Raw genomic sequence first — 94,652 nt, 5'->3', positions numbered from 1 at the left:
GACCAGCGAGGACATGCTCGTGCGGGTCATCTCAGTTGATCCGTATCTCGCCCTGCATCAGGCCGGGTTGCTGTGAACCAGTGGACTCAACTCACCCTGACACGCAGGGGGCGGCGAAGCGCAGTCGATCCATGCTCCGGCCGACAGCCCGACGAGAAGGAACGCGACATGCTCGGCTGCGGTAAGCAGGCCCATCTCAACCCGCCTCCGCACGGTGAAGCCCGACCAGAACAAGGACAACCATGTCGCGCTCACCGTTCTGCATCAGTGTCCACAGCGTCCGATTCCCCGCGGTACGGGCCCGTGGATTCCGCCGATGTTTCAAAGCGCAGGTCGCTTCCAGCAGCACGATCCCCACGGCCAGGCCTGACCGTCGACCACGCCGACCGGCCCAGCACGACCAGCTTGCCGATCTCGGCCACCACGGGCCGGACCAGCAGTGCTGCCGTCATCCACTCGACCATCCCCATCGCCGCCTCCTGATGTCGGTCAGTCGATCCTCCGCGACGCCGCGGCCGGGTTTACGCTCGTGAACGAACGTTGACCGGTATCGCCCAGTTCGTACGCTGGGATCGTGGGAGTACTGAGAAGAGCGGTGACCCCGCCAGGCCCGATCACCGTCTTGTTCGACCGCCTGCATGAACTCCACCTTCAGGCCGGCGAGCCCGGCCTGCGCCGGATCGCCGGCGATATCGGCACCGGTGTCCTCAGCCACGCCACCGTGCACAACACCTTCGCGGGACCGCGCGTACCCAAATGGGGATATCTCGAGCTCATCGTCGAGGCACTCGGCGGGGACACCTCCCAGTTCCACAGGTTGTGGCTCGCAGCACGACAGGCCGAGAGAGTCGGCCAGGCAGCTCCGGCGACAGGCCCGGCCGCACCTCCGCCAACACCGGATGCGACAACTTGGTCCTGCACGAGCATCCTGACCGGGCACGACTGCGAGGTGACCGGGGTGGCGTTCGGCCCGAACGGCCGGCTGGTGGCGACGGTGAGCGCGGACATGTCCGTCCGGCTGTGGAGCACCCACGACGGGACGCCACACGGTGAGCCGATGAGCGGTCATCGCGGTCCCGTCTGGGGCGTCGCCTTCAGCCCGACCGGTCGCGTCCTCGCCACCGCCAGCGTGGACACCACCGTCCGCTTGTGGGACCCGGCCACGACCACCGCCCTGCCGGTCCCTCCCCTCGAGCACGACGGCTATGCGGTCGCCGTCGCGTTCAGCTTGCACGGCCGCGCACTCATCACCGGCGGCGGTGACACCCTCGTGCGGGTGTGGGACATCACCGGCGAGCCCTCCCTCGGTTCGGTCCTGACCGGCCACACCGGTGCGATCAACGACCTCGCGGTCAGCCCCCGCGGCTGGATCGCCTCCGCGGACACCGACGGCGACGTGCGGCTGCGGCACGCAGGCGATCGGGAACCGGTCGACGTGCACCTCGCCGGGCACTCCTCGTCCATGGCGTGCGTGGCGTTCAGCCCCGACGGGCGCACGCTGGCCGCCGGAGCCGACGACGGCACGGTCCACGTGTGGACCACCGCGACCAAGCAGGCCGTGCGGGAACCGTGGACGGCACACGACAGCCCCGTCTGGGGCCTCGCGTTCCTCGAGCCCGGCACCCTGATCACAGCCGGCCGCGACCACACCGCACGTCTGTGGGACTGGGCGACCGGCGTCCCGATCGGCCCGCCGCTGTCGGGCCATGAGGACGCGTTGACCCAGGTAGCGGTAAACCAGGCAGGCACGATGCTGGCAACGGCAAGCGACGACGGCACGGCCCGCCTCTGGACGCCGACTCCGACACTCCCGTGACTGGTCCTGTCTCGCCGACGGCTACTGCGTCCCGCCGAGTGCACCACCGGGGAGTGGCTCACCGCCGAGCGGAACGGCAGCGCCGCCTCATCGGGCTGACTCCCATCCGGCCCGGCGTCGTCGCGCTCATGCTCTGGTCCGGCGGCGAAGTCGTCGAACACCTTCGGACCACCGAAGCCGAGGCCTGCGCGACCGCACACCGGTGGATCTCGAAGCTGCCGTTCTTGCCCGGCTGATCGATTCGGTTTCCCGGAAGTCGGATGTGTGCCGCCGAGGCTCAGTGGGCCAGCGCCGCCCGGGCGAAGCCGCTCAGCGCCGTCGCGGCTTCCTGCGCGCTCGCCGCTGCCTGGGTCGCCGTGCTCAGCCCCGACACGAACCGGCTGATCGCGACGCCCGCCTCCACCGCTCCCTCGGCTGCCAGCGCCGCGCCGGCGGTCGCGCCCGGGACCACGGCCGCCGCCAGGAGGGCCACCGCCAGCAGGCCCACCACCCCCGCTGCCCCGTAGGCGAGCACGCGCATGGTGTCGCGGTCGAACGTCGGCTCGTGCTTGTTCCACACCGGGACAAGTTCCGGCAGGAGCTGCGGCCCCGTGCGCTGGTTGTTGTGGCGCCGCACGGCTTCGGTGATGTCCGCGAGGACGGCGGGCGGCAGGAGGCGGGAGCCGACGTCGGCCGCCTTCACCTCCTGGATGTGGTAGATGACCAGGCCGTCCTCGCCTCGGCCCGCCTCGTCGGCGAACGTCGGCTCGTAGCAGATCCACTGGTAGGTGCGGCCGCCCTTTTCGTCGGTGCCCGGCAGCAGCGGGCAGACCCGCAAGGCCGGCCGCCACGGCGACCCGAGCACCTGGATGTCCCGGACCGGGGGCGAGTGGTGTTCGGCCAGTGCCTCCGCCCGGAGTTCACCCAGCGCGAAGGGCACGACTTGGGTGCGCAGCTGCCGGATCTTGTCGTCCAGTTCCTTGCGGGTGCTCGCGCGGGTCGGCACGGTGCCGACTTCGACGAGTTCGATGCGCGCCGGGTCGACGTTGTCGGTGATCCCGCACATGTCGGGCTTGCGGAAGCCCCCGGCGAACTTGATGAGGTCGGCGAGCAGTTCCGTGGTGAGGGTGCCGTCGCGGTACGCCTTGCGGAACTGCGCCATCTTGCCCGTGCTGATCGGGTTCGTGAAATCGCTCCGCAGGTATTTGAAGATCGCCGCGATCGCCGGCGAATGCTGTTCGGCCTCGTAGGAGGTGAACAGGAAGTCGAGCTGCCAAGTCACGGCGGTGCCGATGGTCCCGTACCGGGCGCGGAACGCGGGGCCGAACTGCTCCCTGACGAACAGTTCCGCGGCGGTGTACTCGAACGGGGTCGGCCCGGCCCGCCGCACGTCGAAGGTGCCTTCGCACGGCAGGCGGCCGAGGCTCCTGCCGATGCTGTCCGAATCGGCCACCGGTCAGTCCGCCGGGTCGCCGAGCGCGATGTCGAGGCCGCTGGACGGCGTGTACTCGAACCAGCTGGCCACGAGGTTCCCCTCGGCCTCGGTGCTGATCTCGGCGTTGTCGCCGTCGCCGCCCGGCTGTCCGTCGGCACCGAGCGAGCGCAGCAGGAACGGCGCCGTCCGCCCCGGCGATTCGTAGAGGTAGGGCTTGTTCCAAGGATCCTTGAGCGGGAGCGGGAGCGGGCCCGGCAGCACGGCGAGCCCCTGGGCCGTCGTCGGGTAGTACTCGGGCTCCGCGGGCGCGCCCGTCCAGCCCGGGAACTTCCGCCGCTTGGCCGCCTCGGCGAACGCCTCCAGGGCGCGGATGACGACCTGCATGTCTTCCCACGCCTTCTGCTGGCGTTCGGAGACCAACGGCCGGGTCCGGGCCCGCACGTCCGGGTTCGCCGGCGGGATCCCCGCGTAGTTCGTCCGGGAGAAGAACTGCATCTCCTGCGCCAGCGTCACGTACGGCGGCCGCGGCGCGGTGCCGGGCTGGGGCAGCGAGCCCGTTTCCATCAGCGTCGCGAAGTCGACCTCGAATCCGGGCCGGATCGGCAGGGCGACTCTCGCCGCGCCCGCGCGCAGGAAGTCGCGGCGGGTCGGGTCCGGGTGCCAGAGGAACTGCTTGAGGTCGCCGAGGGCCTGCGAGCCCCAGAAGTACGGGTAGAGGAAGTACAGGACGTTCTCCCATTCGACGGCCTGGTGCAGGAACTTCACGAACTCGCCGAACTCACGGACCTTGCCCCAGTCGTCCGCGGACATCGGGGAGAGCGACGACGAGTCCCGGACCGCGTCGAGCACCTGCTCGATGTCGTTCGGCGTCACATCGAACGCGGGGCCGAAGAGCCACTGCAGCGTGCGCTTCATGACCTCCTCACGCTCCGCTCGCCGGAGCGTGAGCGTGTCGTCCCGGTCGATGGCGGCCTGCAGCCGTTCCCGGGTGTCGCGCAGTGCTTGCTGCGTCGCGTAGTACTGCTGTTCGGCGGCGTCGCGGAGCTTGGCCCAGGTCGTCGCCTGCCAGTTCGCGAACGCGTCGTCGGTCAGGTCGAGGTGGTAGGCCAGGCGGAAACCCGCCCAGCTGATGTTGCGGTGGACGTACTGGATCGAGATGTGTCCCGCCTTGCCGTCCAGGTGCGCCAGTTTCGAGGAGTAGTGCCCCTTGATTTCCGGTCCCTGCGGCACCCCGGACACGACCCCGGATTCGTCGCCGACCACGTCGAACTGGGCGAGGTCCGCGGGCTGCCAGCCGTAGTAGTTGACCTCGAACAGCTCGGGCCGGAAGACGTAGCCCTCTTTGAGGTCGAACTGCCAGGACTGGAAGCGGCGCTTGATCGCCTCGCCCTCGTCGATGAACGCGGGGAACTCGAACGTGAGGTCGGGCTGGAGCAGGCGGGCGGGCGGTGGCGGATCGACCGTGACGCCGTACTTGGCGGCGTAGCCCGCCCAGTTCTCCCGGGTGAGCCCGGTGACGGGCACGTCGTCGAAGCTGAACACGCCGGAGAGCCGCTGCTCCACCGCGGCCAGGTCGAGCACCGGCTTGCGGAGGTTGGCACCGGGGTCCGGGACGACGAGGTCGTAGGTCATCCGCAGGCCGTAGCGGATCAGGTCGACGCGCCACTTCCGCATCATGCGGTAGTAGTCGATCCGGACGGGCTGGTTGCTCGGGTTCTCCAGCTGCCGGGCGGCGATGTCTTCGGTGCCACCGCGAGTTTCCACGCGCAGCGACACCTTGTGCTCCTTGCGGGCGCGCGCGGACGACTTCCGGGTCTTCTCCAGCGCGTCCTTGGTGCTCGTCGTGCGCGTGTCCCGTTCGGACTGGGCGGAGGAGAGGTTGAGGCTCGTTGTCAGGGAAACCGGGCCGTAGCTCCCGGTCGCCGTGACCCCGAAGTTCGTCGCGCTGTCCCGCTGGTTTTCGGACTCGCTGCTCATCGCGACGTCGTGCTTTTCGGCGACGCCTTCCTCGCTGTAGGACTCGAAGGAGTCGGTGACGATGTTCTCGAACTCGGTGCTGTGCGTCGACCATTCCTTGTGGCTCACGGTGACTTTTTCATGCGGGGCCATCGGAATGGTCGCCACCAGTTCACCCCGCTCGAGCCCGGCCGGCGCCATCTCGATCCGCTCGAGGTGCAGCCACGCCACCGGTTCGACCTGCCGCCGCTCGTCGAACCGGTCGATCAGGACGGCGAGTCCGGGATCGGCTCGCAGGTCCTGCACCGCCCGCGCGACCGCGACCAGGTCGTCGGCCGGTGTCCGGCCCGCCAGCGCGGCCGCGGCGGGTGCCGACGCCGGCTCCCCGGCCGCGGCGCCGGCGAGGCGGACCGCGCCGTCCGGCAGCCCGGCGGCGGCCAAGCTCGACGCTTCGCCGGAGGAAAGCTTGAGGTCGCGGGCGAACGCCAGTTTGTCGAAAGCGGTGGGTTCGGCGCGTTCCGCGGTGGAACCGGACGGTGTCATGATCCGGCTGTAGGTCGCCTTGAGCACGGTACGCGAAGAATTGATGATCTCGTCCACTCCGAACCTGCTTCCGCCAATGCCGGTCTTTGTTCGAACCTTCGCACCGGCTTTTCGCGGAAACAGGTGGTGAGCGGACGTACGGTGGTGTCGTCTTCCCCGCCCATTGGGGCAGCGAGACGTCCCCGTCGGGCGGGCAATACCGCACCCAGGCAATGGCGCGGGCCCGCTCCGAACGACACCTGGTGACGCGCCTCCGGTCGGTCCAAGCGCAACTCCGATGTCTCCGGCGGTGACCGTCACGGTGGGAACGGAACGCCGGTCAGCCGTCCACAATGGACCCGAGTAGTTTCCCGGTCAGCTTCCGGGCCGGGCGGGCCCAGTGGTGGCGCAGCTCGGCGAACAACGCCGCGGCACGGACTCCAGGCCAGTCCTCCGGCAGGAGCGCGGGCGGGAGGACCGGGTCGCGGCGGATCAGCCATTCCGCTCCCGGCCGGACGCGGCGGGACAAGTCGTCGAGGTCGGCGAAGGCCCCGCCCGTCCAGCGGCGGAGAAACCGGGTGTAACCGTCGGCGATCCCGGCCAGGTCCCAGGCTTCCCCGGCGATGCGCGCGGGTCGGTCCACAGGAAGGATTCGGCGCGGAACGCCTCGGCGTGGTCGCGCCGCCGAATCGTCCTGCGCCGACGGCGAAACCCAGAGTCCGCTGCGCAACGCCCCGAAGCCGAATCAGCCCAGCCGGGTCCGCAGCGCGTGCCGGTCCGCGCGGCGGCTCTCCGGCACCGAGAACGTCAGCAGCGTCCACCGGCCGTCTCAGTGCCGGTCGACGACCTCGCCCTCGAGCTTGCGCTGCCCATCGCGCAGCACCTCGGTGCCGTGCGCGGTCAGCCCGAGAACCGCCTGGCGGCCACGGCGTTCCGTGCGGAGCAGGCCACGGTGCCCATCCGGCCGAGCGTCGCCCCGGTCGCGTGTTCACCGACGCCGAGGCGGCCGAGCACGCCGAGGACACCGCCGGTCGCCACGACCGTCCCGCGGTCCAGCACGTAGTCGCCGGTTTGCCATCCGATAGCTGGGAGTCCCAGTGCGACAGCATGGACGGACAACAGCGAAGGCAACGAACCGTCCCCGAAATTCCGTGAGCGGTCGTAGACCGGCTCGACTGACGCGGCCCGTCAGGGCCTTCCGGCCTGATGGCGTTCTTCGGGAGTGAGTTCCCTGGTGACGTGGCGGTCTGCCCGCGCGAGGACCTCTGCGATGGAGCCACATGCGGGACATCGCCAGATTCGGATCGTGCCGTCGTCGTGGGCGGTGACGTATCGACCATCGGCGAGCGAAGCGACCTCCGATGCTGCGGAACGGAACCCGTTGAGCACCAGCGGCTCACCGGAACTGGTCAGCGTCCGGATTCGAACGGTGGCGTCAATGCCGACGGTAACCAGGTGGCGACCGTCTTGGCTGAAAGCCACACTTCGGACAGCGCCCTGGTGGCGGCCGCGTGACGTGACCGGGGCAGCGCCGTTGGCTGTGTTCGCGAGATTCCAGATGTGGACGGCGCCGTTGTCATCCCCGCTGGCCAAGTATGTCCCGTCCCGGCTGAAAGCCAGCGCCTGGATCCGGCTGGACAAGCCGGGCAATGTCCTGAGGCTGCCGCGGATCGTGAGGTCCCACAGCAGGATGACGTCGCTCACGGTCGCTGCGATGTAGCGTCCGTCGGAGCTCCAGGCAACACGGTGCGGCGTCTGGGATGGCGCACCACCGGGAAGCGGTTCTGGAACCGGTTGAGCCGACGAGTCTTCCGGTGTGCTCCACACGTAGGGAATGTTCCCCTGGGTGAAACCGGCGAGCCGGTTGCCGTCGGGACTGAAGGCCAGCCGCAGTACCGGCAGACCGGGTAGTGGCTCACTCAGCCGAGTCGGCGCGGCAGGAGCGCCGGTCTTCCAGACATTGATGGTGCCGTCGCCGTAGACCGCGGCGACTTGTCGTCCGGTGGGGCTGACGGCGACATGAACCACTGGTCTGGTGTTGCCGGCCAGCACGATCGGTTCGCGGCTACCGGATATCTCCCATACGCGGACCGTCCCATCCTGCCCCCCGCTGACCACCAGGCGCCCATCCAGGCTGGAGGCGATGCTGCCAACCGGACCTTCGTTCATCGGGCGCCCGTACGGGATGAGTTCGACGGGATCGGGACGTCCTTGATGACCGCGCAGCACGATCAGGTCATCGACCGAGTCGACGTCCCATGCCTTGACCGTCCCGTCGTCGGCCACGCTGGCGACGGACTTTCCATCGGGGCTGAACGCGACAGACCAGACAGCGCCGCGGTGGCCCCGCAACACCGTCGGACCGGCAGCGTGGTCGGCGTCCCAGATTTCCACCGCGCTGTCGTTGCCGGCGCTGGCGATCGAGTGCCCGTCGGGGCTGTAGGCAATGTCGAGGATGCCGCCTCCATTGCGGCCGAGCACCACTGAGTCCGGCGGATGGGCGAGGTCCCACACCCTCACCGCGCCGTCGGCGCCCGCCGACGCCAGGTGGAGGCCGTCGGGGCTGAACGCCACCGCGTCCACCGGGCCCTCGTGCCTCCGGAACACAGCCGGACTTCCGCCATCGGCGAGGCTCCAGAGCCGGACTGTGCCGTCCTCTCCGCCGCTGGCCAGCCACTTCCCGTCACGGCTGAACGCCACGCCGAAGACCCATCCGTCGTGGCCGTGGAGCACCCTTGGCGGGTCGTTGCCGGCTGCGTTCCACAACCGGACAGTACCGTCGTGACTGCCGCTGGCCACCTGTTGGCCGTCCGCACTGAGTGCGATCTTGTTCAGCCAAATCAGGTCTTCTGCAGGGTGGACGGCCAGCGGTTGTGCCTGGCCGGCCAGGACCCGCTCCCAGTCCCAAACACGCACGCCGTCATCGCCGAACGCTGCGATCCGGCGGCCGTCCGCGCTGAACACCGGCCGCACCAGCGATGACCCGGTGGCGCGCAGTGTCTGCCTTCTGCTCCCCACGCTGTGTTCGGCGTCCCAGGCTCGCACCTGGAGCGTGCCACCGGCATCACCGGCATCACTGGCGACGAGATGCTTCCCGTCCGGGCTGAAAACCGCACCGGCGAAGGGGCCTCGTTCCCTGAACTTCGTCTGGGTGCTGTTTTCCATCAGCGTGGTACGGATGTGCGAGTCGGTGGTCGCCTGCCGGAGCACGGCTTCGCTGTCATCGGACGGCGCTATCGTGTAGGCCTCACGGGCCAGCAGCAAGCCGAGTTCGGGAGCGATCTGCAGTTGTGCACGGGCGTCGGCGACCAACTGCTGGCCCACCGCCAGTTTCCTCTGGTCATCGGCTCGAGCAGCCATCACCAGCGCGACCAGTGCGAGAACGGTCATGATGGCGATGGCGGAGCTCAAGCCACCGATGGCGAACCGGATCCGGCGCCGCCTGGCCAGGCGGTCCCGCTCTGCGGCATCTCGGCTGGCAGTGAGGAACGCCCGCTCCTTGTCGTTGAGCCGTCCGGTCGGGCGCCCTTCCCACGTGTCGAGGCGCGCTCCTCGATACAGCAAGCCGACGTCCCACTCGTGACACCCCCACTCGGCGGCTGCTTCGGTAAGCCGCCGGTGCATCCGGTGCCCGTCACGGTCTTCGGCCAGCCAGGTGCGCAAGCGTGGCCAGTGCCGGATCAGGGCCTCGTGCGCGATCTCGACGCTGTCGTCCCCGAGAGTGATCAACCGTGCCCGAGCCAGCGTTTCCAGGACCGCGACAGTGGCGGCGTCGTCGAGGTCGAATTCACCCGGTGTGATTCGGCGTTTGGTGTCTTCGGTTCCCTCGCCCAGGGCTGTGAGGCGCAGGAAGACCTGCTGGGCGATGGGCTGTTGATCGGTGCCGAGACCCTGGTAGGTAGCTTCGGCGCTGCGGGCCAGCGCGTGCTCGATACCGCCGACCGCCTCATAGCCTGCGACGGTCATGAGCGTGCCTTGCCGACGCAGCCACGTCTGCAGGAGGGCATGCGAGACCAGCGGCAGGATCCCGGCTTGGCGCGTGGCGTCTCCGACCAGACGTGCGACGAGGGCCGTTTCCAGCCGGCATCCGGCCTGCTCGGCGGGCCCGACGATTGCCCGGCGTAGCTCGTCGTTGCTCATCGGGCCGACCAGTACCTGCGCGTCGTTCAGCACCGACACCAGACCGTGATGGCGCCCGCAGTGCGCGAGAAAGTCCGCCCGGACACCGAGGACCACTCTGGTCCGGCTGGTCGGTTCGGTTGCGGCGGTCACCAGCGCGTCGATGAACCGCACTCGCTGCGACTCGTCGCAACACAGGGTGAAAAGCTCTTCGAACTGGTCGACGATCAGCACCACGTCGTTATCGGCGGCGGTGCCGGCCACAGCTTGACGGATCCGCAAATGAAGATTGCGAGGATCTTCGAAAAACTCGTCTCGCAGCTCTCCCGGTGATTGGCCGAGGAACCGGGCCAAGTGGACCGCACATTCCTCCATCGGGCGTTCTCCGGGAGTGAATACCACGACCGGAGCGTTGTCCTTTTCGCGCTCGGAGGTCAGGTGTGCAGCGAGGCCCGCGCGAAGCACCGAGGACTTGCCACATCCGGAGGGACCGAAAACTCCGAGAAACCGGTGCCGGCTCACCCTGCAGACCAGGTCTCTGACCATTTCAGCCCGGCCGAAGAAACGGTCGGCGTCCTCCAGTTCGAAGGCGGCCAAGCCCAGATACGGCGCCTGACCCTGGTCGCTCGTATCGGACGGTTCAGCGTCGGCGGCGGCCAGTTCAGCCGCCGTCGCTCGCCACCGTGCCGCCCATTCGGCGGTGTCGCCGCCGCAGGCAGCAACATAGGCCACGGTGACCGACAGGGTGGGCAGCTTGCGTCCACCGGCCGCCTCCGACAGCGCAGCCGCGGAGTAATGCGCGCGTGCACCGAGCTCCCGATACGTTGGGCGCTCGGCCTCTTCGCGCAATTTCCGCAGGTCACGGGCGAACTGTGTCACCACGCCGTCCCCGCCCTCCAGCGGTCGCTCGCCACGCGGCACCGCCACCACCTCCGGCGCCATTGTTCAGCGACCGTTGTACAGAGTCCAGTGTCCGACACTGAACAACCTGCACGGGCTACACAGGCATGGCAACGACCGTCCGCGAAGAGCAGAACAACCTGCACCAGTCCACAGCCGCAGCCGTCGAATCGTTGGCACACACGCCGAAGCGCGCATCGATCGAACTGCAGCCGAATGGAAGGGGTGCGACGGCCAAACAACTTCGCGGTTCGTCAATCGCCACACTATTCAGCAAAGGGGAAGCCATGAGAACCACCGTGAAGCGCTGGCAGAAGGTGACGGTCGCGGGTGCCGTCGCAGCGTTGGGGATGACGCTGATGTCGACAGCACCCGCCGACGCCCTCGGCGCGCGGAACGTCAGCCGCTCCTGCGGCACCAACTACATCGCCAGCGGCGGCGGCGGGGGTAACTTCTGGGCGCAAACGACCAAGGTCAGCGGCACGTGCGAGGGCACCCTCTCCGTCGCGCTGCAGTCGCGGGACGGCTACATCTCGCCCCGGGTCTACGGCAGCAACACGCAGGCGTTCACCCGGATCTACAACATCGACGCGATTCGCGGCCTGCACTGGGGCTGCAACAGCTGCAACGTGTCGGTGACGTGACGCCGGCCTCGTCAGCCTGCGCCGTGACCGCGGCCGCCCTGGCCGCTCTGGCCGTCGCGGGCTGCGCCGGGGCCGGCGCAGGCGGACGGGGTCCGGCCGCACCGGTCAGCGCCGCAGACTACCGCGCCGCCGTGACCAGGTTCCTGGACTGCATGCGGGGGCACGGCTACCACACGCTCGGCCCGGTTGTCAGCCCACTCGACCAGCGCCTGCTGATGCGGGACGTCCTCCCGCCGCACGACGGGTGGCCCGACGTGTTCAACGCGCGGCTCGCGGCCTGCGACCGGGAAGCCAACCTGGGTAACGTTGAGCCGGCTTACTTCGCGGCCCACCCAGGAGCACTGGATCCCCGACTACGGGACGACGCTGTCGCATGTCTGCGACGACAGGGCATCACGGCACGAGGAGGAGAAACGGACTACGGCGACTACCACGAGCAGGCCCGGGTCGGACCCGATTTCAACGACTGCCTCACGGCGGCCACGAAAGCGGAGTTCCCCGACCTGCCGGGGGCGATTACGATCTTTTACTGAGGTCGTCAGCGGCGGGCTGCATCTGTCGTGGCCGGCAGCATTTGCCCAGTCTGGCTGGATCCCTCTCCGACGATCCTACGGATCGTCGGAGAGGGGATCGGCGGCTGGTTGCCGGGAGGCCCTGCTGACCGCAGACTCCGCGCGCTCAGTGTCGCAGGCACGCCTGTCTTCGCGATGACTGATTGATATCTTTCACCAGAACGGTCGGCCATCGCATACTGCCACCAACACGAAGGACTGGGGTCAGCGTGCCACTGGCCAGGTACTGCTTCCCCTCGCTGTCGACCCGACCGGCGGCACTACCTCGACCCGGCCAACGGGCTCCCCCCGGGCGACCCGGCCCGGATGACCGCCCGCATCATCGAGGGCGTCAGGACCGAACCCGCACCGCTGCGCATGGTCTTCGGCACGCAGGGCGCTCCAGTCGACCATCAAGACCCTGCAGGAGCGCATCAGGTCCCGGACTTGTAGTCCGCGTCCATCGCTGCCAGGACCTTGTCCGGGGTCGACTGCTTGCTGAAGACCTCCTGGATGCCGGTGAGCATCGTCTGCTGGACCTTCGGGTTGGGCCACAGCTGGTCCATGAACGGCACCGTCTTGTTCTGGTTGATGTACGTGGACAGCTCGGTGAGCGAGGGGTCGAGTTGGTAGCCGGTGTCGGCGAGGGCCGGGAGGCCGCCTTGCTTGCCGGCGAACAGGTTCATGCCCTGCGGGGACATCACGAAGCTGATGAACTTCATCGCCAGCTCCGGGTTCTTGGCCTTGGCGTTGACGCCATATCCTGCGCCGGCCGCAGCCGGGACGATGGTCTGCGAAGGATCATCGGTGGCCGGGACGGGCTTGAGGGTGAAGGTGCCGCTGGGGTTCTGCTTCTTCAGCAGCGAGATCACCCAGTTGCCCTGGATGATGCCCAGCGTCTTGCCGGTGGCGGCCAGTTTCTGGCTGGCCTCGTAGCTGGTGCCGAGCGGGTTCTCCTGGAAGCAGCCGGTCTGGTCCATCTCGCCGTATTTCGCGAACGCCGCCGCCCAGGGAGAGTTCGCGAAGGACGTCTGGCCGGCAGCCATCTTCTTCTCGAAGTCGCGGTCCTGGCCGTACACGAGCGTGGCGGCCAGCGGATACAGCGCGACCTGGGTGACCCAGTTGTCCTGGATGCCCAGCGCGAACGCCGGCGTGCCCTTCTCCTTGGCCGCGCGGCAGAACGCGAGCAGCTCGGTCCACGTCGTCGGCGCGGTGAGGCCGGCCTTGGTCATGGCGTCGGAGTTGTAGACGGCGCCGATGCCGTTGATCCCGTAGATCGCGTTGTACGTCTTGCCTTCGTACTGAGCGACGTCGCTGACCACCTTCGGGAACTTCGAGACCCACGGCTGGTCCGACAGATCCTTCAGGTAGCCGCCCTTGGCCAGGACCGTGCCGGTGCCGGGGTTGCCGTTGCCCGGCCACACCGACATCACGTCGGGGGCGGTGCCGGACGACAGCTGCGTGCGGATCTGCGCCTGGAACTGGTCGGCGCCGCTGGTCGTGAAGTTCACCTTCACCCCGGGGTTGGCCGCTTCGAACGCTTTGACGACGTCTTCGATGGATCCCTGGTCGACCGACGCGAGCGAGAGCGTCTGGTCGCCGGGGCCCGGATTGGCAGCGTTGGTACCTCCGCTGCAGGCGACCAGCGCGGCGCCGGTCGTCACGGCCAGCAGGACGTGGCGGATCTTCATAGCGACTCCTTCGTGAAGGAAGCGGTGACGACGTGGTGGCCGGAGGTCAGCCGGAGGGTGGTGCCGGTGCGGATCCCGCACTCGCTCGTGATGCTCGCCGGGTCGGTCGTGGGGACTTCCAGCACGGCGGTGGCCCCCGGCGGGACCACGGCGGTGACGGTGATCTGCTCGCCGTCGAGGGACCAGCCGCAGGCGACGCGACCACGCGCGGTTTCCTGCTCGGCTCGGGCCCAGGTCAGCGTCCCGCCGGGCAACGGGCGGAGCAGGAGCTCGGAGTAGGCGACGGAATCCGGGGCTTGGTCGATGCCGGCGACGCGGCCGAAGAGCCAGTCGCCGACGCTGCCGAGGCTGTAGTGGTTGAACGAGTTCATCGCGGCGGACTGGAAGCCGCCGTGCTCGGTCCAGCCGTCCCAGCGTTCCCAGATCGTGGTGGCGCCGTGCCGGATCGAGTAGCCCCAGGACGGGAATTCCTCCTGCTGCAGCAGGGCGTACGCGAGGTCGTCACGGCCGTGGTCGGCGAGCACCGGGCAGAGCAGCGCGACCCCGACAAACCCGGTCGTGAGCCGGTTGCCGCGCTTCTCGACGTCCGCGGCCAAGTGATCGACCGCGGCCGGCACCAGTTCGTCCGGCACGAGTCCGAACGCCAGCGCCAGCAGGTATGCGGTCTGAGTGCCGCCCTCGACGGTGCCGTCCTCGTCCACATAGGACTCGATGAACGCGGCGCGGATCGACGCGTGCAGGGCCCGGTGCTCGGCCGCGATGTCGGCTCGTCCCAGGACCTCGGCGGCGTCGGCGACGATCTGCGCGCTGCGGGCGAAGTACGCCGTGGAGAGCACGTCCCGGGGCGTGGTGACGTCGATCTGCAGCCAGTCGCCGTAGGAGTTGCCGGTCCGGTGCCGCCAGCGCAGGTCCGGGTTGTGGCGCTGGATGTGCGCGACCCAGGCGACCATCGCGGCGAAGCAGTTTTCCAGGACGCGTCGGTCACCGTAGGTGCGGTACAGGTGCCACGGGACGATCACCCCGGCGTCGCCCCAGGCCGGCGCGGCCTCGCGGGGCATCGCGATCCGCGGGGCGACGTCACCGAACGCGCCGTCGGCGTCCTGGCCGTCGACGACGTCGGCCAGCCAGCGGGCGAGGAACGCCGAGACGTCGGCGTTGCGGCCGGCGGTCGGGGCGAAGATCTGGGCGTCTCCGAGCCAGCCGAGGCGCTCGTCGCGCTGCGGGCAGTCGGTGGGCACCGCGACGAAGTTGCCCCGCTGGCCCCAGACGATATTGGCCTGCAGCTGGTTCACCATCGGGTCGGAGCACTCGAAGGTCCCGGTCCACGGCGTGTCGTTGTGCAGCACCCGGGCGATCAGGTCGTCCGCGGAGACGGCGTACCCGCGGACTTCCAGGTAGCGGAAGCCGTGCACAGTGAACCGCGGCTCGAACACCTCGACCGGTTCACCACCGGTGACGTAGCTGTCGGTCGCCGTGGCTCGCCGCAGGTTCGCGACGTACAGCTCGCCGTCGTCGAGGATCTCGGCGTGCCGCAGGACGATCCGCTGCCCGGGCGGGGTGTCGCGGACGGTCAGCCGCACCCGGCCGACGAGGTTCTGTCCGAAGTCGACGATGAACCGTCCGGCCGCTCGCTCGGTCACCGAGATCGGAAGCACTTCGCGGGTGACGCGGATCGGCGGATCGGGTTCCGCCACGAGCGGTCCCAGGTCGTCGTCGAGCACAGTCACCGGCCGGCCGGATCCGTCGACAACGGACGCGTCGACGTGCTCCCCCATCAGCAGATCCGCGGAGCGAACGACGCCAGGCCGCTCGGTCCAAGCGGGATCGGTGGCCACCACCTGCCTCGAGCCGTCGGCGAAGTCGACCACGAGCTGGGCGAGGAAACCCGGGTGGTCGCCGTAGTGGCGCGCGGGCCGGCGCTCGTCGAAGCCGACGAATCCGGACCACCAGCCGTCGGCGACGAGCGCGCCGAGAGCGTTCTTCCCTTTTCGCACCAATGAAGTGACGTCATAGGTCTGGCACTGGAGGCGATGGTGGTACTCGGTCCACCCCGGTGCCAGCTCGACGTCGCCGACGCGCTCCCCGTTCAGCGACGCCTCGTAGACGCCGTGCGCGGTGGCGTAAAAGCGGGCTCGCACCGGTTCCTGCGTCAATTCGAACTCCCGCCGCAGGTTCAGCGGCGGCTCGCCCTGCGGCTGGTTGTGGTCGGTCGGCGGGTCGAACACCGGCTGGGCAAGGGAGTCACGGCTGATCCACCGCGCGGTCCAGTCGTCGCGGTGCAGCAGGCCGGTCTCGAACCAGGTCTCCCCCGCACCCGCCGCGGCTCCGGTCTCGTCCCACAGCTCGACGCGCCAGTGGTAGCGGGTGGCCGAGCGCAGGACCGGTCCGTCCCAGGGCACGAGCACGCCGTCCCCGGCCTCCCGGCGCCCGCTGTCCCACAGCAGGCGCGCGGGGTCGTCGAGGTCGGCCGCGCGTTCGGCGGCGGTGATCCGGTAGGCGCTCTGCGCGGCGCCACGGCGGTCGCTCGCCAGCCGCCACGACAGCCGCGGGCGCGGCTCGCCCAGGCCGAGGGGCTCGTGGCGCTGCTCGGTCCGCAGTCCGTACGGGCTCAGCGTGTCCGTCATCCTTTGAGTCCTCCTGCGAAGCCGTTGATGATGCTGCGTTGCAGTGCGAAGTAGACGACCAGGATCGGCACGATGCTGATCACCAGTGCGGCGAAGATGAGGTTCCAGTCGGACACGTACTGGCCGACGAACCCGGCGATGGCGACCGGAAGGGTCTGCTGGGCGCCACCGCTGAGGTACAGCAGCGGGGTGAAGAAGTCGTTCCACACCGCGACCGCGTTGAGCACCAGCGCGGTGACGGTGACGGGTTTGAGCATCGGCAGGACGACATACCGGAAGCCCTGCAGCGTCGTGCAGCCGTCGATCAGCGCGGCGTCCTCGAAGTCGCGCGGGACCGCGCGCAGGAACCCGACGTACAGGAACGTCGTGAACGGCACCTGCAGCCCGGAGTAGAACAGGATCAGGGCCCACGGCGTGCCGAGCAGGCCGAGGTCGCGCATCGTCTGGTACAGCGGCAAAGCGGCCAGCTGGAACGGCAGGACCAGACCCAGCATGATCAGCAGGAACGTCCAGCGCGACCAGCGGGCGGCGATCCGGGCCAGCGGGTACGCCGCGAGCGCCGAGACGGCGAGGATGACGACCACCGAGCCGACGGTGACGAGCACGCTGTTGGCCAGCGCCCCGCCCAGCGCGCCTTGCTCCCAGGCCTGCGTGAAGTTGTCGAAGGTGGGCGAAGTGGTCGGCGCGATCGGGGACGAGGTGTCCGACGGCTGCCGGATGGCCAGGTTCACCAGCACGTACACCGGGAACGCGAAGACCAGCCCGACGGCGATCATCACCAGTTCCAGCGTCAGCGTGCGGCCGCGGTAGCGGTTCACGACACGGCCTTCTCGGCTCGCGACAGCCCGAGGTACTGCCCGGTCGACGCCACCGACACGATGACCGTCAGCACCACGGCCAGCGCGATGCTGTAGCCGAACTCCCCCAGTGTGAAGGCGTCCTTGTAGATCAGCGTCGAGAGCGTGTCGGTCGCGTGGCCCGGACCGCCGCCGGTGAGCGCGTAGACCTGGTCGAACAGCTTGATCCCGCCGATGATCGACAGCATCAGGTTGATCGTGAACGCCGGCGCGAGCAAGGGCCGCGTCACCGACCAGAAGCGCCGGACCGCCCCGGCGCCGTCGATCGCGGCCGCCTCGTGGATCTCGCGCGGGATCGACTGCAGTCCGGCCAGGAAGATGACCATCGAGTAGCCGGCGAACTGCCACACGATCACGCCGACCACCGACCACAGCGCGATGTCCGGGTCGCCCAGCCAGTCCTGCCGCCAGGAGTCCAGGCCCACGGCACCGAGCAGGCTGTTGACGGCGCCGTCCGGGCCGAGCAGGTTGCGCCACAGGTAGGCGGACACGATCGGCGTGACCACGGCCGGGGCGAACAGCAGGACCCGCAGCACGTTGCGGGACTTGATGATGCTGTTCACACCGAGGGCCAGCAGCAGCCCGACGCCGTTCTGGATCACCGTGATCGCCACGGCGATCACCAGCGTGTGCCCGACCGCCTGGGTGGCCGCGGGATCGTCGAGCATGTCCGCGAAGTTGCCGAAGCCGACCCAGGAGAAGACCGGTGACAGGCCGTCCCAGTCGGTGAACGCGTAGTAGACGCCCCGGGCACTGGGCACGAGCACCACGAAGGCGAACAGCAGCAACGCGGGTACGGTGAACCACCACGGCGGGGTCGCCCGCCGGCTCCCCCGGTCGCGCCGCCGCTCCGGCGGCACCGCGACCGCGTCCGCGCGTCGGGCCTTGATGGCGACAGTCATTGGCGCCCACCTCGTTTGAACGTTTCAACGTTGCGGCCGACGCATCGGCCCTGGTCGAGGATCTTTGGGTAACGTTGCCCACTGAAGGGTGCGGACGACTTTAAGAGTCGTCGGAGACCGCGTCAAGATACCTGGTGTCAGGCTTGCATGCGACAGGTAACGTTTCCCACATGGACCGTGCCGAGTCACAACGGCGGGTGACGATCGTCGACGTCGCCCGCCACGCAGGCGTCTCGACGACGGCGGCGTCGAAGGTACTGCGCAACGCCTACGGTGCGAGCCCGGCCATGCGGGAGAAGGTCCAGCGGGCGATCGAGGAGCTCGGCTACCGCCCCTACGCGGCGGCCCGGGGCCTGCGCGGCCAGACCTACACCATCGGCGTCATGCTCCCCGACATCCGCAACCCGTTCTTCCCCGACATCCTCGACGGCCTCACCGACACGCTGCGCGACACCGACTACCACGTGCTGCTCGGCCCCAGCTGCGACAACGAGAAGGACGAAGGCAAGCTCACCGACGCGATGGTCGACCGCGGCATGGACGGCCTCGTCCTCATCGCCCCGGTCATGTCGCACAGCCGCCTCGAACGCCTCGCCGCCACCATTCCCACGGTCGTGGTGGGGCGCCATTCCCGCTCGGAGCACTACGACACGGTGACCGACGACGACACGGTCGGCGCCGCGCTCGTCGTCGACCACCTCGCCGATCTCGGCCACCGCCGGATCGCCCACATCGAGCATCACGAGACCGACCCGGCCCGCCTCGCCGAAATGCCCAACGCGGTCCGCGCCGACGGCTACCGGAAAGCCATGCACGCCAGGGGCCTGGAAGCCGACATCGTCTCCACCAGCTACACCCAGGAGGGCGGTTACCTCGGCACGCAGCAGATCCTGGCTCGTGCCCAGCGCCCGACGGCCATCTTCGCCGGCGCCGACATCGTCGCCATGGGCGTGCTGACCGCTTTGTCCGAGGCAGGTCTGACCGTGCCCGAGGACGTCTCCCTCGCCGGCTACGACAACACCAGCTTCGCTGCCCTGGGACCGATCTCGCTCACCAGCGTCGACCAGGCGGGGCACCACATCGGCACCGACGCGGCGAGGCTGCTCTTGGAGCGCATCGCCGACCGCAACCGCCCGGCGTCCCAGGTGAAGCTCTCGCCGAAGCTGGTCCCCCGGCGCACCACCGCTCCCCCGCGCGCCTGAATCGTTCACGGCTCGCCGGTCGGCACGCGGCCAAGGCCTTTTCGATGGCCTCCACGATTTCGAGTGGCGTGTGGCTCAGCGGGTCCCGCAGCCGCCGGCCGGGCGTCCACCGCGTGGTGCGGCGGAACGCGGCGGCGCGGCCGGGGTCGATCGAGCTGATCGCCGCCAGGACTGCGTCGTACGCCTCGACATCGTCGATGATCGTGGCGAGGTCGCTGTCGAGTCCCAACGCGGTCCGCGTGCGGCGCGCCCGAGGATGGTTCTCCGTCCAGGTGTGCGTCCCACTGCCCACCTCGTGTTCCGCGCCGGACGGCAGCCGGACCGTGGCCCGCGTGTTCGGCGGGACCTCGACGTCGAACCGCACGAGGTCGCCCTCGCGGGACCAGCCGGCCGACGCCCGCCCGTACGGCGTTTCGTGCCACGCCGAAGCGTCGTCCAGCGCGTCGAGCAGGATCGGGACGATCCGGATGCGCCGGTAACCGGGTTCGGCGGGCGCGAGACCGGCCACGCACCGGTGCAGCCAGTCGGCGACCGCACCGAGCGCGTAGTGGTTGAACGACGTCATCTGGCCGGGGTTGATCGAGCCGTCCTCGAGCATCGAGTCCCAGCGCTCCCAGATGGTGGTGGCGCCCATGGTCACCGGGTAGAGCCACGACGGACACTCGGTCTGGACCAGCAGCCGCGACGCCGCGTCGGCGTGTCCGGTCTCCGTGAGCGCGTCGCAGATGATCGGGGTGCCGACGAACCCGGTGGCGATGTGATAGCCGTAAGCCCGGACGAGGTGCCGCAGCCGCTCCCCCATCGCGGCTTTCCGCTCGCCTTCCGCAAGACCGAAGACGATCGCGAGGGCGTAGGCCGTCGGCGCGTCCGACATCATCCGGCCGTTCGGCGTGATGTACGTGCTGCGGAACGCGTCCGCGATCCTCTGCGCGAGTTCGCCGTACCGGCGCGTCTCTTCTTCGCGGCCGAGTAGTGCAGCAGCCTGCGCGGTCAGCGAAGCCGAGCGGAAGTAGTAGGCCGTCGCGACTAGGCCGGCGTCGGTCTTGGCCTGGCCCGGCTGGTCGGGTGGGGCGTCCGGGTCGAGCCAGTCGCCGAACTGGACACCGTTCTCCCACAGCAAATCCGTCCGGTCCGTCACCGTGTCCACCCAGGCCGCCATGGCTTCGAAGCAAAGCGCGTCCCGGTCCCCGAAACGTTCGTGCAGGACCGTGGGCACGACGGTGATCGCGTCGCCCCAGGCCGCGACCGGCTCCGACTGTCCGGGCACCTGCGGGATGACGGCCGGGACCACCATCGGGACCACACCGCCGGCCGCTCGCTGCTCGGCAACGACATCTTCCAGCCACGAGCGCAGGAAGGCGTCGCAGTCGTAGAGGAACGACGCGGTCGGCGCGAAGACCTGGATGTCGCCGGTCCACCCGAGACGTTCGTCGCGCTGGGGGCAGTCGGTCGGGATCGACAGGAAGTTCCCGCGCATCCCCCACACCACGTTGTCGTGGAAGCGCTGCAGCAACGGGTGCGACGTGGCGAACCCGCCGGTGCGCGGCATGTCCGTGTGGACGACCGCGGCCGAGACCGCGGCCGGCGAGAATTCGCCGGGCCAGTTTTCGATTTCGACGTAGCGGAAGCCATGGAACGTCCAGGTTGGCTCCCACGTCTCCTCGCCTTCGCCGCTGAGGGTGTACCGATCTGTGGCCTCGGCGTTCCGCAGCGGCCGGGTGCCGAGTTCGCCGTGCTCCAGGACTTCGGCGTGGCGCAAAGTGATGGTGTGCCCGCGCGGTCCTGTGACGGTGAACCTGACCCAGCCGACGAGGTTCTGACCGAAGTCGAGCACCGTCCGGCCCGACGGGGTGGTCAGCACGTCCGCCACCGCCCGGCGCTCGATCACGCGCACCGGCGGGCTGGAGCGGGGTTCCGGCCGCACGTCCGGCACGTCGACCAGCGCGACCGGATTCCAGGAGCCGCCGCTGCGCCGCGCGTCGTACGTCTCGCCCTGGTAGATGCTCGCCGCGACGACCGGGCCGGGTGACCATCGCCAGCCCTCGTCGGTGGTCACCGTGGCGCTGGTGCCGTCCTCGTACTCGATCACCAGCTGGGCCGCCGCGGCGGGATTGCCGTCGTAGAACCGGCGTGCGGCGTCGCGGAACCCGAAGTTCTCGGTGTACCAACCACCCGCCAGCTCGATGCCGAGGGTGTTGGTGCCCTGGCGCAGATGTGCGGTCACGTCGTTGACGTCGTACGGAAGCCGCCACTGGTAGCTCGTCCAGCCGGGCTTCAGCACCGCGTCGTCGACCGCGGCACCGTTGAGGCGGACGTCGTAGGCACCGAACGCTGTCGCGTAGAGGAATGCCTGGCGAACAACGCCATGCACCTCGAACGTGGCGCGCAGCAAGTGGGGTTCGTCCGAACCGGATCCGACGAACCGCGCGCACCACTCGTCCGGACCGAGGAAGCCCGAAGTCACCTCGGCCGGTTCGCTCCATGCGGAAACCGACCCGTCGGCTCCCATGACCCGCACGCGGACACCCGCGGTCTCCCTCGGCCGCAAGGGATCGAACGGCCAAGCGACGAAGACCGAATCATCCCCCGCGATCGCAGCGGTCACGCGCGCCTCCGTGGTGACGAGCTCGACCTCCGCGCACGACTGGAGCCAATTCCTGTTCCGGCTCAATGTCTTCCACGACAGCTTCGGCGCCGAAGTGGTCACGAAGGGTTCGCCGAAGCCGATGCGGGGGGCTTGGACGGTGACGACGGGGTCACTCGTCATCGAAGAGCCTCCTTGGTGAGCGTGGCGCGGGATGGCGTGGCCGGTCCCGGGCCCGAGGAAGCCCGCAAGCGGCGGAGGATGACCGTGCCGATCAACCCGGAGACCACGGCGAACGCGGGTGAGCACGTAGTACAGGCCGGCTGGGCTCCACGCGATCAGCGCGGGCGTGACGAGCGCGAAGGCGGCGGCGAGGAAGCGGGCGATCGCGATCGTGAAACCCTGCACGGTCGCGCGGGCGTTGACCGGGAACGACTCCTGGGTCCAGATCTTGTACAGCGCCTCACCGATGAAGGGGAACGCGATGTTGTAGAGGACCAGGGCGGCGATCATCGCCGGCAGGACGACGCCGCCCGTGACGGCGATGAGCAGCTGGCAGGCGATGAAGACGACCACGCCCGCGGCGAAGAACCGGCTGCGCCACTTCGTGTCCGCGATGCGGGTGAACACGATCGTGCCGACGAGCCCGATCAGGGTCGTCCCGAACGACAGCCCCGTGGCGACGGTCTGCGTCGTGCCGCCGACGGTGACGAGGAAGTAGGTCTTGAACGACCCGAAGGTGTTGGCCACGAGGGTGAAGAAGAGGTAGAAGAGCGCGGTGAGGGCGATCAGGACGAGCGAGGTCCGGTTGCGGAGCAAGGTCGCGAGCGGCATGGCCTTGGCGGGGTCGATGCCCGCCGTCGCGTTCCGGGCCAGCGCTTCCTCTTCGAGCCGGTGGAACGGCGGGTAGAACGCCCGGAAGGCGAAGGTCGCGACCGCCAGGACCGCGAGCAGGCCGAAGATCATGCCGATGCCGGGGACCCCCAGACCGGAGACAGCGAAACCCAGGAGGGTCGCCACCACGACACCGACCGTCCACATGACGTGGGTGAAGGCGACGAGCCGTCCCTGCGTTCCCTCCGGAGCGCGCTCGGAGAGCACCGCGAGCGACGTCGGCAGGTCCGCTCCGGCGGCCACGCCGAGCACGATCACGCCCGCGACCAGCACGGACGCGTTCGGTGCCAGCGCGATCGCCGCGGCCGCGGCCGCGTACAGCAGGATCGTCAGGGAGAACATCCGCCCGCGGCCCACCAGGTCGGCCAGCCGTCCGCCGGCCAGCGAGCCGACGGCGATGAAGAGGGTCAGGGCGGAGCCGAGCACCCCGACGGTCCAGACGTCGAGGTCGAACGCCTTCTTCCAGAGCGCCAGGCCCAGGCCGACGGAGATGATCGCACCCGAATCCAGCAGCGAGGCCATGCCCGCGGCGATCGCGAGCATCCAGTGTCTGCGGTGCAGCACGGTGGCGTTCTCGGCCATGAGGTCTCCTTCACCGTCGAAGCAGCATGCCACCAGTGGTAACACGTTTTACCTCTGACGGCGGAGGCATCCAATCACATGAACTCCCATGACCGTCAAGACCACCAGTCGACTGAGGTAAAACGATTTAATAACACGGTCGGCGCCACCACCACCGGCGAGAAGATCACTGCCGGACGGTCGAGGCCCGGACCACCAGCTCAGGAGAGAACTCGATCTGCGGGCGGGGCAGGGCCACGCCGTCGCGGCCGGCGGCCGAGCCGAGCGCGTCGATCTCGGCGAAGAGCAGGTCGGCGACCGCGGTGCCGAGCTCCGCGTGCGGGGTCCGGATGGTGGTGAGCGGCACGATCGTGGACCGGGCGAACTCGATGTCGTCGTAACCGACCACGGCGATGTCGGCCGGCACGCTGACGACCTTCGACGACACGAAGGCCTGGACAACCCCGATGGCCAGCAGGTCGTTCGCGCAGAACAACGCGTCCGGGCGCGCCGCGGCCGGCCTGCTCGCGATCGCGTCGGCGCAGGCGATGCCGGCCTCGACCGAGCGCTCGGGCACCGGGATGACTTCCAGGGTGACGCCGGGCGCCGAGTGGATCGCCGACAGCGCGCCGTTGAGCCGGTCGGCCACCTGCTTCAGCTCGAGCGAGGAGGAGACGAACCCGATGCGCTTGCGACCCTGCTCGATCAGGTGGGTCGCGGCCAGCTTGCCGCCGGCGACGTGGTCGATCGACACCGATGCTTGCTCGGGCGATTCGGCGCGGCGGGCACTCAGGACGCTCGAGATGCCGAAGGAGCGCATCCGGGCCAGCTCGGCCTCGACGTTGCCGACCGGGGCGATGATGACTCCACTGACCTGCTGCTTGGCGAACAGCTGCAGGTAGCTGCGCTCACGTTGCTCGGATCCGGTGTCGTTCGCCATCAGCATGTACATGCCTTCGGCCGACACCCGTTGCTCGATGGCCGCGGCGATCTCGGGCGTGGTGGCCCCGGCCAGCTCGAAGGCGATGTAGCCGATCACCGGGCTCACGCCGGTCCGGAGGGTGCGGGCGGCGTCGTTCGGCACGAACCCGAGAGCGTCCACGGCCTGCTGGATCCGCTGCCGGGTGCTGTCGGACAGCTTGCGCGGCTTGTGGAAGTAGTTCGACACCGACGCCGGCGAGACCCTCGCCAGCTCGGCGACGTCGCGAATCGTGACCCTGTTCAGCCGACTTCCTCTCGCGACGCCGTGGACCTCTGCGGTTCATGTTAGTGCAGACGCGTGAATCCGGGTCCGCCCGCTGACCTGGGCGGACGCCGCGTGCGCGTCCGGTATCGGACAAACGCTTGCCCGCGGCCCCGGCGCGTCCCCAAGATTTCCCCCTGGCCCGCGTCCCCGGCCGCACCCTCCGAAGACCTCCGCTCGACGAGGAGAGAGGCACAGGAATTGAAACGATTCACCACTGCGGGAGCAGCCCGACTGCGCCGACTGGCGACCGTCGGAGTGCTCGCTGCCATCACCACCGTCCTCGCCGCCACGCCCGGACAAGCGTTCCAGATCGGGTCGCGCGGGCCGGACACCTCGGCCTGGAAGTCCTATGTGCTCGGACCGTCCGCCCCCGACGTCCACCCGGTCCGCGCCGAAGGCCGAGGTGACGTCACCCATCCCGAGTCCCTGCTGAGGCCCCATGGGCCGGCGACCACGCTCACGACCGTGGCGGGCCGTACCCCGGCTTCGGTTCTGCTCGACTTCGGCAAGGAGGTCGGCGGCACGCCGTACCTCGACCTCACCCGGGTCACCGGCTCCCCCACCGTCACCCTGTTCACCGCCGAAGCGCGCCAGTACATCCGCACGCCGGCCGCGACGACCGTCTCGGCGGCGGTCCCCAGCGGGTCGGCGCAGATCCCGCTGGCTTCCGCGGCGAACCTCGAGGCCGGGAACACGATCACGTTCACGACCGCGGGAAGCAAGCCGGTCACGCGCACCATCACCGCCTTCGACACCACGGCCCGCACCGTGACGGTCACGCCCGCGCTGTCCGCCGACCTTCCGGTGGGAACCACCGTCTCGTCGTCGCCGGGCGCCCCGAGTTCGGACGAGTCCCGCGGCCTCGCCGGCGTCGGCGGGCCGGACACCTTCCAGCCCACCGCGGCCGGGCGGCTGACCGGCGGTTTCCACGGCGGCTTCCGGTTCGCGCTGCTCACCGTCTCCTCCCCCGGCAGCATCAGCCTCTCCGGCCTGGGCGTGAACTTCCAGGCCTTCCGCGCCACCCCGGCCGATTACCAGGGCTGGTTCCTCTCCAGCGACGACCAGCTCAACAAGATGTGGTACTCCGGCGCCTACACGCTGCAGATGAACCTCAAAATGCCCGGCCTCAACGGCCTCCCGGACGCGCGGATCTACGACGGCGCGAAGCGCGACCGCAGCATCTGGACCGGTGACCTCCTGGTCCAGATTCCCACCCTGCTGACCAGCCTCGGCAACGCCGGGGCGCCCTACGTGAAGTCCTCACTCGACACGCTGCTGGCGACCCAGCGCGCTGACGGGGCGTTCCCCGGTTCGCCGGACTTCTCGAAGCGCACCAACCCCGCGGGCTCGCCGCTCTTCTACTCCAACAACTACTCCGGCTACGGGCTCCGCGCCTTCGTCGACTACTACCGCTACACCGGCGACACGGCCTACATCACCGCCGCACTACCCGCGCTGCGCAGGGAACTTGCCTACAACAACAGCTTCCTCAACACCGACAACCTCGTCGTCTCCAACGACCGCGACTACTGGCAGGCGACGCAGACCGGGGAAGTCACCAAGTACAGCATCGACTACTACATCGTCCTGCGTGAGATGTCGTGGCTCGAGCGCACCGTCGGGTCTCCGGATCTGGCGAACGGCTACGACGCCAAGGCCGACGCGATCAAGACTGCTGTCACCGGCAAGCTCTGGAACCCGGCGCTGGGCGCGTACGGGCAGAGCAGCACCAATCCGAACGTTCTCGTCGAAGACGCCAACGCCCTCGCACTCCAGTACGGATTCGTCGCGCCCGAACGGCAGGCGAGCGTCCTCGCCGCGCTGAAGACGCTCTGGACGCCCTACGGCGCCATCATGGGCCCCGGCCTGCAGGACCCGACCGGGCACACCATCGAGCCGTTCGGCAACGGCATGGAGACGGCCGGCCGGTTCACCACCGGTGACGTCGCCGGGGCACTGGACCTCATACGGCGCACCTGGGGTCCCATGGTCGACCAGCGGAACCCGCTCTACACGGGCGCGTTCTGGGAGTTCAAGAACAGCACCGGCACCGTCAACCGCGCGACGGCCAGCCTCGCGCACGGCTGGGCCGCGTCGCCGTCCGTTCAGCTGACCGAGCAGCTTCTCGGGGTCAAGCCGGTCGGCGCCGGCTACCGGACCTGGAGCATCGCGCCGAATCCCGGCACGGTGCGCTCGGCCGCCGGTGCCGTCCCGACCGCCTACGGAACCATCAAGACACAGTGGACCAACGATCCGCACTCCGGGCGGTTCACGCTCACCGTGCAGGCGCCCCCGAACACCTCGGGAACCATCACGGTCCCCGTCGGTCGAGGCTCGGTGGTCACCGTGAACGGCCGCAACCTCAAGTCGTCCAACGGATCCACGACCTTGACCGTGCCGGGCGGCACCTACCGGATCACCGTGGCCCAGCACTGAAACGGAGGTGTGAAATGTTCTTGTCCGCAACACCGAGAAGACGCCTGGCGTCGCTCGTGACCGCCGGGATTTCCGTCCTGGCCGTGGTGACCGTGGTTCCCGCGGCCGGCGCGGAACAGGGTTCCGGCACGTCAGCCGGAATCGACTCCCTGCAACCGCCGGCCGGCGGCCTCTCCCCCGCGCAGTTCGCGCACCCGGACACTCGATTCAAGCCGGCCATGCGCTGGTGGTGGCAGAAACCCCTCGACGACACCGAAGCGCAGCGCGAGCTTCAAGTGATCACCGACGCCGGGTTCGGCGAGATCGAGATCGCCTTCTCCGCCGGCGCGTGGGCCACCGACGACCAGCGCGCCATCCTCGGCCACGTCCTGGACAAGGCCGCCCAGCTCGGCATCAAGATCTCGATGACCATGGGCGCTGCCTGGCCGGTGCAGACCCCGGGCACCGGCGCCGGATCAGGTTTCGCCTCTCAGGAGCTGCAGTACGGCCGCGTCCACCTGCCCGGTGGGCAAAGCTTCTCCGGTGCCGTCACGCCGCCGATCGACGCGGCCCAGCAGCCGCAGGCCCGGAAGCTCGTCGCGGTTACCGCGGCCCGGGTGGTCGACGCCGGCCCCGACGTCACGACACCCGGGCAGCCACCGGCGAAGTCGACCGTGCTCGATCCCTCGTCGCTGACCGACCTGACCGCCCAGGTGAAGGACGGCAACCTCACGTGGCGCGCCCCGGGTGGCGGCAACTGGGACCTGTTCGCCTTCTGGTCTCGCGAGAACAAGGGCAACTACACCAACCCCCTCGACGCCGATGCCTCACGCAAGGCCGCCCAGGACCTCGACCGGATCCAGATCGGCCAGGACAACGCTCCGAAGCTGCGGAAGGCGGGCGCGGACCTGTTCGAGGACTCCCTCGAGCTGCACGCCACGTCCATCTTCTGGACTCCGAAGATGCAAGCCGAGTTCCGCGGTCGCCGCGGCTACGACATGGCCAAGTACCTGCCGATGATGTTCGTCCAGGGTGAGTCGGACTTCCCGGTCCCGCCGAAGGAACCGAACCCCGACTTCGCGTTGTCCGACGGTTCGGCGGGCAAGATCCGCCACGACTACTACGAGACGCTGACCGATCTGTACATCGGCAACCACCTGCAGGTGTTCCAGGACTGGGCGAAGCAGTACGGCATGCAGTACAAGGCCCAGGCCGCCTACCTGCAGGACCTGGAGCCGATCCGCAGTTTCCGTTCCCTGCAGAGCTTCGGGGCTCGTTCGGAAACGGAGTCTCTCGACGCCGGCGAGAACCTCCCCATCTCGACGGACGACCCGGCGTGGCGGAACTCCCTGGCGTTCCAGCAGACGATCGCGTCCGGTGTGCACCAGGCGGGCGGAGATCTGCTGAGCGTCGAGCTCGGCGCGTTCTTCAAGCCCGCCTACAGCATGAACCTCGACAACTACCGTGATCTGATGGGCAAGGAGTGGGCCGCGGGCGTGTCCCAGCCGTTCATCCACGGCTTCGCGCTCCAAACCGCCGGCGCGGCGTGGCCGGGCACGACGCGCTTCGGCGAGACGGTCACCGACAGCTGGAACGACAAGAACTTCCCGCAGTGGTCGAGCTGGGCCACGCTCAACGGCTACTTCGCCCGGGGGACCAGCGTGCTGGAGACCGGGACGGCGAAGACCGATGTCGCGGTCTACAGCGACTCGTTCCTGTCCCCGCGCGGGAGCCAGTCGCCGTTCGACGCTCAGAGGCTCGAGGAGCAGGGCTTCTCCGTCGAGTACCTCGACCCGCAGGGGCTGGCGCGGGATTCCCGTCCGGCCAACGGTGAGCTGTTCCCGGGCACCAGTGGTTACCACGCGCTGGTGGTCGATCAGCGGTCGATCGGCCATGACGCGGCTGCCGCGATCCTGCGTGCCGCCCAGGCCGGGGTCCGGGTCGTGTTCGTCGGCGCTTTGCCCGACCACGACACGACTTTCGCTTCAGGCGGCCGTGGTGATGCCGATGTCAGGAACAGCGTCGCCGAGACGCTGAAGCAGCCTTCGGTCGCACGGGTGGCGTCGCAGAACGACGTCGCGGGTGCGTTGAAGCGGCTCGGTCTCGCCCCTCGGGTCGCGTCCGGCGGCACGCAGGTCCTGTCCCAGTGGCGGGACGTGAAGGGCGGGGCGTACGCGTACTTGTACAACCCGAGCGACCACCCGGTGACGTTCACGCCGTCCTTCGGGGTCCAGGGCGTGCCGTCCGAGATGAACCTGTGGGACGGCTCGATCTCGTCGCTTGCCCAGTACACGACCGGAAACGGGCGTACGGCGTTGCCGATGACGTTGCAGGGTGGCGAGGGCAAGGTGATCGCGATCGACAAGGACGCCCGGCCCGCGGTGCACGTCGTCGGCGACACAGCGCCCGAGGACGGTCAGCTGGCCATCAGCGGCGGGAAGATCGTCTTCCGGGCCACCGAGTCGGGCACGCAGACGTTCCGGCTGTCCAACGGCCGCACGATCGACGTCACCGCCGAGGTCCCCAGCGACGACCGGCCGCTGTCCGGGCCGCCGTCGTCGCGGCCATCGGTCATCGAGGTGTGGAGCCCGTGGTCGCTGTCGGTCAAGACGGTGAATCCGTCCGGTGGCGCGACGGTGTCGGTGCCGAGTGGTCTCGGTGACTCGCAGTTCCAGCAGTTCCGGCTGAAGGACTGGCGGGACATCACCGAGCTCAACGGTGAGTCCGGAGTCGGCACCTACACGGCGACGACCACGCTGCCCGACGGCTGGCGCGCTTCGGGAGGCGTCCTGCTGGATCTCGGGCACGTCGACGGGACGGCCGACATCTCGGTCAACGGGCAGGTGGTCGGCACCCAGGTCACCGATGGTCTGCAGTGGGACATCGGCCGCCGGCTGCATCCTGGGACGAACACCGTCCAGATCACGGTGCGGACGACGTTGCGCAACGCGGTGTCGAAGTACGACAAGAGGTCGACGGCGAGCCAGCCGTACGGCCTTCGCGGGCCGGTGACGCTGACGCCCTGGCGTGATGCTGTCGTCTACGGCGGAAGGTAGCCACGCCCGGCCGAGTTCCCGAGGGGGCGCCGATCGATCCGGCGCCCCCTCGGTCTGTTCAGCGGTCGATGGCGGCCATGTTCGCGTCGTCGTGGCGGGCCCCGACGGCGGGTGTCAGCCGGTCGAGCCGCGCGAGCTGGTCGGCGGTGAGGACGACGGCGTCGGCGGCGGTGTTCTCCTCGACACGAGCGACCCGCCGAGTGCCGGGGATGGGAGCGATGTCGCCGCCCTGGGCCAGCAGCCAGGCCAAGGCGACCTGCGCCGGTGTGGCGCCGGCCTCGTTCCCGATCGCTCGGACCTCGTCCACCAGCCGCAAGTTCCGGGTGAAGGCCTCCCCGACGAACCGCGGGTTGGTCTTGCGCCAGTCGTCGTCGGGAATGTCGGCGGGCGAGCGCAGCTGCCCGGTGAGGAACCCGTGCCCCAGCGGCGAGTAGGGCACGAACCCGATACCAAGACCGCGCAGCAGCGGCAGGAGCTCGGCTTCGGGGTCACGGGTCCACAGCGAGTACTCGGTCTGCAGCGCCGCCAGCGGATGCACCGCGTGGGCGCGGCGAATCGTCTCCGGCGACGCCTCGGACAGCCCGATGTGCCGGACCTTGCCCTCGGCGACCAGCTCGGCCAGCGCGCCCACGGTCTCCTCGATCGGAGTGGCCCGGTCGACCCGGTGCTGGTAGTAGAGGTCGATCCGGTCGGTGCCCAGCCGCTTCAGCGAGCCCTCGACCGCGGCCTTCACGTTCGCCGCGCCGCTGTCGACGGTGCCGGGCCCGCCACCGGAGTGCGAGACCAAACCGAACTTCGTCGCGATGACGACCTCGTCGCGACGACCGGCGATGGCCTTCCCGACGACCTCCTCGCTGTGGAACGGGCCGTAGATCTCGGCGGTGTCGATGTGGGTGACACCCAGCTCCAGCGCGCGGTGGATGGTGCGGATCGACTCGGCGTCGTCCAGGCCGCCGCCGGAGGTGTAGGTCCCGGCCATGGTCATGGCGCCCAGCCCGATCCGGGACACCTCCAGGGCGCCCAGGGAAGCGTGCTTCATCAACTAGCTCCTTCGTCGGTGGTGGTGACTCCAGGAGACGCTGTGTGAAACAGCTGAGACAGGACCTGCCGAAAGAGGTACTCGCAGTGACCCTTTAGGGGCCGGGCGGCCGTCTACGCTCGATGTCATGGACGAGAAGGAGGCAGCGCGCGCGGCGGTCCGCGAGTTCCTCAGCACGCGCCGCGACCGGATCACCCCGGGCGACGCGGGCCTGCCGACGACCGGGACCCGGCGCCGGGTGAAGGGCCTGCGGCGCGAGGAAGTGGCGTTGCTGGCCGGGGTCAGCCCGGAGTACTACATCCGGCTCGAGCGCGGCCAGGCCACCGGTCCCTCGGCCGGGGTCGTCGAGTCCGTCGCGTCCGTGCTGCGTCTCGACGACGACGAACGCGCCCACCTCGATCGGTTGCTCGCGGCGCTCACCCCCGAGGCCCGCAAGCGCCGCGCGACGGCCGTCAAGGACGGCGTCCGGCCCGGGATCCGGGTGCTGCTGGACTCGATCGAGCACCTCCCGGCCGTCGTGTTCAGCAGCCGGCTCGACGTGCTCGCCGTCAACGACCTCGGACGCGCCCTGTACGGGCCGATGTTCGACCATGACGGCCCGGTGAACTCGGCGCACTTCCTGTTCCTGGAGGAGCCCGCCGCCCGGCACCTGTTCCCCGAGTGGGAACGCATCGCCGACGACACCGTGTCCATCCTGCGCATCGAGGCGGGCCGGCGCCCAAACGACCCGGCCCTGATCGCCCTCATCGGCCGGCTCTCGACCCGCAGCCAGGCCTTCCGCGTCCGTTGGGCCGCCCACGACGTCAAGACGCACCGGGCGGGCACCAAGACCTTCCGGCACCCCCTGCTCGGCGAACTCACCCTGCCGTTCGAGAACCTCACGGTCGACGCAGCCGGGGACCAGGTCCTGACCGTCTTCACCCCGCCGCCCGGCTCACCGGAACACGACGCGATCAGGCTGCTGGCCAGCTGGAACGCCCACGCGTCGATCCCCGGCGAAGCCGCGCGCTCCCCGGACAGCTGAGGGAAGCAGCGCGGCCGGGCAGACCTGGTCAGGACAGCGTGATGCGACTCCGGAGCGGGAGATCCGCCGACGAGGTACCCACCCCGACCGTGTAGTCCCCCGGTACCACGGTCCACCCGGTACCCGAGTTCAACCAGACCGCAAGTTCGTCTCGCGGCACCTCGAGTGTCACCGTCGTGCTCTGACCAGGCTTCAATCCCACCTTCGCGAACGCCTTGAGCTGCTGAGCAGGCTCCTGCGCCGCGTCCGGAGCCGCGACGTAGAGCTGGACGACCTCCGAACCGACTCGGCGGCCGGTGTTGATGACCGAAGCCTGAGCACGCAACCCATCCGGCGTCCGGGACACCCGAAGATCACCGAGCCGGAAGGTCGTGTACGACAACCCGAACCCGAACGGGAACAGCGGCTTCTCGCCGGTGTGCTGGTACCAGCGGTACCCGATGGTCAGACCCTCGTCGTAGAAGACGTGCACTCCGTCGCCGGGGAACTCGACGCCCGTCTTCGCCGGGCCCTGCTGATCCGACGCCGGGAACGTCTCCGGGAGCCGGCCGCCCGGCTCCGCGTCGCCGAACAGCATCGCCGCGACCGCGTTGCCCTGCTCCTGCCCCGCGTACCAGTTCGCGATGACGCCCTTCACCTTCCCGAGCCACGGCATCAGCACCGCGCCCGAGGTGTTGAGCACGACCACCGTCCGGGGGTTGGCCGCGGCCACGGCCGCGACGAGATCGTTCTGGTCGGCCGGCAACGCCAGCGTCGAGCGGTCCATGCCCTCGCTGGTGACGTCGGCGAGGACCACGACGGCCACGTCCGCCGCGCGTGCCGCGGCAGCCGCCTCCCGGTGCAGTCGGTCGTACCCGGCCTGGGAGCCGAGCACCAGAGACACGCGCGGCGCGCGTCCGCTGGCGGGCGCACCCGAGACGTAGGTGACTTCGATGGCGTGGTCGCCCGCGGTCAGCGTGACGAACCCGTTCCGGACGGATTCCCGCCCGGGCAGGTAGGTGAGCACGACCTTGCCGTCGATGCTCACCGTGGTCAGCCCACCCGCGGTGAGGCTGAACCGGTACGCGGCCGCGTCGGTGTGGAAAGTACCGGTGTAGCGCGCCGACCACCCGTCCGTCTGGCTCGCTACCGCTGCCGGTACCGCGGTGACGTTCAGGTTCGGGATGGTCTCCGTGCCCAGCGGGTCGCCCGTCAGATCCGTGGACGCGTAGTACGTGACCGTCAGTCCGGCGCCGAACGCCGATGCCGGGACGACCGGCAACGCCGCGATCCCGAGCGTGCCCCGCGCGTACGTCACCGGGATCGACCCGGCTCGCGCGCGAATCCCCGCCAGCGGAGTCACGACCGGGCCGTTGGACGTGACGCTGCCGGAGCCGCCGCCGTGGGTCTGGGCTCCCGCGTCGGCGGCGTCGCCGATGACCGCGATGCCGCGCGGACGGGCCAGCGGCAGGACACCGTCGTTCTTGAGCAGCACACTGCCTTCGACGCCGATGCGGCGCGCCAGGTCGAGGTGCGCCGGGGTGGAAACCACCGTGTCGACGACCGTGGCCGGATCGGGCAGGGGGTGGTCGAACAGCCCGACGCGGATCATCGGCGTCAGGACCTGGGTCACCATGGTGTCCAGCTGTGCTTCGCTGACGCTGCCGTTCTGCACCGCCGCCTTGAGCGCGTCACCGAGGTAGGTGCCGCCCGGCATCTCGGTGTCCGAGCCGGCTTTGGCGGTCTGGACGGTGCTGTGGGTGCCACCCCAGTCCGACATTACCCAGCCGTCGTAGCCCCACGCGTCGCGCAGGGTGTCCTGCACGTCGAGCCGGTTCTCGTGCGCCCACGTCCCGTTGACCTTGTTGTAGGAGGTCATGACGGCGCCGCTCCCGCCCTGCTGCACCGCGGCGCGGAACCCCGGGAAGTAGATCTCCTGCAAGGCGCGCTCGGACACGACGACGTCGATCGAGTTGCGCAGGATCTCCTGGTTGTTGGCCGCGAAGTGCTTCACCGTCGACATGACGTGGTTGGCCTGGATGCCGCGGATGGTCGCCGCGGCGAGCTGCCCGTTCAGGAAGGGGTCTTCGGTGTAGGTCTCGAACGACCGGCCCCAGTGTGGCAGCCGCAGGATGTTGATGCAGGGCGCCAACGCGACGTTGTGGCCCTTGGCGGCCTGCTCGGCGCCGTAAGCCTTGCCGTAGTCCGTTGCGGTGCCGGGGTTCCAGGTGGCGGCGAGCGCCTTGGAGTCCGGCCACTGCGTGACGCCGACGGAGCCGTTGCCGACCCCGCTGGGCCCGTCGGCCAGCCGCAGCGCCGGGATGCCGAGCCTGGTGTTGGCCGGGATGTGGCCGGTGAAGCCTCTCGTGGCGGGAATGCCATGGCAGTAAACGATCTTCTCGTCGAGCGTCATCCGGGACACCAGCTGGCGAGCCCGTTTGACGGCCGCCTGCGACTCCGCGGACACAGCGGGTGCGGCAGCGAGCGCACCGCCCAGCGGCGCGCCTTCCGCCAAGCCGGTGGGCGTCACGGCCACGACGCCCGCCGCGGCCACCCCCGCTCCCGACCACTTCAACATCGACCGACGGGTGACATCCATCTGAACACTCCTTTGTGCGGATGGGATCGGATCGCGGCGGAGAGGGGCCTCAGGCGTGGTTCTTCCAGAACAGCCTTTCGCTCTTGTCCGGGTCGTCGACGATCTTGCAGTCGGCGTCGAGCCACATCGTGGACCGGTTCTTCGGCGTATAGGCGGGCCAGGCCGGCACGCCCCTCGCAGTGGGACGGCCGTGGTGTGCGAAGCCCGCCCACAGTTCGCTCATGTGCTGAGCAGTCGCGAACTGGCCCGGCAGATCTTTGCCGGTGTTGGCGAACTTGAGGGGGATGTCCGACGCGTGGGGCGAGCCGATCGGGAAATCGGTGCCGGGCACCAGGGTCGGGTTCTCGTAGGCGAGCTGGTACATGAACACAGGCGCGGCGTGCTGCGCCGCCTTGGCCTCCGCGATCTTGATCGAGTCGCGCCAGATCGGCGAGGTGGTGATCGCGAAGTAGAGCTGGGCCGGTGTCGCGTCGGGCCGCGATTCGTGGAAGGTCGCGATGATCCGGTCGAGCTCCGCGCCCTGATAGGTCGTGCTGAGCTCACGGCGCAGGCCGGCCTCGTCGATGCGGAAGATGTCGGGCGGCCCGAAGAGGCTGAAGAACACCATCTCGTCGCGACAGGTGCCGCACATCAGCGGCTTGCCGGCCGAGAAGGACGCGACGCCATCGGCGAACGGGTGCCGCGGGATGACGGTGCCGTCGACGAAGGCGCCGAAGCCGGGGAGCGGGTCGGGGTCACCCCAGGGCGCAACACCGTTCGCGGCTTCGGACTGCTGGATCTCGAGCAGCCTCGCGGCCGGAATCTCGTGCAGCTCGGGAATGTGCGCTGTGGACAGTCCCAAGAGCTCGAGTGTGCGCCTGGCCCGGGCGGTGGCGCCGTCGCGGGTCGGGAAGCGCAGTGGCGCGGCGCTCTCGATCGAGGCTTTGTGGAACAGTCGCGCGGCGGCCGGCATGGTGTAGACGGCCGCGGTCTTGGCCCCGCCACCGCTCTCGCCCCAGACCATGATGTTGTCGGGGTCGCCCCCGAAGTTGCCGATGTTCTCCCTGGTCCAGCGCAGCGCCGCGAGGATGTCCAGCATCCCCTGGTTGGCGGCGTAGTCACGGCCGGCGAGATCACCGAGGAACAAGTAGCCCAGCAGGCCGAGCCGGTGGTTGGACTCGACCACCACCACGTCGTAGAGCTGCGCCAGATGCGAGCCGTCCTGTCCCGTGGCGGAACCGGAGCCGATCATGTAGCCGCCGCCGTGGTTGTAGAACATCACCGGCCGCCGCTTGCCGTCCGCGGCGGGGGTCCAGATGTTGAGGTAGAGGCAGTCTTCGGAGGGTGCCGGCATCCGGCCGTTGCCGTTCGGGCCCATCTCGCCACCCGCCACCTGGAACGCCGGGTTGGGGAAGTTCACCGCGTCGCGCACGCCGTGCCAGGGTTCGAGCGGCTTCGGAGCCTTGAACCGCAGCTCGCCGAGTGGCGGCGTGGCGTAGGGCACGCCGAGGAACTTCACGATCCCGTCCTCGCGTTTCCCGCGCACCCTGCCGTAGCGGGTCACCGCCTCGGCCGGCGCGCCGAGCGCAAGTGCCGGAAAGGGCATGCTCATCCCGGCGATCACGGCCAGCGACCCGCCGATCATCGCTCTGCGGGTCATTCCTGAGTCCACCATCGGACCTCCTTCTCGAGGCGGGGCGATCAGATCGACGTCGTGAAGGTGTGCTTGCCGGAGCTGACGACGTGCGCGGCCGGGCTGCCGGGGAGGTGCACGGTTGCGGTGGCGCCGGGCGGCACGGTGATCTCCAGCCGGAACCCGTGCGCGGACTTCGTCCAGCTGCTGGTGACGGTGCCCAGCGGTGTCTTGTAGCTGCCCGAGGCGTGCGTGAGATCGCCGACGACGGCGGGAGCGATAGTCAGGTTTCGGTACCCGACCGAGCCGGGTGCCTGCTGGATGCCGGCCACCCCGCGGACGAACCACGCGTCGACCTCGCCGAGGAAGTGGTGGTTCTGCGAGCCGCCGCCGTCGAGGCTTTCGGACAACGTCGTGTGGCCGCCGGCGATCAGGTAGCCGTAGCCCGGCGAGGTCGGGTTGACGACCATGTCGTAGAGGACGTCGTTGCGGTTCCCGGCTTCCAGCGCCCGAAAGAGCGCGCCCAGCCCGACCGAGCCGGTGGTGATGTGGTTGCCGGCCTTGCGCACTGACGCGACGAGGCGGTCGAGCACGGCAGAGCGGTCGGCCGGGGCGACGAGGCCTGCGTCGAGGGCCATGGCGTTGGAGGTTTCGCTGTCGCTGCCGTAGAAGACGCCGTTGCCGTCGACGTGGCGGAAGCGGGTCGTGAACTCGGACGCGAGCTGGGCGGCCAGGGCGGTGTACTTGATGTGGTCGGCGCCCTTGCCGAGCACCTGCGCGATCGCGGCCATGTCGTGAGCGGCGGTGTAGTAGCCGGCGATGATGGCCAGCTGCATCGGCGTCGTGTTGTCCGTGGCGGACCAGTCCCCCAGTCCCGGAATGTCGCCGTTGTTGGCGGCCTTGTTCGCGGCCTCGTAGTCCAGCCAGGCCACCATGTTGTCGTAGTAGGTCGCCATCGTCCGGCTGTCGCCGTAGGTCTGGTAGAGCTGCCACGGGATGCGGATGATCGCGCCGCCCCAGTTGACCTCGTCGAGGAACTCGATGGTGCCCTGCGGGTACTGCAGCTTGACGGGGGCGACGCGGTGGAACTCCGGCGCGATGTTCGCGATCAGGCCCGGGAACTCGTCCCCCGGCCGGCGTTGAGCGGTGGCCATGTTGCGCACGAGCTGCGGCTGGTAGGCCGACATGTCGTAGTCGGTGAGCAGCGCGTCGATGTTGTGCAGGTTGTCGCCGGTGTAGGGGCCCTTCTCGCGGTCCGGGCAGTCGGTCAGGACCGACATCATGTTGCTCTGGATCGAACGCTCGGTGATGGCGTGAATCTGGTTGAGCACGTCGTTGGAGGAGGTGAAGGTGCTCGCGCTCGGGTTCGCCGCGTAGATGACGTCCATGGTCACGGTGTCCTTGGCGGGCGCCGAGCGCAGCCCGCTCACCTGGAGGTACCGGAACCCGCTGTAGGTGAACTGCGGATGCCACTTCTCGAGCCCGCGCCCGGAAAGGGTGTAGCGGTAGGCGATCTGGTCGCCGGGTTTCGCGCCGGTGCTGGCGATGTCCAGGGTGCCGTCGGCGGCGAGCTTTTCCGCCGGGATCATGGTGATGGTGTCGCCGCCGCGTCCGGTGACCGAGAGGCTGGGCCAGCCGGACCGGTTGGCGCCGAAGTCGAGGATGTAGGAGCCGTCGGCCAGCTTGCGGATCCCGGTGGGGCGCATGGTTTCCGCGACGGTGATCGGCGGACGCGGGTTCGCGCGCAGCGGGGTGGTGTCCTTCGGCGTGGTGGTCTGCGTCAGCTTGACGACGCTCGCCTGCGGCCACCCCGCGACGGTGTTCTCGCGGCGGGCGTCGTACTCCTCGCCGCTCCACCACGACGAGAAGGTGGTCGGCCCGAGCGTGGTGCGCCAGGTGCCGTCGCTGGAGACGACGTCACGGCGCCCGTCCTGGTAGGTGATCTCGAGCTGGGCGATGACCTTCGGCTCGCCGTAGACGGTGTACTGCTCGAGGCCGCCGCCGAAGAAGTACCGGCCGGGGGTCTTCACCCGCTGGTAGGTGCCGCTGCCGGTCTGCAGGCCGAGCGTGTTCGTCCCCGGCCGCAGGGCTCGGGTGAGGTCATAGGTGCGGTAGTCGACCTCGGCGGAGTAGGTGGTCTGGCCCGGCTCGAGCACGGCGTCGCCCACCGCGCGGCCGTTGAGCGTGGCGGCGTACATGCCGAGGCCGGTCGTGTAGAGGCGCGCCTGCTTGACCGGTCCGCGGACGGGGAACGCCTTGCCGAACACCGGCAGCGGGGTTTCCTTGCCGTCGGGCTGGGTGTAGCTGTAAGACGGGTTTTCGATCCAGCGGGCCGACCAGTCAGCCGCGGACAGCAGTCCCATCTCCCAGCTGGACTGCGCGCTCCACGGCGAGACGCGCCCGGCGGTGTCCCAGGTGCGGACCCGCCACCGGACGTGGTCGCGGGCCTGCAGCGCCGGGCCGCCGTACGCGACGTTCGCCGTGTCGGCCGATCGCACCTTGCCGCTGTCCCAGAGATCGCGTCCCGAATCGAGGGTCGCGCGGATCTCGTAGGCGGCTTGGTCTCGTCCCGGAAGCCAGCTGAGCAGCGGCTTGGCGACGTCGATGCCGAGCGGATCGACGAGGTTCTCCGTCCGCAGAAAGGTCGGACCGGCTCCTGGTGCGGCGGTCGCCACCGTCGATCCGGACGCCAGTGCCAGCGCGGCGAGGACGGTGAGAACGAGGCTCCGGCGGTTCATCCGGCGTCCTTTCAGACGAGGCTGGGTGCCTGCTCACAGAGCGAGCTGAAACGATTCATCCGCAAAGTGAGCGGCGGGAACGCAATTTCCTCGGCGCACCGCAGCTCCCGGAGCGGACCGCGAGAAGCGGCCCGGATTCGGTGATGAATCGTTTTACCTCGTCGTGAGGCTACGAGTGTGTTACCTGGGAGACAAGGGGTTGTCCGAATTCGGACGCACTTTGCCGCCGCTCAGACCAACCCGCGCCGTACGGCCCACACCACGGCCTGGATGGGGGTGGCCAGGCCGAGCCGATCGCAGATCGACCGCATCCGCCGTCGGACCGTCCGGTCGGACAGCTCCAGCCGCCGCGCGACGATGTCCAGCGGCAAGCCTTCCGCGAACAGAGCCAGCAAGGCCAGCTCCTCGCGCTCGAGCACAGCGTTCACCGGTCCACCGCCTTCTTGCCGGTGCCGGGAAACAGCGAGTCCTTGCGGTGGGCGACAAGCACGTCGACCGTCGTACGACAGCCCCGCGCCGGCGCCGGACCGCCGCGGACGGGCGACGTCACCCGCGCTCGAAGGCTTCGCGTGCCGAGACCCGGACACCGCTACCGCTCGGTCAGCTGCCGCGGCGGCACCGCGCAGGCACCGTCGAAGACGTGCGAGTGGCCGTGCCGCCGCTGGGCGAGCTCCGACACCGACCCGGATCCTGCCGCCTCATCGCGTCCTCCGGATTAAAAGGTTTCAACACCTGGTGCGGTGACGCTACTATGGCCCAGAACAGGAAGTCAACGACCAGCCCCGACGCAGTGGTGAAACGATTTCATAGACTAGGTCCAATCACTTGCGACGTCTCGACGAGGGGATCTCGATGACGGTGAAAGGTGTCGACGGGACCAGGCCGGAGGGCGCCCGGGCGGCCGGTATGAAGGACGTCGCCGCGGCGGCCGGGGTTTCGGTCGGCACGGTGTCCAACGTGCTGAACCGGCCGGACCAGGTCAGCCGCGCGACCCGGGCGAAGGTCGAAGCCACGATGGCCGAGCTGCGGTTCGTCCGCAACGAGACGGCGCGGCACCTCCGGATGGGACACAGCCGGGTGTGGGCGTACGTGATGCTCGATGGCCGCAACCCGTTCTTCACCGACGTCGCCGGCGGCATGGAAGACGTCGCGGACGAAGCGGACCTTCCGCTCTTCCTCTGCAACAGCAGCAATCTCGCCGCGCGCGAAGCCGCCTACCTCCGCCGGCTGGAACAACAGCAGGTGCAGGGCATCCTGATCACCCCGATCGATCCCGGCTCCCCGCAACTCGACGAGATCGCGCGCCGGGGCACGCCACTGGTGATCGTCGACCGGACGCCGGACTCCGACAGGCACTGCTCGGTGGCCGTCGACGACGTGGTCGGCGGCGAGATCGCGGTCCGCCATCTCCTGGACCAGGGCCACCAGCGCATCGCCTTCGTCGGCGGGGAGCTGGAGATCGGCCAGGTGCGCGAACGCCGCGAGGGGGCACTACGGGCCTTGCGGGCCGCAGGCCTCGGCCCGGACCACCTCGTCGACCTCACGACGTCGCAGATGGCCGTGGCGGACGGCGGCAACGCCGGGCAGCGCCTGGCGGGCCTGCCCGCCGCGACCCGGCCGACCGCGGCGTTCTGCGCCAACGACCTGCTGGCGCTCGGTCTGCTCCAAGCGTGCGCGGCCCTGGGCCTACGCGTCCCCGACGACCTGGCCATCGTCGGCTACGACGACATCGAGTTCGCCGCGGCCGCCACCGTCCCCCTCACGTCGGTCCGTCAGCCCCGCCGTCAGCTCGGGCGCACCGCCGCCGAGCTGCTGCTGGAGGAGACCACCGACCCGATGCACGAACACCGGCAGGTGACTTTCACGCCGGAGCTGGTCGTGCGCGCCTCGACCTACCGCGGCAGTTCCCTCAGGGAGGCTTGATGCGGCACACCTCGATCGGTGGAACGCCGGTGAGCAGGATCGCGCTCGGCGGCGCGGGCTGGTCCCTGGCGGACGAACCCGACGTCGACGGCGCGATCGCCACCATCCACTCGGCGATCGACCACGGCGTGACGCTCGTGGACACAGCCCGGGCGTACACGACCGTCGACCACCCTTCCCACAACGAATGGCTGATCGGCGAGGCACTGGCGGCGCATCCGGACGGGGACAAGGTCTTCGTCGCGACCAAGGGCGGCCATTTCCGCGCCGGCCCGGCGGACTTCCTCGTCGACAACTCCCCCACCGCGTTGCGCCGGGACTGCGAGCAAAGCCTCCGGACGCTGGGCAGGGATACCCTCGACCTGTTCCAGCTCCACCGCGCGGACGATCCGTCCACAGTGGTCGAAGACAGCGTCGCGGAACTGGCCGCACTGCGCGAGGAGGGCAAAGTCCGGTACGTCGGACTGTGCAACGTGACGGTGGCCCAACTCGAGAAGGCGCGCACGATCACCACGATCGACGCGGTCCAGAACCACTACTCCCCACTGGCGCCGGACGACGACATGCTCGCGTACTGCGCGCGGGAGGGCATTCCGTACCTCGCGTACTCGCCGCTCGGCGGCAAGTCGGTCGCAAGTCGACTGGCCGCCGAGTTGCCCGCGTTCCGGCGCGTCGCCGGCAACCGGGGTCTCACCGTGCCGCAGGTCGTGGTCGCGTGGCTGACTTCCCTTCCGGCCGCTGTCATCCCCATCGTGGGTACCGGCCGCCCCGCGCACTTGGTGCAGCTGGTCGAAGCGGCGGACGTCGACTTGACTCCCGAGGAGCTGGCGTCGCTCAGGACTTGACGTCCCCCGGTCCGAGCAGCTCCTGCAACTCAGGCAGCAAAGCACCGAGGTCCTTCTTCGTCCGGAAGACCACAAGGGAGCTTTCGTCGCCGTCGGACCGGGTGAACAGGGCGACGGTCTCGGCCATCGCGGCGTCGAACTCCTGCTCCGGCGCGCCGGTCTGCCCGCGCAGCCATCGCCGCAGGACGTGGTTGTGCGCGGTCACGACCGCTCCGGCCATCAGCTCGGCCCGCAGCGCGGTCTCTTCGCCGTCGCCCATCCAGCGGTGCAGGAAACCGCGGAAGAGGCGCTGGTACTGCTGGACTCCCGCGATCTCGCGGTCGCGCAGCGCCGGGACGCTGCTGGTCAGCCGGTAGCGGGTGCGGGCCCGCTCCCCCTCGGCGAGGTAGTGCTGCAGGACGAGCCGGGACGCCTCGGTCACGGCGAGCAGCGCCGTGCGCGGCGTCGAGCCGGACAGCCGGGCCTCGATGGCGCCGAGCAGGACCTCGTGATCGGGGAAGATCACGTCCTCCTTGGCCCGGAACGCGCGGAAGAACGTCGTGCGGCCGACGCCGGCGCGGTCGGTGATGTCGTCGACCGTGGTCTGGTCGTAACCGCGTTCGGCGAACAGCTCGAACGCCGCCTCGATCAGGCGCTCCTTCGCGGACATCGCCCTCCTCCCGTCGCGGCTCAGCCTAAGGCGTGGCGATCGTCATATCCCCGCACCTACTCGCCGGTACTCAGTACCGTAATCATGGTACTGAGTCTCAGAGAGGTGGCGGAGATGGAACGCGTCGGCGTGGTCGGGTGCGGGCAGATGGGGGCGGGGATCACCGAGGTGAGCGCTCGGGCGGGCCTCGACGTGGTGGTCGTCGAGTCGGACCCGGCCGCCGCGGCCGCCGGACGCGGGCGCCTCGAAAGCTCGCTGGCCCGGGCGGAGAGGAAGGGCAAGATCCCGGATGCCGCCGAGGTCCTGGGGCGGATCAAGGTGAGCGAGACCCTGGACGACCTGGCCGACCGAACCCTGGTCGTCGAAGCGATCGTCGAGAACGAGCAGGTCAAGACGGAGCTGTTCACCCAGCTCGACAAGATCGTGACCGCGCCGGACGCGATCCTGGCGTCGAACACGTCGTCGATCCCGATCATGAAGCTCGGCACCGCGACCCAGCGTCCGGCCCAGGTCATCGGCGTGCACTTCTTCAACCCGGTGCCGGTCCTCCCCCTGGTCGAGCTGGTGCCCAGTCTGCTGACCGCGGACAGCACGGTCGACCGGGCGCGGACGTTCGCGCAGGACGCGCTGGGCAAGCAGGCGATCCTGTGCAAGGACCGCGCCGGGTTCGTCGTCAACGCGTTGCTGATCCCCTTCGTCCTGGCGGCGATCCGGATGCTCGAGTCCGGCTTCGCCAGCCGTGAGGCCATCGACGAGGGCCTGGTGCGCGGCGCGGCGCACCCGCAGGGCCCGCTCGCCCTCGCGGACCTGATCGGCCTCGACACGACGAAGGCGGTCGCCGAGTCGCTGTACGAGGAGTTCAAGGAGCCGCTCTACGCCCCGCCGCCGCTGCTCGCCCGCATGGTCGACGCCGGCCTGCTCGGCCGCAAGACCGGCCGCGGCTTCTACACCTACGCCTGAAAGAGCGAATTTCATGACCTTCGACCTGTTCACCACCACCGAAGACCACGAGGCCATCCGGGAAGCCGTCCGCGCGGTGGCCGAGGAGCGCATCGCGCCCTACGCCGCCGAAGCCGACGAGCGCGAGGAGTTCCCGAAGGCGTCTTACGACGCGCTGGTGGCGTCCGACTTCCACGCGCCGCACGTCCCCGAGGAGTACGGCGGCGCGGGCGCCGACGCCCTCGCGACCTGCATCGTGATCGAAGAGGTCGCCCGCGTGTGCGCGTCGTCGTCACTGATCCCGGCGGTGAACAAGCTCGGCAGCCTGCCGCTGATGCTCGCGGGCGACGCCGCTTTGAAGACCAAGTACCTCACGCCGCTCGCGCGTGGCGAGGCCGCGTTCTCCTACGCACTGTCGGAGCGTGACGCCGGCTCGGACACGGCGTCGATGCGCTGCCGCGCCACCGCCGACGGTGACGACTGGGTTCTCAACGGGCAGAAGTCCTGGATCAGCAACGCCGGGATTTCCGATTACTACACGGTGCTCGCGGTGACCGACCCCGAGAGGAAGCGCGGGTCGAACATCAGCGCGTTCGTGGTCGAGAAGTCGGATGCCGGTTTCTCCTTCGGTGCCAAGGAGAAGAAGCTGGGCGTGAAGGGCTCGCCGACGCGCGAGCTGCTGTTCGACCAGGTGCGAATCCCCGGCGACCGGCTGGTGGGGGCGCCCGGCGAGGGGTTGAAGATCGCGCTGCGGACGCTGGACCACACCCGGGTGACGATCGCCGCCCAGGCGGTCGGTATTGCGCAGGGCGCGCTCGACCACGCGGTGACGTACGTGAAGGAGCGCAAGCAGTTCGGCAAGCAGATCGCGGAGTTCCAGGGCATCCAGTTCATGCTCGCGGACATGGCGATGGCGGTCGAGACCGCGCGGCAGATGGTGTACGCGGCGGCGGCGAAGTCCGAACGCGGTGACGACGACCTTTCGTTCTTCGGCGCGGCAGCCAAGTGCTATGCGTCGGATGTCGCGATGCGCTTGACCACTGATGCGGTCCAGTTGCTTGGCGGGTACGGGTATACGCGGGACTTTCCGCTGGAGCGAATGATGCGGGATGCCAAGATCACCCAGATCTACGAAGGCACGAACCAGATCCAGCGCGTCGTGATGGCCCGAGCCCTGCTCAAGGGATAGTTCGATCCCCACGCAGAGCACCGCCAGGTCGGGTTCCGCGAAAGTCCGTTGAGGCCTGGCAGGCTGTGCGCCATCCTGTGGTCAATCCCCCTCAACAGGCGCACGGGGCGCCCGAGGCGCGAAGCCGAACCGGCAGGGTAAAGCAGCGACGTGGGGGATCTCGCATGCGTGGTGCGCGATCGGCACCTGCGTATTCCCTGCCGGACCCACACAGCGCGTCGTCGCGCTGAGCAGAAATCAGGCGAACTGCGCGGCGAACTTTCCGACGTCGTCGATGTCCTCCAGGCGCGCCGCGGAGTCGATCCAAGCGTCGGTGTCGACCCCGGGCAGGGCATCACGCCACTTCGCCGCCAGGTCCTGCCAGGTCGGCTCACTCCGCAGGCTGTGCCCGCGCGGGTGGTCCACGCGCCGGGTCGCCGTCGTCCCATCGGTCGAAGTGATCGTGACGACCGCGCCACGGCCGTTCGGCTGCTCGCGGTCGAGATCGGGATCCGTGCGGAGGGTGATCCGCTCCCGCACCCGAGCGAACGCGGGATCCGCCTCGATCTCGGGGAAATGTGCTCCGGACAGGCTGATTCCGCCGTGCACGAGCGCGACGGCGAGCATGTCCTGCAGGCAGATGTTGTGCATGGTCCGCCCATCGACCACCCGCCGCGCGTGGCCCGGCATGCCGACCTCCACCGACTCCACCGTGTCCCACGTGACGCCGTGGTCGTCCACAATGGCCAGTGCCGCCTCGACGGCCGCGTGGATCGGGTAGCCCGCACGCAGGAACTTGAAGTTGGCGCCGCTGATGCCGAACTCGGTACCCAGACCACGGACGACCCGGTCGCGGCCGTCCTCGACTCCCCAGGCGTCCAGGAGTCCGTGGCGTTCGCCGATGACGTCCGCGACACCCTCCAGCCCGGACTCCGCCATGAGCGCAGCACCGACCCCGGCCGACGCGTACTGGCCGTTGCAGAACGCCTTGCTGATGTGGTCGTCCTCGCGGAACAACGCGCACAGCCCGTTGGCCCGGAACGTCGCCAGGGCCATCGCGTTCGCCATCCCGCGCGGGTCGAGACCCAGCAGGCGGCCGCACGCCACGGCCGCGCCGACCGCGTGCAGGAAGTCCGCGTGCAGGTGGAACTCGTCCTTGAGGCGGAACGTGCCGCCGCAGGCGTCGATCAGCCGGGTGCCGACGTCGTAGCCCAGCACCACGGCGTTGACCAGCTCGGCACCTGAGCTGCGCCGCAGCTGGGCGACCGCCGTCGCCGCGTGGACCAGCGTGGCGCCCGGGTGCCCGCCGACGACGTGGGCGCCGTCGATCTCGTCGGCGTGGCCCGCCGTGCCGTTGGCCAGGGCAGCCAGCTCGGCGGACGAGCGGCGCCCTGTCCGCAGCACGAGCGCGTCAGCGGCGGCCGTCTGGCCGGTGACGTAGCCGGCGGCCAGCCGGCCTGCCCGGCAGCCGGCGCCGAAGTAGGCGCTGGCCAGCTCGTCGAGGATGACGAGCTTCGCGCGCTCGCGGATCGGGCCGGGCAACGCGTCGTAGCTCGTGCTCGCCGCGTAGTCCGCGAGTGTTCCGGTCAGCACGGAGGAGTCCTCTCAGTAGCCGAAGGTGCCCTTCTCGACGACCGCGTGGTCGTGGCTGGGGCAGCGGTGTCCAGCCGGTGCCCTTGAGGCGGGCGAGGCTGGTGAGTGCCCCGGCAACAAGACGACCCCCAGGCCGGGAGCGATCTCGCGGTCGCCGTCGAGGACACGGATCCGGTCCTGCCACCCGGTGAACGGCAGGGCGATCTCGTAGGCCCGCTGCTCGGCCGCCAGCGCGTGGTCCAGTTCGACGCGCTGGACGAGGATCTCGGCGTTGCGGAACGCGCCGTTGTTCGAGCAGTGGTCCCAGTGCAGGTGGGTGTTGACGACTAGGCCGACGTCGCCGGTCCGCACGCCGAGCCGGTCCAATGCGGCTTCGAGGGGCTCCCCCGCGACGTAGCCGAACGGGATCTTGCGCCGGACGTGCTCCTCGTCCGCCAGGCCGCCGGTGTCCACGACCACGGTCCGGTCGCCGGACCGCAGCACGAACATCACCAGCGGCATGCTGACGACCCGGCTGGACCGGTCACCGTGGTGGACCAGCTCGGCGGGGACGTCGCGAAGCTCGCCGAGCTGGACCGCGTCGATGATCCAGTGCACGCGGTCAGCCGATGGACTTGTACTCGAGGTACTCCTCGATGCCGTAGCGGCCGAACTCGCGGCCGATGCCGGAGAGCTTGAAGCCGCCATGCGGGGCGCGCTGGTTGACCGCGGAGCCGTTGATCCGGATCCGTCCCGCGCGCAGCTTGCCGGCGAGTGCGCGGGCCCGGTCGTCGGTGCCGGCCCAGATCGCGCCGGCGAGGCCGTAGTCGGTGTCGTTGGCGATGCGGAACGCGTCGTCCTCGTCATCGAACGGGATGAGCACGACGACCGGGCCGAAGATCTCCTCCCGGGCGACGCGGGCGGTGTTGTCGCCGGAGAAGACCGTGGGGCGGACGAAGAAGCCTCGATCCAGGCCGTCGGGGGCGTCCGGGCCGCCGGTCAGCAGGCGCACACCTTCGTCCACACCGGACTGGATGTAGTCGCGGATCCGCTGCCGCTGGTGGACGTTCGCGACCGGGCCGAGCGTGGTGGCCGGGTCGTACGGGTCGCCCAGGACGTAGCTCTCCGCCTTGCGGACCGCGATCTCCTCGGCCTCGGCCAGGCGTGACCGCGGCACGAGGACGCGCGACAGCCCGCCGCAGACCTGGCCGGAGTTGCGGAACGCGTCTTCCATGCCGACCTCGATGGCCCGCGTCAGGTCCGCGTCCTCGAGGATGACGTTCGCCGACTTGCCGCCGAGCTCGAGGGCGACCTTCTTGACGCTCTGGGCGGCCAGCTCCATGACCCGCCGGCCCGCGCGGACGGATCCGGTGAGGGACACCATGTCGACCAGCGGGTGGGTGACGATGGGCTCGCCGACCTCGGGACCGGTGCCGGACACGAGGTTGAAGACGCCGTCGGGCAGGCCGGCCTCGGCGACCATCTCCGCGAAGATGAACGAGCTGAGCGGGGCGACCTCGGTGCCCTTGAGGACCACCGTGCACCCGGCGGCGAGCGCCGCGCCGGCCTTCATGCAGACCATCCGCATGGGCCCGTTCCACGGCGTGATCGCGCCGACCACGCCGGCGGGCTCGCGGGCGACGACCGTGTGGTCGACCTGCTCCTGCCAGGTGATCTCGGGCAAGCTTTCGGCGAGGCTCACGAGGTCGACCACCGCGGAGGAGCCCTGGGCCTCGGCGGCGATCGAGTAGGGCTGGCCGATCTCGCTGACGATGGCCCGGGTGATCTCGTCGGCCCGCTTCTCCGTCAGCTCGGCCAGCTTGCGCAGGAAGTCCACGCGTTCGTCCACGGTGGTCTTCGACCAGGCCGGGAAGGCCGCCGCGGCCGCCTGGGCGGCGGCGTCGACGTCCGCCGCGGTACCACGCGGGATGGTGACGACGGCTTCCTCGGTCACCGGGTTGACGACCTCGATGACGTCGGTGCCCGCGGAGGGCACCCACTTGCCGTTGATGAAGATCTGGTCGCGTTCGATCACCGGAACACTCCTCGCGCTACGCCGCGCAGTTCGTATATAAGAACTATCGATCGTTTATACGACTAACGCTAAGCCGCACGCACTCCCGGTGTCAATGTCCGGAACACAACAGTGGACGACAGGGAAACCCTGCCGTCCACTGTGGACAATGCGAATGGTTCAGATGGGCTCGCGCGCGGCGGTCTTCTGCCGCGTCCACGAGGCGACGTGCTTCAGCAGCAGCTTGCGCACCTTCGCTTCGCGAGGCTGGATCTCGGCGGTCTGGCCGACGACGATCCCGACGGCCACGCTCTCGCCGGCTTGGTTGCGCACCACGCCGGCGAAGGCGATCTGCGCCCCGTGGTGCCGGAAGTTCCGCGCGACACCGGTCTTGCGGATCTCGGCGAACTCCGAGAGGAACTCCGACACCGCCTCGCCGTCGGCGTGGTTGCGCCGGAGGTAGGCGTCGCGTTCCGCGTCGGTTTTCGCCGCCAGCAGGGCCTTCCCCCCGGCCGTGGAGATCAGCTTGCGGCGGATGTTGGTCCGTGCGGCGAACCCGGTCAGCGCGTCCGTGCCGGATTCGCCGATGTAGATCAGGTGGTCACCGGCCTCGACGCCGAGGAACACGGTCATCCCGGTTTCCTTGTGGAGGGCGTCGAGGTCGGCCTGACTCACCTGCCCGGCGCGGATGTGCCCGCTGGCCATGGTGAGGCCGTAGATGGCCGGCCCGAGGTAGAAGCGCTTGTCGTCTTCGTAGAGCCAGCCCTTGGCCTGCAGCCCGCGGATGAAACCGTGCACCGAGCTCTTCGGCGCGTCCAGGGCGCGCGCCAGCTCCGCGAACCCGATCCCGGGGTGGTAGACGACCTCTTCGAGGATCTGCGTCACCCGGTCGATGGTTCGGTGGTTCTTCGGCCCGGCGGGGTCGGTGGCGTCATCGGTCACGTGCGCCACCTTAGCGCAATACCGTCCCGCAATTCGCTATTACGAACCGACGAAGTTCGGCGGCCGCTTTCCGATGGAGGCCGCGATGCCCTCGGCGAAGTCGGCGGTGCCGAGCAACGCGGCCTGCGCGTCGGCTTCCAGGTCGAGCGCGGCGGAGACCTCCGAGACCAGTGACCGTCGCAAGGTGGCGCGGATCGACGGTACCGACAGCGGCGCCGACGCCGCGATCCGGCTCGCCAGCTCGACCGCGGCCTCCCGCGGGTCGTCGGCGACGCCGTCGCACAGCCCGATGGCGGCCGCCTCCTCCCCCGAGACCGACCGTCCCGTGTAGAGCAGCTCCTGGGCTCGCTGCGGGCCCACGACCCGAGGCAGCGTCACCGACAGTCCGAAGCCCTGGTGGAAGCCCAGCTTGGCGAAGTTGGCCGTGAGCCGCGCCCCGGGCGCCGCGATGCGGAAGTCCGCCGACAACGCCAGCCCGAGGCCGCCGCCGATCGCGCCGCCCCGCACCGCCGCCACGACGGGCTTGCGACCGGAGAAGATCCGGAAGGCCTGCCGGTAGACGCGCCGGATCCCGGCGGCGCCGACACCCCGCAGGTCCGCGCCGGCGCAGAAGTGCTTGCCCTGCGCGCCCAGCACGACCGCGCCGACGGCCTTCTCCTCGTCAAGAGCGAGGAGGGCGTCCGCCAGCTCGGTCAGCAGGGCTTCGTCGAAGAAGTTGTTGGGTGGCCGCCGCAGCTCGAGCAGCGCGACCCGGTCGGCCACGGTCTCCAGGACGACGTCGCTCATGCGATCCCCCCGGCGGTGGCGAGCTGGTTCTTGTCGATCTTGCCGGAGTGGGTCGTCGGCAGTGGCTCGTGCTGGATCCGCCACCGGCTCGGCACCGCGAAAGAGGCCACTGTGGACCGCAGCTCACGCGCCAGGTCCTCGGCGGTCACGCCGTTTTCCACGACGACGGCGGCCACGACCTCCTCGCCGAGGTCGGGGTGCGGCACCCCGAACACAGCGGACTCGACCACGCCGGCGATCCGGCCCAGTGCCTCTTCCACCGCGGCCGGGGCGATGTTCTCGCCGCCGCGGATGATCATGTCCTTGGCCCGGCCGGTGATCCAGAGGTAGCCGTCCTCGTCGAGGTGCCCGAGGTCCCCGGTGTGCAGCCAGCCTTCGTCGTCGATGGGCGAGTCGTCGACGCCGAAGTACCCGATCATCTGCGTGGGGCAGCGGAGGAGGACTTCGCCGTCCGGTTCGGCGATCCGCAGCTCCATGCACGGCAGGGGCCGGCCGCAGGTGCCGGGCCGCTCGGCCGTGTCCTTGCCGGACGCCGCCACGCCCTGGCCGCCGTTCTCGGTCAGGCCGTAGCCGGTCGCGACGCGTGGTTCGACGCCTGCGAGCCCGGCCCGCAGCTGGGTGAGGAACTCCGAGGTCACCGGAGCGCCGCCCACGGTGATGGACTTGATCGAGGTGAGGTCCCGCCGGTGGACGTCGGGGTGTTCGAGCACCCGCGAGACCATCGTGGGCACCGCGCTCCACCGGACGATGCGCCACTGCTCGATCAGCCGCAGCGCCTCGGCCGGGTCGAACTTCCCGGCCGGCATGACCAGCGTGTCCCCGACCGTGATGGCCCGCATGAGGGTCTGGATACCGCCGATGTGGAACATCGGGCCGGTGTGCAGGCCCGCGTCGCCGGTCGCGTCGTCGACCTGATGCGGCAGCCGCCGGGTGATGTGGAGCAGCATATGGAGCCCGGCGAGCAGGGACCGGTGCGAGAGCACGACGGCCTTCGGCTTGCCGGAGGTGCCCGAAGTGAACACGAACGCGGCCGGGTCGTCCTCGTGAACCGAAGCCACGACCGGAGGCACGGCAGTGGTCTCCGCGATCTCCCACGGCCCGGTGGGCACATCGCCGGGCAGCGACCGGGCCGCCCGTGCGTCGGCGAGCACCAGGGCCGGCGTGAGCAGCTCCAGGGCGTCGGTCAGCTCACCTTGGCTCCACCAGGCGTTGCCCAGCACGGGCACCGCTCCGGCGGTCACGCACGCCCAGAAGTTGATGATCCACTCCGGGCTGTTGAACCCGAGCAGCAGCACGCGGTCACCGGGACGGAGGGCGAGCCGCGCGGCTTTCGCCTCGGCCGCGCGGCGGACCTCGGCGAAGGTCACCACCCGCTCACCCTGGACGATGTGCGGGCGGTCGCCCCACCGGTCCGCGAAGGCGAGCAGGTCGCCGATGTTCCGGGGGCGCTCGGTGTAGGTGCGGAACGGGATGCCGCGCACCACCTCCGTCGCGATCTCCTTGCCCCAGGTCGTCACGGAGCCACCTCCGGGCGACGCGGGAGGACGACGGTCGCCGTGCCCGGCATGCAGTTCTGCTCCCGCTGGTTGTAGGCCCAGGTCTCCAGGTGCAGCACGGCGTCGCCGTCGCCGTCGATCTCCTTGCCGACGACCTTGCCGCCCAGCCGGACGACGTCGGACAGGTATACGTGGGCCCGGTACTGGCCGTGGATCGCCTTGACCGAACCGGCGTCGCCGATCCAGTGCGTCAGCGTGTGGAGCTGCCAGCAGGTGCGCTGGATGCCGACGTCGTAGGCGATCTGGGCGCCCTGCAGCTGGGCGGCGTAGTCGTTGTAGTGCACCGAATACACCGGCTCGAGCGCGTGGGTGTTCGGGTCGCGGAACGCCCACTTCGGGTGCTTCTTGTACCGGCGCAGGGCGACGCCGTGCGCGGACAGCCGCGGGATCGGAGCGGCCCCGGAGGCGACGTAGGCGATTTCGTCGGTGAGCCCGATCGGGCCCTTGGTCAGCGTGTCGAGCTCGTCGCCGAGCTGGACGTCGTCCCAGTACCGCGGCTCGGCACCGCGCGGGCTCTCGGCGAGGATGTCGTCCTCGACCCGCGCGAGCTGCTCGTCGGTCCACGGGTGCGGGATCTCGATCTTGCGCGAGCTGCGGCGCTTCTGCATCTCGGTGCGCTCGAACCGCATGCGGGAGCAGATGAACCGCGCGACGAGCTGGTCGTCCTGGTTCCAGTACTCCTGGCGCAGGTAGTCCTTGATCCGGCGGCCGCCGAAGGAGCTTTCGATCGGGTCGTCGAAGCCGTCGAACCAGACGCGGGCGGTGATCTTGTCGCCGACCTTGATAGGGGCGTGGAAGGTCACGTCCGTCTCGGCGTGGAATCCGCCGAGACCGGGCCAGCCGACCTGGACCGAGCCCAGGCAGGCGAAGATGAAGCTCGGCGGCGCGATGATCCCGCCGTACGGGCCGGCCGCGGTGTACTCCTCGTCCGTCCACAGGGGATTGTCGTCGCCGATGCCTTCGGCGAACCGCAGGATCGCCAGCCGGGTCGCGTATTCGTTGTTGACGCAGGCGTCCGTGCGGAGTTCGGTCCCGATCAGGTTCCGCATCTTCGTCAGCATCTCGTCGGTGAACTTGCCGGTGGCGAGTTCCTTGCCGATTTCGGTGTCCGAAGTGATGGTCATGGTTTCCCTATCGTGCGTTGGTGAGCAGAGCCAGGATGTCTTCGCGGTCCGGCACCCGCGGCCCGGCGGTGATGGCCCAGTCGTCCAGGGCGTGCGCGGTGACCTCGGCCAGGGACTCCTCGGCCACGCCGATGTCCTCGAGCCGGCGGGGTACGCCGAAGACCTCCAGCAGGCGCTCCACCTCCGCGATGACGCCCTCGGCGCTGCGGTCGGCGAGTCCCAGGTAGTCCGCGATGGCGGCGAGCCGATCGGCGACGACCGGAGCGTTGAACCGCATCGCGTGCGGCAGCAGCAGGGCTTCGACGACGCCGTTGGGCGCCGACGACCGCGGTCCGATGGCGTGCGAGAGGGCCTGCGCGAGCCCGCCACCGGTGTGGTCGCTGCCCTGGCCGCTCATGATCGCCGCCAGCATCAGCTGCAGCCGGGGCGCAGCCTGGTCCGGTTCCTTCTCGACCCGCGGCAGCCAGGTGACGACCGTGCGCAGAGCGTGTGCCAGCAAGGCGTCGGCAAGCGGGTCGACCTTGCGGGACTGCAGGCCCTCCACCGCCATCGAGAAGACGTTGAGGGCGGCCGACCAGCTCAGCCGCGGCGGCGCGGTCAGCGCCATGCCGGGGTCGAGGACGACACCCTGAGCGCGGGCCTTCGGGTCGAACAGCGCGAGCCGCTCCCCCGTCTCCGGATCCCGGACGGCGGCACCGGCCTTGGCGTAGGCCGAGGTCGGTGAACTCGGCACCACCCACTGCGGCAGCTTCGGCGCGGCGAGCTTCGGGCTGACGAGCTTGCCGCCTTCCCGCCGGGTACACAGCTCCCGGATGTTCTTGTCCTCGCCCAGGAGGATCGTGGCCGCGCGGGCGGTCACGACGGACGACCCGCCGCCGACCGCGATCACCGCGTCCGCGTCGTGTTCGGCCAGGAACGCGCGGGCGCGCTCGACCGACGGCAGCGGGCTGTGTTCTTCGACCCCGTCGAATTGGCCTGCGAGCCGCTCGCCGAGCACCTCGTGCAGGCGGCCCATCGCCTCGGTGTGCGCGGCCACCGCGGGGATGCAGATGATCGCCGCCCGCCGGGCACCGACGCGGGCCAGCTCCCGGGGCAGGGCGTCGAGCGCACTGTCGCCGCAGAACGTGCGGAAGGCCGGGCTCACATGCCGGATGGTCGGTTCGGCGCTCACGTGTCGCTCCTTCTGTTCGGTCACCGGTCGAGCTCGACCACGGCGCGGCCGCGGACCCGGCCGTGGTGGAGGTCGTCGACCGCGGTGTTCAGGTCGTCCAGGGAGTACCGGTCGGTGACCAGCGCGCTCGGGTCGAAGCGGCCGTCGCGCACCCAGCCGGCGAAGGTCGCGAAGTCGCGTTCCGGGTCGCAGCTCCCGCCGACGCACCCGAGCAGCTGCTTTTCGCCGTTGAGCAGGTCCATGGCGTCCAGCTGGAAAGGCACGCGCGGAATCCCGACGAGGACGTCGGCGCCGCCGCGGATGCCGGCGCCGCGGATGCCCGGGCGGACCGCGGCGAGGCTGGTCGGGATGTTCTTCCCGATCCCGGTGCAGTCGAAGGCGTAGTCGACACCTCGGGTTCCGTCGGCATGGGGTGTGAGGGCGCGGATCGCTTCGACGGGGTCGCCCGCGCGGACGTCCACGACGTCGGTCGCACCGAACTGCTTCGCCAGCGCGAGCTTGTCGGCATCGAGGTCCACGGCGATCACCGGCGTCGCACCGAGGATCGACGCGGCCGCGATCGCGCAGAGCCCCACGCCCCCGGCGCCCCAGATCGCCACGCTCTGCTCGGGCACGACCTCGGCGGTGTTCAGCACCGCTCCGGCGCCGGTCATCAGCGCGCAGCCGATGATCGCGCCGAGGTCCGGCGAGATGCCCGACGGCGCCTTGACCACCCATTGCTCGTCGACGACGGCGTGGGTGCCCCAGGTGAACGTGTTGTGAGTGCGCGCTTCGTCACCGTCGGGGAACACGACCCTCGACGGCACCGGCGGGCGCCCGTCGAGCGGGGTGCGCGGGATCCAGGTGGTCAGGACCTCGTCGCTGGGTTCGACGTAGGTCACCTCCGGCCCCACCTCGACGACGGTCCCGATCGACTCGTGCCCGAGCAGCATCGACGTCGTCCGGGCCGCGTCGTAGATCCGGTCGAGCTGGCTGTGGCAGACCCCGAACGCCCGTTGCCGGACCACGACCTCGTACGGCCCGAGCGGGCCGAGGGTGACCTCGCGCAGCTCGAGCTTCTCCTGTCCCGGAGGCAGGACGGCGATGTGCGCCTCCACTGTCATGTCTTGCTGCTCCTTCTCAGATGACGCCGGTGTCGCGGAGCTTGGTGATGTCGTCGGCGGACATGCCGAGTTCCGTGCTGAGGACCTCGTCGGTGTGCTCGCCCAGCCCGCCGGAGCGCACCGGCTCGACCATCGGCGAGTCGGAGAGGACCAGCGGGCTGCCCAGGGTCATGAACGAGCCCTGGTCGTCGGTGACCGTGCGCAGCACGCCGCGTTCGCGGACGTGCGGGTCTTCCAGGAGCTCCGGCAGGGTCACGACCGGCGCGCACGGGATCTTGAGCGCCTTCAACGTCGCGGCCATGTCGTCCTTGCGCCGGGTCCGGGACCAGTGGGCGACGACGGCGTCGACCTCGTCCATGTGCTCGCACCGGCCGGGCATGGTGGCGAACCGCGGATCGTCGGCCGCCGGGTCGTTCATGACCCCGCGCAGCCGGTTCCAGTGCTCGTCGGTCGGGCAGAGCACCGTCACCCAGCCGTCCGCAGCGGGATAGGCGTTGTACGGCGCGACCGACATCCCCCCGTGCCGGTTGCCCGTCCGCTCGAAACTCGCGGTGTTCTCGCTGAGCTGGCCGGCGATGTTGGAGGTCAGCGAGGGCAGGATGGCGTCCTGCAGGGACACTTCGACGTGCTGGCCGCGGCCGGTCCGCGTGCGCTGGAACAACGCGGCGAGCACTCCGGCGAGGATGTGCGTGCCGGCCATGAAGTCCACGACCGACGGGCCGGTGCGCACGGGCGCGCCGTCCTCGAAGCCGGTCGTGCTCATGATGGCGGTGCGAGCCTGGATGGTGAGGTCCATGGCGGACTCGCCGGCGTAGGGACCGAACGATCCGAAACCGGTGCCGGTGGCCATGATCAGGCCCGGGTTGACTTCGCGGAGCTGGTCGTAGCCGAGGCCGAACCGGTCCATCGCCCCGGGCGAGAGGTTCTGCACCAGGACGTCGGCGTTGCGGACCAGGCCGCGCAGGACGTCCTGACCGGCGGGGGTGGACAGGTCGAGGCGGATGTTCCGCTTGCCGGAGTTGAGGAAGCGGAACTGGATCGGGTAGCCGTTCTCGTCCACGGTGGGCAGCCGCCGGTACGGATCTCCTTGTGGGGCTTCGATCTTGATGACGTCGGCGCCGAGGCGGGCCATCAGCATCGTGCAGTAGGGCGCGAAGTAGAACTGCCCGAGGCAGATCACCTTCACACCTTCGAGGGCGGTCATGCCGTGCCTCCATCGCGTCGGCGCGAGGTAGTGTTCGCTATTACGAACACTAGTACGTATTTACATCCACGAGGCTACGGTCGCGGCCCGGCCGGTGTCAACGGAGGCAAGTCGTCACCAGGGCGTTGACACCCACGTGAACGAGACTTACCTTTCATTCACCAATACGTTCGCGAGTTCGTAATTACGACCTCGATCGGTCCGTTCACCGACGAAAGGACAACCATGAAGGTCGGCTTCATCGGACTGGGGGGCATGGGTCAGGGCATGGCCCTCAACCTGCGGCGAGCGGGCTACGACCTCGTCGTGCACGACCTCCGGCGCGAAAGCGGCGCGGCCGCCGAGGAAGCCGGCGCGACCTGGGCGGACTCCGCGGCCGACCTGGCGGGCTCGGTGGACGTCGTGTTCACCTCCCTGCCCGGCCCGGTGGAGATGCGGCAGGTCGGTGACGAACTGCTGAGTGCCCTCAAGCCCGGCAGCGCGTGGTTCGACCTCACCACCAACTCCCCCACGGTCGTCCGCGAAGTCCACGCCACCTGCCGCGAGCACGACGTCGAACTGTTCGACGCGCCGGTCAGCGGCGGTCCCAAGGGCGCGCGGTCGGGCAAGCTCGCCATCTACGTGGGCGGCGACCGCGAGGCGTTCGACCGCTTCGGCGCCGTGCTCGACGCGATCGGCGACCAGATCCTCTACGTCGGGGAAATCGGGGCCGGCAACACCGCCAAGCTCGTGCACAACTGCGCCAGCATGATCATCCGCTCGGGCATCGCCGAGGTCTTCACCATGGGTGTCAAGGCCGGTGTCGAGCCGGCCGCCCTCTGGCACGCCCTGCGCCAGGGCGCCATCGGCCGCGCCCGGACCTTCGACCGGGTCGGTGACCGGTACCTGCAGGAGGCCTTCGACCCGCCGTCCTTCGCGCTGAACCTGGCGAACAAGGACCTCCGGCTGGCCCTCGAGCTGGCCGAGCAGTTCGACGTCCCGATGCGCGCCGCCCGCCTGGTCCAGGAGGACTTCCAGGAGGCCCTCGACCGGGGGTGGGGCAACCGGGACTCCCAAACACCGCTGCTGCTCCAGAACGAGCGGGCGGGCGTGACGATCAAGCTGTCCGCCGACGAGGTCCAAGGCGTCCTCGACCGTGGCTGAGCACAACCGACAAGGAGATGACGTGGACAACGCCGCCGCCAAGACCACCGGCCGCCAGATCATGAACGAGCTCATGGGCGACGGCTACGTCGAGAAGAAGGACCAGAACCGAAACAGCTTCAACGACGTCATCCAGGACTACTCCGAAGAAGTCTGCTTCGGCCGGATCTGGGCCCGTGACGGCATCGACCGCAAGACCCGCAGCATCATCAACCTCTCCGTGCTGACCGCACTGGGGCGGCCCGCGCAGCTGGCACACCACGTCGAGGGCGCGATCAACAACGGCGCGACCGTCGCCGAGATCAAGGAAGTCCTGCTCCAGACCGCCGTCTACTGCGGGCTGCCCGCGGCGGGCGAGGCCTTCAAGGTCGCCGAAGGCGTCCTGCGGGCCGGCGGCCACCTCGACTGACCCAGTCCCCTTAAGGAGATGCAATGACGCACTCACCGGAGCTGACCCCACCGTCAGTGGACGGCAAGAAACCCCAGAGCATGAAGCGGGTCGCGTCGGCCAGCTTCATCGGCACCGTCATCGAGTTCTACGACTTCGGCATCTACGGAACCGCGGCCGCGCTGGTCTTCCCCAGCGTGTTCTTCCCCGCGCTGGGAACCGTGGCCGGCACCGTCGCCTCGTTCGCCACCCTCGGCGTCGCCTTCGTCGCCCGCCCCTTCGGCAGTGTCCTCTTCGGACACTTCGGCGACCGGCTCGGCCGCAAGAAGACGCTGATCGCCACGATGCTCCTGATGGGCTTCTCGACCCTGCTCGTCGGGCTGATGCCCACCGCGGGCACGATCGGCGTGGCCGCCCCGATCCTCATCGTCCTGCTGCGCATCCTGCAGGGGCTCGCGGCCGGTGGCGAATGGGGCGGCGCGGTGCTCTTCGCCTCCGAGAACTCCCCCAAGGCGAAACGCGGCTTCTGGTCGATGTTCCCCTCCTTCGGCGGCGGCATCGCGATCATCCTGTCCAACGCCACGTTCTGGGCGACCGCGGTCGGGATGAGCAACGAAACCTTCGTCTCGTGGGGCTGGCGGGTTCCGTTCCTGGCCAGCATCCTGCTGATCGGGGTCGGGCTGTGGGTCCGGCTGAGCATCGACGAGACGCCGGTGTTCAAGAAGCAGGCCCGGACCGGGGTCGCGCGCACGCCGTTCCTCGACGCGTTCCGCAGCCAGCCCAAGCAGATCCTGCTGGCCACCGGCACCACGACCATGACCCTGATGCTGACCTACATCGGCGGCACCTACATGGTCAGCTACGGGACGTCGACGCTGAAGCTCGCCCGCCCGGACGTCCTGGCGGTCGCGATCCTGGGCGGCGTGGCCATTTCGGTCGCCGTCGTGCTCGGGGCCGCGCTGAGCGACCGGATCGGCCGGCGGCGCATGATCACCATCGTCGCCTGTGCGGCGATCGTCTGGACGCTCCTGCTGTTCCCGATCCTCGACAGCCGTTCCCTGGCTGCCTTCGCCGTCGGGATCCCGGTGACGATGTTCCTGTCGGGGCTGGCGACCGGGCCGCTCGGCGCGTTCCTCTCCGAGACGTTCCAGACGCGTTACCGCTACACGGCGACCGGCCTGAGCTACAGCCTGGCCGGCATGCTGGGCGGCGCCATCCCACCGCTGGTCGCGGGCCCGATCATCGCGGCGTGGGGCGGGTTCACCTTCGGGATCATCCTCGCCTGCGTCGCGCTGGTGAGCCTGATCTGCGTGCGGGCCATCGGCGAGACGAAGGAGCTCGACCTCGACCGCGAGGACGAGCCGGTGACCGCGAAGGTCTGAGGGTGCTGATCCTCCTGCGCCACGGCGAGAGCGTCTGGAACGCCGACGACCGGTTCGCCGGCTGGACGGACGTCCCGCTGTCCGAGGTGGGCCGCAAGGAAGCAGCCGGAGCGGGTGTGTCACTCGCCCGCTCCGGCTGCCTTCCCGACGTCGTCCACACCTCGCTGCTGCGGCGAGCGATCTCGACCGCCGCCATCGCCCTCGACGTCGCCGGGCGGCACTGGATCCCGGTCCGGCGCAGCCGGCGGCTCAACGAACGGCACTACGGTGCGCTGGAAGGGCGCAGCCGCGAGGAGGTGCGTGCCCAGTACGGCGACGAGCAGTTCATGACCTGGCGCCGTTCGTACTCGGTCGCCCCGCCCGCCGGCGAATCACTCGAAGACGTCCTGGCCCGGCTGCTCCCGTACTGGGAGGCCGCCGTCGCCGCCGACCTGCGCGCGGGTCGGACGGTGCTGGTCGTCAGCCACGGGAACGTCCTGCGCACCCTGATCAGCCACTTCGAGGGGCTCCCACCCCGCTCCATCACCGTCCCCACCGGCGAGCCGTTCGGCTACGAGCTCACCGAGGAGCTCCAGCCTGCCGGCGGCCGCCGGTTCCTGAGCACTGACAGGAGAACGCAATGAAGCGTCCACGCCTGATCGTCGCCCTGTGCGGGTTGCTGCTCGCCGCGGGCTGTGCTTCGCAGGCCGACGGGAACTCCGCGGCGCCTCCTCCCCCGCCTGCGGATTGCGCGCCCACCGGCGGCGCGGATTTCCTTTGCGGTGTAACGAACGTCGAGCAGCTGGTCGGCATCGACGGCACCCGCTGGGCGGTCGGCAGCTCGGCCGAGGGCGGCTCGGCGAAGCCGGCACCCGTCTACTTCCTCAACCTGGATACGCGAAAGGCAACTCCGCTCGATCCGTCGACGGTGACGCTGGCCGAGGACAAGGCCGCCTATCCTGGCTGCCCCGGCCCGGCGGACTTCTCGAACCTGCAGTCGCTCGGCCTCGACTACGAGAAGGTCAACGGCCGAGACGTCCTGACCGTCATCAGCCACGGCGGCGGCTTCTCGATCCAGCTCTTCGAGATGGCCTTCACCGGCGCGGTGCCGAAGCTGACGTGGATCGGCTGCGTGCGTCCGCCCGACGAGCACTTCTGGCCCGACGCGGCGGCGACCCTGCCCGACGGCGGCATGATCGTCAGCAGTCTCTACGACCCCGTCGATCCCGGTTTCGTCGCGGCACTGGAAGGCGGCAAGCCGTACGGCCGGCTCGCCGAATGGCACGCGAAGTCCGGCTGGACCGACGTCTACCCGGGCACGTTCGCCGGGCCGAACGGTGTCATCCTGTCCTCGGATTACCAGACGTTGTTCGTGGCCAACTGGTCGGGCAAGCGCGTCACGCGGGTGGATCGGCGCACCGGGCAGACGACGAACGTCGATTTCGGGATGCTGGTCGACAACATCGCCTGGAACACCGACCACACGAAGGTTCTCGTCGGCGGCCAGACGGACACCATCCAGCAGGGCTTCGCCTGCACCGGATCGCAGAACGTCAACTGTGACATCCACTTCGCCGTGTACGAGCTGGATCCGGCGACGATGGCGAAGAGGACGCTCGTCGCGCCTACGGTCCTGGGCAAGATGGGCGGCGGCACCGGCGCGCTGCAGGACGGCGACTCGCTGTGGCTGACCTCGTATCGCTCCGATCGCATCGCGCGGATCCTTTACCCGCGCTGAGCACGCAGAAAGGCGGGCGCATCCTGGGATGCGCCCGCCTTTCCTCACGCCGTCACAAAAGCTGGGACACCACGGACTTCGTCTCGAGGTAGTTCTCCAGCGCCTCCGGTCCGCTCTCGCGGCCCCAGCCCGACTGCCGGTAGCCCCCGGCCGGCATGTACGCCCCGCCCGCGCGGTGCACGTTGATCCCGACCCGCCCGGCCCGCAGCCGTCGAGCCACCGAGTGCGCCAGCGCGCCGTCGCGGGTCCAGACGCTGGAGGCCAGACCGTACGAGCTGTCGTTCGCCAGCGCCACCGCCTCGTCGACGTCGGAGAACGGCATCACGCCGAGCACCGGGCCGAAGATCTCCTCCCGCATCACCGTCATCGACTGGTCGACGTCCACGAGCACGGTCGGCTCGAAGAAGTAACCGCGATCCCCGACCCGGGTGCCGCCGCTGACCACGCGAGCGCCGTCCTTGACGCCGTGCTCGACGTACCCCGACACCCGCTCGAGCTGCTTCTGCGAGATGAGCGGCCCCAGGTCGGCTGCGGGGTCCGAACCGGCGCCCAGCCGCATCGAGCGGCCGATCTCCGCCACGCCGCGGACGACCTCGTCGAACACGGACTCGTGCACGAACAGCCGCGTCCCGGCCGCGCACACCTGGCCGGAGTTCCAGAAGACCGCCGACGCCGCGCCGGGGATCGCCGCCGCGAGGTCGGCGTCGCCGAACACGACGACCGGCGACTTGCCGCCCAGCTCGAGCGACAGCTTCTTCATGTTGCCGGTGGCCGCCTGCACGATCAGGCGGCCGACCTCGGTCGATCCGGTGAAGGACACCGTGTCGACGTCCGGGTGCTCGGTCAGGGCGGCGCCCGCGCGCTCGCCGACGCCGGTGACGACGTTGACCACGCCGGCCGGCACGCCCGCTTCGAGCAGCAGCTGGCCGAGCCACAGCGACGTCAGCGGCGTCTCCTCCGCGGGCTTCAGCACGCACGAGCAGCCCGCGGCCAGCGCCGGGGCGAGCTTCTTGGCCGCCATGCTCAGCGGCGCGTTCCACGGCGTGATGAGCCCGGCGACGCCCACCGGCTCCCGCAGGGTGTAGCCCTGCACGCGGCGGTCCGCCGGGCCGAGGTCGATCGTGCGGCCGTGGATCTTGTCCGCCCAGCCCGCGTAGTAGCGGAACTGCCCGGCGGCCTCCAGGACCATGGCCTTCGCCTGCGCGACCGGCAGGCCGAGGTTGAGGCTCTCCAGGCTCGCCAGGTCGTCGGCCCGCTCGCGCATCAGGTCGCCGGCGCGCCAGAGCACGGCGCCCCGCTCGGTGCCGGACAGGCCGCGCCACCGGCCTTCGTCGAAGGAGCGCCGGGCCGCCGCCACCGCCGTGTCGACGGCCTCGGCACCGCCGTCCGGCACGTTCGCGATGACGTCACCCGTGCTGGGGTCGAACACCGGCGTCGTGGCGGCCGACGGGATCGTCCACTCCCCGTCGATGAGCATGGCGACGGGTTCGTCGCCCGCGGGAAGCCGTCGGGGCCAAGCAGTGGTGGGTAAGGACATCGCTGTCGCCAAACCTTCCTGAGTTCCCTATTCGGAACAATCGATCGTCATTACGAATGCTCGCACCCGCGCCGAGGAGTGTCAACGGCGCCCGCGAGCACTATTGACCAGCTCGGACCGCCGCGGCTATCGTCGTCGAGAGTTCCTAATCACAAATGCTAGTTCTTATATACGAACTCGCCTCGCTCTCGACGACGAGCACCCGAGGAGTCGACCCCGATGTCCGCACCCGCTTCCCCCACGCAACCCGGCACCACGGAAGCCGCACCACCGGCGACGGCGCGGAAGATGCGCAAAGTGGCGCTGGCCAGCTTCATGGGCACCGTCATCGAGTTCTACGACTTCGGCATCTACGCCACCGCGGCGGCCTTGGTCTTCGCCCACGCTTTCTTCCCGGCGCTGGGCCAGCAGGCCGGCACGGTCGTGTCGTACGCGACGCTCGGTGTCGCGTTCGTCGCCCGCCCGCTGGGCTCGATCCTCTTCGGACACTTCGGCGACCGGCTCGGCCGCAAGCGGACCCTCATCTACACGATGTCGCTGATGGGCCTGGCCACCGTCCTCATCGGTCTGCTGCCGACGGCGGCGACCATCGGGACCGCGGCGCCGATCATCCTCGTCGTGCTCCGCATCGCCCAGGGCATCGCCGCGGGCGGCGAATGGGCGGGCGCCGCGCTGTTCACCAGTGAGCACTCGCCGAAGGAGCGCCGTGGCTTCTGGGCGATGTTCACCAACCTGGGCGGGGCGTTCGCGAACATCCTCGCGCTCGGGACATTCCTGCTGACCGGGCTGTACATGAGCGACGAGACGTTCGCGGCCTGGGGCTGGCGCCTGCCGTTCCTGATCAGCATCGTGCTCGTGGCCGTCGGCCTCTACGTCCGGCTGCGGATCGAAGAGACTCCCGTCTTCCGCGCGGAGGCGCAACGCCGCCAGGAGGGCGGCCCGCTGCCGTTCAAGGAAGCCTTCACCCACCAGTGGAAGGAAATCCTGCTCGGCGCGGGCGCGCTGGTGATGGCGTTCTCCCTCGGCTACGTCGGCATCGCGTTCCTCACCAACTACGGCACCGCGACGCTGCACCTGCCCCGACCGCAGGTGCTGGGAGCGGGGATGTTCGGCAACCTCGTGAACTGCCTGGCGATCATCTTGGGCGGCACGCTGACCGACCGGTTCGGGCGCCGGCGTGTCCTGCTCGTCGCCAACGTCGTCGGCATTCCGTGGGCCCTGGCCCTGTTCCCGGTGCTGGACACCGGCTCGATCGGCGCCTTCTGGCTCGGCGAGTCGGTGACGTTCCTCATCGCCGGCGTCGGCTTCGGCGTCGCCGGGTCGTTCCTGTCCGAGCTCTTCCACACCCGCTACCGCTACACCGCGGCCGGCCTGTCCTACAGCCTCGCCGGCGTGCTCGGCGGAGCCATCCCGCCGTTGATCGCGGCCAGCCTGATCGGTACCTACGGCAGCTTCGTGTTCGGCATCTTCCTGGCCGTCTACTGCCTGGCCGGGCTGCTGTGCACCCTCGCCCTGCGCGAGACCCGCCACCGCGACCTCACCGAGGTGCCCGCGTGAGCCACACCATCACCGCGTTGTCCGTCGGGCGGGTGTTCGGCCTGCCCAAGCCGTCGCTGACCTACCTGCGCGGGTGGGGCGAGACCCTGGACATCCCGCTGGTCATGTTCGTGATCCAGGGCGACGGTCCCCCGGTCGTCGTCGACACCGGCGCCGACTTCGACCGGGCCTGGGAGCACCACGGCATCAGGATGGAGCAGACGCCCGAGGAGCGGCCCGAGGCGGCTTTACGGGCGCTGGGCGTGGATCCGGCGGAGGTGGGTGTTGTCGTCAACACCCACCTGCACTGGGATCACAGTTCGAACAACCACCTGTTCCCCAACGCGCGCATCGTCGTGCAGCAGCGCGAGCTGGACTACGCCGCCGATCCCGTGCCGTGGCACCGGCGTCAGTTCGAGCGCGTGCCCGAACTGACGCCGGCGTGGCGCCGCGCCGAGGACCGGATCGACGCGGTCGACGGTGACGTCGAAGTCGCACCCGGGATCTCGGTGGTGCACCTGCCCGGGCACACACCCGGTTCGCAGGGAGTCGTCGTCTCGGCCGGGAGGACGCGCTACCTGCTGGCCGGCGACTGCATCGACCTTTACGAGAACTGGGCGGGCGACGACCAGGACGAGCACGTCCCGTCCGGCTTCTTCACCGACATCGTGGCGTACGCGGAAAGCTTGAAGCGCATCGAAAAGCTCGGCTGCGAGGTCATCCCGAGCCACGACCCCCTGGTCGTCGAACGCCGCGAGTTCACCGCCTGAGATGCCGCCTTCCGCGCTCGTGATCGGCGGGACGGGCCCGACCGGACCCGGCGTGGTGCGCGGGCTCCTGGAACGCGGCTTCGACGTCGAAGTCCTGCATGGCGGCCAGCACGAGGCCGACCTGCCGCCCGAGGTCCGGCACATCCACACCGACCCGCACTGGCCGGACACCTTGAAAGCGGGCCTGGGCAACCGGGAGTTCGACGTCGTCGTGGCCCAGTACGGACGCCTGGCGGTCACCGCCGAAGTCCTCGCGCACCGCACCGAGCGGCTCATCGCGATCGGCGGGGCGCACGGCTCACTAGCGCACCCGGCCGACCCTCGCTGGGGCGTGCTGGGCCGTCCCGCGCTGCCTCCCGAAGACGCCGAGCACCTCGAGCGCGAACAGGGAAGACTGGCGCTGAAGATGGCCGCGGCGGAGCAGGCCCTGTTCGAGGCGCACGCGGCGGGCGCGTTCGACGCCACCCTGCTGGCATACCCCGTCGTCTACGGCCCACGCCAGGTCGCGCCGCACGAGTGGTGCATCGTGCGACGGCTCCTCGACGGCCGGCGCAGGATCATCATCGCCGACGGCGGGATCCGGTTGGAGAGCAGGCTTTACACCGTCCACGCCGTGCACGCGGTCCTGCGCGCGGTCGACAAGCGTGCCTCCGGAAGGAAGTACGTCGTCACCGACGATGCGGTGTTCACCATGCGCCGACGCATCGAGTTCGTCGCCGCGCGCCTCGGCATGGACGTCGAGCTGATCGACCTGCCCTACGCGCTGGCCACACCGTGCCATCCCTATTGGCGGCACGGACCCGATCACCGCCTGCGTGGCAACACCCGCATCCGCGCCGACCTCGGCTACCGCGACACCATCCCCGCCGCGGAAGCCCTGGGCACGACGGTCGACTGGCTCGTCGAGCACCCGCCGGAGCCCGGCGGTCCCGAGGAGACCCGTCTCGGCGACCGCTTCGACTACGCCCACGAAGACACCTTGATCGCCCGCTGGAAAGTCCTGCGCGACGTCGAGGCGCACCGGTTCCGGCCGGTCCACGCCTATCGCCACCCGCGTCGCCGCGGCGATTCCTGGAGCGCCGGCTGATCCCGCAGTTGATCATTCAGAGAGGAACGACCGCATGTCCCCATCGGAACCCCGCTCGACCGTTTCCCGCCGCTCCGCGCTGATCGCCTCATCAGGGCTCGCGCTCACCGCCCTGGCCGCATCGCCCGCCGAAGCGACGGGCCGTCCCGAGCGCGGGGCCAAGGTGCCGACGCCCTCGGTGACGGGGCCGGTCCCGAGCCGCGGCGGACGTGACCATCCCTTCCTGGCCACCGACGTCGACCTCGCCGGCCGCGGCTACGCGCTCGAAGAGTTCTTCTACTCGGGCAAGGCGAACTCCTACGACATCCCGATCCCGACGGTCCTCAACGACCCGCCCCTGCCGACGGTCGGCAAGGCCGTGTCGTCCCACCCGTACACGACTCGCCTGGTGGTCCACCGGCCGACCGACCCGGCCCGGTTCAGCGGCACGGTCTTCGTCGAGTGGACCAACACCACACCCGACTACGAGTTCCCGATCTGGTGGCTGCAGAACCACGAGTTCATGCTCCGCGAAGGCCACGGCTACGTCGGGGTCGCGGCGAACCACTGGGCCGTCCACGCACCTCAGGACGGCCTGAAGGTGTGGAACCCCGAGCGGTACGCCGCGCTGGACTTCCCGCTCGTGCTCTTGAGCGACCCGGAGCCGGACCCGTGGCGCCACGACGACCAACTCTCCTACGACGTCTTCGCGCAGGGCATGAAGGCGGTGCGGGCGGTTCCGCGGATCATGGGCGGCCTGCCGGTGCGGCACGTGATCGCGGGCGGCCACTCCCGCTCGGCCGTGCACCTGGGCGTCTACCTCAACGCCGTGCACCCCCACGCCCCGGTCGCCGACGGGGTGATGCCGATCATCGCCGGCCGGCAGGTACGGTCCGATTTGGACATTCCGGTGCTGAAAGTCCTGTCCGAGACGGACTTCGTCGCCATGTACGACGAATGGACGCAGCTCACCGCGCGCCAGCCGGACACGGACCGGTTCCGCACGTGGTGGATGTCGGGCACCACGCACGTCGACCACCACATGGCCCTGGCCCGCGCGGCGACCCAGGTCCGGGACCTCCCCGACCGGCCGCTGGAGGGCACCGACTGCGATCCCCCGGGCCTGAGCCGCGTCCAGTCCCAGCACGTCGTCTCGGCCGCCATGGCCGCGATGGTCCGCTGGGTCACCGGTGGGAAGCCGCCCGCCCACTCGCCGCTGCCCGAGTTCACCGCCACTCCCCCGGCACTCGTCCGCGACGAGCACGACAACGCCCGCGGCGGGATCCGGCTGGCCACCTTCGCCGTGCCGGTGGCGACGGACCGCGGCACCACCACGTGCGACAACAACCTCGTCGGCACCCACGTCCCGTTCGACGACGCGACGCTGCGGAAGCTCTACCCCAGCCACGAGGACTACGTCGGCGCGGTGACCGCGGCCCTGTTCCGCAACGTCCGCGACGGTTTCCTGCTGCACGAGGACGCGACCGACCTCGCGACCCAGGCGCGGGCTTCGATCGTCGGCAAGGGCCTGGTGACCGGGCCGCTTGTCGGCAACGTGGCGGACTTCCGGCGTGCCCTCTCGATCCCGATCCTGCGCGACCACACCCAGACCTACCACTTCCGCGACGGCGAGCGGCTGCTCGGCCTGCTCGACCAAGCCGTGACCGCGGCCGCCGAGGGCTACACGACAGCCCGGCGAAAGCCGTTCGACCGGGCCATCGGGCTAGTACGCCAGTACCGCGACCTCGTGGCGGCGATGCCTGACCGGAGCCGGACGATCGCTGACCTGCTCGTCCGGTTCGCCGGCACACTGATCGACGAACTCACCGCCGAGCGGGACCGGCACTGAACGCGCCGACGGCCCGACCCGGAGCTTCCGGGCCGGGCCGTCGGGTCGCTCAGGCGATGGTCGCCGTGTCGAGGACGAACCGGTACCGCACATCACCCTTGCTGAGGCGGTCGTAAGCCGCATCCAGCTCGCCGGCCGCGATGATCTCCACCTCGGCCTTGATGCCATGTTCGCCGCAGAAGTCCAGCATCTCCTGCGTCTCGGGCATGCCGCCGCTCATCGAACCGACGAGCTTCCGCCGGTTGGTGTGCAGCGCGTACGGCTCGATCTGCAGCGGCTCGCTCGGGACGCCGAGGTTGACGAACGTGCCGTCGAAATCGAGCAGTTCGAGGTGGTCGGAGAGGTTGTAGGCCGACGGGACCGTCGAGACGATCAGGTCGAACGAATCCCGCAGCACCGTCAGGTCGCCAGTCGTGCGGTAGTCGTCCGCTCCGAAGCGCTCCGCGTCGGCGCGCCGGTCGTCGTTGAGCTCCAGGACCGTGGTGTGCGCGCCGAGGGCGTGCGAGATCTGGACGCCGATGTGCCCGAGCCCGCCGAACCCGAGGATCCCGACCCGCTTGCCCGGCCCCGCTCCCCAGTGCCGCAGCGGCTGGTACATCGTGATGCCCGCGCACAGCAGCGGCGCCGCGGACTCCAGCGGCAGCACGTCCGGGATGCGCGCGACGAATCGCTCGTCGGCGACGACACGTTCGCTGTAGCCACCGAGCGTCACCTGCCCGTCGTGGCCGATCGCGTTGTAGGTCAAGACTTTGCCGCGACAGTAGGATTCCTGCCCGGCCAGGCACATCGTGCATTCGCGGCAGGAGTCGACGAGGCAGCCGATGCCGACGTGGTCGCCCACCTCTAGCCGCGTGACGTCGGAACCGACTTCGCGGATGATCCCGGCGATCTCGTGCCCCGGGACGATCGGGTAGTGCGTGTGCCCGAACTCGGCGCGGGCGTGGTGGACGTCGGTGTGGCAGACACCGGCGTAGACGATGTCCAGCAGGACGTCCGTGGGGCCGACGTCGCGGCGCTCGATGGTGACGGTGCTGAACGAAGCGGTCCGGCTCGTCATGGTGCGGGCCTGGGCGGTGATCAACGCTGAACTCCTTCCGAGGGACAAACCGGCGCTTTAGCTGATGAGGGACTGGTATTCGAGGTACTCCTCGATCCCGTACCGGCCCATTTCGCGGCCGATGCCCGACAGCTTCAGGCCGCCGTGCGGGGCCCGCATGTCGATGGGGGCGCCGTTGATGCGCACCCGGCCGGTGCGCAGGCGCCGCCCGACGTCGCGGGCGCGTTCGGGGTCGGCGGACCAGACGCCGCCGGCGAGCCCGTAGTCGGAGTCGTTGGCGATCGCGACGGCGTCGTCGGTGTCCTCGAACGGGATGAGGACGTTGACCGGCCCGAAGACCTCTTGCCGGGCCAGGGTGTCGTTGTTGGTGCCGCTGAACACGGTCGGCCGCACGAAGTAGCCGCGGTCGAGGTGGTCCGGGGCTTCCGGCCCGCCGGCGACGAGCCGCATGCCTTCGTCGATGCCGGTGCGGATGTAGCGGCGCACGCGGTCGCGCTGGACGTCGGAGACGACCGGCCCGAGGGTCGTCGCCTCGTCGAAGGGGTCGCCCATGACGAAGGTCGCCGCCTTCGCCGCGGCGATCTCCTCGGCCTCGGCCAGCCGCGATCGCGGCACCAGCGTGCGGGAGAGCCCGCCGCAGACCTGGCCCGCGTTGCGGAACGCGTCGGTGAGCCCGTCGGTGACGGCCTTCTCCAGGTCGGCGTCCTCGAGGATGACGTTGGCGGACTTGCCACCCAGCTCCAGCGCGACGCGCTTGACCGACTTCGACGCCAGCTCCATCACCCGGCTGCCCGCGCGCACCGAGCCGGTCAGCGACACGATGTCGATGAGCGGGTGGGTGACCAGGGCTTCGCCGATCTCCGGGCCGGGCCCGCTGACCAGGTTGAAGACGCCGTCCGGCAGCCCGGCCTCGGCGGCGGCCTCCGCGAACACGAACGAGCTCAACGGCGCCACCTCGGTGCCCTTGAGCACCATCGTGCAGCCCGCGGCCAGGGCGGCACCGGCCTTCAAGGTGATCATCCGAAGAGGACCGTTCCACGGGGTGATCGCGCCGGCCACGCCCGCGGGGATGCGCCGGACGATGGTGCCGTCGAACCGCTCCTCCCAGACGATGTCCTTGATGGCGGCCGCGGCGATGCGCAGGTCGTTGATGGGCGTCGCGACGTGGGACCGGCGGGCGAGCGCGATCGGCGTGCCGATCTCCCGCACGGTCGAGCGCGCCAGCTCCTCGGCCTTCGCTTCGAGGATGTCGGCGATGCGGGTGAGCACCGCGACGCGGTCCTCGTGCGACGACCGCGACCAGGTCTCGAACGCCCGGGCAGCGGCCTGGGCGGCGCGGTCGACGTCGGCGGTGTCGCCCCGCGGCACCGTCGCGATCGGCTCTTCGGTCGCCGGGTTGACCACCGTGATGGTCCCGGTGCCCGCGGACTCCACCCACTTGCCGTCGATGAAGATCGTGTCCCGCTCGAGCACGTCACGCCTCCTTGCGATGAACGTATATACGAACTACTGTCCCTTATTGCGATCTCGACCGTACAGTCAGCCGGCTCGTAGCTCAAGCGCCTGGAGCAGCAACGTGGTCACGGCGTCGGGATCGGTGACCATCGCGTTGTGCGCCGTCTCGAGAACCAGGTACTCGAACAGCGGGTCCTCGGCGGCACGGGCCCGCATCCGGTCGAGCATGTGCGGCTCCTGCGACGACGGGACGCACTCGACGTAGAGCCCGGGATGCTTCCACGCGCGCTCGGTCGGCCCGCTCGGCTCCTGGTAGGACTTGAGCGGCTGGGCGGTCATCCGGCTGTTCACCCAGGCCGCGTCGACCGGGTCGGTCACGCCGTACCGGGCGGCGTCCGCCGGCGGGATGAACCAGCCCTCGCCACCCTCGTCCGCCAGTGCGACCATCGCCTTCGCGCGCTCGGGGCCGTTGATGTCGAACACGGACTCACCGGTCCGCGGCACCTGGGCGTCGAGCAGAACCTGGACGCGGACCCGGTCGGCGATGCGCTCCAGCGCACCGGTGACGGGCACGCCTCCGTAGCTGTGCCCGACGAGCACCGCGTCGCGGATGTCCTCGTACTCGAACGTCGCGACGATGTCCTCGACGTGGGTGGCGAGGCCGACGTCACGGGTCAGCAAGTGCGCCCGGTCGCCGAGCCCGGTGAGCGTCGGGGTGAAGACTTCGTGCCCGGCGGCTCGCAGGCGCCGCGCCACCGGCCGCCAGCACCAGCCGCCGTGGCGTCCACCGTGGACCAGAACGAACGTGGTCATGCGTCTCCCTGTCCATGGGGCCACCGGATCCGGCCTTCCTCCGCGAGCCGCACCAGGTGGGCGGACGTCTCGGCGAGCGCCGACCGCAGCGAGCGCGGCGTGAAGGCCGAGAACTCCCGCGCCCACGACACGGCTTCGGCGACCTTCCATACCGTGTCGCACCCACCGGCAACGGCCTTCTCGATCTCCACGAGCCGCTCGCCGTGGTGCTCACGCAGCACGTCGAGGCGACGGGACAACCGGTCGAACGGCCATTCGTGACCCGGCAGGACCACGGCCGAGTCCGGGATGTCACGCAGACGCGTCAGCGAGGCCAAGAAGTCCCGCAACGGATCCGGGTCCGACCCCGGCCTGCGGGCGACGTTCGGCGTCACCTTCGGCAGGACGTGGTCGCCGGTCAGCAGCAGGTTCCGGTCGCGGTCGTGGAAGCACAGGTGGCCCGCCGTGTGGCCGGGCGTGTGCACCGGCACGAGGGCGCCACCGGTGCCAGGTACCGGCTTGCCGTCTTCGAGTTCAACGTCCGGCTCAACGGTCGGCAGCACGGCGTCGAGGGCGCCGAGCTCACCGTCCAGCTCGGCTTGCCGGGCTTCCGGCACACCACAGTCCCGCAGCCAGGCCGAAATCTCGTCGAGCCGCGCCCGGCGTTCCGCGGCGTCGACCCGGATCTGGGCCCGCTCGCCCGGGTGCGCCCCGATCCAGGCCGAGGTGTGCTCCCGGATGCGCGGCGCGAGCCCGTAGTGATCCGGGTGCGCGTGGGTGACGACGACGCCGATCACCTCGTCGAGACGCGCGCCGGCCCGGGCGAGACCGGCGAGGAACGCGTCCCAGGCCTCGTCCGAGTCCCAGCCGAGGTCCACGACCACGAGGCCATCGGCATAGCGCAACGCGTAGGAGTACGAGTACGCCAGCGGGCTGGGAAAGGGGATCGCCGTCGCCCAAGCTCCGCCCGCCACCGCGAACCCTTCGATCCGGCGGGCCGGCCGCTCCTCCGGACGACCGTAACCCCGCGCGTCCGACCCCTGCATCACACCTCAACAGTTCGCATTTATGAACTCTATATCGTTATTACGATGACCGTAGAGCTTGTCGAGAGCGCGGTCAACCACGACTCAGCGCTCGATCATCGCCATCTGCTCGTCGGTGTGGTGGCCGCCCTCGGCCACGGGCAACGCGTCCAGGGTGGCGATCTGCTCCGGCGTGAGCTCGATGCCGTCGGCGGCGCTGTTCTCCTCCACCCGGCTGACCCGCTTGGTCCCCGGGATGGGCACGACGTCGTCGCCCTTGGTCAGCAGCCAGGCCAGCGCCACCTGAGCCGGGGTGCCACCCACTTCGTCGGCGACCGCCTGCACCTGGTCGGTGATGCGCAAGTTGCGCTCGAAGTTCTCGCCGGTGAAGCGCGGGTTGTTCTTGCGGAAGTCGCTGTCGTCGAGCTTCTCGAGATCGGCCGGGGTGCGCAGCGTGCCGGTGAGGAAACCGTGCCCGAGCGGCGAGTACGCCACCAGCCCGATGCCCAGCTCCCGCAGTACCGGCAGCACCTCCTCCTGGTCGCGCGTCCACAGCGAGTACTCCGACTGCAGCGCGGTGACCGGGTGCACGGCGTGGGCGCGGCGGATGGTGCCGATCCAGGCCTCGGACAGCCCGACGTGCCGGATCTTGCCTTCCTTCACCAGGTCGGCGAGGGCGCCCATCGTGTCCTCGATCGGCGTGTCCGGGTCGACGCGGTGCTGGTAGTACAGGTCGATGTGGTCGGTTCCCAGGCGCTTCAGCGAACCGTCGACCGCGGTGCGGATGTTGTCCGGGCTGCTGTCGATCGTCCAGGGACCGCGGCCGCCGTGGGAGACGAGGCCGAACTTGGTCGCCAGCACCACCTGGTCACGGCGCCCCTGCAAAGCACGGCCGACGAGTTCTTCGTTGACGTAGGGGCCGTAGATCTCGGCGGTGTCGATCAGGGTGACGCCGAGGTCGAGGGCCCGGTGGATGGTGCGGATCGACTCGGCGTCGTCGCTGCCCGCGCCGGTGTAGCCGTGCGACATGCCCATCGCACCCAGGCCGATCCGGGCGACCTCGAGGTCACCGAGTTTGGCGGTACGCATTGTGCTCCTTCGTGTTCTTCGTCGATCAGGCTTCGGGGATCGCCCGGCCGAAGCTTTCGAGGGTGATGGCGGTCGGCTCGGGGCCACCGCGCTTGCCGGTGTCCAGAGCGTCGATCGCGGCGAGCTGCTCGGCGGTGAGATCGAAGTCGAACACGTCGAAGTTCTCCGCGATGCGCGCCGGCTTGGTGGACTTGGGGATCACCGAACGGCCCTGCTGCAGGTGCCAGCGCAGCATCACCTGCGCCGGGCTCTTGCCGTACGCCTTCGCGATCTCACCGATCACCGGGTCCTGCAGGGTGCTGGTGTGCTCGCTGTCGCGGTAGAACGTGATCCCGCCGATCGGCGACCACGCCTGGGCCAGGATGCCGCGCTGCGTGCCGAATTCCTGCACCTCGCGCTGGGCGAAGTACGGGTGCACCTCGATCTGGTTCACCGCCGGTACCACCGTCGCCCGTTCGAGCAGCCGGGTGAGGTGGTCGACCATGAAGTTGCTGACGCCGATGGCGCGGACCTTGCCGTCGTTCAGCAGCGTCTCGAGCGCCCGGTAGGCGCCGAGGGTCTTGTCGAAGTCCGACGGCAGCGCCTGGTGCAGGATCAGCAGGTCGATCTGGTCGACGCCGAGCTTGCCCGCGCTCTTCTCGAAGCCGTGCAGCGTCTCCTCGTAGCCGTAGTCGCTGATCCAGATCTTGGTTTCGATGAAGACTTCGGAGCGGTCGAGGCCGGATTTGGCGATGGCTTCGCCGACTTCGCGCTCGTTGCCGTACGCGGCGGCGGTGTCGATGTGCCGGTACCCGGTCGACAGCGCCGCTTCAACTGCGGCGCGGGTCTCGTCCGGCGGGGTCTGGAAGACACCGAGACCGAGGGCGGGTAGCTCGACGCCGTTGTTGAGCGTCAGGTTCGGGACGGACATCAGAGTGATTTCCTTTCGGTTGACAGCCACCGGTCGCGGGTGTCGAGCAACTGCTCCCGCACGGTGGCCGGTTCCTTGTCCAGCGGCATGTTCTGGATGTCGAGTACGGCGTCGAGGCCGTCTGGGGCATCGGGCTGCAGCGCGCCGAACAGCGGTTCGAGACCGGCCTGCGCCGGTCCTTGCCGGGCGGCCAGCTCGAAGGTTTTCCCCGTGGCCGCCTGCGAAGTGAGGCTTGCGACGAGAACCTGGGCGATTTGGCGGCGCGAGATCACGCCGTCGGAAGGGCCACCAGCCCACGCGCGGTCGCCCTGCTCCATGACGAGATGGTGCTCGTCGGGTGCGTTGTAGTCGAACCAGCCGGGCCGCACGATCGTGTAAGGCAAGCCGCCGGCGCGCACCAGCCGTTCGCCGCGGCGCTTCCAGTCGTGGCCGGGAGTGTGCTTCGTGACGCCGACGGTGGTCATCAGGGCGATCCGGACCGGCCGCGTGCCGAGTGTGGCGAGGGTGTTGCGGACGGCGCCGTAGTCGACGAGTTCGGCGTCGCGGGCGCTCCCGTGCGATCCGTGGGTGAACACGATGGCGTCCACCCCGTCGACGGCCTCGGCGAGGGTGGCCGCCCGAGTGAGGTCTCCGACCACGACGTCTGCCCCGGTGGGTGAAGACGCGGCATCGCGAACCAGGGCCCGGGTCCGGTGGCCGCGGCGGACCGACTCTTCGACAGCGAGGCGCCCGATGCTTCCGGTGGCGCCGACGACCAGCACGGTCAACGGAGTGGTGTGCACAGTGGACTCAGTCGCTTCCGGGGTAGTCGGTGCCGGCGCTCAAATCGCGCCATGCCTCGAGTTCGGCGCGCTCGTCGTCGAGCGCCCTGCCGATGACGGTGACGGCGTCGGAGCCGAGCAGCAACAGCGCCGGTGGCCGGTCGGAGCCGATGGCGGTGATCAGCGCCTCGGCGGCCTTGGCGGGATCACCGGGCTGGGTCCCGTGGGTGGTGTCCCGCTCCTTCCGGCGTTGGCCCGCGGTCTCGGCGTAGTCGTCGATCACCGTGGCGGACTGCGTGAGCGAACGGCCGGCGAAGTCCGTCCGGAAGGCTCCGGGTTCGACTGCGGTCACCGTGATGCCCAGCGGCTCCAGCTCCTTGCGCAGCGATCCGGACATCCCTTCCAGCGCTGCCTTGGCGGCGGCGTAGTAGCCGGACCCGGGCGGGCGGATGCGCGCGCCGATCGACGAGATGGTGACGATCGCGCCGCTGCGCCGGGCACGCATGCCCGGCAGCACCGCCTTGATCATCGCCACCGCGCCGAAGAAGTTCGTGTCGAACAGCTGCCGCACGTCCGCGTCCTCCCCTTCCTCGACCGCCGCGCGGTAGCCGTAGCCGGCGTTGTTGACCAGCACGTCGATGCCGCCGAACCGGTCCTGGGCCTGCTCGACGGCCGCGGTGACCTGCCCGGTGTCGGTCACATCCAAGGCAAGAGCCAGGGCTGCCGAGGGGTGGCTTTCGGCGAGGTCTTTGACCTTGGCCGCGTCGCGCGCGGTCACGACAGCGTTGTCGCCCCGGGCGAGGACGGCCTCGGCGAGGGCCCGGCCCAGGCCGGTCGAGCATCCGGTGATCAACCAGGTGGTCATGTGTGTTCCTTGCGGTCAGGCGCTGATGCGGACGAGCGCCTTGGTGGCGCGGCGGTCGAGCATGGCGGTGTAGGCGTCGTGGACGTCGTCGAGGCCGGTCTCGTAGTCGAAGACCAAGCCCGGGTTGATGTGGCCGGCGAGCACGTCGTCGAGCAGTTCGGGGATGTAGTGGCGAGCGGGCGCGACGCCGCCGCGCAGGCCGACGTTGCGGAAGATGACCGTCTGCAGCGGCACCGCGGAGTCGTGCGGCACCCCGACGGCGCCGACGACCGACCCGACGCGGGCGATGCCGAACGCGGTGGCCATGGACTGGCCGGTGCCGACGCACTCGAGAGCCGCGTCGACGCCGATGCCGCCGGTCAGGTCCATGATCAGCTTGGTGGCGTCGTCGCCGCGCTCGGTCACGATGTCGGTGGCGCCGAACTCCCGGGCCAGCGCCTGCCGCACCGGGTTGCGGCTCAGCGCGATGATCCGCTCGGCGCCGAGACGCTTGGCGGCGATGACCGCGCACAGCCCGACCGCGCCGTCGCCGACGACGGCCACGGTGTCACCGGCCTTGACGCCGGCGCTGAACGCGGCGTGGTGCCCGGTGCACATCACGTCGGACAGGGCCACCAGCGACTTCAGCACCGCGTCGGAGTGGCCGCTGCCGGGCACCTTGACCAGCGTCGCGTCGGCGAACGGAACGCGGACGTACTCGCCCTGGCCGCCGTCGACGCCGTGGTTGCCGAACGAACCGCCGTTGAGGCAGTTGCCCGTCCAACCGGCGGCGCAGTTGGCGCAGGTGCCGTCGCAGAAGGTGAAAGGGGCGATGACCAGGTCGCCGGGGCTCAGGGTGGTGACGTCGGCGCCGACCTGCTCGACGACGCCGATGAACTCGTGGCCGATCGGCCCGAGCGCGTGCGGGTTGACCCCGCGGTAGTACCAGAGGTCGGAGCCGCAGACGCACCCGAGCGTGACGCGGACGACCGCGTCGGCCGGGGTTTGCAGGCGCGGGTCGGGGCGCTCGCCGACGGTGATGTCGCCGGGGCCGCCGTAGAGGGTGGCACGCAAGTCAGGGGTTCCTCTCCGTGAACTGGTGGGTCTCCCTTCCAGGGATACCCAGCCGCGGCGCCGGGAGGGAGGCACCACTCAAAGGGGTAACGACAGGGACCCCTTGGCGTCGGAAAACGTCTCTAACCTGGGTGTATGGACAACCGCAACGAGGTACGCGCGTTCCTCACCTCGCGCCGGGCGAAAGTCAGCCCGGAGCAGGCCGGTCTGCCCGCGTACGGCAACCGCCGGGTCGCCGGGTTGCGCCGCGGCGAGGTCGCCGCGCTCGCCGGGGTCAGTGTCGAGTACTACACCCGCCTCGAACGCGGCAACCTCGCCGGAGCCTCCGACAGCGTCCTGGAGGCGGTGGCCCGTGCGCTGCGGCTCGACGAGACCGAGACCGAGCACCTGCACCACCTGGCCCGCGCAGCCGGACCTCAACCGGCTCGTGCCCGCGCCCGCCGCGCCAAGACGCCCGAGGTGCGACCGGCGATCCGCTGGGTGCTGGACTCGATCACCGGGTCGCCGGCGTTCCTGCGCAACCACCGCTTCGACATCCTGGTCGCGAACCCGCTGGGCATGGCGCTGTACGCGCCCATGTTCGCGAGCAACCCGACGCTGCCGGTCAACTCGATGCGGTTCACCTTCCTGGACCCGCACGCACAGGCGTTCTACCCGGACTGGGCGTCCGTGGCGCGCTCCGCCGTCGCCGCGCTGCGCATCGCCGCGGCCCAGCACCCGGACGACCAGCAGCTGGTGAACCTGATCGGCGAGCTGTCCATGCGCAGTGAGCCCTTCCGCGGCTGGTGGGCCGCCCAGGACGTCTACGTGCACCGCCACGGCACCAAGCGCTTCCGCCACCCCGCCATCGGCGAGCTCGAACTGGCCTTCGAAGCGCTCGAGCTGTCCGGCGACGACGCGCTGACAGTCCTGACCTACTCCGCCGAGCCCGGCACCCCGTCCGGAGACGGCCTCGAACTGCTGGCCAGCTGGGCGGCGACGCAGGTCACCGCCGAGAAGTGACCATTCACGCTTGCCGAGAGGCCAGCTCGACGACGGTGATGTCGGACGGCGCGCCCACCCGGACCGGCGGTCCCCAGGCGCCGGCGCCGCGGCTGACGTAGAGCTGGGTGTCGCCGTAGCGGTCGAGACCGGCCACGGTGGGGTTGGTCAGGCCGAACACCAGGTTGCCGGGCCAGAGCTGCCCGCCGTGGGTGTGGCCGGACAGCTGCAGGTCCACGCCGTAGCGCACGGCCTCGTCGATGACCACCGGCTGGTGGGCCAGCAGCACGCTGGCCCGTGCGGGGTCGCGGTCGCCCAGCGCGCGGCCGAAGTCCGGACCCTGGCCCTCGCTCTCGCCCCGGACGTCGTTGACGCCGGCCAGGTCGAAGCCGGGCAACTCCGTCCGGGCGTTCTCCAAGGGTCGCAGACCGAGGTCGCGGACCACGCCGACCCAGCGCTCGGCGTCGTGGAAGTACTCGTGGTTGCCGGTCACGAAGTAGCTGCCGTGCCGGGCGCGCAGCTGGGAGAGCGGTGCCACCGCCGCGCTCAGGTCCTCGACACTGCCATCGACCAGGTCCCCGACGACGGCGATCAGATCGGGCTGGGTGCCGTTGATCGTGTCGACGACGTGCTGGGCGAAGTCGCGGCCCAGCAGCGGGCTGAGGTGGATGTCGCTGACCACCGCGATGCGGAAGCCGTGCGCGCTGCGGGGCAGCTTGGCCAGCGGCACGGTGAGCCGCTTGACCTGAGGCCCGCGCAGCAGGCTGGCGGTGCCGTAGCCGACGGTGCCCAGCGCCACGGCCGCGGCGCTCCCGCCCACCACCCGCGAAACGAAGACGCGACGGGCCAGCAACGCCGGTGCCGGCGGTTCGGGGACCTCGGCCGGGTCGGATCCGCTCCCCCGCGGCGCCACGGCCGGTTCGGCCCGCTTGGCGTCGCGCCGGGCCAGGGCCCGGCGCAGCAGCGGGCGCACGGCCTCGCCTGCTACGAGGGCGAGGACCAGGTACAGGAATACCGCCAGCCACAGGAATCCCGGCCAGTCCACGATCCCCTCCAACCGGAATGGAATTCCCGGGAGGTCGTCACGGACCGCGAGCAACGTCAGCGCGGGGAGGACCACGAACGCGACGGTGCCGGCCCGCCGCGGCGCCGAGCCGCGGACGGTGGTGTCGCGCACGAGACGTCGCCACACGTACCAGTGCAGGGCCACGAAGACCGCCGCGATCAGAAGGAAGAGAACGATCATGCGATGTGGGTCTCCTGTGGTGGTTCAGCGGGCGAGCAAACCGATGCGGCGCAACCACTCCGCGACGGCGGGCTCCGCGTCGGCGACTTCCTCGCCGCGCACGGCAAGGCCCTCCCCCAGCGTCGCACCGGGGCAAGAGGCAGCGTAGTCGCGCTCGGTGGTTCCCAGCCCGCTCATCGCGTACGTCGTGAGCGGATGAACGGTCTTGCCTGCGAAGCCGAGACCTTCGACGAACGTGGTCATGATCATCGGTGCCCGGCTGTTCCAGATCGGACTGCCCAGCAGAATCGTGTCGTAGCGCTCGATGGAGCCCAGCGGGTTCGCGATGCCCGGGCGGGCGTTCGCGTTCTGCTCCTCGACGTTGCGCTGGACGGTCGGCGCGTAGTCGTCGGGATACGGATCGGCAGCTTCGATGCGGTGCACGTCGCAGACGGTCAACCGGCTGATCATGCCCGCCGCCACTTCGGTGTTGCCGACCGTCAAGCGGCGGCGGCCGCCGTTGAAGTAGTTCTCACCCGCGCGGGAAAAGTAGGCCAGCAGCACTTTGGTATCAGCCGCGGTACCGCGCGACGGGCTGCCGGTCGGCAGCGCGGAAGGCGACGGGGGTGCAGGTGTGGGGGAACCGGTGCAGGCGCTGAGCGCTGCCCCGGCGGCGCCGAGCAATACCGTGCGACGGGGGATCGCATCCATCAGTTCTCCAGGGATCGGGTATCGGGACGGGACGCCGCCCAGCCGGCCAGCAGCCGCAGGCCGTCCTCCGAAGCGCCGCCAGGCTCGGCTCCGTAGACGACCAGGGCCTTGTCCTCGTCCGCGGCCGGCATCAGCACTTCGAAGGTCAGCTCGAGCGGACCGGCCACCGGGTGGTGCAGGCGTTTGCTGCCGGTCGTGTGGGCACGCACGTCGTGGCGCGCCCACCGGAGCCCGAACTGGTCGCTGCGAGTGGACAGCTCTCCGATCAGCTCGGTCAAGGCCTTGTCCTGCGGCTGACGAGCGGCTTGCACGTGCAGCAACGCGACGACGTCGTCGGCGACCCGCGCCCAGTCGGTCCAGAACTGGTCGGCCCGAGGATCCAAGAACACGAACCGCGCGTGGTTGGGCGGGTCGGCCTGCTCGTAGAGCGGGGCGAACAGGGCTCGGCCGAGCGTGTTGGCGGCGATCAGGTCGGCGCGGCCGTTGAGCACGAACGCGGGCGCGCCGGTGAGCGCGTCCAGCATGCGCTGCAGGTTCGGGCGTACCGCGCCGCCGTGCCGCTTCCGGCCGGGGCGACGGGCCGCCGGTCGGCAGTTGCGGGCCAGATCACCCAGGTGGGTGCGCTCGACGTCGTCGAGCCGCAGTGCCCGGGCGACGGCGTCCAGGACGCTGTCGGAGGCCCCGGCGAGGTCGCCGCGTTCCAGCCGGGTGTAGTACTCGAGGCTGACCCCGGCGAGCGCGGCGACCTCGGAGCGGCGCAGCCCGGGAACCCGCCGAACTCCCCGCGGCGTCAGGCCCGCCTCCCGCGGGCTGATGCGCGCCCGGCGGGAGACCATGAAGTCCCGGATCTCGCTGCGGTTGTCCACGATTCCCACGGTAGGAAGTTCCAGCGCCGCAAGGGGGTCCCTGTCGTTACACCTCTCGGGAGAACCCGTCACGGCAACCGCGCTTCGACTCCCGTGCCGGCGAGCACCGGAGCGGGCAGCCGCTCACCCTGGATCTTGATCGCGTTCAGCGCGGCGGTGAACTCCCGCAGCTCGTCGCCGGTGAACGTCACCTCTTCGGTGCCGATGTTCTCGAGCAGGTGCGAGATCCGGGTGGCGCTCGGGATGGGCACGATCCACGGCTTCTGCGCCTGCAACCACGCCAGCGACAGCTGCCCGGGCGTGGCGCCCTTGCGCACCGCCCAGTCCGACAGCAGCTGCACCACCGCCATGTTCGCCGGCAGGTTCTCCGGCGCATGCCGCGGCACCATCGCCCGGAAGTCTCCCTGCGCGAACCGGGTGTAGGGGTTGATCGTGCCGGTGGTGAACCCGTAGGCCAGCGGCGCCCAGCAGACGAACCCGATGCCGAGCTCTTCGCACAACGGCAGCACCTGCTGTTCCGGTCCGCGCCACAGCAGGTTGTACTCGTTCTGGATCGCCGTCAGCGGCTGCACCGCGTGCGCCCGGCGAGCCGTCTGCAATCCCGGCTCCGACAAGCCCCAGTGCCGGACCTTGCCGCCCGCGATCAGCTCCTTGACGGTGCCGGCCACCTCTTCGATGGGCACCTGGGGGTCCACCCGGTGCTGGTAGAGCAGGTCGATGTGATCGGTGCGCAGCCGCCGCAGCATGCCGTCGACCGCCTGCCGGATGTGGTCCGGGCGGCTGTTCAGGCCGCCGCGCGCCCCGGTCTGCTGGTCGACCTCGAACCCGAACTTGGACGCGATCACCACCCGGTCGCGCACGGGCTGAAGGGCGTCGCCGAGGATCCGTTCCGACTCCAGCGGCCCGTAGACCTCCGCCGTGTCGAACAGGGTGACGCCCTGGTCGACGGCCGTACGGATGAGGGTGATCATGTTCTCGCGGCTGCTGACCGGCCCGTAGAGGGTCCCGGGCATCGTCTGGCAGCCCAGGCCGACGCTGGAAACCTCCAGCGAACCCAGCCTCCGGCGGCCGGCCAACGTGGTCGCGGCCGCGGCTCCCCCACCGGCGGCCGGTGTGGCCGGGCCGCCGGTGGACGTTTGCCGGTTCGAGCTGCACGCAGCCGCCCCAGCAGCAGCGGCGACGCCGGCCGCGCCGAGTAGAAACCGGCGCCGGCTGTTGGTGTTCTCGGCCATGCGATACCTCTCGTCGTGAGCGAAGGACGTGACTTCGTCTCAGACAACACGCATATCCGACAACGAGGGAGTTTCTGCCGAAAGGGGTAAAACCAGGGACCCCCACCCGAGGTGCGCTACCAGCGGCTCGGCAAGCAGACGTTGTTGCTGGTCGGCGTGACGCTGCACGGCTGGGAGGGAAAGGCGCGGGCCGGGAGCTGGGGCAGGCTGATTTTCGTGGGATAGCCGGGCCCGCGCAAGATCCGGTAGGTGCCGCCGGGGACGGTCGCCTGCTGCGGCGTCGTCAGGTAGCACGGATCGACGCCCAGGGAGAGGACAAACTGCGGACGGAGGCTGCGTAGTGAGCTCCAGGCGTAGCCGGTGGCCGGGCAGAACGCCCCACTGCCTCGCTTCGAGGTTGACGGTGAGCCGGTAAGCCTTGCCGGGTATGAGATACGCATCGCGCTCGAGGGTCTGCCAGGGCCAGATCTCAGCTCAGCAGCTGTGCCTCGCGACCAGCCATTCTCCCCGAGTTGCATCCTCAGCCGGCTCGTCGGCCTGATCGGACGCGAACGCACGACCAGTGGCAGATCCGGATGAGTGGGCCGATTGCGATCGGCTCACGCCGCGGGCGGTTTATGCCGATGGGCCCGGTGGCGTTGTACGGAACGGAAAGCCCCGCCCGGGGCGGGCGGGGCTTCGCAGTTGCCAGCTCAGTTGAAGTAGGTGGGCGTGCGGGGCAAGTACGGCTGCTCCAGGGCACGGATTTCATCGTCGGTGAGTGTGATGTCCAGCGCGGCGGCTGCGTCGGCGAGGTGGCGTGGCTTGGTTGCGCCGGAAAGGACGGAGTCCACGACCGGATTGCGCAGCACCCACGCGAGCGCGATCTGCGCCATCGGGACACCACGGTCAGCGGCGATCTTCTCGGTGGCGTCGATGATCGCCTTGTCACTGTCGAGGTAGAGCGGGTTGCCGAACATGTCCGTCTTCGGGGCTGACTTGGCCCGTTCAGTGCTCGTGTCACCCCAGGGGCGCGCGTTGATGCCACCGTTGAGCGGACTCCACGGGATCGAGCCGACTCCCTGGTCGGCGAGGAGGGCGAACATCTCCCGCTCTTCTTCGCGCTGGGTAAGGCTGTACTGGTCCTGCACGGAGATGAACTTCGTCCACCCGTGCAGCTCCGCCGTGTACTGCATCTTGGAGAACTGCCACGCCCACATGGAGGACGCGCCGATGTACCGGACCTTGCCGGTCTTCACCAGGTCGTGCAGCGCTTCCATCGTCTCGGCGACGGGCACGCTCGAGTCGAACCGGTGGATCTGCATCAGATCGATGTAGTCGGTGCCCAGCCGTCGCAGCGACGCATCGGTCTGCTCGATGATTGCCTTGCGGGACAGTCCGGAGCCGCCGGGGCCGGCGTTCATCGGCCAGAACAGTTTCGTGGCCAGCACGATCTGCTCCCGTGACGCGTAGCTGTTGATCGCTCGCCCGATGATTTCTTCGCTGGTGCCCATGCCGTAGACGTTGGCGGTGTCCCAGAACGTGATTCCCAGGTCGATCGCTTGCCGGAAGATCGGCTGCGCGGCGTCGTCGTCGAGAATCCATTCCATCGGGGTGCCGGAACCGAAGCTCATGCCGCCGAGGGAGATCCGGCTGACCTTGAGGCCCGAGTTGCCGAGAAGTGTGTAGTCCATGAAGGTCCTATTCGGTAGTTGTAGTGGCACCGAAATCGACGTTAGGCCGGTTCAGTGGGTGAGTGAGAGTTACTGTCATTCACCCCCGAGGCTCCACGCCGGCAGCCGGGTGGGGGTGAATGACAGTGACTCGCAGGTCGGACGCACCAGGCCTATCGTCGGGGTGTGGACACCCGTGAAGACGTGCAGCAGTTCCTCACCGCGCTGCGAGGACGGATCACCCCGGAGCGGGCCGGGCTGACCGTCTTCGGCGGCGAACGACGCGTTCCCGGCCTGCGCCGCGAAGAGGTGGCCCAGCTGGCAGGAGTCAGTACCGCCTACTACACGCGGATGGAACGCGGCAACCTCAGCGGCGTCTCCGAGAGCGTGTTGTTCGCCCTGGTCCGGGCGTTGCAGCTGAACGAGGCCGAGACCGCTCACCTGTTCGATCTCGCCCGTGCGGCGACCGGACCTCGCCGGGCGCCCCGCACGAAGCCGGAAGCGCGGGTGTCCCCGCGGGTCGTGCAGCTGATCGACATGATGGGGGACATTCCCGCGGTCGCGATGACCCGGCTCGGTGACCCGGTGGCGTCCAACTCTCTGGGCCGAGCACTGTTCTCTGACCTCTTCCCAGTGGGGAGACCGGTGGTGAACAGTGCCCGTTACCTGTTCCTCGACGAACGGTCACGGGTGTTCTACCCGGACTGGGAAACCATCGCTCACGAGGCGGTGTCGGGTATGCGGCTGATAGCCGGCCGCGACCCGAGCGATCGCGCCCTCATGGCCCTCGTCGGTGAGCTCGCCACCCGCAGCGACGAGTTCCGCACCTGGTGGGGCGGACACACCGTCAGAACCCACGCCACCGGCACCAAGAAGATCCACCACCCGGTGGTGGGCGACATGACGCTGGAGTACGAAACGCTCACCCTGGCATCGACCCCGGGCCTGAGCCTCATGACCTACCTCACCGAGCCGGCCACCCCGTCAGCGGACGCCATGAAGATGTTGTGCAGCTGGGCCGCGAACAACGTCCCCACCAACGACACGGCAAACACCAACCGCTGACGCGGCAAGCGGGTCCGAAAGCCACCTCGAGCTGCAACCTGTGCCAGGCACTGGGGTTGTCGAGATCAACCTGGCTCCAGATTTATCTGCGATTCGCGCACGGGACGCCGGCGACGTGCGCCGAGCTCGCGCTGATCGCGAGGCCGCCGAAGACGGGGCCGGTGTGGGGCAAGGCGTCCTTCAACTGCGCAGTCAGCAGATTGGTGACCTCGACTTGTAGTTGTGCAGGATTGACGGGAGGGGCGTGATCGGTCCAGTTCGAGCCGATACCTCCTACCGGAATCGCGGGTTCGGCACGGTGCTCGTCGCGGCGTCGCCGGCACGAGGACCGGGCTATCGATGGTCAACGACGGCAATCGGTGAGTCCGGTCTGCATGGGCATTTCGCGCGCGCAGTGCTGGCCGGACGGTGTGCGGCAGAGTAGCCCGCTACTGCCCTCGCATGAAGCTCGCAAACGGCGATGAAGTGCGCCCGGTTGAGGCTTTTGACTTCGAAGAGGTCACCGGCGACAGCCTTCCCGGTGCGCGCTGATCCGAGGAACCATAATGAGGATTCAAGTACCAGCATTCCAGCGACGTCAGGTGACCCTCGTCGCGGTCGACCGCGCCACCGCCGGTGGCCTGGCGCGGCAGCGGCGCGGGCCGTGACGCGGGCTACGGCAGGACGACCAGGCGCTTGCCGCGCAGGTCGGTGCGCCGCCAAGCGGCCTCGATGCCGGTCAGCGGGACCTTCTCCAGGTCGAAGGTGAGCTGCCCGGACCGCGTCCACTCGACGATCTGCCCGTAGACCTCGCCCATGGTCTGCGGGTCGAGTCCCTTGGCCGCGCCGTAGATCTCGACCCCGGACGTACGCAGGCTGTCCGCGGTGAGGCTGAGCGTGGCCCCGGCGGCCTCACCGACCTGGATCACCCGGGTCGGTTTCGGGAAGGCGAACGAATCGGGAATCAGTGAGCGCACCAGGATCTCGGTGGGCCGCCCCCACAGATAGTCCACGACGACGTCGTAGCCGTCCGCCCTGGCGTCGGCGAACGCCTGCGCCAGGTCCTCGTCGGGGACCGCGGTGTTGATCACCGTGTCGGCACCGAGGGCCAGCACTTCGCGCAGCTGATCGTCGTCCCGGCCGGTCGCGACGATCCGTCCGGCGCCGAGCAGCCGGGCCACCTTGACCGCGAGCCGCCCGGCGACGCCGGTCGCGCCCTGCACCAGCACCGTCTCGCCGGGGACGAAACCCGCGGCGGTCTTGACCGACATGCCGGTGATCGCCGAACCCAGCACCGTCGCCACAGCCGGGTCGATGCCCTCGGCGATCGGCACGAACGAGCCTTCCGGCACCACGGTCCGCTCGGCGAGCGCGCCGTAGGGCAGGCGCGGATTGCCGAACCCGACGAGAGTTCCGTCCGGGAGCGTGCCGATGCCGTCGAACGCGGCAATCGCGGGCAGCTCGGCGATGTACTTCGCGCTCGCGTAGTGCTCGCCGGCGGCGAACGCCTTGTCGACGTTCTCCACGGCAACCGCCTTGACCTCGATGATCACCTCACCGTCGCCCGCCACCGGGTCCGGGAAGTCCTCGTAGCGCGGGATGCCACCGACCTCGTGCAACACCGCCGCTTTCATCGCAGCTCCTGCCCGAAGAACGCGGCGATCCGCCGCTGCCAGGCGACCAGCACCCGGGGTGACCGGGCGGCTGCGTGGTTGTGGGCGGCCGAGTGGCGCTGCCCGCGGACGTGGCGAGCGTGGCCCTGGTGCCCGGCCGGCCGCTCGACATGGGCGGGCACCCCGGGAACGCGGTGGCTCATCCGATGCAGCACGGCGCGGAGCGAGTGTTCGTCGGTCATGATCACCTTCCAGATGTCTCTATCAGTGATAGAGCGAGCCTATCACTGATAGGGTCGGGACGGGAGGTGCCGAGATTGACGTTGGACCGGCAGCAGATCGTCACCGAGGCCGTAGCACTGCTGGACGCCGAAGGGCTCGACGGCGTGACCACGCGGAAACTGGCCGCGCGCCTCGGCGTGCAGTCCCCGACGCTCTACTGGCATGTGCCCAACAAGGCGGCGCTGGTCACCGCGATAGCCGAGCGGATCCTCGAGCAGCAGTTCCCCGAACTGTCCCCGCCCGCACCGGAAGAACCCTGGCAGGACTGGCTGACCGGTCTCGCCGAGCGGCTGCGCCGGGCGCTGCTCGCCCACCCCGACGGCGCCCGGGTCATCTCGGCCGCCCAGCTGTCCCTGAAGATGGCCGCGATCTCCGAACTGGCGATGAGCACACTCGTGGCGAGGGGATTTCCGCTGCGCCAGGCCCGCATGATCGTACTGACGGTGGAGCGGTTCACCGTCGGCTACGTCCTGGAGGAACAGGCACCCCGCCCGGACACCGACACCCAGGGTTTCGACATGGCCGAGTTCACCGCGGCGTATCCGACGGTGATCGCCGGCATCACCGAATACTTCCAACCCGGCCGCACGGTCGACGACCTGTTCCGCGACTGCCTCGGCGTGATCATCGATGGCGCTGCGGCCACTGGCATACCCGGCCGAGGGGCCTGACCGGCGCATTGTCGCTGCCGCCTCGGTCCGCAAACCGAAGTCACGGGAAAGCCACCTCCAGGGACTCGAGGTGGCCTTCCCGGACGTGGGTCAGCTCAGCGTCAGCGCGGTGTCGTCGATGCAGAACGACGTCTGCAGGGATGAGTCTTCGGTGCCGGTGAAGGTCAGCGTCACCGTCTGCCCGGCAAACGCCGAGACGTCGACGGTGCGCTGCTGGTATCCGGTGGCCTTGTTCAGGTTCGAATAGGACGCAAGCGTCGTCGAACCGGCCTTGACCGTCAGCTTGTCGTACGCCGTCGAGGTGGTCGTCTCGGCGGTGTCGATGTGCAGGTAGTAGGTCAGGCTCGCGTGGCAGCCCGCGGGGATGCTCACCGACTGGGACAGGGTGTCGGTGTGGGTGCTGCCGTAACCGTCGAGGTAGGCCAGATAACTGCCGGCGTGCGGGGTTTCACCGTCAGCGGAGGTGGTGATGATGCCACTCGACGCGGTCCAAGGGCTGGTGCCGGATTCGAAGCCGGGGTTGCCCAGCTTCTGGCCGGAGCAGCCGCCGCCCCCTGTCGGGTTGATCGTCCAGCTGAAGGTGGTGCTGCCGGTGGCGCCGCTGGAGTCCGTCGCGGTCGCGGTCACCGAGTACGTGGCCGCGGTGCTCGGCGTACCGGAGATGAGGCCGGAGGAGTTGATGGCGAGCCCGGCGGGCAGGCCGCTCGCGGTCCAGGTGTAGCCGCCGCTGCCGCCGGAGGCGGACAGCTGCAGGTTCGCCGCGGTGCCGACGGTGCCGGTCTGGCTGCCCGGGTTGGTCGCAGTGACCGGGCCGGGGCCCGAACCGCCGGAGGTGAAGGCCGCGGTGCCGTTGGGGGTGCCGAGCCCGGTCGGGCCGTCCCAGCCGGCGCCTGCCTTGCACTGCACCGCGACCGAGCAGCTGCCGTTGCTGCCGGAGGTCACGTCGTAGAGGTTTCCGGTGTGGGAGTAGGGATACGCGCCGGGTGTGTCGGAGCTGCCGGGGGTGCCGGCGAGCGCGTAGACCGAGGCGATGATCGGCGCCGAGGCGCTGGTGCCGCCGTAGACGGCCCAGCCGCTGCCGCCGTAGGTCTGGTAAACCGCGACCCCGGTCTGCGGGTCGGCCACCGCGGAGACGTCGGCGGCCGCGCGCTTGCTGCACCCGGTGGTCACGTTCTGGAACGACGGCTTGGCCACCGAGCCCGAGCAGCCGCTGCCCGCGCCGCTCCACGCCGTCTCGGTCCAGCCGCGGGTGCCGCCGCCCTGGGTCAGCGAGGTGCCGCCGACGGCGGTGACGTACTGCGACGACGCGGGATAGCTGATGCCGTAACCGTTGTCGCCGGTGCTCGCGGTGATCGCGACACCCGGGTGGTGGAAGTAGCTGGAGTCGTAGCTGGGCTCGCTGCCGTCCTCACCGCCGCCGTAGCTGTTGGACACGTACTTGGCGCCCAGCGACACAGCCGTGTTCACTGCGGTGCCGAGGTCTTGCATGCTCGGCTGGTTCGCTTCGACGAGCAGGATGTGGCAGTTCGGGCAGATCGCCGAAACCATGTCCACGTCGAGGGAGATCTCCCCGGCCCAGCCACTGTCCGCGGTCGGCAGCGGACTCGTCGCGCCGTTCTCGTTGACCTTCTTGAAGCAGCCGTTGGCGGTGGTGCACGCGGGCAGGCCGTAGGTGGAGCGGTAGGCGGCGAGGTCGGATTCGGCGTTGGGGTCGTCGTTGGAGTCCACAATGGCCACCGTCGCCGACGCGCTGCCGCTCGCGGTCAGGTTGTAGGCGCTGCGCAGACCGGACGGTCCGAAGCCGCTCGGCAGGGCGTTCGGCGCGAGCAGCGCGCGCATGGTGTCGGTCTGGCGTTCCGCGAAACACGTTGCCATGCCGGGCTTTGCGGTTTGGGCGCAGACACGCGAGGTCGGATGGACCGCGGCGGGCGCGGCGATAGCCGGTGCCGCCACGGCGGGGGTGGTCAGTGCCAGCGCCGCGAGACCGGCGATAGCGAGGATTCTTCGGGGTGAACGGGACACGATCCCTCCCAGAGAGATGCATGCGAACGGGAGTCCACTGTCTACATGGCGCGAATCCGCGCGGGTAGCGACCTTCGGACGGTGCCGCGATCTCACCGGGCCGAGCCCTCGGGAAAGCCGCCGAATGGAGCAGGTGCCAAACGGCCATTTCATGACTGCCACAGGCAAATCGGGCGAATCCGAATTCGCCTTCGGCATACTTTAGTCTGACCGTCAGCTACGGCCGGAAAGCTTGTCAGGCCCGGCTGAACCTCGGATCCCGTACTTCGACGGACTACTCAGCGGCGTCCGGGCGGCTCGCGATGATCAGCCGGAGGCGCTCGCTGTAGCAGACGACCTCGTCGAGGAACTGGGCGATTTCGTCGCCGGACAGACGGTAGAACACCTTGCGGCCGTCCCGTGTGCCGGTGACCATCCCCGCATCCCTGAGCAAGCCGAGCTGCGCGGAGACGACGGGTTGCTTCAGACCGGCCGCGGCGGCCAGGGACGTCACCGACATCGGGCCGTGCCGCAACTGGGCGAGGATCAGCAAGCGGCTCGGCGTGGCCAAAGCATGGAGTGTCGCAGCAACAGTGGTTGCGCTTCCGGCATCGAGCCGTGCGGCCGGGCGGGCGCCGCCCTCGACGCCGTGGTGCATGGCGCACACGCTATCCGCGAATACGAGAATTCCCTACACGTTCTCATATTCCTATGTCTTGATGATTTCCGTTTTGCGGTAAAGGGTCACATTGATGACTTTTCGCCGAACCACGCGATCCCGAGACTGCGGCCCAGCTTCGCCATCCTCGCCGTCCGCCCGCGCTGGGCTCCGCTCCGCATGCGGAAGATGAACCGAAGGGCGGTGTCGGGCGTAGGTCGATGTGTGGGCGTGAGCGCGTCCGTGCCGGAGGTGGAGAGGCAAACCTCCGAAGGCCGCACAAACCGGAGGTATCCCCGTGACCACGACCGAAGCAGCCCCGGTCCAGGGTGAGCACGACGACCCGGACCGGCCGCGCGGGTGGAACTTCGATTCGCTCCTCATTCTGGTGCTGGTCCTGCTCGTCGGGTTTCTGCTGCAGGGCCCGATCCGGCGAGTGTTGGCCGCGCCGGCGATGCAGAACTGGATGACCGTCTTTGTCGCGGTGGCCCTGCAGGCGCTGCCCTTCCTCGTCCTCGGCGTGCTGCTGTCGGCCATCCTCGCGGTGTTCGTCCCACCCGGCTTCTTCGCTCGCGCGCTGCCGAAGAAGCCGGCGCTGGCGGTCCCGGTCGCCGGGTTGGCCGGGGTCGTCCTGCCCGGCTGCGAGTGCGCATCGGTGCCGGTGGCCGGGGCGCTGGTCCGCCGGGGTGTGACTCCCGCGGCGGCGCTGACGTTCCTGCTCTCGGCCCCGGCGATCAACCCGATCGTGCTCACCGCGACCGCCGTCGCGTTCCCCAACGCCCCGCAGATGGTCCTCGCCCGGTTCGCCGCGAGCCTGCTCACCGCGTGCGGGATGGGCTGGCTGTGGCACCGGCTGGGCCGCACCGACTGGCTGCGGCCACCGGGCAGGCGGTCCTTCGACGGCCTCGGCAAGGGGGCGGCGTTCTGGGGGTCGGTCCGCCACGACGTCGTCCACGCCGGCGGCTTCCTCGTCGTCGGCGCGATGGCCGCGGCCACCCTCAAGGCCGTGGTGCCGGCGAGCTGGCTGCACGCCGCGGCCGCCAACCCCGTGCTGTCGGTCCTCGCCCTGGCGGTCGTCGCGGTGCTGCTGTCGATCTGTTCGGAGGCCGACGCGTTCGTGGCCGCGTCCCTGACCCAGTTCTCGATGACCGCCCGGCTGGCGTTCCTCGTCGTCGGGCCCATGATCGACCTGAAGCTGTTCGGCATGCAGGCGGCCACATTCGGCCGCGGGTTCGCGCTCCGGTTCGCTCCCGTCACCTTCGCCGCGGCCGTCGGCGTCGCCACGCTGGCCGGGGCGGTGCTGCTGTGAACCGGCAAGCGCAGGCCGTCATGATGGCTCTGCTCGGCGGGGCCGTGCTCTACGCCGGCAGCACTGACCTGTTTCAGCGTTACGTCAAAGCCGGGTTGCGTCCGTTGCTGCTCGGGGCCGGCGTCGTCCTGATCGTCGCGGCCGCCGCCACCGTCTGGTACGAGTGGCGACACCAGCGCGCGTCCCGGCCCGAGGAGGCCCACACCCACCACGAGCCACGGATCTCCTGGCTGCTCGTCGTGCCACTGTTCGCGCTCGTCCTGATCAGGCCGCCCGCGCTGGACTCCTACAGCGGCCTGCGCGCCGGCACCGCGGTGCCGGCGCCGTTCGGGTTCCCCACCCTCCCCACCACCAGCCCGCTCCCACTCGACGTGCTCGACTACGCTGGCCGCGCGGTCTACGACCACGGCCACTCCCTGCAGGGGCGGCAGATCCAGCTGACCGGCTTCGTCGCCCTCGACCGGGGCGGCGCGGTCTACCTCATCCGCATGATCCTCAACTGCTGCGCCGCGGACGCCCAGCCCGTCAAGGTCGGCCTGACCGGACAGGTCCCGCCCGTCCTGCAACCCGACACCTGGCTCGAAATCACCGGCACCTACACCGGCAAGCAGACCACCGACCCGATCAACAACGGCGCCATCCCCTACATCGACGTCCAGCGCGCCAGGCCGGTCCCCGCCCCATCCGACCCGTACGAAAGCATGGGGTGACGAGCTCGGACCGGCCGGCCGCGCCGGACTCAGCAGGTCGTCGAATAGCGGTCCCGCAGGACCGCATCAATGAAGCTCGGCTCAACGGATGGCTCGGCGAGGTCGCTGGCCTGCAGCCAGTCTCAACGAGACTATTTCGACGAACCTGCGCAACCTTGACTGTCGTGTGATCGAAATAGGTTCCCGAGTCTGCCCGGGATGGCTAACACCTGAGCCCGTCCAGCGCGATAGGCGAGGTGGTATTACCCAGCAGCAGGAAGGAAACCCGTGACGACGGTCTTGATCTGCGACGACCGACGCAGTGTCCGTGAAGGGCTCACCCGAGTGATGTCCGCGGTCCCCGGGGTAAGTCGCATCGACTGCGTAGCGCACGGTGACGAGCTGCTGGCCCGCTACTCCCGGCACCCCGCCGACATCGTCCTCGTCGGGACACAACGGGCTTTGCCGTCCGGAGTGGTCGCGACCGGTCTTTCCGCAGCCCAGCGGCTGTCGTCTGCCGCACCGAGACCGAACGTCCTCGTCTTCGGCGCGGTTGACGACACCGACAACATCACCGCCGCAATCGCCGTCGGCGCTTCCGGCTACGTGCGCTGGGACGCATCTCACCCAGAGCTGGTCGCCGCGCTGGCCCATATCCTGGTCACCACCTCGGAAACCAGATCTCCGAGCCTGACCGAACGCGAACTTCAAGTGCTGCAATGGATGAGCCAGGGTAAGAGCAACGGCCAGATCGGGCGCCGGCTCCGTCTGTCCGAGGAGACAGTCAAGACCCACGCCCGACACTTGTACCGCAAGCTCGGAGCTCGGCATCGCGCCCACGCTGTCGCCTACGGTCTCCGGCACAGCCTGGTCCCCTGACCGACCGCCGCGAAACGACCACCAGCAGCCCTTTCTCGAGTACCACCATTCCGCGTCGACGACCTTGCCGGCTTTGTCGCGCCCGCCGCACGACGGCATCGCCCGCTGCCGATACGCCGCGGCCGGTGAGCCAAGAGTGTCCGTATCACCCTCACCCCACGACGATCCGGTCGAGGTCCGGCGCCCAGCCGGATGGGTTCCCGATCCGGATCGTGTTCGCACCTGCGGCCAGGTTGAACGTCACCTTCACCGACCCGACGGTGTCCCAGCCGCCGGTGCTCGGCGTGGTCACGCTCGTCGCTGCCCCGCCGTTGACGCTGACCGTCAGGGAACGGTCCTCGCCCGACGCGTAGAAGAGCGTCACCGGATGCGCGCCCGCGGTGGCGTTCACGTTGGGGAACTGCAGGTAGTTCGCGGTGCCGTTCCCGACGTAACCCACCACAGTGCCGCCCGAGGCACCGGACGAACTCCGCACGGCGGCCTGCCCGCCCAGGCTGCCCGCTTCGGCTTCGTACGACGTCCCGGCGGGTGGCGTGCTCCCCATTCGCCAGTACACCGTGTACCGCTGGTGGTGGGTGGTGTAGAAGGGCAGCAACGTCACCGCCCCGGTATTGGCCGTTCCCGTGAAATGCAGCGGATTCGCGGGATCCTGGACCAGCGAACCCGGCTGCAACGTCGGCAGCGCGTTCAGGTTCGTCGAACCGTATTGCCCGGCGAGCACGATCGCGCCGTACTTCGCCGCGCCCACACCGGAGTCGTCGTTGGTGCGCGGGAACGTCAGCGATGCCGGGACGGACACCTCGACGACGTCTCCAGAGACCCAGGTCCGGTCGATCGTGAAGTAGCTGCCCGGCACGGGCGTGCCTTGGGCCGCTCCGTTGACCTTCACCACCGCACCCGAAGTCCACTTAGGAACGCGGATCTTCAACGCGATGTGCCCGGAGCCGCCGATCGTCAGCTTCGTGCCGGACGATGCCGGGAACGTCGTGTCCTGCCGGACCGTGATGCCGCGGCCCGGCCAGGTCAGGACCGACGCGATGAACAGGTTGACATACAGCGTCTCGCCGGCGGAGAAGTAGATGCTGTCGGCGAACTTCGTCTGCGACTCCATTCCGGTGCCGTGGTCGCAGGTGAAGTCGTTGTAGTCGTTGGCGTAGGTCTTGATGCCGCCCGCGCGCAACGGTGTGTAGTACGTGACGAACCCGTGGCTCGAGTTCGGGTCCTGCTCGCCGAGGATCTGGTTGAACAGTGCCAGTTCGTAGTAGTCCATGTACTCGGGGACCTGGCTGGTGAAGAACAGCTGCCGGGTCAGCTTGAGCATGTTGTAGGTGTTGCAGACCTCGCACGTGGTGTCCGAGAGCTGGCTCGCGATCGCGTCGGGCGTCTGGAAGTATTCGCCGTTGGAGTTGCCGCCGATCACGTAGGTGTGGTGGTCGAGGACGATCCGCCAGAAGTTGACCGCGATGTCGCGGTAGCGGGTCGTCCCGGTGGCGTGGTACTCGCGGATCGCACCGAGGATCTTGGGGATCTGGGTGTTGGCGTGGAACCCGGCGAGCCGGTCCTGGTTCGCGGCCAGGGGGTCGAGGATCTGGGCGTGGTCGAACCGCCGGGCCGTGGCGAGGTGGTTCGCGTCGCCGGTGACCTGGTACAGGTTGGTCAGCACCTCCGGCATCCCGCCGAACTCGGTCCGCAGCATCTGCTGCAGCTGGGCCGTCGACAGCGGATCGGTGCGTGCCTTGGTCCAGGCCGCCTTGCGCAGCAGGACGTCGAGGGCCTGCTGGTTGCCGGCCAGGAGGTACTGGTCGAGCAGGCCGGCCATGATCTTGTGCAGCGTGTAATACGGCGCCCACACCGACTGGCCGCTCTCCAGCCGGTCGAAGAAGTTCTCCGGGAACGCCGAGAGGTAGCCGGCGTGGAAGCCGCGTCCGGGTGACGCCGCCTGGCACGCGGCCAGAGCGTTGACCAGGTAGTCGCCCTTGGTCTGGTACGCGGTGTCGCCGGTGTTCGCGTACGCCTGCGCGAGCCCGGAAAGCAGGTGGCCGGTCGAGTGGCCGCGCAACTCGGTCGCCGGGCTTTCCCAGCCCCCGCACGGCTGGGCCGTGCTGGCGATCCCGGCGTTGGTCCGGAACGTGTGCAGCAGGCGGTCGGCGTCGACGAACCGGAAGTACGCCAGCTGGCGGTTCATGTTGTCGAGGAACGGGCCGGCCTGCAGCCGCACCGCACCCAGCGGGAACGGGAACACCGAGACGCCGATGTCCGGACGTGCGGCCGCGGCGGCGGTCCCGGCCAGAGCGGGGGTCAGGGCCGCGGTCGCCGAGAGCGCGCCCACGGCCTTGAGGAGGAGGCGACGGTCGAAGGAGGGTTCACGCATCATCGAGCCTTTCCCGGGGAGCCGGGGGGGGGGGGGGGGGGGGGGCGCCCCCCCCCGGCGGGAACCCCGGGGGGGGGGGGGTGGGGGGGGGGGGGGGCCGGGGCCCGGGTGGGGGGGGGGGTGTGGGTTGGG

The 94,652-nt window shown here is 69.7% G+C and carries 73 protein-coding genes and 4 pseudogenes; 28 read left to right on the top strand and 49 right to left on the bottom strand.

Annotated elements, in window-relative coordinates:
• Nucleotides 1–251: 251 nt before the first annotated feature.
• Nucleotides 252–470 carry a hypothetical protein gene (locus QQ657_RS44060; protein ID WP_284748333.1) on the bottom strand — a complete coding sequence of 73 codons (219 nt, stop codon included), beginning with the start codon at nt 468–470 and terminating at the stop codon, nt 252–254.
• A gap of 104 nt (nt 471–574) precedes the next feature.
• Here QQ657_RS44060 and QQ657_RS44055 point away from each other — a divergent pair, with 104 nt between their 5' ends.
• Together QQ657_RS44055 and QQ657_RS44050 are read left to right on the top strand one after the other, a co-directional pair.
• On the top strand, nt 575–1,816 hold the full coding sequence (locus QQ657_RS44055) for a WD40 repeat domain-containing protein (RefSeq protein WP_350310753.1): 1,242 nt from the start codon (nt 575–577) through the stop codon (nt 1,814–1,816).
• Nucleotides 1,817–2,052 (top strand): annotated as a pseudogene (locus QQ657_RS44050) (hypothetical protein).
• A 41-nt stretch (nt 2,053–2,093) separates the two neighbouring features.
• Here QQ657_RS44050 and QQ657_RS44045 read toward each other — a convergent pair.
• The 6 genes and pseudogenes from QQ657_RS44045 to QQ657_RS44025 form a co-directional block, all read right to left on the bottom strand.
• Nucleotides 2,094–3,248, bottom strand: coding sequence for a hypothetical protein (locus QQ657_RS44045; protein ID WP_284748331.1), 1,155 nt, complete (start codon nt 3,246–3,248; stop codon nt 2,094–2,096).
• Between the two features lie 3 nt (nt 3,249–3,251).
• A complete protein-coding gene (locus QQ657_RS44040) occupies nt 3,252–5,786 on the bottom strand; it encodes a type II secretion system protein GspG (protein WP_284748330.1) in 2,535 nt (844 codons plus the stop codon).
• A 262-nt stretch (nt 5,787–6,048) separates the two neighbouring features.
• The gene (locus QQ657_RS44035) at nt 6,049–6,351 is read right to left on the bottom strand and encodes a PaaX family transcriptional regulator C-terminal domain-containing protein (protein WP_284748329.1); all 303 of its coding nucleotides are present in this window, start codon (nt 6,349–6,351) and stop codon (nt 6,049–6,051) included.
• A 102-nt stretch (nt 6,352–6,453) separates the two neighbouring features.
• Nucleotides 6,454–6,525: pseudogene (locus QQ657_RS56860) on the bottom strand (PaaX family transcriptional regulator C-terminal domain-containing protein); the annotation flags it as partial.
• A gap of 83 nt (nt 6,526–6,608) precedes the next feature.
• Entirely contained in the window at nt 6,609–6,827 is a 219-nt protein-coding gene (locus QQ657_RS44030) for a hypothetical protein (protein WP_284748328.1), read from the bottom strand.
• A 69-nt stretch (nt 6,828–6,896) separates the two neighbouring features.
• Nucleotides 6,897–10,769 carry an nSTAND1 domain-containing NTPase gene (locus QQ657_RS44025; protein WP_284748327.1) on the bottom strand — a complete coding sequence of 1,291 codons (3,873 nt, stop codon included), beginning with the start codon at nt 10,767–10,769 and terminating at the stop codon, nt 6,897–6,899.
• A 245-nt stretch (nt 10,770–11,014) separates the two neighbouring features.
• Between QQ657_RS44025 and QQ657_RS44020 the strand changes: the two genes are divergently transcribed.
• Both QQ657_RS44020 and QQ657_RS44015 read left to right on the top strand, forming a co-directional pair.
• The gene (locus QQ657_RS44020) at nt 11,015–11,371 is read left to right on the top strand and encodes a hypothetical protein (RefSeq protein WP_284748326.1); all 357 of its coding nucleotides are present in this window, start codon (nt 11,015–11,017) and stop codon (nt 11,369–11,371) included.
• Between the two features lie 131 nt (nt 11,372–11,502).
• Nucleotides 11,503–11,904, top strand: coding sequence for a hypothetical protein (locus QQ657_RS44015; protein WP_284748325.1), 402 nt, complete (start codon nt 11,503–11,505; stop codon nt 11,902–11,904).
• A 452-nt stretch (nt 11,905–12,356) separates the two neighbouring features.
• Here the strand turns inward: QQ657_RS44015 and QQ657_RS44010 are convergent, their stop codons facing one another.
• The 4 genes from QQ657_RS44010 to QQ657_RS43995 are packed head-to-tail and all read right to left on the bottom strand — an operon-like array spanning nt 12,357 to nt 17,996.
• The gene (locus QQ657_RS44010) at nt 12,357–13,613 is read right to left on the bottom strand and encodes an ABC transporter substrate-binding protein (protein ID WP_284748324.1); all 1,257 of its coding nucleotides are present in this window, start codon (nt 13,611–13,613) and stop codon (nt 12,357–12,359) included.
• Nucleotides 13,610–16,237: an alpha-L-rhamnosidase gene (locus tag QQ657_RS44005; RefSeq protein ID WP_284748323.1), complete on the bottom strand. Its 2,628-nt coding sequence runs from the start codon at nt 16,235–16,237 to the stop codon at nt 13,610–13,612. Before QQ657_RS44005 ends, QQ657_RS44010 begins: the two co-directional genes overlap by 4 nt.
• Nucleotides 16,234–17,055, bottom strand: a complete 822-nt coding sequence (locus QQ657_RS44000; protein ID WP_284748322.1) for a carbohydrate ABC transporter permease — start codon at nt 17,053–17,055, stop codon at nt 16,234–16,236. The genes QQ657_RS44005 and QQ657_RS44000 overlap by 4 nt, the downstream gene beginning before the upstream one ends.
• The gene (locus QQ657_RS43995; RefSeq protein WP_284748321.1) at nt 17,052–17,996 is read right to left on the bottom strand and encodes a carbohydrate ABC transporter permease; all 945 of its coding nucleotides are present in this window, start codon (nt 17,994–17,996) and stop codon (nt 17,052–17,054) included. The genes QQ657_RS44000 and QQ657_RS43995 overlap by 4 nt, the downstream gene beginning before the upstream one ends.
• A gap of 170 nt (nt 17,997–18,166) precedes the next feature.
• Here QQ657_RS43995 and QQ657_RS43990 point away from each other — a divergent pair, with 170 nt between their 5' ends.
• The gene (locus tag QQ657_RS43990) at nt 18,167–19,198 is read left to right on the top strand and encodes a LacI family DNA-binding transcriptional regulator (RefSeq protein ID WP_284748320.1); all 1,032 of its coding nucleotides are present in this window, start codon (nt 18,167–18,169) and stop codon (nt 19,196–19,198) included.
• A 295-nt stretch (nt 19,199–19,493) separates the two neighbouring features.
• Here the strand turns inward: QQ657_RS43990 and QQ657_RS43985 are convergent.
• Nucleotides 19,494–23,198, bottom strand: a pseudogene (locus QQ657_RS43985) (family 78 glycoside hydrolase catalytic domain); the annotation flags it as partial.
• Nucleotides 23,199–23,424: 226 nt separating this feature from the next.
• Nucleotides 23,425–24,447 carry a LacI family DNA-binding transcriptional regulator gene (locus tag QQ657_RS43980; RefSeq protein WP_284748339.1) on the bottom strand — a complete coding sequence of 341 codons (1,023 nt, stop codon included), beginning with the start codon at nt 24,445–24,447 and terminating at the stop codon, nt 23,425–23,427.
• 291 nt (nt 24,448–24,738) lie between these two features.
• On the opposite strand from QQ657_RS43980, the gene QQ657_RS43975 reads away from it, so the two are divergent.
• The gene (locus QQ657_RS43975) at nt 24,739–26,919 is read left to right on the top strand and encodes an alpha-L-rhamnosidase C-terminal domain-containing protein (RefSeq protein WP_284748319.1); all 2,181 of its coding nucleotides are present in this window, start codon (nt 24,739–24,741) and stop codon (nt 26,917–26,919) included.
• Between the two features lie 14 nt (nt 26,920–26,933).
• Complete coding sequence (locus tag QQ657_RS43970) at nt 26,934–29,954, top strand: glycosyl hydrolase (protein ID WP_284748318.1); 3,021 nt, start codon at nt 26,934–26,936, stop codon at nt 29,952–29,954.
• A 58-nt stretch (nt 29,955–30,012) separates the two neighbouring features.
• Here QQ657_RS43970 and QQ657_RS43965 read toward each other — a convergent pair whose 3' ends face one another.
• Nucleotides 30,013–30,993 carry an aldo/keto reductase gene (locus QQ657_RS43965; RefSeq protein ID WP_284748317.1) on the bottom strand — a complete coding sequence of 327 codons (981 nt, stop codon included), beginning with the start codon at nt 30,991–30,993 and terminating at the stop codon, nt 30,013–30,015.
• Between the two features lie 127 nt (nt 30,994–31,120).
• Here QQ657_RS43965 and QQ657_RS43960 point away from each other — a divergent pair, with 127 nt between their 5' ends.
• The gene (locus tag QQ657_RS43960) at nt 31,121–32,017 is read left to right on the top strand and encodes a helix-turn-helix transcriptional regulator (protein WP_284748316.1); all 897 of its coding nucleotides are present in this window, start codon (nt 31,121–31,123) and stop codon (nt 32,015–32,017) included.
• Between the two features lie 28 nt (nt 32,018–32,045).
• Here the strand turns inward: QQ657_RS43960 and QQ657_RS43955 are convergent, their stop codons facing one another.
• The 4 genes from QQ657_RS43955 to QQ657_RS43940 all read right to left on the bottom strand — a co-directional run bounded on the left by QQ657_RS43955 (nt 32,046) and on the right by QQ657_RS43940 (nt 39,373).
• Nucleotides 32,046–34,595 (bottom strand): beta-glucosidase family protein, encoded by a 2,550-nt coding sequence (locus tag QQ657_RS43955; RefSeq protein ID WP_284748315.1) that lies wholly within the window; start codon nt 34,593–34,595, stop codon nt 32,046–32,048.
• Nucleotides 34,596–34,644: 49 nt separating this feature from the next.
• Nucleotides 34,645–36,234, bottom strand: a complete 1,590-nt coding sequence (locus QQ657_RS43950) for a carboxylesterase/lipase family protein (protein WP_284748314.1) — start codon at nt 36,232–36,234, stop codon at nt 34,645–34,647.
• A 41-nt stretch (nt 36,235–36,275) separates the two neighbouring features.
• On the bottom strand, nt 36,276–38,945 hold the full coding sequence (locus tag QQ657_RS43945) for an alpha-L-rhamnosidase (RefSeq protein WP_284748313.1): 2,670 nt from the start codon (nt 38,943–38,945) through the stop codon (nt 36,276–36,278).
• A 230-nt stretch (nt 38,946–39,175) separates the two neighbouring features.
• Entirely contained in the window at nt 39,176–39,373 is a 198-nt protein-coding gene (locus QQ657_RS43940) for a LuxR C-terminal-related transcriptional regulator (RefSeq protein ID WP_284748312.1), read from the bottom strand.
• 478 nt (nt 39,374–39,851) lie between these two features.
• Between QQ657_RS43940 and QQ657_RS43935 the strand changes: the two genes are divergently transcribed.
• Complete coding sequence (locus tag QQ657_RS43935; protein ID WP_284748338.1) at nt 39,852–40,868, top strand: LacI family DNA-binding transcriptional regulator; 1,017 nt, start codon at nt 39,852–39,854, stop codon at nt 40,866–40,868.
• Nucleotides 40,869–40,897: 29 nt separating this feature from the next.
• Nucleotides 40,898–41,713, top strand: a complete 816-nt coding sequence (locus QQ657_RS43930; RefSeq protein WP_284748311.1) for an aldo/keto reductase — start codon at nt 40,898–40,900, stop codon at nt 41,711–41,713.
• On the opposite strand, the gene QQ657_RS43925 is transcribed toward QQ657_RS43930, so the two are convergent.
• Complete coding sequence (locus QQ657_RS43925) at nt 41,703–42,362, bottom strand: TetR/AcrR family transcriptional regulator (RefSeq protein WP_284748310.1); 660 nt, start codon at nt 42,360–42,362, stop codon at nt 41,703–41,705. The genes QQ657_RS43930 and QQ657_RS43925 overlap by 11 nt on opposite strands.
• A gap of 114 nt (nt 42,363–42,476) precedes the next feature.
• Here QQ657_RS43925 and QQ657_RS43920 point away from each other — a divergent pair, with 114 nt between their 5' ends.
• Together QQ657_RS43920 and QQ657_RS43915 are read left to right on the top strand one after the other, a co-directional pair.
• The gene (locus tag QQ657_RS43920) at nt 42,477–43,322 is read left to right on the top strand and encodes a 3-hydroxybutyryl-CoA dehydrogenase (RefSeq protein WP_434056841.1); all 846 of its coding nucleotides are present in this window, start codon (nt 42,477–42,479) and stop codon (nt 43,320–43,322) included.
• A 13-nt stretch (nt 43,323–43,335) separates the two neighbouring features.
• A complete protein-coding gene (locus tag QQ657_RS43915; protein ID WP_284748308.1) occupies nt 43,336–44,490 on the top strand; it encodes an acyl-CoA dehydrogenase family protein in 1,155 nt (384 codons plus the stop codon).
• Nucleotides 44,491–44,727: 237 nt separating this feature from the next.
• Here the strand turns inward: QQ657_RS43915 and QQ657_RS43910 are convergent, their stop codons facing one another.
• From QQ657_RS43910 to QQ657_RS43865, 10 genes are all read right to left on the bottom strand, one after another.
• A complete protein-coding gene (locus QQ657_RS43910) occupies nt 44,728–46,062 on the bottom strand; it encodes an MmgE/PrpD family protein (RefSeq protein WP_284748307.1) in 1,335 nt (444 codons plus the stop codon).
• 12 nt (nt 46,063–46,074) lie between these two features.
• Nucleotides 46,075–46,659 (bottom strand): MBL fold metallo-hydrolase, encoded by a 585-nt coding sequence (locus QQ657_RS43905; protein ID WP_284748306.1) that lies wholly within the window; start codon nt 46,657–46,659, stop codon nt 46,075–46,077.
• Between the two features lie 4 nt (nt 46,660–46,663).
• Nucleotides 46,664–48,076 (bottom strand): aldehyde dehydrogenase family protein, encoded by a 1,413-nt coding sequence (locus QQ657_RS43900; protein ID WP_284748305.1) that lies wholly within the window; start codon nt 48,074–48,076, stop codon nt 46,664–46,666.
• Nucleotides 48,077–48,235: 159 nt separating this feature from the next.
• Nucleotides 48,236–48,997, bottom strand: coding sequence for an IclR family transcriptional regulator (locus QQ657_RS43895; RefSeq protein WP_284748304.1), 762 nt, complete (start codon nt 48,995–48,997; stop codon nt 48,236–48,238).
• 39 nt (nt 48,998–49,036) lie between these two features.
• Nucleotides 49,037–49,783: an enoyl-CoA hydratase/isomerase family protein gene (locus QQ657_RS43890; RefSeq protein ID WP_284748303.1), complete on the bottom strand. Its 747-nt coding sequence runs from the start codon at nt 49,781–49,783 to the stop codon at nt 49,037–49,039.
• Nucleotides 49,780–51,300 (bottom strand): class I adenylate-forming enzyme family protein, encoded by a 1,521-nt coding sequence (locus QQ657_RS43885; protein WP_284748302.1) that lies wholly within the window; start codon nt 51,298–51,300, stop codon nt 49,780–49,782. The genes QQ657_RS43890 and QQ657_RS43885 overlap by 4 nt, the downstream gene beginning before the upstream one ends.
• Entirely contained in the window at nt 51,297–52,463 is a 1,167-nt protein-coding gene (locus tag QQ657_RS43880; RefSeq protein WP_284748301.1) for an FAS1-like dehydratase domain-containing protein, read from the bottom strand. The genes QQ657_RS43885 and QQ657_RS43880 overlap by 4 nt, the downstream gene beginning before the upstream one ends.
• Before the next feature lie 7 nt (nt 52,464–52,470).
• The gene (locus tag QQ657_RS43875; RefSeq protein WP_284748300.1) at nt 52,471–53,634 is read right to left on the bottom strand and encodes an iron-containing alcohol dehydrogenase family protein; all 1,164 of its coding nucleotides are present in this window, start codon (nt 53,632–53,634) and stop codon (nt 52,471–52,473) included.
• Between the two features lie 20 nt (nt 53,635–53,654).
• Nucleotides 53,655–54,737, bottom strand: a complete 1,083-nt coding sequence (locus QQ657_RS43870) for a zinc-binding dehydrogenase (protein ID WP_284748299.1) — start codon at nt 54,735–54,737, stop codon at nt 53,655–53,657.
• A gap of 16 nt (nt 54,738–54,753) precedes the next feature.
• Nucleotides 54,754–55,941: a CaiB/BaiF CoA transferase family protein gene (locus tag QQ657_RS43865; protein ID WP_284748298.1), complete on the bottom strand. Its 1,188-nt coding sequence runs from the start codon at nt 55,939–55,941 to the stop codon at nt 54,754–54,756.
• Between the two features lie 153 nt (nt 55,942–56,094).
• Here QQ657_RS43865 and QQ657_RS43860 point away from each other — a divergent pair.
• The 6 genes and pseudogenes from QQ657_RS43860 to QQ657_RS43835 all read left to right on the top strand — a co-directional run.
• Nucleotides 56,095–56,628 (top strand): annotated as a pseudogene (locus QQ657_RS43860) (NAD(P)-dependent oxidoreductase); the annotation flags it as partial.
• On the top strand, nt 56,602–57,084 hold the full coding sequence (locus tag QQ657_RS43855) for an NAD-binding protein (RefSeq protein ID WP_284748337.1): 483 nt from the start codon (nt 56,602–56,604) through the stop codon (nt 57,082–57,084). The pseudogene QQ657_RS43860 and the gene QQ657_RS43855, both read left to right, overlap by 27 nt.
• A gap of 22 nt (nt 57,085–57,106) precedes the next feature.
• Entirely contained in the window at nt 57,107–57,493 is a 387-nt protein-coding gene (locus QQ657_RS43850; RefSeq protein WP_284748297.1) for a carboxymuconolactone decarboxylase family protein, read from the top strand.
• Between the two features lie 23 nt (nt 57,494–57,516).
• Nucleotides 57,517–58,854 (top strand): MFS transporter, encoded by a 1,338-nt coding sequence (locus tag QQ657_RS43845; RefSeq protein ID WP_284748296.1) that lies wholly within the window; start codon nt 57,517–57,519, stop codon nt 58,852–58,854.
• Between the two features lie 8 nt (nt 58,855–58,862).
• Complete coding sequence (locus QQ657_RS43840) at nt 58,863–59,477, top strand: 2,3-bisphosphoglycerate-dependent phosphoglycerate mutase (RefSeq protein WP_284748336.1); 615 nt, start codon at nt 58,863–58,865, stop codon at nt 59,475–59,477.
• Complete coding sequence (locus QQ657_RS43835) at nt 59,474–60,571, top strand: hypothetical protein (protein WP_284748295.1); 1,098 nt, start codon at nt 59,474–59,476, stop codon at nt 60,569–60,571. The genes QQ657_RS43840 and QQ657_RS43835 overlap by 4 nt, the downstream gene beginning before the upstream one ends.
• Before the next feature lie 52 nt (nt 60,572–60,623).
• On the opposite strand, the gene QQ657_RS43830 is transcribed toward QQ657_RS43835, so the two are convergent.
• Nucleotides 60,624–62,048 (bottom strand): aldehyde dehydrogenase family protein, encoded by a 1,425-nt coding sequence (locus QQ657_RS43830; protein ID WP_284748294.1) that lies wholly within the window; start codon nt 62,046–62,048, stop codon nt 60,624–60,626.
• 279 nt (nt 62,049–62,327) lie between these two features.
• On the opposite strand from QQ657_RS43830, the gene QQ657_RS43825 reads away from it, so the two are divergent.
• From QQ657_RS43825 to QQ657_RS43810, 4 genes are read left to right on the top strand one after another with little or no spacing between them, the layout of a single operon-like run.
• Complete coding sequence (locus tag QQ657_RS43825; protein WP_284748293.1) at nt 62,328–63,665, top strand: MFS transporter; 1,338 nt, start codon at nt 62,328–62,330, stop codon at nt 63,663–63,665.
• The gene (locus QQ657_RS43820; RefSeq protein ID WP_284748292.1) at nt 63,662–64,414 is read left to right on the top strand and encodes an N-acyl homoserine lactonase family protein; all 753 of its coding nucleotides are present in this window, start codon (nt 63,662–63,664) and stop codon (nt 64,412–64,414) included. The genes QQ657_RS43825 and QQ657_RS43820 overlap by 4 nt, the downstream gene beginning before the upstream one ends.
• Before the next feature lies 1 nt (nt 64,415).
• Nucleotides 64,416–65,501, top strand: coding sequence for a Rossmann-fold NAD(P)-binding domain-containing protein (locus QQ657_RS43815; RefSeq protein WP_284748291.1), 1,086 nt, complete (start codon nt 64,416–64,418; stop codon nt 65,499–65,501).
• 34 nt (nt 65,502–65,535) lie between these two features.
• Entirely contained in the window at nt 65,536–67,329 is a 1,794-nt protein-coding gene (locus tag QQ657_RS43810; protein ID WP_284748290.1) for an alpha/beta hydrolase domain-containing protein, read from the top strand.
• A 49-nt stretch (nt 67,330–67,378) separates the two neighbouring features.
• Here the strand turns inward: QQ657_RS43810 and QQ657_RS43805 are convergent, their stop codons facing one another.
• The 9 genes from QQ657_RS43805 to QQ657_RS43765 form a co-directional block, all read right to left on the bottom strand.
• Nucleotides 67,379–68,386 carry an NAD(P)-dependent alcohol dehydrogenase gene (locus QQ657_RS43805; protein ID WP_284748335.1) on the bottom strand — a complete coding sequence of 336 codons (1,008 nt, stop codon included), beginning with the start codon at nt 68,384–68,386 and terminating at the stop codon, nt 67,379–67,381.
• 57 nt (nt 68,387–68,443) lie between these two features.
• A complete protein-coding gene (locus QQ657_RS43800; RefSeq protein WP_284748289.1) occupies nt 68,444–69,859 on the bottom strand; it encodes an aldehyde dehydrogenase family protein in 1,416 nt (471 codons plus the stop codon).
• A gap of 66 nt (nt 69,860–69,925) precedes the next feature.
• Nucleotides 69,926–70,654 (bottom strand): alpha/beta fold hydrolase, encoded by a 729-nt coding sequence (locus QQ657_RS43795; protein ID WP_284748288.1) that lies wholly within the window; start codon nt 70,652–70,654, stop codon nt 69,926–69,928.
• Nucleotides 70,651–71,679 carry an MBL fold metallo-hydrolase gene (locus QQ657_RS43790; protein WP_284748287.1) on the bottom strand — a complete coding sequence of 343 codons (1,029 nt, stop codon included), beginning with the start codon at nt 71,677–71,679 and terminating at the stop codon, nt 70,651–70,653. Before QQ657_RS43790 ends, QQ657_RS43795 begins: the two co-directional genes overlap by 4 nt.
• An 84-nt stretch (nt 71,680–71,763) precedes the next feature.
• On the bottom strand, nt 71,764–72,747 hold the full coding sequence (locus QQ657_RS43785) for an aldo/keto reductase (RefSeq protein ID WP_284748286.1): 984 nt from the start codon (nt 72,745–72,747) through the stop codon (nt 71,764–71,766).
• A 25-nt stretch (nt 72,748–72,772) separates the two neighbouring features.
• Nucleotides 72,773–73,657 carry an aldo/keto reductase gene (locus QQ657_RS43780; RefSeq protein ID WP_284748285.1) on the bottom strand — a complete coding sequence of 295 codons (885 nt, stop codon included), beginning with the start codon at nt 73,655–73,657 and terminating at the stop codon, nt 72,773–72,775.
• Nucleotides 73,657–74,439, bottom strand: a complete 783-nt coding sequence (locus QQ657_RS43775; protein ID WP_284748284.1) for an SDR family oxidoreductase — start codon at nt 74,437–74,439, stop codon at nt 73,657–73,659. The genes QQ657_RS43780 and QQ657_RS43775 overlap by 1 nt, the downstream gene beginning before the upstream one ends.
• A 7-nt stretch (nt 74,440–74,446) precedes the next feature.
• The gene (locus QQ657_RS43770) at nt 74,447–75,283 is read right to left on the bottom strand and encodes an oxidoreductase (protein WP_284748283.1); all 837 of its coding nucleotides are present in this window, start codon (nt 75,281–75,283) and stop codon (nt 74,447–74,449) included.
• 15 nt (nt 75,284–75,298) lie between these two features.
• Nucleotides 75,299–76,336, bottom strand: coding sequence for a zinc-dependent alcohol dehydrogenase family protein (locus QQ657_RS43765; RefSeq protein WP_284748282.1), 1,038 nt, complete (start codon nt 76,334–76,336; stop codon nt 75,299–75,301).
• Between the two features lie 135 nt (nt 76,337–76,471).
• Here QQ657_RS43765 and QQ657_RS43760 point away from each other — a divergent pair, with 135 nt between their 5' ends.
• Nucleotides 76,472–77,338: a helix-turn-helix transcriptional regulator gene (locus QQ657_RS43760; protein WP_284748281.1), complete on the top strand. Its 867-nt coding sequence runs from the start codon at nt 76,472–76,474 to the stop codon at nt 77,336–77,338.
• A gap of 4 nt (nt 77,339–77,342) precedes the next feature.
• Here QQ657_RS43760 and QQ657_RS43755 read toward each other — a convergent pair whose 3' ends face one another.
• The 5 genes from QQ657_RS43755 to QQ657_RS43735 form a co-directional block, all read right to left on the bottom strand.
• The gene (locus tag QQ657_RS43755; protein WP_284748280.1) at nt 77,343–78,563 is read right to left on the bottom strand and encodes a metallophosphoesterase; all 1,221 of its coding nucleotides are present in this window, start codon (nt 78,561–78,563) and stop codon (nt 77,343–77,345) included.
• Nucleotides 78,564–78,587: 24 nt separating this feature from the next.
• Nucleotides 78,588–79,253, bottom strand: coding sequence for a flavodoxin (locus QQ657_RS43750; RefSeq protein WP_284748279.1), 666 nt, complete (start codon nt 79,251–79,253; stop codon nt 78,588–78,590).
• Nucleotides 79,253–80,119, bottom strand: a complete 867-nt coding sequence (locus QQ657_RS43745; RefSeq protein ID WP_350310752.1) for a helix-turn-helix domain-containing protein — start codon at nt 80,117–80,119, stop codon at nt 79,253–79,255. The genes QQ657_RS43750 and QQ657_RS43745 overlap by 1 nt, the downstream gene beginning before the upstream one ends.
• Nucleotides 80,120–80,187: 68 nt before the next feature.
• On the bottom strand, nt 80,188–81,351 hold the full coding sequence (locus QQ657_RS43740; RefSeq protein WP_284748277.1) for an aldo/keto reductase: 1,164 nt from the start codon (nt 81,349–81,351) through the stop codon (nt 80,188–80,190).
• 692 nt (nt 81,352–82,043) lie between these two features.
• The gene (locus QQ657_RS43735; protein ID WP_284748276.1) at nt 82,044–83,024 is read right to left on the bottom strand and encodes an aldo/keto reductase; all 981 of its coding nucleotides are present in this window, start codon (nt 83,022–83,024) and stop codon (nt 82,044–82,046) included.
• A 165-nt stretch (nt 83,025–83,189) separates the two neighbouring features.
• Here QQ657_RS43735 and QQ657_RS43730 point away from each other — a divergent pair, with 165 nt between their 5' ends.
• Nucleotides 83,190–84,068: a helix-turn-helix transcriptional regulator gene (locus QQ657_RS43730; protein WP_284748275.1), complete on the top strand. Its 879-nt coding sequence runs from the start codon at nt 83,190–83,192 to the stop codon at nt 84,066–84,068.
• A 653-nt stretch (nt 84,069–84,721) separates the two neighbouring features.
• On the opposite strand, the gene QQ657_RS43725 is transcribed toward QQ657_RS43730, so the two are convergent.
• Together QQ657_RS43725 and QQ657_RS43720 are read right to left on the bottom strand one after the other, a co-directional pair.
• Nucleotides 84,722–85,681 carry a quinone oxidoreductase family protein gene (locus tag QQ657_RS43725; protein ID WP_284748274.1) on the bottom strand — a complete coding sequence of 320 codons (960 nt, stop codon included), beginning with the start codon at nt 85,679–85,681 and terminating at the stop codon, nt 84,722–84,724.
• Nucleotides 85,678–85,902, bottom strand: a complete 225-nt coding sequence (locus QQ657_RS43720) for a hypothetical protein (protein ID WP_284748273.1) — start codon at nt 85,900–85,902, stop codon at nt 85,678–85,680. The genes QQ657_RS43725 and QQ657_RS43720 overlap by 4 nt, the downstream gene beginning before the upstream one ends.
• Nucleotides 85,903–85,977: 75 nt before the next feature.
• Here QQ657_RS43720 and QQ657_RS43715 point away from each other — a divergent pair, with 75 nt between their 5' ends.
• Nucleotides 85,978–86,613 carry a TetR/AcrR family transcriptional regulator C-terminal domain-containing protein gene (locus tag QQ657_RS43715; protein ID WP_284748272.1) on the top strand — a complete coding sequence of 212 codons (636 nt, stop codon included), beginning with the start codon at nt 85,978–85,980 and terminating at the stop codon, nt 86,611–86,613.
• 90 nt (nt 86,614–86,703) lie between these two features.
• Here QQ657_RS43715 and QQ657_RS43710 read toward each other — a convergent pair whose 3' ends face one another.
• Both QQ657_RS43710 and QQ657_RS43705 read right to left on the bottom strand, forming a co-directional pair.
• A complete protein-coding gene (locus QQ657_RS43710) occupies nt 86,704–88,488 on the bottom strand; it encodes a putative Ig domain-containing protein (RefSeq protein WP_284748271.1) in 1,785 nt (594 codons plus the stop codon).
• Between the two features lie 421 nt (nt 88,489–88,909).
• Complete coding sequence (locus QQ657_RS43705) at nt 88,910–89,272, bottom strand: ArsR/SmtB family transcription factor (protein ID WP_284748270.1); 363 nt, start codon at nt 89,270–89,272, stop codon at nt 88,910–88,912.
• A 298-nt stretch (nt 89,273–89,570) separates the two neighbouring features.
• On the opposite strand from QQ657_RS43705, the gene QQ657_RS43700 reads away from it, so the two are divergent.
• The 3 genes from QQ657_RS43700 to QQ657_RS43690 all read left to right on the top strand — a co-directional run bounded on the left by QQ657_RS43700 (nt 89,571) and on the right by QQ657_RS43690 (nt 92,149).
• Nucleotides 89,571–90,581 (top strand): permease, encoded by a 1,011-nt coding sequence (locus QQ657_RS43700; protein ID WP_434056840.1) that lies wholly within the window; start codon nt 89,571–89,573, stop codon nt 90,579–90,581.
• On the top strand, nt 90,578–91,291 hold the full coding sequence (locus QQ657_RS43695; protein WP_284748269.1) for a TIGR03943 family putative permease subunit: 714 nt from the start codon (nt 90,578–90,580) through the stop codon (nt 91,289–91,291). The genes QQ657_RS43700 and QQ657_RS43695 overlap by 4 nt, the downstream gene beginning before the upstream one ends.
• A gap of 267 nt (nt 91,292–91,558) precedes the next feature.
• Entirely contained in the window at nt 91,559–92,149 is a 591-nt protein-coding gene (locus QQ657_RS43690) for a response regulator transcription factor (protein ID WP_284748268.1), read from the top strand.
• A 151-nt stretch (nt 92,150–92,300) separates the two neighbouring features.
• On the opposite strand, the gene QQ657_RS43685 is transcribed toward QQ657_RS43690, so the two are convergent.
• On the bottom strand, nt 92,301–94,523 hold the full coding sequence (locus QQ657_RS43685; RefSeq protein WP_284748267.1) for a beta-L-arabinofuranosidase domain-containing protein: 2,223 nt from the start codon (nt 94,521–94,523) through the stop codon (nt 92,301–92,303).
• Nucleotides 94,524–94,652 lie beyond the last annotated feature (129 nt).

This window comes from Amycolatopsis ponsaeliensis (genome assembly GCF_030182635.1).
Taxonomy (GTDB): Bacteria; Actinomycetota; Actinomycetes; order Mycobacteriales; family Pseudonocardiaceae; genus Amycolatopsis; species Amycolatopsis ponsaeliensis.
Note: the sequence above shows the minus strand (reverse complement) of the source record. Positions and strands in the feature narration are given on the sequence as shown.

Bases quoted from the DNA above. Each gene is read 5' to 3' on its own strand.
- QQ657_RS44060 (WP_284748333.1), bottom strand. From the start codon at position 470: ATGGGGATGGTCGAGTGGATGACGGCAGCACTGCTGGTCCGGCCCGTG.
- QQ657_RS44025 (WP_284748327.1), bottom strand. From the start codon at position 10,769: ATGGCGCCGGAGGTGGTGGCGGTGCCGCGTGGCGAGCGACCGCTGGAG.
- QQ657_RS44020 (WP_284748326.1), top strand. From the start codon at position 11,015: ATGAGAACCACCGTGAAGCGCTGGCAGAAGGTGACGGTCGCGGGTGCC.
- QQ657_RS44010 (WP_284748324.1), bottom strand. From the start codon at position 13,613: ATGAAGATCCGCCACGTCCTGCTGGCCGTGACGACCGGCGCCGCGCTG.
- QQ657_RS44005 (WP_284748323.1), bottom strand. From the start codon at position 16,237: ATGACGGACACGCTGAGCCCGTACGGACTGCGGACCGAGCAGCGCCAC.
- QQ657_RS43995 (WP_284748321.1), bottom strand. From the start codon at position 17,996: ATGACTGTCGCCATCAAGGCCCGACGCGCGGACGCGGTCGCGGTGCCG.
- QQ657_RS43990 (WP_284748320.1), top strand. From the start codon at position 18,167: ATGGACCGTGCCGAGTCACAACGGCGGGTGACGATCGTCGACGTCGCC.
- QQ657_RS43970 (WP_284748318.1), top strand. From the start codon at position 26,934: ATGTTCTTGTCCGCAACACCGAGAAGACGCCTGGCGTCGCTCGTGACC.
- QQ657_RS43965 (WP_284748317.1), bottom strand. From the start codon at position 30,993: ATGAAGCACGCTTCCCTGGGCGCCCTGGAGGTGTCCCGGATCGGGCTG.
- QQ657_RS43960 (WP_284748316.1), top strand. From the start codon at position 31,121: ATGGACGAGAAGGAGGCAGCGCGCGCGGCGGTCCGCGAGTTCCTCAGC.
- QQ657_RS43955 (WP_284748315.1), bottom strand. From the start codon at position 34,595: ATGGATGTCACCCGTCGGTCGATGTTGAAGTGGTCGGGAGCGGGGGTG.
- QQ657_RS43950 (WP_284748314.1), bottom strand. From the start codon at position 36,234: ATGACCCGCAGAGCGATGATCGGCGGGTCGCTGGCCGTGATCGCCGGG.
- QQ657_RS43945 (WP_284748313.1), bottom strand. From the start codon at position 38,945: ATGAACCGCCGGAGCCTCGTTCTCACCGTCCTCGCCGCGCTGGCACTG.
- QQ657_RS43935 (WP_284748338.1), top strand. From the start codon at position 39,852: ATGAAGGACGTCGCCGCGGCGGCCGGGGTTTCGGTCGGCACGGTGTCC.
- QQ657_RS43925 (WP_284748310.1), bottom strand. From the start codon at position 42,362: ATGTCCGCGAAGGAGCGCCTGATCGAGGCGGCGTTCGAGCTGTTCGCC.
- QQ657_RS43920 (WP_434056841.1), top strand. From the start codon at position 42,477: ATGGAACGCGTCGGCGTGGTCGGGTGCGGGCAGATGGGGGCGGGGATC.
- QQ657_RS43915 (WP_284748308.1), top strand. From the start codon at position 43,336: ATGACCTTCGACCTGTTCACCACCACCGAAGACCACGAGGCCATCCGG.
- QQ657_RS43890 (WP_284748303.1), bottom strand. From the start codon at position 49,783: ATGAGCGACGTCGTCCTGGAGACCGTGGCCGACCGGGTCGCGCTGCTC.
- QQ657_RS43880 (WP_284748301.1), bottom strand. From the start codon at position 52,463: ATGACCATCACTTCGGACACCGAAATCGGCAAGGAACTCGCCACCGGC.
- QQ657_RS43870 (WP_284748299.1), bottom strand. From the start codon at position 54,737: ATGACAGTGGAGGCGCACATCGCCGTCCTGCCTCCGGGACAGGAGAAG.
- QQ657_RS43865 (WP_284748298.1), bottom strand. From the start codon at position 55,941: ATGACCGCCCTCGAAGGTGTGAAGGTGATCTGCCTCGGGCAGTTCTAC.
- QQ657_RS43845 (WP_284748296.1), top strand. From the start codon at position 57,517: ATGACGCACTCACCGGAGCTGACCCCACCGTCAGTGGACGGCAAGAAA.
- QQ657_RS43835 (WP_284748295.1), top strand. From the start codon at position 59,474: ATGAAGCGTCCACGCCTGATCGTCGCCCTGTGCGGGTTGCTGCTCGCC.
- QQ657_RS43830 (WP_284748294.1), bottom strand. From the start codon at position 62,048: ATGCTCATCGACGGGGAGTGGACGATCCCGTCGGCCGCCACGACGCCG.
- QQ657_RS43825 (WP_284748293.1), top strand. From the start codon at position 62,328: ATGTCCGCACCCGCTTCCCCCACGCAACCCGGCACCACGGAAGCCGCA.
- QQ657_RS43815 (WP_284748291.1), top strand. From the start codon at position 64,416: ATGCCGCCTTCCGCGCTCGTGATCGGCGGGACGGGCCCGACCGGACCC.
- QQ657_RS43810 (WP_284748290.1), top strand. From the start codon at position 65,536: ATGTCCCCATCGGAACCCCGCTCGACCGTTTCCCGCCGCTCCGCGCTG.
- QQ657_RS43805 (WP_284748335.1), bottom strand. From the start codon at position 68,386: ATGACGAGCCGGACCGCTTCGTTCAGCACCGTCACCATCGAGCGCCGC.
- QQ657_RS43795 (WP_284748288.1), bottom strand. From the start codon at position 70,654: ATGACCACGTTCGTTCTGGTCCACGGTGGACGCCACGGCGGCTGGTGC.
- QQ657_RS43790 (WP_284748287.1), bottom strand. From the start codon at position 71,679: ATGCAGGGGTCGGACGCGCGGGGTTACGGTCGTCCGGAGGAGCGGCCG.
- QQ657_RS43785 (WP_284748286.1), bottom strand. From the start codon at position 72,747: ATGCGTACCGCCAAACTCGGTGACCTCGAGGTCGCCCGGATCGGCCTG.
- QQ657_RS43780 (WP_284748285.1), bottom strand. From the start codon at position 73,657: ATGTCCGTCCCGAACCTGACGCTCAACAACGGCGTCGAGCTACCCGCC.
- QQ657_RS43770 (WP_284748283.1), bottom strand. From the start codon at position 75,283: ATGACCACCTGGTTGATCACCGGATGCTCGACCGGCCTGGGCCGGGCC.
- QQ657_RS43760 (WP_284748281.1), top strand. From the start codon at position 76,472: ATGGACAACCGCAACGAGGTACGCGCGTTCCTCACCTCGCGCCGGGCG.
- QQ657_RS43755 (WP_284748280.1), bottom strand. From the start codon at position 78,563: ATGATCGTTCTCTTCCTTCTGATCGCGGCGGTCTTCGTGGCCCTGCAC.
- QQ657_RS43750 (WP_284748279.1), bottom strand. From the start codon at position 79,253: ATGGATGCGATCCCCCGTCGCACGGTATTGCTCGGCGCCGCCGGGGCA.
- QQ657_RS43740 (WP_284748277.1), bottom strand. From the start codon at position 81,351: ATGGCCGAGAACACCAACAGCCGGCGCCGGTTTCTACTCGGCGCGGCC.
- QQ657_RS43735 (WP_284748276.1), bottom strand. From the start codon at position 83,024: ATGGACTACACACTTCTCGGCAACTCGGGCCTCAAGGTCAGCCGGATC.
- QQ657_RS43725 (WP_284748274.1), bottom strand. From the start codon at position 85,681: ATGAAAGCGGCGGTGTTGCACGAGGTCGGTGGCATCCCGCGCTACGAG.
- QQ657_RS43720 (WP_284748273.1), bottom strand. From the start codon at position 85,902: ATGACCGACGAACACTCGCTCCGCGCCGTGCTGCATCGGATGAGCCAC.
- QQ657_RS43710 (WP_284748271.1), bottom strand. From the start codon at position 88,488: ATGGCAACGTGTTTCGCGGAACGCCAGACCGACACCATGCGCGCGCTG.
- QQ657_RS43705 (WP_284748270.1), bottom strand. From the start codon at position 89,272: ATGCACCACGGCGTCGAGGGCGGCGCCCGCCCGGCCGCACGGCTCGAT.
- QQ657_RS43685 (WP_284748267.1), bottom strand. From the start codon at position 94,523: ATGATGCGTGAACCCTCCTTCGACCGTCGCCTCCTCCTCAAGGCCGTG.